This is a genomic window from Paenibacillus aurantiacus (assembly GCF_042431225.1).
Lineage (GTDB): Bacteria > Bacillota > Bacilli > Paenibacillales > Paenibacillaceae > Paenibacillus_Z > Paenibacillus_Z aurantiacus.
The window spans coordinates 1-113,757 of sequence record NZ_JBHMDO010000003.1 but is presented as its reverse complement, the minus strand read 5'-3'; the positions used below and the strand labels follow the sequence as shown (position 1 = coordinate 113,757).

Sequence of the window (113,757 nt, the reverse complement as noted above, 5' to 3'; positions counted from 1 at the left end):
AACTTGCGGCGGCTAATCCGGAGAAGACGATCGGCTTCATCGGCGGGATGGACATCCCGATCATCAACGATTTCAAAGCCGGGTATGAGCAAGGCGCGAAGTACGTCGACCCGGACGTGAAAGTGGTGTCCTCGTATGTCGGCGATTTTGCAAACGCTCCCAAAGGGAAAGAGCTTGCCTTGGCTCAGATGAACGGGCAGCAAGCCGACATCGTCTTTCAAGTCGCCGGGGGCGCGGGGCTCGGGACGCTGGAAGCCGGGAACGAGGCCGGCAAGTATACGATCGGCGTCGATTCCAACCAGAACGCGCTGTACCCGGGCAGCGTACTCACCTCGATGATGAAGAACATCGACGCCTCCGTCTTCCGGGCGCTGGAGTTGTTCCAGCAGGGCAAGCTCGAATTCGGCAAGAACGAGGTGCTCGGCATCGAAGAGGGCGGCGTCGGCTTGGCCAAGGACGACCTGTACGCAAGCAAGGTGCCGCAATCGATCCAGGACCGCATGGCCGAGATCGAGGCCAAAGTGGCGAGCGGCGAAATCAAGATCGATTCCATCCTGAACTAACGGGGGACTAGCCATGTCAGTCTTGCTGGAAATGAAGAACATTCACAAAGTATACCCGAACGGCACAGCGGCAAGCCGCGGCGTCGATCTGCAAATCCATGAAGGCGAGATTCATGCGCTCGTCGGGGAGAACGGGGCAGGGAAGTCGACGCTGATGAAAATGCTGTTCGGCCTCGAGACGCCGACAAGCGGCACGATCGAATATAAGGGCGAGCCGATCACGCTTGGCGGTCCGCGCGACGCGATCAAGTACGGGCTTGGCATGGTGCATCAGCATTTCATGCTCGTCCCTTCGCTGACCGTCTCCGAGAATATCGTCCTGGGCGAAGAGCCGAAGCAAGGACCGCTGTCGCTATTCCGGGACCGGGGCGCGGAGGAGCGGCAAATCGCGCAATTGATGGCCACCTACGGACTGAAGGTGGAGCCGCAAGCGAAGGTAGAGACGATCCCGGTCGGACAGAAGCAACGCGTGGAGATTCTGAAGGTGCTCTACCGCGGCGCGCGCATCATCATCTTGGATGAACCGACGGCGGTGTTGACGCCGCAGGAGACGGACGAGCTGTTCGACTCGATCAAAGCGTTGGTCGCCGAAGGCTACACGATCATATTCATTACCCACAAGCTGCGCGAGGTGATGGAGATATCCGACCGGGTGACCGTGCTGAAGGCCGGCAAGACGATCACAACGCTCATGACCAAGGCGACGAATCCCGAGGAAATCTCCAGGCTCATGGTCGGACGGGAAGTGCTGTTCCGGGTGAAGAAGCGGCCGGCGGAGCCGAAAGACGCCGTGCTGTCCGTGCAGGGCCTGCAGGCGGCCGACGACAAGGGCGCGCCCGCGCTGCGCGGCGTCTCGCTGGAGATTCGCGCCGGCGAGGTGCTCGGCATCGCGGGCGTCGAAGGCAACGGCCAGACGGAGCTAGTTGAGACGATCACCGGACTTCGTCCCTCGACGGCCGGGCGCATCCGTTATCTCGGCGAAGAGCTGACCGGGCGGAGCGCCGGCGAGATCCGCGCGATGAAGGTCGGCCACGTGCCGGAGGACCGGCAGACGGCGGGCGCAAGCTTAACCTCGACGATCGCGGAGAATCTCATCCTCGATCACTACCGCAATCCGGCCTTCCGGCGCGGACCGTTCCTGAACGCTCGCAAAATCAAGGAATTCGCCCAAACGATGATGCAAATCTTCGACGTGCGCGCCCGGGACGAGGAAGTGGCGGCCGGCTCGCTCTCCGGCGGGAATCTGCAGAAGGTCGTCATCGCTCGCGAGCTGTCCAAAAATCCGAAGCTGCTCATCGTCTCGCAGCCGACCCGCGGCGTCGATATCGGGGCGATCGAGTTCATCCACAGCGAGATCGTCAAGCGGCGCGATGGGGGCGCGGCGGTCATGGTCGTCTCCGCGGAGCTGTCCGAGGTCATGGCGCTCAGCGACCGGATCGCCGTCATGTACGAAGGGGAAATCGTCGCCGTGCTGGACAACACCGAGGAGTTGACGGAGGAAGAGATCGGCCGTTATATGCTGGGGCTGGGCACCGAGACGAAACATAAGGAACATAAGGAGCAAGAGGCGATATGAAATCGGTCAAGGACATCTATTTGGAGCTGTCGGGCATCGCGATCGCGGTTCTGGTGGCGCTCGCATGCGGCTTTGCCGTCATTCTGGCCACGAGCAGCGAGCCGCTGACGGCGCTCTCGTCGCTCATCGTCGATCCGGTTACGAATCCGTTCAACATCGGCACCGTGATCAATAAGGCCGTGCCGCTCATGCTGACCGGTTTGGCGCTCGCCGTCGTGTTCCAGGCGGGGGTATTCAGCATGGGAGCCGAGGGGCAGCTGTATATGGGCGGCTTCGCCGGCGCATTGGCGGGGATCTATATCAAGGGGCTGCCATTCTGGCTGCATTTCCCGGTCATCATTGGATGCGCCATGGCGGCAGGCGCCTTGTACGCGGCGATCGCGGGATTGCTGAAGACCTATGCGAATGCCAACGAAATCGTGACGACGCTTATGTTAAATTTTGTCGCAATTCTGACAACTTCTTATTTTGTCAACAACGTCTTCAAGGATCCGACCAGCGGCGGGGCGGCCCGCATGGCGTATCTGTCCCCGGAGGTGCTGCTGGGCAAGCTGATTCCGGGTTTCTCCGCCCATGGCGGCATCGTCATCGCCCTGCTGGCCGTCGTTCTCGTCTACCTGCTGCTCTATAAGAGCCCCGTCGGCTACGAGCTGCGGCTGGTCGGCAAGAACGGCAAGTTCGCGACGTACGGCGGCATCTCGACGAACCGCGTCATCCTGACGAGCATCATGCTCAGCGGCGCGCTCGCGGGGCTGGCCGGCATCGTCGAAGTGCTGGGCATTCACGGCACCTTCAAGGAGAATTTCTCGGCGGGTCTTGGCTTCGACGGCATCATTATCGCGCTCTTGGCGCGCAATCATCCGATCGGCATCGTCGTCGCTTCGCTGTTCTACGCTTACATCCAAGTCGGCGCGCAGACGATGCAGGCGGGCAGCGACATGCCCCGCGAGGTCGCGGTCATTATTCAGGTCATGTTGGTGCTGCTCGTGTCGGCGCAAGGGATATTCCGTCTCTTGAAACAGAACGTTCGCACGAAAGGCGGTGTCGTCTAATGTGGCAAAGCATCTGGTCGCAGCTGATGGATTTGACGCTGGTCGTCGTGCTGCTCCGATACATGACGCCGATCCTGCTAGCGGCGCTCGGGGGACTAATTTCCGACATCGCGGGCGTGTTGAACATTGGCCTGGAAGGCTTGATGCTTATCTCGGCCTTCACGTCCATCGCGGTCGGGTCCGCATCGGGCAATTGGCTCGTCGGCGTGGCGGCGGGGATGGGCGCCTCGATCCTGATCTGTCTTTGCATGGGGTTCTTCTCCATCAAGCTGGGCGTCGACATCATCATCGCGGGCTTCGCGGTCAATATTTTCGGATCGGGCATCACAATCTTCCTGATGAGCAAGATTTTCCACGTCACCGGCAATTACTCGCCTAGCGAACGAACGCCGATTCCGGCCGTGAAGCTGCCCGTCATCCAAGACATCCCGTTCCTCGGCAAGCTGCTGAGCGGCCACAGCCTCATGGTGTGGATCGCCTTGCTGGCCGTGCTGTTCTGCGTCGTGCTCATCTACCGCACGCCGTACGGCGTTCATCTGCGGGCAGTCGGCGAGGCGCCGTCCGCGGCGAAGTCGCTCGGCATTCCGGTGAACCGGATCCGCTATTCGGCGCTCGCGTGGAGCGGGGCGTTCGCGGGTCTGGCCGGCGCGTATCTGTCCATGGGCATGACGAGCATGTTCGTCAAAGACATGACCGCCGGGACAGGCTTCCTGGCGCTTGCGGTCGTGCTGCTCGGCAAACGCAACCCGGTCGGCATTCTTATAGGCTCGCTCATCTTCGGCCTGGCAAGCGCGGTCACGACGATCGTGCAGACGACCGAAGGCACGGCGATTCCAAGCCAGTTCGTACAGATGATTCCGTATCTGGTCACGCTCGCCGCGCTCGTCTTCTTCGAAGTACGGAAGCGTAAAGGATCTGCTGTTCCTGCTGCTCACACTCTATAAGTGAAACATGCGAATGACAAGCGTGCGGAGCAAGAGAGATGGATCTGAAGAAACGAAGTGGTCGCCTTTGTGAACGGATATCTACCTTGATCTATTCAATTCAAGATATCCGTGAACAACAGCGATCGGAAGATCGTCTCGTTTGCGCAGCAATTACTTGTCATGAGCTTCTGTTGAACTTATATCCACCACTCTACGAAATGAGGTGCCCTCGTGGCCAAAACTCGCATCATTCTAGACGTCGACACAGGGATCGACGACGCGCTGGCGCTGCTGTACGCCGTGAAAGCCGACGGCATTCAGCTCGAAGGCATAACGACCGGCATGGGCAACGTCAGTCTCGGGCAAGCGACGCTGAACACGCTGCAGGTGCTGGACTTGGCGAACGCGCCAGCCGAGCTGCCGGTAGCGATGGGGGCGGAGCGTCCGCTCTTCCGCCGCATGCCGCATACCGCCGAATTCATCCACGGACCGAACGGGCTAGGCGGCTTCGAGCTGCCGGCCACAAGCCGCAAGCCGATCGACGAGCATGCGGCGGATTTCATCGTGCGCAAGGCCAGCGAGCTGGACGGGGAGCTTACGCTCGTGTTCGTCGGCAGGCTGACGAATCTGGCGCTCGCCCTGGCGAAGGACCCGTCCATCGCGCGGAAGGTGAACCGGCTCGTGCTCATGGGCGGCGCGCTGGAGGTGCCGGGCAACGTGACGCCCGTCGCGGAGGCGAATATATGGGGCGACCCGGATGCCGCGCATATCGTGTTCGAATCGGGCATGCCGATCACGATGGTCGGACTCGACGTCACGATGAAGACGGTCATGCTCGAGCGGCATATCGAGCAGTTGAAGCGGCAGGCCGCCGCCGGCGCGGAGGCGCAGGTTACGTTCATCGAAGCGATACTCCAGTTCTACTTCCAAGCCTATGAACGTCAAAACGGCTTCTACGGCTCGCCCCTTCACGATCCGCTCGCGGTGGCGGTCGCGCTGGACCCGTCGCTTGTCAGCACGGAGGAACATTATATTCGCATCGAGACTAGAGGGGAACTGAGCGCGGGCGCTACGCTAAGCGACCGAAGACGAGCGCCGTCCGTCACGAATGCCGACGTTTGCGTCGACGTGGAGTCGGAGCGTTTCATCGAGCAGTTCATCCAGGTTTTGGCGCAAGCGCAGATGGAGGAGGAGAAGCGATGAAGAAGATCATTTTGGACGTCGACACGGGCATTGACGATTCGCTGGCGATCGCGTACGCCGTTCACTCGCCCGAGCTCGATATACTGGGCGTGACCACCTGCTTCGGGAACGTATCGGTCGAAGAAGCGACGCGCAACACGCTCGTCGTGCTGGAACAGCTGGATAGCGGCGCGCCCGTCATCCCCGGCGCGGGCAAACCGCTCTTCCGAGGGCCGACGAAAGGCAGCACCGTGGAGGTGCACGGCGAAGACGGCCTCGGGGGCGCGTTCAAGACGGAAGCCGCCCGGCAGGCCGAGCGCGAACACGCGGCACGGTTCATGAGCGAGCAGGTTCGGAAGTATCCGCATCAAGTGACGATCATCACGGTTGGCCCGCTGACGAACCTCGCTCTAGCCATCATGCAAGACCCGGGCATCGTCGGTCTCGTTCATAACGTGATCGCCATGGCCGGCGCGGTCACCGTGCCCGGCAACGTCACTCCGCATGCGGAAGCGAACATCTTCGCCGATCCCGAAGCGGCGGAGTACGTGTTCCGGTCGGGGATTCCGATGACGCTGGTCGGTCTGGACGTGACGATGCAGACGCTGCTGCCGCTCACGGAGGTTCAAGGCTGGCACGGTCGCGGTACGCCGCTCGGCGGCTTCTTGGCCGACATGACGGAATTCTATATCGGCGCGTACCAGCAGATGTATCCCGGCATCGAAGGCTGCGCGCTGCACGATCCGCTTGCCGTAGGCGTCGCCATCGATCCGAGCTTCGTCAAGACGGTGCCGATGCATGTGCAGGTCGACGTCGAAGGCATTCTCTCTTACGCCAGGACGGTCGGCGACTTGAGAAGCAAGCCGAATGCCGGACCGAACATGAACGTATGCATCGGCGTCGAGGCCGAGCGGTTCCGGAGCCATTTCCTAAGCCGCGTCCTTGGAGACGAGAAGCAGCGGTAATCCGTGTAAGTCCCCGGCCGGTTTGCCAACAGAGCCATCCATTCAATCCCCGCTTTCGAGCGGGGATTTTTTGGCATGCGCGGGCTTTCGGCCGAAGAGACGACGAGAGAATTGACGGCGGTCCGATAGCCCCAATGACGCGCGCATTTTCCGCACCGCGGGCTTCCCGGCACGCGGTGCTCGGTCACACGTCGGCAATCGAATCTCTTGCCGGACTCGAACAGAGCCAGCCCGCGCCGATTGACCGGCGCATCGCAGGTGAGGCCGGATGTCATATCCCGATCGTCATAAGATATGACACAGTAAGCGTTGAATCACACCTTAAGCGGCGGGAGGCCGGATTATATAATCGAAGTACCCTGGTGGTTCGGGGGAATACGGTCGGGAGAGGGGAGAGAGAAAGCGTTCGGAACAGAAGGGCGGATTCAGCTTCGAGCATGTTTGTAAGCGTTGTCATTCATGGATTGGCAGGAAGAGGCACTAAGTCAATATGATCGAGGAGGTTCATTATGCGAAGCAAGTTCATCGCGATGTCGATGATCGTGAGTCTAATTGCGAGTTTATTCATTACCGTTGGCCCGCAGGGTCAGGTATCGGCGGCCGGAGGTGCGAACCTGGCCTTGGGCAAGAGTGTAACGGCGAGCGGGCAGTCAGATGTCTATGCACCAGGCCGCGTCAACGACGGCAATGCGAGCACGTACTGGGAGAGCGCGAACAACGCGTTCCCGCAATGGGTTCAGATTGATCTAGGCGCGAACACCAACATTGATCAGATCGTACTGAAGCTGCCGGCAGGTTGGGAGACGAGAACGCAGACGCTGGCGGTACAGGGCAGCGCGAACGGTTCGACGTTCACGAACCTCGTCGCCTCCGCGGGGTATACGTTCAACCCGGCGAACGGTAATGCGGTCACGATCAATTTCTCGGCGGCGAGCACCCGTTATGTTCGATTGAATATCACGGGCAATACGGGCTGGCCGGCCGGTCAGCTCTCCGAATTCGAGATTTATGGCGCTGGCGGGACGACGAACCCAGACCCGGACCCGAATCCGACGGGCACGAACGTTGCCCAAGGCAAGTCGATAACGGCTTCTTCGACGACGCAGACCTATGTCGCCGCGAATGCCAATGACGGCAGCACGACGACATACTGGGAAGGCAGCGCTAATCCGAGTCAGCTGACGGTGGACTTGGGCGCGAATCACAGCCTGAGCTCGATCGTCGTCAAGCTGAACCCGGACGCGGCGTGGAGCACGCGCACGCAGACGATTCAGGTGCTCGGCCATGACCAGAACACGACGACGTTCAGCACGCTGGTCGCCGCTCAATCGTATACGTTCAATCCGGGCACGGGCAACAAAGTGACGATTCCGGTTAGCGCGACGGCGAAGCGGGTGCAGCTGAATATCACGTCCAACTCCGGCGCGCCTGCGGGCCAGGTGGCGGAATTCGAAGTGTACGGCACGGCTGCGCCGAATCCGGACCTGACGATTACCGGCATGTCGTGGTCGCCGGCTTCGCCGATCGAGACGAGCAGCATTACGCTGAATGCGACGGTGAAAAACAGCGGCACGGCGAACGCTCCAGCTTCTACGGTCAACTTCTATTTGAACAACCAGCTGGCCGGATCCGCTCCTGTGGCCGCTCTGGCGGCAGGCGCATCCGCAACCGTATCGGCGAACGCCGGCACGAAGAGCGCGGCATCGTATACGGTCGGCGCGAAGGTCGACGAGAGCAACGCCATCATCGAACAGAATGAAGCGAACAACAGCTACAGCCACGCTTCATCCTTGGTCGTCGGCCAGGTGTCCAGCTCCGACCTCGTCGTGACGCCGGCATGGACGCCAAGTAATCCAAGCGCGGGCAACACGGTGACCTTCACGGCGAATTTGAAGAACCAAGGGAATGCCGCGACAACAAGCGGGCCTCACGCCATCAGCCTGGTGCTGAAGAACGCGCAAGGCACAACCGTTCAGACGTTGAACGGCTCCTACAGCGGGACTTTGGCCGCTGGTCAGTCCGTCACTGTCAACCTGGGCACATGGACGGCGGCGAACGGCAGCTACTCGGCCGCGACTACCGTGTCCGCGGATGCGAACGAAATTACCGCGAAGCGGGATAACAACACCAGCTCCTCGAGTCTGTATATCGGCCGCGGCGCGAACATGCCGTTCACGATTCTTGAAGCCGAAGCCGCCAACAACAGCACGAACGGCACGAAGCTCGCGCCGAACTTCAAGCCTGGCGACTATGCAGGCGAAGCATCCGGCCGCTCGGCGGTCTATCTGGATGCGACTGGCGAATACGTGGAGTTCACGCTGACATCTCCGGCCAACGCGTTCGTCCTGCGCAACGCGGTCGCGGAGAATACGACGGGAACGGTCAGCATCTATGCCAATGGCGCAAGCGTCGGCAAATTCAATGTCTCATCGAAATTCTCGTATGTATACGCCACGCCAAGCACGCTTGGACGGCTTGGCTACGACAACGCGCCGGGTGCGGGCTTGACCGCGTACTGGCTCTATGAAGACGCGCAGCTGCTGCTGAACCAAGTATATCCGGCGGGCACGAAGATCAAGATCCAGAAGGATGCCGGAGACGTGCCTTGGATCTATGTCGACCTAATCGAGACGGAGAATGTCGCTCCGGCTGCCTCCAATCCCGATCCGGCCAAATACGTGCAAGTGTCGGCGTCCAAATCGATCGAGCAGGCGCTGAACGAATTCCGTCAGGACAACACGAAGAAGGGCATTTTCATCCCGGCGGGCGAGTGGACGATGAACGGCAAAATCTACGTCTATGGACGCGCGACCGAGATTCTCGGAGCCGGTCCATGGCATACGAAGCTGGTGGCGCCGCAGAATCAGTCCAACACGGATATCGGCTTCAATATCGCGTCGACGGCGAACGGCTCTTCGATTAAGAATTTGTCGGCTTGGGGCAACTACATCTACCGGACAGACGGGCCGGGCAAATTCATCGACGGCAACGGCATGCAGAACGTTACGATCCAGAACATCTGGGCCGAGCATTTCGTCTGCCTGTACTGGGGCGTGAACTCGTCGTACAACACCTTCAAGGATAACCGGATCAAGAATACGTTCGCCGACGGCATCAACATGACGAACGGTTCCTCGTATAACGTCATCGACAACAACTATGCCCGCGGCAACGGCGACGACGCGTTCGCGCTGTTCAGCGCCGTGGATGCAGGCGGTTCCTACAACGTGGGCAACAAATACACGAATCTGACCGCAACCAACGTCAGACGCGCGGCTGCGTTCGCGATCTATGGCGGCTCGAACAACCTGTTCCAGAATCTGTACGGCGCGGACACGTTGACCTACCCGGGCATTACGATCAGCAGCTATAGCTTCGGCTACAACACGCTGGGCTTCGGCGATCAGGACACGGTATTCGATGGTATTACGTTGGATCGGACCGGCGGAGACTTCTGGACGAGCGTCGGCGCGGACGACAAGATTAACGAGTACCAGAACTTCGGGGCGATCTGGTTCTACTCCGGAGACCGGGCGCTCAAAAATATCGTCGTCAAGAACGTCGACATCAACAATCCGGTGTACTTCGGACTGATGTTCCAGACGATGTACCCGAACGCGCTGCCGATGCAGAATGTGCGTCTGGAGAACATCAACATCAACAACCCGACCCGCTATGGCATCAAGCTCGTCGCGAGCGCCGAGCAGGGTCAAGGGCCGGTGGTCGGATCGGCCAGCTTCACGAACGTGAAAGTGAACAATCCCGGCATCCAAGCGATCTATGGCGAGAGCAAGAGCCCTAATTTTACCGTGAACCGCGTGTCGGGCAACAATTGGTAAGGCGTTAAATGCCCAAGAAGCTTATCGGACTATCCGGTAAGCTTTTTTGGTTTGTTGGCTTGGAGATGCGCGATAAATCCCAAGGGTGGAGAAAGCGTTTCTTAGCGGATTATTTCCCTGCCATACTGGTGTCAGTGACGGTTTTTTATAATGGACTCAAATCCAATATTTCGATCGGGGGAATCGTCATGAACACAAGTCAAACTTTGCGTGGATTCGCGACCGTTAGCTACTGGGCAGAAGATATGGAGGCGGCAAAAGCTTGGTACACCTCGCTGCTGGGCATAGCGCCTTACTTTGAACGTTCCGGACCAGATGGTAGTCTCGCCTATGTCGAGTTTCGGTTGGGGGATTATCAACACGAGATGGGGCTGATTAATCGGCGTTTCGCGCCGGCCGACGCTTCGCATGTCCCAGGCGGTGCCATCCTGTACTGGCATGTCGATGATATCGAGGCCACGCTTCATCGGCTGAAATCGATGGGAGCCGCCGAGTATGAACCGCTCGTGCACCGCGGAGTTGGATTCATCACGGCGTCCGTGACGGACCCATTCGGCAACGTGCTCGGCATTATGTATAATGCGCATTATTTGGAGATGCTGGATGCTCGCATGCAGGAACAATCGGCGATAGCTGAATAAAACGCGACGACAGCCGATCATGACGATCGGCTTGTTTGTTGTACGTGACTTCGGGAAAATTCTATAAGCCCAATAAGAACAGGAGTTTTTTGGATTCCAGTATATGGTACAATTGACTCCACCATCGTCATTTCATTCATGCGCGCATGAAGAGGAGGAATACCATGATCAGAAAGATGCTAGGTTTGGCAGCGGCAGCGATTCTCCTATCCAGTCTCCCCGCAGGGTATGCCGCCAGCGCCGAACTGTCCATCATGGAAAAGTACGAGGCGTTCAAGCAAGCCGGAATTTTTCATGGAGGCGCGGACGGCGAGGCCGATTTAGAGCGAACGATTACGAGAGCCGAGCTGGCCGTCGTCCTGACGCGACTGATGAAGCTGGACACCAGCGAAAATAAACAAGCGGAGTTTGTTGATGTGAAGGGACATTGGGTGGCCAAGACCTCGGCCGTTAGCAATATGGTTCACTACGAAATTATGAACGGTAAAGGCCATAATCGCTTCGATCCCAACGGTCTGGTCACGATCGAAGAGCTGGCTGCTGTCATGACTCGTGCATTGAAGCTAGAACTTCCTCATGCTGCAATTACCGATGCCATCGTGTCCGATTGGGCGCGTTCGTATGTCGGAACAGCTATTGAGGCAGGCGTTATTGATCCGCAGGAAGATTATACGGCGTCTGTTACGCGAGCCATGGTGGTCGATGCGATCTTTATTGAATATCAAACTATGACTATGCCTGCTTCAAGGGAGGTATAAGGGTGTCGACTACAAGGCAGCTCTATACGCTGTGGGACGATCTGAAGAGATTGGATTTGGGCGATTCGGGGGCATGTCCAGCCAAATGGCAGGGCCGAGATGCTTTATATCTGGAGAAACTGAATTCGGCTGTTTTTCTTCGTGATGAGGTGAGCTTCCGTTCTTTTCGGCTTCAAGCCGAGGTAGCCATTCCGCATGAGGTCGGCTTTATTGGTCTGGTATTTGGAGCGAAAGATCCCGCTAATTATGAACTCATTTATCTTGCTCCGGTCGAAATTCAATATGACCCCATTATGAACGGGTCGATGACGTGGCAAATCTATAACGGGCCGTCCTATCAGCTGCCTCTCCCGAACATGACGGGGGCATGGCAGACATTCACGGTCGAGGTTCAGCCCGAAGGCGCTATCGCTTATCTGGGAGATGGCACGGGGCCGCGACTGGTCCTATCGAGCCTGCAGCATGGCGGAACGATCGGTAAACTGGGGATATGGAGCTTCTTGCCTAGTTATATTCGTAATCTCTCCATTGAAGAGATTGAACCAGCTCCACTGGAAAGAAGAACGACGGATCTACAGAAACTTCAATCCGAAACCTATATAACCGCGTGGCAAGTATCGGACCCCTTCCTAGCGGATCAAACGGATGAACGGAACTGGGCAGAAGCTTTCGTTGAAGAGAACGGCACTCTCAACATCAACAGAATCCATAAAGCGGAACCAGGTGTTTCCGTTGAAGTAAGAAGCACGGTCACAGTCGCGGAGGAGCAAGAGACGACGCTCTCTCTTGGCTTTAGCGACGGTATCCGTCTATGGTTGAACGATAAGGAGATCTATCAAGGAGAGTGGTTCTGGAAGCCGCCAGCACATGATGGGCGCATTCGTCCTGATCTCATGAACATCCCTGTCAAATGGCACGCAGGGTTGAACACCATTCGTGCCGAAATCAAGCAGACCGAATCTTTTGGCTGGGGACTGGCGGTCAAAACGGGTCTTCACGCATGAACGTAAGGGGGAATCTTGATTATGGGAACGAGCTTCATGACGTCTCAGGCAAGTTTCCGTTTCGGGGAGAACGTTAAGGGAGGCCGCGATGAACGAGACCGCATTTGACGAATCTTTATTTGCAAGCTTGAAGCCGGGTTTAATGTCGTTCTGTTACCGGATGCTGGGCTCTATGGACGATGCGGACGATGCCGTACAGGAGACGAGTATTCGGGTCTGGCAGAGCGGGAGCGCGTTCAGACAGGAATCTTCGTTCAAAACGTGGGTCTATCGGATTGCATCAAATATATGCTTGGACAAGCTGAGACAATCCAAGCGCCGCGCGCTTCCCGTTGACTTGTTCGATCCGGCCGTCGCCATCGTCGAGCCGCGCGATACGCAGCCGAACGCCTCGTGGATCTGGCCGTCTCCCGACTTTGGAGGCAATCCGGAGGATCGGCTCGTCCGCAAAGATACGCTTCAACTGTGCTTCATCGCTCTCTTGCAGATTTTGCCTCCGCGGCAGCGTGCGGTACTCATTTTGAAGGATGTATTCGAATGGTCCTCCAAGCAGATCGCGGCAACGTTGGCGATGTCGCCCGCAGCGGTGAACAGCGCCTTGCAGAGAGCCCGAGAGACGATGGACCGGGCGCAGCTTCGTTCCGATGAACTCAGCAGGATGGACAATCAGCCGGAGCCGCAGCTTCTGTCCCGGTACGTGGAGGCCTTCGAGCGATTCGATATTGCTGCGCTTGTCGCGCTGTTTCACGAGGAAGGCTGCATGTCGATGCCCCCCTTCGAGATGTGGATTCGCGGCAAGGACGATTTATCCGCCTTCTATTCGCTTACGCGCTGGCATTGCGAGGGTTCGCGACTTGTGCCCGTTACGGTGAATGGCGGTTATCCGGCATTGGCCCAGTATATGCCGGGCAAGGAGGACGACAGCCTGGTGCCCTGGGGCATCCACGTCATCGCAATCAAAGAAGATCGAATCCTGCACGTTCAAAACTTCATCAACGCCGAATTATTTTCGCGATTTGGGCTGCCTGAGCGACTCGACCGATGACGAGTTCCAGCAAGCAGGCTGGCAAGCGATTATGGACCACTTCAACGCCTACACCGAGCAATCCTGATCCGTTGGCAGCAGAAGATCGACAAAGACGCCGGGCCAATGCGCCCAGCGTCTTTTCATAACGACATTGTAACGTTATTACGCCTCGCCCGACTGTACTTCCGAGGGATTGTTGTTCATGTAGTTGATGGCCCACAGATGGCCGTCCAAGTCTACGAAGCCCCAATGATACATGAAACCGTAATCCTCCGGATCTTCGTGTATTTTCCCGCCCAGGGAGATCGCCGTATTCACGATTTCATCGACCTTCTCCCGGCTCTCGAAGGAGAGCGCGATCGTCAACTGCGCATACTTGTCCGTATCGACGGTTTCCTTCTTCGTGAGGGTATTAAAGAATTCTTGGGAGATCAGCATGACCTGCAGGTTGTCGCCGATCACGATGGCTGCCGACTTGTCCTTCTGGGAGAACTGCGGGTTGAACTCGAAGCCGATTCCGGTGAAGAAATCCTTCGATTGTTCTACGTTTTTTACAGGCAGGTTGAAACTCGTGAATGCGGACGTTAATGCCATTTTCATACACCCCATCGTTAAATGAATTTGGTTGTCATTGCTGTCTTCGTTTAATTAGACGACGGCCGATTCGGAAATTCATCGGTCTAGCTGCGCGGGAAGCGTGAATTTTTTGGCTGACCTCCAATCGCCTACAGACTCCTCCCCAATAAGGTTCCCACTTGTTTGGCCATGACTTGAGGCGGATGAGGCATGCCATTCTTGATCCACCATTCAATGACCCCGACATAAGCGGTCCCCGCATATTGCAGCATCACATCGTCCGTTAACTCCGCGTTTCTTCCGCTCTCCCGGTCAATTTCGCCTTTGAATCCATCCATGAACGAAGCGAGAAGCCGCGTTCGAAAAGAAGACGGAGCTTCTTTGCTGGCTAACATGGCCGAGAAGAACAAATGATGTTGCTCAAAGTATTCAAAATAAGGGACAAGGGCATCGGTCCATTCCAACTCGCATGCCCATTCATCCATCGCGTCTAATTCATGAAAGTGGGATTCGATGAGTTTATCCAACAAATCAAACTTGTCTTGATAATGAAGGTAGATGGTTCCGCGATTGACGTCGGCGCGGTCCGCAATATCCGAAATGGTGATGTCATCGAATTTCTTCTCGGTCATCAGCTCGATCACCGCTTTTTTCAAAGCCTCCTGCGTCTTTACAATTCTCCGATCCACTTTAGCCATCGTGAACGCCACCAAACTTTCTAGAATAATGAACAATCCCGGCGATTGTGTTGAGATCTCAACATAACGCGATTTTTTAACCATTGAACGCAAGCCTCGTGCTCTTATAATAATAGACATGAGTTGATTAAACAATGTATATCGTTTATCGGACTCTGGTTGGTTTAGCTCCTTGTCCAGAAGAATGGAAATGAGGGATGATCGACAAATGCGATGACGATCTTACTTGAACTAGAGGTGTTATGGTGGCGAAACGCAATCAGGGCTTGATTATCATCTTAACGATCGGCGTCTTCGGTATCTTAAATACCGAAATGGGAATTATCGGGTTATTGCCTGCCATTGCGGATCACTTTGAGGTGAGCGTGTCACAAGCTGGATGGCTGGTAAGCGCGTTTGCCCTTGCCGTCGCCGTGTCGGGTCCAATCTTGCCGTTAGTGTTGTCGGGCATCGATCGGAAGAAGATCATGCTGCTCGTGCTTGGGGTTTTCGTTCTGGGGAATATAGTCTCCATCTTTGCATCCAACTTATCTGTTGCACTAATTGCTCGCGTCATCCCGGCGTTGCTTCATCCGGTTTATTGTTCATTGGCCTTCAGCGTCGCCGCGGCCTCGGTTAGCGAGGAAGAAGCGCCCAAAGCGGTGTCGAAGGTGTTCATCGGCGTATCGGCCGGTATGGTCATCGGCGTGCCGATTGCAAACTTCTTGGCAAGCGCGGTTTCGTTGCAGATCGCGATGATATTCTTTGCTGCCGTCAATTTGCTGGCATTCGCGGCTACGTTATTATTCGTGCCAGCTTTGCCCGTTAAGCAGAGACTTTCGTATGGGACGCAGCTCTCCATATTGAAGAAGGGCCTGACCTGGATTTCCATCGTGGCGATTATCTTGCTCAATGGGGCCGTATTCGGCGTATACAGCTATCTTGCCGAGTATCTCCAGACGGTTACGAAGCTGTCCGCGAACACCGTGAGTGCCGTATTGTTCCTATTCGGCGGGGCTAATATTATCGGCAACATCGCGGCGGGCAAGCTGCTGACGAACCATGCCCGCAAGTCGCTTTTCGCTTTTCCTTTTGCATTGGGGGCCGTGTACATCCTATTATTCTTCACCGGACAGTTCACCGTACCTATGGCGATCCTGACGTTCATCTGGGGGATATTGGCTGGCATTGGGGCCAATATGAATCAATATTTGATGATGTCTTCCGCCCCCGAAGCGCCGGATTTCGCGAATGGATTGTTTTTGACGGCGGCTAACTTAGGGGTGACGATCGGCGCCGCAGTAGGCGGGATATGGATCGCGGCAATGGGGACGCCATACGTGGTCATAGCGGGACTGCTGTCCCTGCTGTTCGGCCTGGTCGCCATTGCACGAAGAAACGCTCTGTTTACGACCGCTCGGCAACATTCCAAATAAGCATAATTTCAGGAGGTCATACGATGATAACGACTCATGCACGCGCTGTATTCAATCCGCAAGGTCCGTTCCAACTGACGACGATCGAACGCAGGGACCTTCAGCCGCACGATGTTCTGATCAAAATCAAATACGCGGGTATTTGCCATTCCGATATTCATACCGCTCGCGGCGAATGGGGGCCGATCAACTATCCGATCGTGCCCGGGCACGAAATTGCGGGCATCGTCGCCCAAGTCGGCTCGGCCGTCACCAAGTATGCCGTTGGCGATCGAGTCGGAGTAGGCTGCATGGTTGACTCGTGCAGAACGTGCGAGCCTTGCCGCAAGGGAGACGAACAGTACTGCCTGAGCGGAAACACGGGCACCTATGCCGCAATCGACAGGTACGGTCACTACACGCAAGGCGGTTATTCGACGCATATTGTCGTGACCGAGGATTTCGTCGTCCGCATTCCGGATCGCCTTGCGCTTGACGTGGCGGCTCCGCTGCTGTGCGCCGGCATTACGACGTACTCGCCGCTGCGCCATTGGGAAGCCGGTCCCGGCAAGAAGGTAGCCGTTGTCGGACTTGGCGGGCTGGGCCACATGGCGGTCAAGCTCGCGCATGCGATGGGGGCGGAGGTTACGGTTCTGTCGCAGACGCTCAAGAAGAAAGAAGACGGCTTGCGCCTTGGCGCGGACCAGTATTATGCCACGAACGATCCGCAGACGTTCCGGGAGCTGGCGGGGGCGTTCGATCTGATCATCAACACGGTAAGCGCGAAGATTGATACGAGTGCCTACCTTTCGCTGCTGGCGCTGGATGGTACGATGGTCAATGTCGGCGCCCCGGCCGAACCGATGGAGATTAACGTGTTCCCGCTCCTTCTTCAGCGCCGGTCATTCGCCGGGTCGACGATCGGCGGCATTCGCCAGACGCAGGAGATGTTAGACTTCTGCGCTGAACACGGCATTGCGCCCGAGATCGAAGTCATTGCCGCCAATCAGATTGATGAAGCGTGGGAGCGCGTACTGGCATCGGATGTCCGGTATCGGTTCGTCATCGACATCAGCACGATGGAGAAGGAATAACGAAAGCTTGGCACTTCAATATAACGCGTTATAACGGCAGCCGATAGGCGGCCGTTATTCGTCGTCTTGACGTCGACAGGTAGAATCAAGGGAATAACGTGCTCAGCATACGATCACAGAAAGCGGCCCGCTCATCGTTGGATTCGATTTTACCCAAGAAATTGACCTGGAACGCATGCTGAAAACAACTGCCCAGCAATAAATCGGCAATGGCCTTAGGGTCCATTTCTTCTCGGATTCTGCCGAGCTGCTGCTCCTTGAATAAATAAGCTGCCACCGCTTCGTTAGCCCTGTGGGGACCTTCATTACGCAAAGCAAAACCTTCCCGATGGCGAAGCAGCATATCCGGTTCCGAGAAAACCGAACAGATCAGGGGCATGGAATTACTGAAATCCTCCAGTGCAGCTCGCGTTACGGGTTCAAGGTTGCGACGGATCGTTTCTTTGCCGGCAAGACTCTGCAACGAAGTCAGCGTTCTCATCAAGTTTTGAAGCTGTCCTCGCAATACATGGAGAAAAATATCTTCCTTGTTTTTGAAATGGTTATATAACGACCCTTCCGAGCAACCGGCTGCACGGGCGATTTCTTTCGTCGTGGTCTTGGCAAGCCCGTTCGCTAATAAGACTTGCTCGGCGGCTTCGGCGATTTTATTTTTTAAATCCAAGTTCATCCCTCGCTCTATTGACATGGCATCGAAAGCTGTTTATGCTCCTATTATGAGTGTGCGCTCACTCAATGTCAAGGAAGCTGTTGTCCTAGGCGGGAGGCATAAGTATGCTCCACAATGAGTGTGTGCTCACTCAAATTGAAAGAAAGGAGGTTATCCGCATGACGAAGCCTCAACATTACGGCAACTATGTCCGATTGGTTCCCGCGTTCCATTTTATTCTCGTGCCGCTTGGCATGATCTCGTTAGCGGCCGCTATCGTCTATTTCTTCCTATCGGTAAGTCATGGAGATTCTTTGCTTGCTTCTCTGCTATTCGTGAGCCTTTCTCTCATGATGGTCATGACGATGGTGCTCTCCCGAATCTTCGCATGCAAGGCACAGGATCGCGCGATCCGTGCCGAGGAGAATTTGCGGCATTTCGCATTAACCGGCAAGCTGCTTGATCCAAGGTTGACGATGAACCAAATTATCGCGTTGCGATTCGCATCGGACGAACAATTTTTGTCTTTATGCGAGAAGGCGGTGAAGGATCGGATTGCCCCGGACGCGATCAAGCGGGAGATTACATCCTGGAGAGCCGATCATCATCGGGTGTGAAATGAGAAACGGAGGTGTCGAATGAGCACGTTACGTGAAACGTTCAAAGAAACGACGATCAGGATGCTGCAAACCTACATCCAACATTATATCGATCACCATTGCCAGCGCGTCTGGGACGGGAATCTGCCGGAGATCCAGCGAATTTTTGCCCAAAACGGGGATTCTGCGTACGGTTTTTTCTGTCGTAAGCTATTCGAGCCGTTAGTGGCGGAAATCGTCGAGTCGGGATTTCACCCCCGTCCCTTATTGCCGGGAGCCTTCCCGCAGTCGGTTGAACAATGGGGGCCTTGGGAGGATCGAGAAAGGCGATTTTGGAGCGTCATTTACGGACAGAACGAGCAGCCGCTTGGAACTTTGGTCACGAGCATTTTCCATGATCATACCAGCCCTCGCTTGCCCAGACGGCCGCAAGTCGTTCAGATTCGCGAGACGGATCCCATACGTATATCGGATGCGATTGTGCGCGCAGATCTGAAGAACGAGAATGAAGGGGAAGGAGGTGCGACTAGTTATGAGTGAGTTCGCTTCTGCTCGAATTATCCGACGCTGCTTTGTTGGATGCGCATGGCTTTTTGCGGCCGCGATTGCGCTCCAGGTTCTCATCGCAGGGCTTGCTCTATTCGTTGATTCAGCTAACTGGGCTGCCCACATTAGTTTTGCCAGATATTTCGGGTTGCTTCCGCTCGTTATGATAGCACTGGCGTGGATCGGCCGGTTTCCTTCCAAGACAGTTCTGAAATCCGTTGGATTATTCGGCATGATCATCGGGATGTTCCTAACCGCCATCTTCTCGTCTCGGATTGGAGGATTATCCGCACTCCACCCAGTCATCGCCCTCATGCTCTTCTGGAGCAGCATGGATACTATTCGTACCATTCGCTCAGCAAAGCCCATCATGCGAAAGTAAGCTCGCCCAAGCGCAGGACGGGGAAAATAATCTTGGGGAGACTCCGCGCTGTACGAAGTGCCCAGCGGATTGTGGTACCTGGACATCGTGTAGACAAATTTGATCACGCCTTCCTTAACCGTCCGGCGGAAATTACGTGTGTGCTGCTGAGCACGGCGCTAGCGGGTATAAAGCTTACTGGCAGGATCGTATAGGATTTTGGCGAATGGATAATGGTGGAAGATAAATAACCATTGAGGTGAGCAGGATGATTTCCATAGAGGTTCGTCCAATGAGGGAATCCGATGTCGATCTTGTATATCGCGTATTCGATACATGCGGCATCGGAAAACCGATGGATTACGTTCGGAGATGCTGGGAACAGAACGAAGCCGGGGAAAGAATCACGTTATTGGCTTTCGATCAGGGGGCGTTTGCGGGAAGTTTGCATCTACTTCACCAGTCGCATTACAAGTACTTCGTGCAAAACGGCATTCCCGAGATCAATGATTTTAACGTTGTCCCTGCTCTACGGAAGCATGGAATCGGCACCGCGTTAATGGATGAAGTCGAGCGAATCGCTTTTGAACAGTATGGTACGGTGGGGATCGGCGTAGGGCTTTATCGGGATTACGGCAGCGCGCAGCGGTTGTATGCCAAAAGAGGATATGTCCCGGACGGCAAAGGCGTGATGTACTGCGAACAACCGGTTGCGCCTGGCAGCTCGGTGCGCGTGGATGATGATTTGATTCTGTATTTCACCAAAGACAGACCAGTTCAAGAAGATAAACGAGCAACCTTCTAAGGGAGCGAAGAGTAGATGATTCGAGAAGCCGAAGCGAGCGGACCGGGATCAATTGAGCGCACTCTATCGCATGCTGGTCCCGAATAGCAAGAGTATGTTGGTCATCGAAGAGCAAATCGAGGCGATTAAGCAAGATCCGGCCAATTATATACTCGTATACGAAGAGCGCGGAGCACTGCTAGGCACGGTCACGCTCAATATATGCCGGCAGGCGCTGCATGGCTTCAGACCCTATGGGATCGTGGAGAATATCATTGTTCATGAAGATCATCGGGGCAAAAATATAGGACAGCAGCTCTTACAGTATGTCGAGGATTACTGCCGATCGATAGATTGTCATCGCATCATGCTGCTAAGCAGTTCCGCGCGTCAACGCGCGCATCAGTTCTTCGAACGAGAAGGCTACAGCGGTACCGTCAGCAAGGGATTCAAGAAATATTTATGAGCATGACACGAAGGCAGCCGGTCACGAGGATCGGCTGCCTTCGTTGCGCTGACGGGCCGGGATGCGCGACTCCTACAACTTTCTTGACTTAAAGCGCGCTTTAAGTTTTACGATTGGCGTATAACTTCCACTGGGGGGGTGATGGACATGAAAAAAGGGAACTGGCTTGCGGGGCTTGGACTAATCGGTGCGTGCGCGTTGTGTTGTACGCTGCCGCTGCTTGGGGGCTTGGCCGTAGCAGGGGTATCCGCGTTCTTGGTGAATCCATTCGTATGGGCGGGTACGGTGCTTATGTTCGCCATCGCGGGTATCGTGATCTATCACAGACGAAGATCAACCGGATCGTCTTGCATGACAGCCAGTTGCAGCTGTAATTCTTGCAGTTCGAAAGGCGTATAGCAGCCGGTCGGTGAGCGCAGGAGCGGGCTGGGGGCAGTCGCAGATACCGCTGTTTGTCATGGCCCCCCGGCCCCCACACCAACCGCTGGCTGCGAATTCTTCACACGTACACGATTGCCCTTAACCCCACAACATTCCCCGTCCTGCAGGCGGTAATACGCATCGCAATCTAATCATTCGGGCGAAGCGCCAACAACCGCTTGAGGTTGTCATCAATCAACTGGTTATCGGCGCCGTTGATTCCGCGACCGGCAAAATGGCCCCAGATCGACTCGATCGGATGCAAAGCGGCATGAGGGATACGCTTCGCTTCGTGGACGTTATCATCCGCCGTGCAGAAAAGATCCGTGCTTCCTGGCATGATGCAGGCAAGCGCTTGAATGCTGCCGAGCGCCTTATCGAAATCGCCGTTGTAAGCGGGATTAGCGCTAATATCTGCATGTTGGCCGGTCCATAACATAGCCAGCACATTATGCGGATCCATCTTCATGAAGCTGTCTTCCCAGACGCCCGCCGTGAAATCTGCCAATGACTCGAATCCCATCCCACGATAAAGCCCCTCTCGGTAGAACGCCTGCGACACCCCCCATCCCGCATAGGCCCGGCCAACGGCGCGCATGTCGGCAGAAGTCAACTCGCCTAGTCTGCTGGAATCGAAGCCGACTGCAGCCAGGAGCGCTGCTTTCATGCCGTCCAGCACCACGAACGTATGAGGCCAAGTCTTGGCAACGCCGGCGAAAGGCGCAATGCGTTCCACCATCCCGGGATAACTGGTCCCCCATTGGAAGGCTTGAATGCCGCCCATCGACCAACCCACGACGAGCGCGATCTTCTCGATGCCGAATTTCTCGGTCACCAGCCGATGCTGGAATTGAACGTTGTCGTAGATGGTCACCTGCGGGAAGTTAGCTCGGTCGAATGGGGCAGGCGTGTTGCTCGGAGACGAAGACAATCCGTTGCCCAGCAGATTAGGAACGATAATGAAGTAGCGCTGCGGATCTAGCGCCAGACCGCTGCCGATCAACCATTCATTCTGAACGTGCTGGTCGCCGAAAGCCGTTGGGTAAACGATGACATTATCCCTCTTCTCATTCAATGTTCCGTATGTCTTGTAAGCAAGGAAAGCGCCTGGCAGCGTCTCTCCCGATTGCAACGCGACGTCGCCTAAATCAAAAATCTCATAGTCCATCCTGATGTCGCTCCCTTCAAAATGAAAAAACAAATTTATGCGATGTTGCTTGTGACTCAGTATAGGGGTGTGGTAGTTTCAATAAAAGCGATTAAAATTCAAATCAGTATTCAAAAATATTGAAAGTTCAAGGGGGAGCGGATGATGGAATTACGCCAGCTGAATACGTTCCGCACGGTTGCGTCCACGTTGAATTTCAGTCGGGCGGCGGAAGCGCTGAACTACGTCCCCTCCAACGTCACGATGCAAATCAAGGCTTTGGAGGATGAGCTTGGCGTTCGCCTCTTTGACCGCTTGGGCAAGCAGCTCGTTCTCACGCCGGAGGGTCAACGCTTCTTAACCTATGTCCACAGCGTGCTGGATAAATTGGACGAAGCTCGCAGCGTCGTGCATGACACCGACCAGTTAACCGGCACCGTGACGATCAGCGCCAACGAGGTGCTATGCGCCTATCGGCTTCCCGTCGTCTTCCATCTCTTTCGTTCGCGCTATCCAGGCGTTCGCCTCATCTTCCGCTCCGTTCCGAATCAGCAGCTCAAGCAGACGCTCTTTGAGGGAACGGCGGATGTCGTCTTTGCATTGGATGAACCGATTCGGTCAACGGGACTTGCCGTGGAACCGATGCTGGAGGAGACGTTTCGCTTCTTCGCCGCTCCAGACCATCCGCTTGCGGCACGACCTGTCCTACAACTGGAAGATTTCCACGGAGAAGTGTTCCTGACGAATGAGAAGGGATGTACGTATCGGACGATGTTCGACCGGTCATTCGAGCAAGAGGGCATTGATACGATCACGTATTTGGAGTTTCAAAATGCCGAAGCCATTAAGCAATGCGCCATCACGGGCATCGGCATTGCCTTCCTTCCCGAAGTCGTCGCGCAAGCCGAAGTGGAACGGGGCGAGCTTGTTGTGCTTCCGTGGCAAATCCCAGACTTGCATGTATATACGCAGATGTTATGGCATAAGGACAAGTGGCTTTCACCGATCATGACAGCATTCATCGAAGCAGCACGGGAGGTCCTCGCTATAGGGGAGGATAATCAGCCTGTATAGACACCCGCTTGCGCAGCGCATGGATTTCCGTCCCGGCTTATCCCGCGCGGAGATCAATAACGCCGTTGACGGCTGGATGAATGAAGACTTTACAGCCTTATGCTTCCGATGCGTTCCTTCCGTTCCGTGATAACCTCGATCGAGCCGCTCAAAGCGGGGTTCGATACGTGGTTCGGACCGGTAGTTCCGTGCGCGATGAACAGGTCGTCGAGGCGGCGAGTGAATATGGCATGGTCATGGCCTATTCGGGTATTCGGTTGTTTCATCATTGATGGATTCGTTCGGATGAGCGTCCATTGGGGTAGTTCTCCCAATTTAGCAATAGAGAAGAAATGATCCGGGGCGTTCGATGATATTGTTGGGAATGTACGGAAAACAATCGACACTGGAGGGATTCAATTGAGTCAAAGCCGTGCAGCACTTCCGCAAATCGTGTCCCAAGAAGAATGGTTGGCCGCTCGCGATGAATTGCTTCGCAAGGAGAAGGAAGCGACCCGCGCGCTGGACGCGCTTGCCGCGGCACGACGCAGGCTGCCGATGGTCCCGATCGACAAGGATTATGCGCTCGAAGGGAAGGACGGGAAGACGAGCCTGCTTGAACTGTTCGAGGGGCGTAGACAGCTCATCGTGTATCACTTCATGTTCGATCCCAGTTGGCAAGAAGGCTGTGTAGGTTGCTCCATGCTGGTCGACAGCATCGGACATCCCGCTCATCTGCATGCCCGTGATACCACGCTGGTCCTCGTTTCGCGTGCGCCGTTAGAGCAAATCGAGCGATTCCGAAAGCGTATGGGCTGGACGATTCCATGGGTCTCTTCAACGGGCAGCGACTTTAATCATGATTTTGGAGCCACGACGGACAATAGGGAAATACCGGGATTTAGCGTCTTCCTCCGCGATGGCGAGAGCATCTTTCGGACTTACTATACCACGGCTCGCGGTACCGACAGGCTCAACAACCACTTCAATCTTCTCGACCTGACGCCGTTCGGCCGTCAAGAAGAGTGGGAGGATTCTCCTTCAGGATGGCCGCAAACCAAGCCGTATACGTGGTGGCGACACCACGATAAGTACGAACATGCCAATCATTCCGATTCCTGCTGCCGCTAGGCTTTCGTTCAAGAGCTGTGATGGCATATGACGAATGTCACCTTGATTCGATGATGAGACTCACTATGGATTCACTCCCTTACAGGCGATAATAAAGCCATAAGAACTTTGAGGGAGTGTTGATGATGAATACAACGGTATCGATGATGATTTCGGTTTTGATTTTCTTTTTCATCCTGCGGGGACAATTAAGCGGTATGAAGAAGCCATTGAAGAAGTCGGGCATCACCTTGCTGCTGCCGATCGCGTTCGTATCGACTTCGCTGATGCAGCTGTTCGATCCTTCGCTGCATATCAGCGGCGAGCAAGCCATCCTGGCGCTGGCGATCGGAATGATCGTCTCGATTCCGCTGATTGCGACGACCGGCTTCGAAGTACGCGGCGGCAATACGTTCATCAAGCGGAATAAGACGGTTTTTGCGCTGCTGCTCCTGTTGTTCGCGCTTCGATTTGTGGCAATCGCCTTGATCACATCCATCGATCCGAGCACGCTTGGCTTTCTGTGCAACCTCTTCACCTTGGGCTATATCGTAACGTGGCGAGTGGCGAGTTTCGTGAAATTCCGAGGCATCCGCGCTTTCGGCGGCCTTCGTAATCACGCTTGACATTAGCCGCCAGACGACTATACTGTAAAACATATCCAACAGCCATGATGGGAACGAGTACCCTGATGGTCATTGTCTCAGCGAGCCGGCAAGTGGTGGAAGGTCCGGCACAATGACGCAGGCGAATGGCTCCTGTCGCTTCAATCCGAACGTTGCGCGTGCAATCAGTAGGCGTTGACGGCAAGTCCCTCCGTTATCTTGGGGACGCGTGTTAGTTGTCGTGACACGTGAGAGTGCGATCATGGATCGAATTCGGGTGGTATCGCGGAGTGAACACTTCGTCCCTTTTGGGGATGAAGTGTTTTTTGTTATTACGAAGGAGGAGCTGACGGGATGAAACGCGTGTTATCGGGCATCAAACCAAGCGGCGAGCTGAATATCGGCGGTTTCGGCGGGGCGCTGCATCCATTTGTTGCAATGCAGGAGGCGTATGACTGCTTCTTCTTTATTCCGGATCTGCATGCGGTAACCGTTATGCAGGACCCGAAGGAGCTGTACCGGCGTTCGAGGGATATCGCGGCCTTCTATATCGCGGCGGGCATCGATCCACGCAGATCGGTTATTTTCTTCCAATCCCAGGTTGCTGCCCATGCGGAATTAGGCTGGCTGATGGAGACCCAAGCGCATGTCGGCGAGCTGAACCGCATGACGCAATTCAAGGAGAAGTCGGACGGGAAAGAAGCGGTCAGCTCGGCGTTATTCACATACCCGGCTTTGATGGCGGCGGATATCTTACTGTATCAGGCGACCCATGTTCCGGTGGGGGACGATCAGAAGCAGCATTTGGAATTGACGCGGGATTTGGCCGAGCGCTTCAACAACCGGTTCGGCCCGACATTCGCGATGCCTGAACCTATCATTCCGACGATCGGTTCCCGAATTATGGGCTTGGACGATCCATCGAAGAAGATGAGCAAGAGCAACCCGAACGTCAGCAGCTACGTGCTCATGCTGGATTCGCCCGAAGACATCCGGAAGAAATTCGCCCGCGCGGTGACGGATTCCGAGATGAGCGTTCGCTATGATTGGGAGAATAAGCCGGCGGTGAGCAATCTGATCGAAATCTATGCCGTCTTCTCGGGCGAACCGATCGAGAAGATTGAGCGTCAGTATGAAGGGCAAGGCTATGGCGGGTTCAAAAAGCACCTCGCGGAGATCGTCATCGAGAAGCTGCTGCCCATCCAGCAGCGCTATCACGAGATCGTACATTCGGAGGAATTGACCCGCGTGCTGAAAGACGGCGCGGCACGAGCAGCCGAGGTCGCCAATGAGACGCTGCTTAAGGCGAAGAAGGCAATGGGGTTTGTTACGTTTGAATGAAGCGGAAGAATCGATGTCTAACTAATTTGAATTAGAGGAGAATGTCTCATCAGATCTTTTTTATTCACACAACGTATTGCTTTACCTTACTTCATGATATTCCTCCTGTATGTTTGGATGATGGGACGTTCCGCTTACCCGGTTGAGATGCTTGTAATAAGTATCGTCTTATTCCCCGCGGCAGCCGCGTTATTGACTAGGTTGGCTGCTCAAAAAAGAGGGATGACGATTTTGACATCGCTAGCCAATTATGTAATTGATTTGGCGTTGTTTCTCATTGTGTGGATAGGCATCAGCGAACCGGCTAAACAAACGGAAGAAAACAATGCCTTAGGTATGATCCTTTTCCTATCGTTACTTGTATCAGTTGCGGGTATCGTGATTGGTAGTGCAATTGGCGTGGCATTCAAAGGAAAACGGAAGGCGGGAAGTCGATGACAATAGAGACAACCATACGGTTTATAGAAGATGAGCTTGCGCGAACACGAATTGCTTACGATTCATGGTTCGACGTACAGCCAGAATTGCTCGGCTATAAACCCAAAGAAGGTTGGAGCATTGAAGAGATCCTAGAGCACGTCACCTTAACCAATCAATTTTTATTGATTTTGATTCGGAAGGGAAAGAACAAGGCGAAAGAACTTGCAGCGAAGAAAGATTTACAACAGGCCGTTCTAGACTATACGTACAACCTAGATGAGCTTGACCAGATCGCCCGGCATAAGTCATTCGTCTGGATCAGACCCGAACATATGGAGCCTGTCGGCAGCATTCCGCTATCCCAAATTAAGAGCAAACTTGAAGAGCAGGTCAAGGAATGCCAAGACATTCTCCATGAAATACCGAACGGTGAAGGGATTTTGTATCAAACCACCATGTCGGTCAACGCACTCGGGAAGATTGATGTTTACCAATATATCTATTTCTTATGTCAGCATGCCAAACGCCATCTTGTACAAATGCAAAAGGTAAGAGATGAGTTTGCCACATATATAAGTTGAACCAGAGAATTGAATAAAGCTGCGGAGAAAGTTACAACTATCCAGGGAGGCGCTATATGCGAACAGGTGGATGCGAAGGAAGTAGTAGCGATGCCTAAAATTCTGATCGTGGACGATGAAGCCGATCTGCGAAAGCTGCTGACCGATTACTTTGAAATCAACGGGTATTTCGTTCTGACCGCCAAGGACAGCCAAGAGGCGCTGCGGAAGGTGGAACAACAACCGGATCTCGTCCTGATGGATATCAATATGCCGGGGCAGAACGGCCTTGAATTATGCGAGCGAATCAGAAACTTCGTCTCCTGCCCGATCTTATTCTTAACCGCTCGAATCGAGGATGCCGATAAAATAGCCGGATTTCAGGCCGGGGGCGATGACTATATCCTCAAACCGTTCAGCATTCGCGAGCTGGGCGCCAGGGTCGAAGCGCATTTGCGCAGGGAACAGCGCATCCAAACCAAAGCCACGGTGAAGTTTAATGATGATTTGGTCATTGACTATACGGCCCGGGAACTCTACTACCGGGACACCCGAATTGCGCTGGCGAAGAAGGAGTTCGACATTATCGAGCTGCTGACCACGCATCCCGGCATGGTGTTCGCGAAGGAGCGGATGTACGAGAAGCTCTGGGACTTGAACGATGAAGGTGACAGCAGCGTGATCGCGGAGCATATCCGGCGGATTCGTGCCAAGTTAAAGGAAGTCGGCTGCACGGACCGAATCGAGACCGTTTGGGGAGTCGGTTACAAATGGCAAAGCTCTTGAATCGGCTGCTGCTCAAGCGACTTACCTTGCTGCAAGCTTTCATCCTATTATGCGTCCTCACGCTCATCGGCGTACTGGCCGTCATCACCATGGAGTTCGCCTGGGCGGAGTACATGAAGAAGCGCTTCGGCGAGACGGATTGGGTGCTGCCTTCCCTCGTCGCGGCGGTGCTGCTAACCGTGGCTGCGGGAATCGTCGCCATGGCCATTCTATTCTACAAATGGAAACTACAACGGCCGCTGGCGCTATTGAAGCAAGCATCCGAGCACATCTCGGCGAACAATCTCGGCTTCCGCATCTCCTACGACAGCGGCGACGAGATGGGGGAGTTGGTCGCGGCATTCGAGAACATGCGCTCGCAGCTGGAGAGGAATATCATGACGCTGTGGCGTTCGGTCGAGGAGCGCAAACAGCTCAATGCGATTTTTGCCCATGACCTAAGGACGCCGCTGTCGGTGTTGAAAGGATACGCCGAGTTTCTCGCCACCTATTTGCCTGAGAAGAAGTTGTCGGAGGAAAAGGTGCTGGAGCTGGTTCATACCATGAGCCAACACATTGTACGTCTGGAAAGCTATGCCGAAGCCATGAGCTCGATTCAGAAGCTGGAGGATGTTCCGGTGCACCGCCGCCCAATCGAGATGATCCCGTTAACGGCAATGCTGAATGAGTGCGCCGAACAAATAATAGGGCAATCTGGCAAGCGCCTCGTCTCTTCCATGGAAGAGGCGAATACCGCCATCAACCTCAACGTGGATACCTATCTCGTCATGCAGGTGTTCGAGAACTTGATGGCTAATGCCATTCGCTACGCGGCCGCTCAGGTGAACGTTCGCTATGTCGTTCAAGAGGGCTCATTCACGATTACCGTCACGGATGACGGACCCGGATTCCCGGATGAAACCCTTCACAAGGCGGTGCTTCCATTTTATCGCGGGGAGATGTGGGACTCGAGCGAACATCGGGGGTTGGGTCTTTATATTTGCAAGGTGCTGTGCGACAAACATGAGGGAAGCCTGCAAGTCGGCAACCAGCCTCAAGGGGGAGGAAGCGTGACGGCGCACTTTGGGTTCGGGGTTGATAAATAGTTGAGATTTATCCGATAGTATTTCCTTATCTTGAGTTGAGGGAGTGCTAGGATGTCGAAACTTCAAAAAGCCATGTTCATCGCAATCGGCTGCTTACTGCTGTTTGGTTCCGTATGTGCGTCGTCCGTATTTGCGAAGGAAGGTCAAGACCGTACGGAAGTGTTGCGTAACATCGACGAGTATATGAAGCGGGGCATGAAGGCCAATCATATCGAAAGCGCGTCGCTGGCCATTGCGCAGAACGAAGGGGTTTTCTACGCGAAAGGCTATGGGACATTCGAGGATGGCCGAACGATAACGGGCGATACCCCGTTCCCGATTGCTTCGTTAAGCAAGTCATTTACCGCCTTGGCCGTGCTTCAGCTGGCGGATCAGGGCTTGATCGACCTTGACGCGACGTACGCTTCTTATTTTCCCGAACTCTCGCCGCGGGATCCACGCGTTCTCGGCATTACCGTCCGCCAATTATTGAATCAGACCAGCGGGCTGAATGACAAATCCAATCCGGATATGACGAGATCGCCGCAAATCCAATCCCTGCAAGAGGCGAACCGAATTTTGAACGACGTTCAGCTTGACCAAGACCCCGGCAAGTCCTACAGCTACCATAATCCCAATTACGCGCTGCTGGCGAATCTCGTGGCAAGCGTCAGCGGAGAGCATTTCTCGGATTACCTGAAGCAGCATATATTCAAACCGCTGGGCATGAACGATACCTTCAGCGTCGGCACGACTAAGCAAATCAATGGGAATGACGCGATTCCGTCGGGGCATTACTTCATCTTGGGACGTTCCGTCAGCCGCCCGGAGCAGCCGCTGTGGTTCATTGATGGTCCAGCCGGCATTGTTTCAACCGCGGAAGATATGTCACGTTGGATGCTTGCGCAGTACAGCGGCGATCTCCTGTCCCCTGCGCTGATGCAACAATACCATGCAGCCGGAGAGGTAAGCCCTTATGGAATGGGCTGGATGGCTGGCCAAGATGAATCCGGCGGCCGGACGATTTCCCACAGCGGGATTTTCTGGACGTATAAGTCGGAAGAAACGGTCTATTTGGATGAGCGGATGGGGATCGCCGTGATGTTTAATTCCGGCTTGAACGCTTTCGTGAATTACGAGGCGTTCGTCGATGGAATCGCGGCGATTATGAGGGGGGAGCAGGCCGCAACCCCTTCGCTTACCGGCGGCAGCATAGAGACGATCATGCTTGCCCTGATCCTCGCGACGGTAGCATGGGGCGTCTATGCATGCTATCGCATTCGTCGGAAGAAGAAACGTCTATCGGCCGGCAAGTTAGTTCGGATGACGATCGTAAGGCTGATCCCGATCCTGATTCTCTTCTCCCTCTCCTCATTGCTTACGTTTATCGGCGGAGGGCGTGTAGTGCCTTGGATCGGCATCTGGATGACGATTTCATCTCTAATCCTATGGCTGATTGTATGGTCGCTTATGAATATCGTTCATTTGATTGCCTGGTATTATTACGCCTATGTTCAGCATGCCAAGAAGGTCCATTTGGAGGTCGACTAGCGGTCTAAGTGTCTAAGCGGAAGGAAGTCGCTGCTGGGCGTAGTCATGATCCCCACGGTATCTTATTAAGCAAAACGGAGAACGATAGCGCAATCTAGTCAAGAAGGCAGCCGACCAAACCATCGGCTGCCTTCTCGTCATCCGTTCAGGCGAGAAAAATAACTTCCCATGCCTGTTGACAAAAATTGGAGAACCCCATACAATAACATTGAATGAACCGTTCAATCAAAAAAATGCTAACGATCTTATTTAAACCCATCCATGAACTTTTCCTGCCGAATTGTTGATTGATCGAGTCAATTAAGAATGGAGAGGATTTATAATGACAACTCATCTGAACCGCAGCAAAGCGATCGTTATCGGCGGAGGTATGGCGGGATTAATGACGGCGCGCGTACTCTCGGATCATTACAAGGAGGTCGTGATCGTCGAGAAAGACGAGTTTCCATCCGAGCCCGGCCTTCGTCCGGGCACGCCGCAGGCCTTCCATCCGCATCGTTTCACATCGCGCGGCAAAGCAATCACGGAGCGGCTCTTTCCGGGGTATGAGCAGGATTTGGCAGCGCTAGGATCGCCTAGCTCGCTGAACAAAGCTTTGTTCTTCATGAACCAGCACGGGAGTCTGGAGATGAAATACGACCGGAATGATTACAAATTCAGCCGGGCCGTGTTGGAGTGGGTGATCCGCCAGCGCGTCAACGCCATTCCAAACATACACTTCCTGCCCAAGCACGATGTTATCGGGTTGTTGACGACCGCCGATCGGTTAGTCGTGACCGGCATCCAAGCTAGAGATCGCGATCAATCCCATACAGAAAAGGCGATTCAAGCTGATCTCGTTATTGATGCGAGCGGGCGGTCCTCCAAACTTTCGGCATGGCTGGAAGACCTGGGTTACGAAGTCCCTCAACCGGATCGGTTGAAGGTCTCGCTTGGATACAGCACCCGCCGTTATAAAGTGCCGCCGCAGCTAACCTCGCTAATCGACCACTGGGATGTCATCAATATCCAGGGACAGCCGGCCTCCGGTACCTATACGGGCGTATTCTCCTTTATTGAGCATGGAACGGCCGAGGTGCTGCTCTATCGTCCGGGCGGGAATTACCCTCCGACGGATGCCGACGAATTCGAGCAAGCCTTGAGCCAGCTGCCGAGCCCCAAGATAGCGGACATCGTGCGCGATCTGGAGCCGATCGCTTCTCCTAGAGGCTTCCGAGTTCCGGAGCTGTATTGTCATCGTTATGAGCAGATGTCCCGCTGGCCTGCGGGTCTGCTCGTATTGGGAGACGCTTACTGCATCTACGACCCGATCTTCGGTCAAGGGATGACCGTTGCGGCGATCGCGACGGAGATATTGGCGTCCTGCCTGCTGGAACGAAGCGGCGATGAACGGCCGGATTGGGAGCGGAATGCGCTTCAACGGATCAAAGAAGCAATTGAGCCGGCCTTCTGGCTGAATTGTACGGCTGACCTCCGGTGGGAGGGCGTTGTGTACGAGGGTTCGGATTCGAGCGCGGGCAATGCTTTTAGCCGGGATTATATGGAGCTGTTCCTCAAACAAGCGACGAGCAAGCCGGATTGGCGGCTTTACGGGCTCTATTGGGGCGTGAACACGCTATCCGTATCCCCACGGAACATTTTCAACCCGCAAATGGTTATCGAAGTTCTATCTGCCTCGGATGAAGGAAAGCTGCTGCTGTCCGGTCTTGAGCAGAAGCTGGCGACCGGAGAGACGACTGAAGAGAGGCTGGAGCAACTGCTGCCTCGCTTCTCGGATGCCCCATTTGCGTAATAAGGCCGCGATGAGATTTGGTATAATGGAGGTATCCAACAATTAGGTAGAGGAGCTCGCGATAGTGGCACCGTTAAACGATGAACAATTGGTTCAGATCCGCGACGAACGACGAGAGCAAATCAAGGCGGCGGCTATCCAGGTTTTTGCCCGGAAAGGCATCCTTAGCGCCAAGATGAGCATGATCGCTGAAACCGCGGGCATTAGCAGCGGATTGCTGTACCATTATTTCAAATCCAAAGAGGAGTTGTTCACGACCCTCGTGCAAGAGGCGATGTCCGAGACGGAAGTAGCGATTCGAAGCATCTATGAACTACCGGGCACGCCTATCCAGAAAATCAGGGTATTGACGACGGAAATGCTGGATGAGGGCGGAGCCCCGTACTTCATGCTTATCCACCAAGCGCGTACGTCCGACGGCGTACCGGAGCAGGTGAAGCAGCTTCTGGAGCAATATTCGATGGAGATGTATATCGATGCCCTGCTTCCGATATTCCAAGAAGGTCAGCAAGCCGGAGAATTACGGGCAGGAGATCCCGGAGAGTTAATTGCTTGTTATTTAACGATACTCTCCGGCATCATGGTGATTCATTCGAACGGGGGAGAGGACTACCGGATGCCGAAGGTCGATATGCTGCTTCGGTTAATTAGCCCCCTGTAGATCTTCTGTCAGACAGGCGGGCGGAAGCCGGCCAGATCACCCAAGCAGACTCTCGGAGACCGCATACATTAATAGGGTCAATGAAGAGGTTATGAGGGGGAGATCGAGTGAGCAATATTAATATTCGAGGATGTCCGGCTCCGCAGAACATTACCTTTGTTCAACGGCTGCAGCCGCTTGTGGGGCGGACGGTGACGGTGTTCCAGCCGGGCTTCCCGAAGCTGACCCGGACGACAGGCAAGCTCTCCAACGTGACGCCGAATTCGTTCACGGTCGGGTCGACGGTCGTCGTGTTCCAGACGTCCTTCTTCATCGTGACGAACGAGCGGGTGAGAAAGACGAAGGATTGCGATCTAACGGCGACCGCGGAAGATATCGGCGAGCTGAATGGGAGACTCATCCGCGTCGGCCGGAATTTCGTCGAGTTCGTCCAGAACCCGGGCCGGCGGGTGCCGACGCTGTTCCCCTTGAACTTGTTCACGGAAGTTGTCTGCGAGTGCGAGGAGGAATAGGCACGACGAATGGCAGGGAGCAGACGCTTAAGCGACTGCGCCATGCGTGCGTCCAGGTTGTAGGGAAAGGGGCATCCCTCGTCAGTTTGGCTGACGGCGGGATGCCCTTTTTTGGCTGAACGGCTCGGTACGCCTAATGGACAAGCCCCCTAATCGGAGGCCAATGCCGTCAGGTTAGGCCGTCGGAACGGGTGTAAGAGCGGCCGGAGTGACGTACCAACCGCAGGACGCGAGGTCGCGGGACTAGTCTTTCTTGTAGTCGATCTCGAGAAACTTCTCGACCTCGGGCACCCAGCGCTCCTGCACGAAGCGGACGTGATTCGGATGATCGTTGTACGCCTCGTAGTCGGCTTGGCTGGCGAATTCCATGGCGAAGCCGAAGTCGTACTCATTCTTCGGGCTCACTTGACGGTACACCTGGAAGTTGCGGACGACGGGAATGGCGGTCAGCTCGGACCGGACATCCTGCAAGAACCGCTGCTCCTCCTCCGAACCTGAGGCATGTTTCAAGCTGAAAATGACGGAATGCAAAATCCACTCTTTCTCCTGCGTCATGGTCAATCGCTCCTTTTGATAGCATGGCAATAACTGCTAAGACTGCTTCCATTCTAGCAAAGCGGCCTGACGAAAGGAACCGCAAGATGCCATCCGGCTAGTAGATGAACTGACCAGAACAGGTGACAGGCGTAAATAGAGCCATGCCGGTGAATATGCGAGAAATCCCTATGATTTTTCGGCTAATCTCAGGGGTTCCATTCGTTCGGGTTTGAGGTTACATTGGGACTAGGTACACCATAGCACGCTTCAGGCAGCGCTTTCGTTCATTACGTGCGGGAGGGCCTTAAGCTCAAACGGAGGTAAGCAGGCATGGGAGATCATGCGTTGAAAGCGAAGAAGCAAATTGGCGTTCCGCTCGAGGGATTCGCGGAATTCAGCCGGAAGGCTGCCGCAGAGGGCGCCGTATTGTTGCGAAACGAGGGACACGTACTTCCGCTGCGCGAGGGAGACCGCGTTGCGGTATTCGGCCGAACGCAGTTCAACTATTACCGCAGCGGGACCGGCTCGGGCGGCAGCGTTCACGTGGCGTATACGACGAACTTGATGGATGGTCTTCGCGCCAAGCAAGGGATCGCGGTCAACGAACAGCTGGCTGCCGTCTATGAACAATGGCTGGCGCATAATCCGTTCGATAACGGCGGCGGCGGCTGGGCGGCGGAGCCTTGGCATCAGAAGGAGATGCCGCTGACGGACGAGCTGGTGGCCTCGGCTCGCGGCCAATCGGACAAAGCGATCATCGTCATCGGACGGACCGCCGGGGAAGACCAAGACAATGCGAATACGCCGGGCAGCTACCAGCTGACGCCGGAGGAGCGAGCGGTCTTGAAGCGCGTCGCCGCGCATTTCGATCAGACAATCGTCGTGCTGAACGTCGCCAACATCATCGACATGAGCTGGCTGCTGGAGGAAGGCTGCGCCGTTCCAGGCGTCATCTATGCGTGGCAAGGCGGCATGGAGGGAGGCAACGCGATCGCGGACGTGCTCGTCGGCGAGGCGACGCCGAGCGGCAAGTTAACGGATACGATCGCCTATTCGATCGGCGATTACCCGTCGACGGCGAATTACGGGAGCGACGACAAGAACCTGTACCAAGAGGATATTTACGTCGGGTATCGTTACTTCGAGACGTTCCGTCCCGATCGCGTTCAATACGCATTCGGCTTCGGGCTCTCGTATACCGAATTCAAGCTGGACCCTTCGGAAGCCAAGCCAATCATGCATGACAATCAAGCTTGTCTCGAGATCGCCGTCCGCGTGACCAATATCGGCAATGTCTATTCGGGCAAGGAAGTCGTTCAAGCCTACGTGGAAGCACCGCAGGGGAAGCTTGGGAAACCGGCTAGATCGCTGGTCGCGTTCGCGAAGACGGACGAGCTGCAGCCTGGGGAATCGCAGCAGCTCGTGCTTCGCATTCCGGTTGCGTCTTTGGCCTCGTATGACGACGAAGGTACCACGGGCCACCGCTCGGCTTATGTGCTGGAGCCGGGGACGTACCATCTTTACGTCGGCAATAGCGTGAAGCAGGTCGTGCCGGTGGCCGTCGAGGCACAAGCGGGTTATACGGTAGAGTCGCTTCGCGTGATCGAGCAGCTGGAAGAAGCGATGGCGCCGACGGCATCGTTCACCCGGATGAAGCCGGGCGCGATCAAGCCGGATGGTTCCTACGAGCTGGTCTATGCGGAGGTGCCGCGGCGGACGATTGCGATGGACGAGCGGATCGCGAAGAACCTCCCGCCGAGCTTGGAGCAGACCGCCGACCTTGGATATACGCTGCAGGATGTCGCGGGCGGCAAGATCGGCCTGGAAGCGTTCGTCGCGCAGCTGAACGACGAAGACCTGGCTGCCCTCGTCCGGGGCGAAGGGATGGGAAGCCCGCTCGTGACGCCGGGGACCGCATCGGCCTTCGGCGGCGTAAGCGAGCGGCTGCTGCGCTTCGGCATTCCGACCGCCTGTACGGCGGACGGGCCTTCCGGCATCCGCATGGACGGCGGGCACCGCGCGACGCAGGTTCCGATCGGCACGCTGCTCGCGGCGACGTGGAATACGGCGCTCGTGGAAGAGCTGTACGTCATGGAAGGCATGGAGCTGCTGCGCAATGAGATCGATACGCTGCTCGGCCCGGGGATGAATATTCGGCGCAGTCCGCTGAACGGCCGGAACTTCGAATATTTCTCGGAGGATCCGCTCGTGACGGGCGCGTTCGCAGCCGCATGCGTGCGCGGGATTATGAAGGGCGGCTCGAATGCGACGCTGAAGCACTTCGCCTGCAACAACCAGGAGAAGCATCGTCATCAGGTCGATGCGGTCGTCTCCGAGCGCGCCGTGCGCGAGATTTATCTCAAGGGCTTCGAGATCGCGGTGAAGCAGGGCGGCGCCAATTGCATCATGACGGCCTACAACCCGATCAACGGGCATTGGTCGGCGTCGAATTACGACCTGAACACGACGATTCTGCGCAAGGAGTGGGGGTTCTCGGGCGTCGTCATGACGGACTGGTGGGCGAGAATGAACGATCCCGTGACCGGCGGGCCCTCGGATATCAAGAACACGGGGGCGATGGTCCGCGCGCAGAACGACCTGTACATGGTCGTTCCGAATTACGGGGCCGAAGTGAACGTGATGGACGACAATACGCTTCAGTCGCTGGCGGACGGTTCCTTGACCCGCGGCGAGCTGCAGCGCAGCGCCATGAATATTTGCCGCTTCATCCTGGGCGCGCCGGTATTCGCCAGAGAGCCGGAGCAGGAAGAGTCGCTTCCTCGATTCGAAGGCAATCCGAGCCTTGATGCGGACCGCCTGCAATCGATCGCGGAGGAGCCGATCGTGAAGGTCGGTGTAGGCGGCGCGGCTTGCTTCAACGTGGAGACGAGCGGCCGCTACCGGGTAATCGTCCGGCTCATGTCCGCCGACACGCTGTGGGCGCAGAGCGCTTGCAATGCAAGCTTGAACGGCCAGTTGATCACGACGATCCAGACGAACGGCACGGAGGGCAAATGGGTAACGCAGCGGCTGCTCACGATCGAGCTGGGAGCCGGACGCTACGAGCTCCGGTTGGAAGCCGTCAAGCCGGGCATGCAGATCGAGTCGGTGACGTTCCAGCGCAGCAGCTAGGCGCGGACAGCATGTAAGCATGCGGAACCGATCAAGACCAAGAGACCAAGCCGCCATTCGGTTTGGTCCTTTCTTGCTGCGCCTTGCATTTCAGTTACAGGTAAGCCTCCGTCGCCTGCCATGCCGCGTGCATTCATGCCGATTTGCCTAACGGGCGCTCGGGCTGATTGTATATTTGCTAGTTGTGCCGGGCACCTGATCGGTTGATATTTTCGCATGAAACTGCAACTATTTGCTAGTTCCAACGTCTAGTTGGATAGGATTGGTTATTTTAGGCAAATATCTGGCGGAAGGGGAATGAAGGTTGATGATCAAGAAGCAGCAGCATACGCAGACGGCCAAGAAGAGCGTAGCCCGGGAAATCCGGGACTGGACGATAACGTTGTCGATCGCGATCGTAGGGAGTCTTCTTATTCAGAACTATGCGATCGCCCAGACGGAGGTTGTCAACGTATCCATGCAGGGCACGCTCTACGAAGGCCAACGACTCATCGAGGATAAAGTATCTTATCGGCTCGACGCCCCTGAACGCGGCGATATCGTCATCATTAACGGGCCCGAATATGAACTGCGTCTGGTGAAAAGGCTGATCGGTCTGCCGGGCGATGTGATCGATATCCGCGAAGGGCAATTGTATATTAACGGCGAACCGCAAGAGGAGAAGTATGTGAAGGGGAGCACCTATGCGGGGAGCTTGTCCATGCCGTATACCGTACCGGAGGGGCATGTGTTCGTCATGGGGGATAACCGCGAGCATAGCACCGACAGCCGCGACCTCGGGCCGATCGCCCTCTCCAGCTTGGAAGGCAAAGCGATCTTCCGCCTTTGGCCGCTGAACGTGTTCGGCCAGCTTGATTGAGCGGCAGCTTGAAGCGGATCGATATCATGAAGCAGATCGTACTGGCGCTGCTGGTCCTGCTCGTCCTCTGCTCGTGCCGTAACCAATTCGATCAGACAGCCTGGTTCGACGAACCGGATCAACGATCCGGTATGGTGGAGGACTTGATCCATACCTACGAGCTTATCGGGATGACGGAGAACGGCATTATCCAGCTGCTTGGCAAGCCCGAACACAAGCAGGATGAGCCTGCCCGTCAGTTTGTGTATTATTTAGGTAGAGCGGGATTGGGGGTAGATGACCGTCTGCTGCGCCTCGATTTTAATGCGAATGGCGAAGTCGAGCATCATGAAATCACGCATGATTAGGCGCTAACGACTGTTCAATGCGAGAAGGGAGGCAGCTGATCTATCGATCGGCTGTCTTTTTGATTTGTGCATGGAAAGTTGTATCATGGCCCTGGCATATACATAACCACTACACCATGGGAAAACCGCGCGCTGCGCGTTTTTTTGTTAGGCGGCGCCGATTATTTTAGGTAAAGTATTATCTCGAAAGTATTACCTTGACAGTCATAGTAGTATGGCTTATTATGCAGGTATGGGAGCGACGATGTACGCAAGCTTCCGGCAGCTTGAGGCAGACGTCGACATTCAGTGGTATTGGGGCGATGAATCAGCATAAGCAACTAAGCGTATGCAGAAGGCGTGCTAGAACTTATAACGGGGAGGTTTTTGATGATGAACGAGAAATTGAACAACTATTTGAACGGCGTGTTCGCTCCGTACGACGGGGTGAAGAGCGTGGCGGAATTGAAGAGCGATCTGTTCGCCGACTTGCAAGAGAAATACCGTGATCTTCGCGCGAAGGGCAAGGATGAAGAGACGGCGCTTCAGATGACGATTGCGAGTATCGGCGACATCGAGCAGACGATCATGGAGGTGGCCAATCTTTCCCGCTCGCTGGAAAGACAGGTGGTGACCAACCTAAGCGCGAGCAACCTGCCGAAGAGCGACTTTGCGGGCGTAACTGCGCATAAGGGGAGATTTACATCCAGCGCGCTGCGCGGCTCGGACTTCACGAACGCGGATTTGACCGGCAGTTCGTTCGCCAGCAGCGACGTGCGCGATGCCCGCTTCGACGGCGCTAACCTGACTGACTGCAACCTGTCCACCCTTGACCTTGCGCGTGCGAGCTTCAAGGCATCGATCCTGGTGCGCACCAACTTCAGCAAGTCGGGACTGGATGGCGCGACATTCACGGGCGCGAAGCTGACCGATGTCAAGCTGACGATGACCGACCTCAGAAAAGCAACCTTTGCGAACTGTATGTTTGACGGCGTGGACTTCACCTCTTCCGATCTGACAGGGCAGCGTTTTGACGGTCAAACGTTCATTGGCGTCAAGTTCGACAAAGCGGGGTTGAACGAAGTTTCGTTCAAGGGCGCGACGCTCAAGAACGTGTCCTTCCAAGGGTCTATGCTGTCCAGGAAGTTCTACCGTGCCATCAAGACGGTCTGCTTCGACGGCGCGATCATGGATAAGCTGACCTATGCCGCGCTTAAAGGCATCGAAGCGGATTTGTCCAAGGTTACAGTGAGATAAGGAGGGGAACGCATTGAATAAGATGACGGGACCAAGCAGCAATGGCTTCTCTGCGGCAGGGCTGAACAGAATGCGCGACGTGCTGGCGCGGCATGTCGATTCCGGGAAGATTCCGGGGCTCGTCGCGCTGATCAGCCGGAACGGCGAGACGCACGTCGAAGCGCTCGGCACGATGCGTCATGACGGCGGGGCGCCGATGCGCCGGGACACGATCTTCCGGATGGCGTCCACTTCTAAGCCGGTCACGATCGCGGCGGCGATGATCCTGCTCGACGAGTGCAAGCTGCGGCTGGATGACCTGGTCGAGACGTGGCTGCCGGAACTCGCCGACCGGCGGGTGCTGAAGCGGATCGACGGTCCGCTGGACGATACCGTGCCGGCACGGCGGCCGATCACCGTACGGGATGTGCTGACCTCTACGTTCGGGCTCGGCATAGATAGGGAGCTGCTGGGCGCTCCGATCATGAACGCGATCTTCGAGCAGGGGCTCACGCCCGATCTGCCGGAGCCGATGCCGGAGCCGGATGAGTGGATGCGCCGCCTTGGCACGCTTCCCCTCATGCACCAACCCGGAGAACGCTGGCAGTACCACATTAGCAGCGATCTGCTTGGCGTGCTCGTCGCCAGGGTCACGGGCCAGTCGTTCGAGACGTTCCTGCGCGAACGCCTCTTCGACCCTCTGGGCATGAAGGACACCGGTTTCCACGTGCCCGCCGGCAAGATCGACCGGCTGCCGCCCCTCTACGCCCCCAACCCGCAGACCGGAGCGTTCATCGTGTGGGACGAGGCCGAAGGGGGACGTCACAGCCAGCCCCCGGCGTTCCAGGGCGGCGGAGGCGGGCTTGCCTCCACCGTCGACGACTATCATGCCTACTATCGGATGCTGCTGAATCAAGGGATGCACGGGAGTGAGCGGATTCTGTCTCGGCCCGCTGTCCAGCTTATGACGACCAACCGCCTCATGCCCGAGCAGCAAGCCGCCCGAGACGCCATGGCCCGCAACAACGTCCATGTCTCATTCGGCCAAGGGCAGCACGGGGGCTGGGGCTTCGGGATGGCGGTGCGTACGTACCGCGGCGACTACGCGCCCATCGGCCAGTTCGGCTGGGACGGCGGAAGCGGGACTTCGACCTATGCCGATCCGGACAATCAGCTTACCGGAATTCTGCTCACTCAGATCGGGATGTCCACCCCGGACTCAGCGCGGGTTATTCACGACTTCTGGACCACGGTCTATCAGGCGCTCGAAGACTGACCGTGAGCTAGGATCTGAGGGGTGCGCGCTGCATTCATACCCGTGACAGCAAGCGATAGTGAATCATCACCAAGCGGCAGCCGGCCATTCGACCGGCTGCCGCTTGGTCGTTGCATTCATGGCCGTATACAACAAAAGGAAATTAGTGGTAATATAGCGTTGATTGTATGAGCGTCATTCGTTTTGAGCGGCGGCAGTGTAACCTAAGGGGTGATCGGGGAGGGAACGAATGAAGGTCAAACTTTCCGTCGTACTTATTCTATTCGCAGCGCTATTCTCCGTATGGTATCTCGTACCCAAACCGTATGAGACGACGTTAGAAGGTGCGTATTATCAATTAGGCAACGATACGGTATTCGAGAACGTGAAGATACACCTTGATGGGAAACTGCAAAATCACTGGAATGGTACAAGAACATTCAAAGGTTCCGTTAGCTTCGAGGGAAAGGGAATTCCCAAAATCCCGGAGGATCAAACCGAGCTTCTACTGTATTATCAAGGCGGGAATTTTAGTCCTATTTTTTCTGGCTATAAAGTTAACGGGGGCATTGCGGTGCCTATGATTTATCATTTTGGCATGTTGTACACGAATGACCGATTTACGCAATTCTCCCTCACCTTATTTAGCGGAGAACCTAGAACGTGGCTCCCGTCCAATGGCTTCGTAATCGCAGCTCCTGCCCAGACCCGGGAAGAAGCATTGCGTATATCGCAGAAACTCATGAAGAAGTTTGATATTTCAATAACGAAATGACTTCAATCCGGAGGGGTTACTTTGTCGACCATTGTTTTGTTCAGAGGGAAAGCCGGTACAGGCAAATCTACCCTATCGATGGAATTGGCCAAACGGATGAACGTTGTGGTGCTGCATAAGGATGACATCTACGATTCCGTCGCTGAATATGTCTCCGATCATGGTGCGCGAAATAAAATATGCTTCGAGTTCCTCTATAAATTTCTGCAGCATGTGCTGGCATCCAATAGTGCTGTAATGCTCGATTTCGGCTTGAATAATGCGGACGACGTGATGAAGTTAAGGAGCTGGATTGTGGAGAGAAATGGTGAACTCAAAGTGATTCACTGCATGTGCAGTGACGATTCCATGTGGTCAGAGCGACTCTCCCAGCGCAGCGGCAATCCACGACCGAATCAATTGATAACCGATCTAACGCAGCTCAAAGCGCACTACAAAGCTATTCATAACGAGTTTATCGAGAATGAACTCGTCATCGATACCGTACGAGATATAGAGTTCAGTATCGAAAGGATTTTGTCCTTTCTAAACGGCGAGACCGCATCATGATCGTGGCGAATAATTTTTGCAAAGGAGTGCAGGGATTGATAACTTACGAGCAACTCACGCAAAAAGGGGGAGGGCTACTGAATGAGGATGCGATTATCGTGAACCCCCACGCAAACGTATATGGTGTTGTGGACGGGGTATCTTCCTTGGTGCCTTATCAGAACGCCAATGGGGAAACGGGCGGGTTTATTGCGGCCAATCTGATTAAAGCACATTTCGAATCGCTGGCTGAGGATGAAAGCTTAATCGACCAATTAGGCAAGGTCAATGATCAGCTTAGGGAACAGATGGAGCTTTCGAATATTGACCCGAATAAAAAAGAAGAGCTGTGGGGCGCGGCAGCGGCGATCGTTCGTATTCACGAGGATGGCGTGGAGTATATCCAAACCGGCGATTGCATGATTCTTGCGGTGTATGAGAATGAGGAGGTTCGCCCGTTAACTTGGAGACAGGTGTCGCACTTAGAGGCCCCAGCGATCGTGAAATGGCAGGAAGGGATAACGAAAGGCTTAAGAAGTCAGAAAGAGCTTCATGAAGTCGTTATCGATACATTAAGACAGAACCGATACCAGTCTAACATGGACGGCGGCTATGGCGTTCTAAATGGGGAAGAGCGCGCCACCCGTTTTTTTGAATATGGGCGAATCAACCGGACCTGTCTAAAACAAATCATTTTGTTGACGGACGGGTTATATCCGCCGAACCCGATTGTGCCCGAGCGGAGTCCGTATTGGAGCTTTGTTGCGCACGAGATATTGAACAAAGGGCTAGAGCTCTACACACGGGAGCTGCTTGAACTGGAAGAGAACGATCCCGAATGTATACGCTACATCCGCTTTAAGCAATCGGATGACAAGACTGGGGTCGTCATTCATGTGTAATTGAGTTAAATATGCTTAACCAGCAAGGGCAGCCGATCCGTACGATCAGCTGCCCTTGCTGCGTTCATAAGCCCTACCCAGCGGTTCTAATACCGATAGATATTGAACCGGTTGCCGTCCGGATCGAAGAAATGGAACCACGAGAAGCCGAGGACGGGCGGATTGCCGGATATCTCGGACACGGGAACGCCGCTCTCGCGCAGATAGCGATGGTAGCGCTCGAACTTCCATTTGTCGTGCACGACGCAGTAAGGTCTGGCCGGGCCGTTCACCGGTTCGGTCGAGACGCCTTCCGGCAGCTGCTCCAGCCACCAGAGCGATCGTCCATGATGGTGTTCCACGCCGAGCTGCATCATCGCGGTGCCGCTCTCCGCCTCGAGCGCTACGAGGTCCATACCGACGAATTGGATGTACCAGTTCACGGCAGATGCCAGATCCGACACGCCGATGCGAACCCAGCCGGGCGTCAGCAGCGCGCCGGCGTCGTCCGAAAGCTCCGGCCAGCCGCAGACGGTCAGCCGGGTGCCCTCCCAAGCCCATAGATCGAAGTAGTGCCGATCGCCGGGACCGGGATAAATGTCCGAGACGCGGACGCCTTCGGCGGCCAGCTGCCGGTGCGCCGCCGCGATATCCTTCGTGTTCCAGCACCAGCGCACATGGGGATCCGGACCGCCGCGGTCGGCGAACAAGTGATGCAGCTTGCGGCTCGTCCTCACGGATTTGAGCCATGTGCCGAAGGACAGCTGCGTAATCTTCTCCTCGTCGGCGAGCTCATCCTGCCGCCAGTCATAGGTGGGATCGCTCTTCCACTTGAAGTGCGACGTATACCACCGGATGGCATCCGCATGGTGATCCCACAGCACGTCGATCTGGCCACCGTCGTAGCTAAGCGAGGGCACCGCGGCCGCTAGCGGCGCCTCTTGTTCCTTGCGCAGCATGACAGGGAAGACAATGTCGAGCTGCGAGCTTGGGTCATGAACTCCTTTGAAGCGTTCATCGTACTGCTGGAAATGCCACGAATGCGACTCCTTGTAGTCGGACATGGGAAGCCAGCGTTTCAGGAAGAAGTCATAAGTGTGCCGAATGCGGGAGATCGGGCCGACGTGCGTGACGACGGCGGCTTGGACGGCGGGTAGCGTGAGGCGTTCCAGCCCTTCCGGTGCCGGCGCTACCGTGCCCGTCACGGTCTCCGTCTCGATGCAGGCGAACATGGCGAAAGGCATGCTCGGCTCGAAATCCGGAGGGAAGAAGGAGTGCAAATAAACCTTCACGTTCGTATAGCCGTGCATCTCCCGCCATTCCCCGAACCGGGCCATCAGCTGGCCGGCGATGTTGTGCTTATGGTCTTCGGAGAAGGTCGTCTCGACCTTCATGCCAAGCAGATCGCGAGCGGGGACTGTCGTCATGCGTACGGTCGGTTCTTGATTGACGGCGCGAGTCATCGTTTATAGCCACCTTTACCCGTGTTAGTGTCGTTCCTCGATCGGGATGCAGTAGTCCGCATACGCGGGATAGCCAAGCTGGAAGGCGGCCGCCGACCCATAGCTCGCTAGCACGGCCCCTTCGCCGAGCGCGTACCCGCTGGCTGGCAGCCACTGGCGATAGAAGTTGTCCAATACAGCCTGCACGTCTTCCAGACGGGTGGCCAACCGGATCATGGCGTACAGGCCGCCGGGCAAATCGGCTGCGGGCAGCTCCGCTTCATCGGTGACCGTATCGGGGACCGCCGCGCAGACGTCGAACCGATAGCGGAACAGTCCGTCTGGCATTGGCGTCAGTTCGTGCGAGCTGCCGATCATGAGCGTCTGGAATGAGGGGGCGCGCCGGATCGCAGCCATGGCGGCGACTTGCCGGAACGCCTCCGTCAGGCGGTCCTGCAGCATGTCCTCCGAGCAGCTGCCGAGCAGCGGGCGGTAGAGCACGCGGTACTGCGGCATCCATTTGACCGTGACTTTCAAGGTTCGAACCGGTTCGATGTCGGAGCGGCCGTTCTCCTGTCTTTTATTGTAATAGGTCGTGGTGAAATATCTTTCGAAAAACTTGCGGTCTGCTATACAAATCTTGCGCTCCCCCTGCACGCGTGCCCGGTAGGCCGTTGGCGTCTCGCCGAAGCGGGCTTTGAAGGCGCGGGAGAAGTCGCTCGGCGAAGCGAAGCCGGCACGCTCGGCGATCCCCGTCATGCCAAGCAACGGGTGATGATTGAGATACCGCTTCACGAGGCTCATCCGGCGCTCCAGCACATAACCGCCCAGCGTCATGCCAGTCAGCGATTTGAACAGGCGGTGAAAATGGTAAGGCGAGTAGGAGGCCATCGCGGCGAGTTCGTCCAGCGGAAGCTTCTCGTGCACATGCGTATCAATATGGCGCATGATGCGGAAGACAGACTTCGCGGCGGCGGCAGCGTCCGCATTGGCGGCAATCCGGGAATCCATGGCGGTAATAACCTCCGGTCGATGGGAATCGTTGTACGCCACTTCTTCGCCGGCAGCTCATTCGTTCCCTTCTAAGAATGGAAATTTATGGAGGTTGTTGCGCTGCGAACGAAACAAATGGAAGAGATGTCTCGTCAAGTAGATGGTACATATTTACAAGCGAGAGCACGAAGAGAGGGAGGGTCACATGTCAAGGAAGCCGGTAGGAGCAGCGGCGGTTATTCTGGATGCCGAAGGACGAGTACTTCTCGTCAAGCATAACTATGGGAAATACAACTGGGAGCTGCCTGGCGGGTTATCGGAGCTAAGCGAATCCGCAGCGAGCACGGCAACGCGGGAGGTGCGGGAGGAGACCGGACTGGAAGCGGACGTCGAGCGTATGACCGGCGTGTATTATGAGCCCGAGCATGACATGCATCACTTTGTGTTCACCTGTAAGCTAAGCAGCCATCAACCCCCGCGGCCTGATGAGGCGGAAGTCATTGCGTGTCAATACTTCCATGTGGACGATTTGCCAAGGCCGATCAGCGATTTCACGCTGGCGCGAATCCAGGATGCGTTGAATAAGAGCGATGATCAGTTGTTCCATATCATCGGGCCGCGGCAGTGGTTCGAATAATAGATTCCTTCCGTACGCAAGCGAATATCGTCGATTCATCCCGTAATCGAACAAGGAGCTGAACGCATGAGAAAAGTGCTGTACGTGCCGCTCGACGACCGCCCCGTCAACCTGGACGATGTCATTACGCAAGGAGAAGCGGCTGGAATTCGCGTGGTGACGCCTCCGGCTCGGGATGTGAGGAACCGTATGGATACGGAGGCGGCCGCTTCCGGTTCAACGCTCCTCGCGACCCATTCGCCAGTCTTCGGCAAGCCGAAGTTCATCAGGCAGTTCATCCTGGATCATGCCGCAGACGTGGATGGTTTTATTCTGTCGGCCGACATGCTCGTCTATGGGGGCTTGATCGGAAGCCGGCGCTTGCGGGATGAACCTGCCGGCGTCTATCCCGATTACGATCCCGCCGCGACGCACATGCTGGACGTGATTCGCCATATCAAGCAAGCCTATCCGCATAAGCCTATATTCGTGCTCGATACGATTATGCGCATGGCGGCCAATACGTTCGTCGAAGGGACAACCTTGGACATCTACAATGAAACGCGCTCGTTCGCGCAGCAGCCGCGCAAGGAGGCTGCGGATCTGGCCGGCGTGCTGGGAAGCTATGACGTGAAGCCGGACGGGTCCCGCTTCGAGGCGACCGTCACGTTCGACAAGACGCATTATTACCATGCGCGGCGCCACAAGCTGCAGACCAACGTCTACATCCTGGAGCAGCTGGCCCGCTCCGGCTATATTGATTTCCTCGCGATCGGCGTGGACGACTCCTATATTCAGGGTATTCAGGCGAATGAAATCGCTTTGGCGGAACGCTGCATCGATGAGTGGCTCGGCGGTACCGGCGGGCACAACCCGGAGCGCGCCATCCTGCTGCCGGAGGCGGACGGCTTGGGTCATTCGCTCCTCGCCCGCATGGCCGATCGGCTGCATCGTCGCGGAAGACGAACCGCATATGCCATTCGGTACTACGGGCCGCACGGCTCGACGATCATTAACGCTTACGAGTACATGAGCCTGCATGACAACCTGCTGCGGCACATCGACATCGTCGGCGGTCAATGCGAGACGCAGACGCCGGATGCCGAGATTCTCGTCATTACCAGCGCCAGTCAGGCTGCCGGCGCGGTGAGCCAGCTGGAAGCGAACGGCCTCGGCCGTATCCCGACGCTCGTCATCGATTGCACCGGATTCGTGGCGGACAAGACGGTATCCGAAGCGCTGCTCGGCACGCCATATACGGGCATGCTGCTTGGGTACAGCTCATGGAACACGTACGGCAACCGCATCGGACTTGCGCTCGGGATGGCGCACGCGCGGTATGCGTATCTGACAACCGAGACCCGTCCTTCCTCGCTGGCCGCGGCCGTCAATGCCCATGGCTCGCTCTTGTTCAAGCGGTTCTTGAAAGACTACTTCTATAAGGTTCTTGCCATTGCGGAGGTTCGAGCCTATTCCAATGCACATGCGCTATACACGAATGTGACGGCGAATCAGCATATGCGGCTTTTTAACGCGCCGGCCGATTACGCTTATCTCGTCGAATTGCTGCGGGATCGGATGCAGACGCATACGCGCGCGCTCGCCGCGAGCCATGCCTTCGGCATCGGCACGGCAGGGGCTTCCGCGGCGGTGCGCCGGATCTGCGCGGATGAGTGGGAGGTTGCCGAATATGCAGGCGCGTCTCTGGAGCCGGATAACCCTGATTTCATCTGGGGGCGGGCATTCGAGATAACCCTGGCGCCCCAGGTTAGCTGTAGTCGTCGGTAACAATAGAGCGTACGGTAATCAACGGCAGGAGAGTAAGACGGATAGCGCGAATCTTCGTAGAAGGAAGTTCATTTTGGCGGGGAGGCGAACGTCATGCAGAAGCTATTCGAGTATAACTGGCAAGTGCGCAAGGAGTGGTTGGATTGGTGCGAATCCGTCAGCATGGAAGAGCTGATGAAGCAGCGCACCGGAGGCATCGGGTATATTCTTCCTACGCTGTATCATATCGTGGCCGTCGAATATGGCTGGATCTGCGGCGGTATCCAAGGCCGGGCGATTACGATCCCGTCATTCGAGGAAGTGGCGAGCGTGCAGCAGATCAAAGCCTTCTCCGACGCGTGCCATGTCGAGCTGGCGCCGTTCATCTATGATTGGAACGATAGCCTGGAAGAGCGCATCATGATGGATATTACGGATGAGGGAGAAGAGGAAGCCCATGCCTGCGGCGAAGTCATGCGACACGTGATCGCGCATGAGATCCACCATATCGGGCAATTGTCGGTCTGGTCCCGCGAATTGGGGAGGAAGCCGGTCAGCGCGGACTTCATCGGCAGAGGGGTGTTCAACTCCATAAGGTAGTATAGAAGGCAGTCGATCTGGCGATCGGCTGCCTTGCTTCGTTGATGGGCCGATTGCAAACAACCGCCCCGACGTGATATTTGTCCGGAGATTAGGTAAAATATAACGGTGCATGAAAATGACGCTAAACCAGCGGAATAACGAAACGAGGTCATGGGATGAAGAAAGAACACAAACCGCCTGCCGTACTTAAAAAAGGGTTGCGGGGACTCGCCGTCGTCATCGGCGCATTTATAACCGCGTTTGGATTGGAAGCCGTCTTGATCCCGAACAACGTATCGGATGGCGGCATAACGGGGCTTAGCATCGTCGGATCGGAGCTGATGGACGTCCCGCTGGGCCTTCTGATCGCGGTACTTAACCTCCCGTTCATCTTCCTGGGTTATAAGCAGATCGGCAAGAGCTTCGCGATCTATTCCGTGCTGGGCATTGCCTCGCTGGCCGTGGGGACGATCGTGATGCATGAAGTCTCGCCCATCATCGAAAGCGACACGCTGTTGATCACGGTGGTCGGCGGGATTATTATCGGCTTCGGCATGGGTCTAGCCTTGCGGAACGGCGGCGCGCTGGACGGCATCGATATGCTTGCCGTGCTGCTCTCCCGCAAATTGCCTTTCGGCACAAGCGATCTCATCTTATTCCTGAATATGTTCGTCTTTATCGTCGTCGCGACGGTATTCGGCCTGAAAGGGGCGATTTTGTCGGCGATCGCGTATTACATTGCCGCCAAAGTGATTCATATCGTGGAAGAAGGGTTGAGCGGGTCCAAGACGTTCAAAATCATTACCCGGCATCCCGAAGAAATGGTCGAGACCATTCGCGATCGGCTAGGACGCAGCGCGACCTATAATATCGTGCACGGCGGGTACTCCAACGAGCAATTCAAAGAAATTACATGCGTCATCAACCGGTTGGAAGAAAGCAAAATAAAAGAAATTATCCACGAAATCGATACAAGCGCGTTCGTCATGGTCTACGACGTTGCGGAGGTCAGAGGCGGTAACTTCAAGAAGCGGGACATTCACTAGTTTGATCGGTGCCGGTGTCAACAAGTAGCATGTCAGGGGCAGTCTGCGAGCGATTCGCGGCTGTCCCTTTTTCATTGCGGCAGATACCTGCCGACCTCAAGTCCGGAGAGACGCAGGTCTGATGTTCCTTCCGGCTGCGCGGAAGATGCAATCGATGTGATGGCTATCTATTTTGGCGTCCGGTATACTAGGAAGCAATAGGGTGTTTATGGAAAATACACCTGAGGAGGCGCTTATGAACACGGAAGCCGAACGCATCTTGCAGGAGATAATGACGCTATTAACGCGCGTGTATAGCAAAGAAAAAGCGAGAATCGACAGCTTAAGCGGGTGGAGTCCGCTGCATCCAGGGATCATGGATTACGTGAAAGTAAGCTTTATCGAAGGCCCTTCCCGCTCGTATCGCGATCGGATTACCCTCGACGTTCACGAACCCCTCTCGTTCAGCGACGACGCCTATGCAGTCGAGACGGAGCTCGATCTAGAGGCGTTAAGCGACGATGCCCTGATCCATGCGTTCTATCCTGCGCTGCGGGCGCGAGTAGAGCAGATATTCATGTCGGACGAATACGGCGAACATTTCTTCGGCTATAAGCTGCGGCTTGCGATGGAGGTGCAGAGAAAGTCGTCCACGCTGCTGCATCAGGAGGAGCTCCGCCATGACGGCAGGCTGAATCAGCTCAAGCAGCAGCTGAACCGGTTCATGGAAGCCAAGGTGTGGAAGGAGCTGCCGGTGCTTCCCTCCGACAAGGACGACTTCTTCTTCGCCAGGCATCTGATGAATCCCGACCTGATGGAACAAGACCCGGCCGTGGTTGAACCGATCAACAGCCGCTTGAACGACAAAATGACCGCATTCCCGAAGCGCAAGGAGAAGTGGCAGCATACGTACATAGCGGCTTTGCGAGAGTGGGCCGAGGAGAAGGTCCACTCTCGCTATTGCGAGCCCGCCGAGACGTTCGGGATCGGCCGCAAGCTGCTGCCTGACGACGAGCGCCCGTCTATCCCGCCGCGCGAGCTGGCCTTTTTTCTGTACGCTGCCCTGCAGATTGGACGGAAGGAGCCGGCTACCCGCAAAGCGTATCTGGAACTCGCCGCGCAGCTTGGCTCCGAGCAAGCAACCGTCTATCTCAAGACGGGCAGCGGCCGCTTCGCGGCTGGCCATGAAGGGACCCGGATGTCGGGGAAGGCCAACGATATTTTGCAGACGATCGAGATTCGGATCCATGCCGAAGAAGAAGCGGCTTACCGGGAAGCGCTCGAATATATCAGCGGTCTTCTTCGGGAGGGGTTCCCCAAGTCTTATGAATTGAAGCTGAAGAGCGCGGAGAAGCATTGGCTCCCGGTTGCGAACTTGGCCAAATCGAAGCTGCATCAGTTCTTTGCCAATGCGCTTCGGTATGACGCGCTCTTCCCGCAGCTTGCGGCATACGCGGAGCTAGCGATGGAGGAATTCGCCTGGTATGGAGACGTCGAGAGCGGCCCCAAGTCCATCATGCCCGGCACGTATGCCGTTATGGGGCTCGGCTTGTTGAGCGAGGACTATGGTCCGTTGGTTCGCCGTTATATGGAGCTGGTCGATTCCGAGCATCAGTCCGCGCAGGATGGGTACGCGGAAGCTTATGTCGCGCAGCATGGATGGCGCCCCGACTGTATGGATACGCTCGTCTCTATCCTGCTTGGCGGCAGCGATATGGCCAAGCCCTTCAAGGCCGCCGCGGTCGATACGCCGCAGCTGGCGGATGCGCTGATCCAGGCGCTGGCAGACAAGGCCGACCACCTGCGGGAAGTCGTCTTGTACCGGCTATTCGGCAGCGAGAAGAATCGCGCATCGGTGCTCAGGAAGGCGCAGTCCCCGCTGAAGGAGCGGCTGGAGGTATTGATGGGAACGGCGGCCGCGCGGAAGTAACGGATTGGTTTAGGATGAGACATCACATCATGGAATAACGGGGGAAACGAAATGATCAGAAGTTACGAAATGCCCGAAACGCTTCAGCGGTTATTGGACATCGACAATAAGTTAATCGAACAGCATGACAAAGATTTTGATGCATTTTTTGGCGCGTGCCCATGCTTTGAAGCAGATAACGGATACAGCAGCACGCCGGACGACGCGATTATCTTCTTATGGACGGGGGCCGATGGCGATCACTTTGCCTTTCTTACGGAAGGCGATACCGTAGAGTCATTGGAGCATGCACCCATTGTCTTCATACAACCGATGGATTCCGAAGATCCCGTCAAACCGGTTGCCAATAACATCAAAGACTTCTTGGCCTTATATATTCAACTCCAAGAGCTCTACCTGTTCGAGCGGCTGACGTATTATGAGACCGAAGAGGAGTTCTTGAATGACTATGAAGACAATTATGCCGAAGATATCCGCGAGAATGAAGAGGAACGAGCTATCCTCATAGCGGCCATTAAGCAGGCCATCGAACTGCCGAAGATAGAGAACGTATTTGCCTACATGCAGGAGATGAAAAAATGGTTTCAACAAATACGGCACAGGATAGAGGTGGCGCGTGACTAGCTCCGTGGATTTGGATTTATGTGTCATGTCGCATCCGACGCCCCCTTATGGTCAAGAAGCATTAGCCGTTCATGGAGGGCATAATGAAAATTGTTAAGGATTTATTATCTGATCTAGAGGAATTTCGGACTCCTGTTCAAATGAAGGATTACTTTGAAACAAAGAGAACTGAAATACTAGCTCATAAAGAGCTAAATGATTTGGCACGGCTAAAGAAAGATACATTTAAAAACTTTTTAGAGGCATTTTATCCTCTCTATCTTTATAGTCAGTCATCCTATGTTCCAGCTGATGCCAAAGTTAAAGTGGTAATTGGCAATCAAGGATTTGATTCGATCGTTATGTTATCCTCAGGAGAACAATATAAAGTTGAAATTACAGAATACATAGATGGGAAAGCAGAAAATGATGATGCAAAACTCATAAATGAACGAGGCTATGGTGGCATGAAAATTGGTGACACCAGAGATTTGGAAAATAAAGCTCTTGATTATCTTGACTTGGTAATACAAAAAGCTAGAAGAAAGGCGAGGAAGAATTATCAAGGTATGACGTTAATCATTGTAATAAATACTTTTGAAATCCTAGACTTAAAGAAATTCAATTTAATTGTAAGGAAGTATTGTTGTTAGTCAGAAACGGTGACCCAATAGAAAAAATAAGTGAAAACATCTATAAGATCAATTTAGAAGAGCAATATTGAGTTACCCTTCGAAGAATCAACTTACCTAACACCATTCACACTTCGGGCCATGCGGCCCTCGGTCCGCACGAGGTATTTCAGGGGAGATTATTCAGCGGACACGCCCTTCCCCCGCCCCTTAGGGGCTTAAGGGGCGGGGGAAGGGCGTCGTGAACATATGAACGTTATACGCAATTACTGAAGTCACAAACTAAAAGGGAAAAAGTGATGAGAACAATTTCGAAATCTAGTATGTTTTATCTCAGATTTGGAACTAGATTTAGTTTAGTAAGTCTGTCGTTAATCCTCATCGGAATAATCTTTTTTATTCAGTCTGTATCCAAGGATATCAACAATTTACCTACTGCAGTCGCTCTCTTATTAGCTGGTCCTGTGTTGTTAATTTTCAGTGTGATTAGATCAAATAACAAGATCATGTTAATCATGACTGGCGAACACTCAAGGGGCAGATATAAGGAATGGAAGAACTCTTTTATGATTCAGAACAATAGTACATTGGTCTTCTTGATATACACGTATTACGATAAGAGAGGGAAATTAAAAGAAACAGCAGTATTATCGAAAAATACAAATGCAAGGGAAGAAGTAAACATTTTTTATAATGAAGATGATAGTGTTGTACTTGAATATTTACCTGGAAGTCCATGGATGAAAAGCGAAAATGAAATCGCTAGAAAATAAGAACTTTGTTAATAACTGTGCATAAAACCATATTCACGCATCACCATTTGGCTATACTCATTACCTAAAGAGGAACGATAGTTGGACCAAACTAGGGAGCAGTTTGCCGCGGCAGCCGCTCCCTGTCTTCATTAAGCTGAAGTAAAATCGTAGTATACTGTACTCATCATTGATGGGGGATGGGAAAATGGGGGTAAATTTTACAGCAACTTTCCAACATTCATTGGACTTTAAATCTATTCAGCTATTTAAGGATGAGCTTGTTAAAGGTGACAGGTTTCCTAAGATGGTTCAATGCATATCTGAAGTGAATAAACATAACCCTCATCTTATCAGAGATTGGTCGATTAATCGTGAACGAATTATTGAATCAATGAACTTCAGTCCATTTGATCCAGTGATAATTGGTGCTGAAGAATACATTGAAGTTAGCGGCCCAGGAGGCTTAGACTTCGTATTCAATAAAAGTATATGTGAATTTAATCCGTGTTTTAGATGGTATAGGTTTTTAGATAATCCTGACTTACAGCTAGAACTTAGAAGTATCTGCAAGGAAATTGCAGATTATTTTGGTTTCAACTTTTCAATATACATTGGTGATAGTTACTGTACATTAGATTATGTTTTGAGGGCCGTGATATGGGTTATTTTAAGACAGCCCTTAAAAGAAGATTTGGCGAGACAAAGGGAACACTTAATGAACTCTTAGTGAGATTGGATGATGTATGGGAATCTGAGGGTTATTTTATAGATCAATTTTTCGATATAGATCAAACAGTTTAGGCAACACCTCTAGCCGGTCATGCTGATCGGCTGTTTTTGTTCAACTATCGGGCAGAATACTTCCAATGTATGGTAGTGTTGAGATACTCATAGCAAGAGGTGATCTTATGATTAATCTTTATCTCGATGACTTAAGAGACTGCCCGGAAGGTTTTATTGCGGCTAGAACTTTTGAAGAAGCAGTGCGAGCTTTTCAAGAACATACGATAAATTTACTGTCTCTTGATCATGACTTAGGCGAGGACGAGCAAGGAAACGAATTGCCTAATGGATACGATTTCGTTAAGTATTTTTGTGAAAATGGTTTGAGGGCCAATAAAATATACCTACACACTGATAATCCTGTGGGCCGAAAGAATATGTATGAAACATTACTCGCCGCACAACGCAGAAATTTTATTGATGGCGATATTGAAATATTCCATTACTCGATTACACCAAACAAGTATTCAGGAGACTGATAAATGCGTTGCGTTAACGGGAGACGATAGTTCAACGATCCAGGGAGCAGTTTGCCACCGCGGCAGCTGCTTCTTTTTCATTGAAAGGGAGGATAATTCAGGGATATGCAGAATTCACTTTTAGAGGTGAGCTGATTGAAAATCGCTTATATTGTTCAACATTCTTACGAAGTCGGAGAAGATGAACAGTTTGATGAGACTAAAATAATTGGCATTTATTCATCATTAGAAAAAGCAAAATCGGTGGTAGACAGATACAAGCTACTTCCGGGATTTAGGGAATACGCTAATAATTTTTTCATTGATGAGTATGAAATAGATGCGGATAATTGGACAGAAGGTTTCATAAAAGCTTGACTGAATAGAAAATTGCATCATTGCGCTAACTGGGAGACGTTAGCGTAAAAAAATAGCAACCAAAAAGGAGCTTGCCGAGGCAAGCTCCTTTCACTTTTTCATTGATTTTTCATCCCGCACTGGAGAGGGCGAAGCGATTTCGCCCATTGCCGGAACATATTGTGCAGATGTTGATGCAGGCAGCCAGGGATCAGGAGGTGGCGAATAAAATAGCGCGTTGGTTTGAGCATCCTTCAAGAGCTTACGAGGCGTTTTTTCAACAGTCTGAAATTCGCAACGTGCAAAAATAGGAGCGGTGATGAGCGTAAAAAAGGCAGCCGATCAACAAGATCGACTGCCTTCGTCGCGCGAACGGGTAGACTCACCAGCCTACAACGAAATCACATTTCCTCCAGGCGACCAATCCCCCAACGCATTCCGGGCGTCGAATACAAGAGGAGCAGCATCAACAAGCAACTGATAGGGAAGGCTCGAGTGATCGGTCAAGATGATCGTACAATCGTACGCTTGGATCGTCGACGGGGTGAGCGGAACGGATTTAAGGTGGATCTGGTCAAGTCGAAATTCATCGACAAGCGGATCGTGGTAGTCTAATTGAACGCCTCGGCGAAGCAGGTGCTGGATAATTTTAACCGGACTCGATTCACGGGTATCATTGCTATTCTTCTTATACGTAATGCCGACAATAAGCAAACGGCTTTCGTGTAAAGGTTGGTTCCGGCGCAGGAGCAGCATGTCTTCGATTCGTTGAACGATGTATTCCGGCATAGCGTCATTGATTCGGCGGCTTGCTTCGATAAGAGGCAGCTCAACGCCGCAATCCTTCGCCTTCCACATCAAGTATAGCGGATCGACGGGGATGCAATGCCCGCCTACGCCAGGTCCCGGATAATAAGGGGTGAAGCCGTAAGGCTTGGTCCCGGCGGCTTGAATCACTTCCCATACATTGATATTCATCTTGTTACATAATCGGGATAGATCGTTCATGAAGGAAATGTTGATGAAACGCTGGCTGTTCTCAACCAGCTTCGCCATCTCCGCAACGCGCGGGGAGGAAACTTCGACCACGTTCATAAAGGCGGATTTGTACACCCTGCTCGCATAAGCGGTACAAGCGGGCGTGACGCCGCCAACCAGCTTCGGTACTTCCTCCAGCCGATACTGTCGCTGTCCAGGATCAATCCGTTCAGGCGAATAGGCGAGGGCGATGTCTCTACCCATGACGAACCCTTGCGCTTCGAGCAAGGGGCGGATCTCCTCTTCGGTCGTACCCGGATACGAGGAGCTCTCCAGCACGAATAGTTGACCTGGGCGCAAATAGGGCAATGCCCGTTCGGCCGCGCTTCTCACATAGGATAAGTCAGGCTGCAGGTTCGGATGCAGCGGCGTCGGTACGCATACGATGATGGTATCCACACCCGCAACAACGTCGAATGAATCCCCGATATGAAATCGTCCCGTCTGCATCATGCCCTGTACGTCCGAAGAGGGAAGGTCCGATAAATACGACAGACCCTGCCGAAGCGAAGCGATCTTCGCTTGATCCGAATCGATGCCATACACGGTATGTCCTTTGTCTATGAAAAGCTGGGCTAAAGGCAATCCTACGTATCCTAGGCCGACGATGGCCAATCGAAACAGGTTGGATGAACGCATAGCAAGTCTCCTCGAGTATAAATCAATGTGTTGCGCCTATCCTTACAAGGCATAGATTGTAATTTTATCATCTCCATAATTGGAGACGGCAAGATAGCGGTCATCTGCCGACAACGAGACGCCGTGCGGAAAGCTTAATTGGGCGTTCGGATTGGTAAAGCTGAAGAAGTTCGGATCAATCTGGCAGGTGGACTTATCGAATGCATAAAAAACGATGGTGTCATTGGACTGGGAAGGAATGATCAGCATGGAAGAGCCAGCGTCATGGGAGAACGTAACCGAATCGGGCACCGATAATTCGGGTCTCCCATACAGTTCGTGCACTGGTTGCTCGCTCATGGTGCCGGTAACGCCGTCAAATGTATGAATGGCCATGACGCCAAAGCTCTGCGGATTCAAGGTGCCGGCATTCGGACCGAAACAAATGGCGATCAGCGCGCCGTCTCCGGAGAAAGCGATCGCTTTTGGTTTTAAGGGCAAGTATAGGCTTTGCGTCGTTTGGGTAAGCGTAATATTCAATTCGCCGCCCGGTCCTTCTTCCAAGCTGTAAAAACGGATATGTCCTCCTGCATCCATCGTCGTGCTCACCATGAAGCGGGAGTCCGGCGAAAATTGCACATCGTGAAAGACCGATCCTTCATGCTCGATGGTTTGTACGGGGCCGGGGTGAATCCATCCCGTCGGCTCCATGCGATACAATTGAATGGCGCACTTCCCGATTTTGGAATTGGCGACGGCCATGTATTTGCCATTATTGGCGAATGCGAACTTTTCGGGCCAATGCAGCTCCATGCCTTGTTCGTTGCCTAGTGTCTGAATAGGAGACAGCGTGTGGGAATGCGAATCGAATACGTACGTGTGGATCGTTTCGGTCGCCATGTTGAGGGTAGCCAGCGTATGAGATTGATGGAGCCATTTCACATCGGTGCAGGTGCCATACCGCTGCCGATCCACTACCGTGAGATGGGGCATCGGCGGCTCGCTAAACTGCAAGATAGAATCGGGCGTATAGTGCACCGCAATCGGGACTTGCGAGACGTGAGGGAGCTTGGCAAACATAAATGATAACCTCCTAAGAAGTTGGTTCTGGATCAAAGACGGTTGTCAGGAATCCGGCGTCATGGCATAAATGGTGACCTTATCGTCACCGTTGTTGGAGACAGCCAAGAACCGATCATCCGTTGACCAAGATAGGCCATGAGGAAAGCTAAGTTGCGCAGCCGGGTTGCCCAATGCGAGATAGTGTGGATCGATTTGGCGCGAGGCGCGATCGAACGCGTAGAAGATGACGCAATCGTTCGATTGCGACTGAACGGCGAGGTAGGAGGCTTCGGCATCATGGGTGAAACCTATCGCGTCATTGTACGCCAGCTCCGGTCTGTCCGTCAGCTCGGACAACGGTTGTTCATGGCGTATCGTTCCGGTGTTCGGGTCGAATGCATAAACGGCAATCGTCCCATAATCATGCGTTTGGGCCGCTCCGCCATTGGCTGAATAACAAATCGCAATAAGCGAGCTATCGGCTGAGAAAGCCGCCGATTTTGGTTTTAAAGGCGGATAGCGATTCATGATGGCTTGCGTGAGTACAGCCTGAAGCGAGCCATCCGCTTCCGTCTGGAGCTTGTAAATGAGAAGTTGCCCCGCCGCATCCATCGTCGCGCTGACGACATACGCCGAACAAGGCGAGAAGGTAACCCCGTGAAAGACGGCATGCGGATGGCGAATCACGAGAAGAGGCTCTGGAAGAACGAGCTGCGTGAAGGGATCGATGGCATATAGATTAATGGAAGACTGATCGTTTTTGGAGTTGGTAATCGCAAGCCACCGACCGTTATTGGAGAAAGAAAGCTGTTCGGGCCAGTAAAACTGCATGCCATCTCGATTGGACAGCGTCTGCGCAAGCGACAAGGAACGAACTGCCGGATCGAACACATAGACGTGAAGCGCCTCCGCGCCCAAATTTAAGACGGCAAGCCGCCGGTTATGGTGGAACCAGCCAACGTCTGCGCAAGTGGCGATGCGCGTCCTGCTCCCGACCGAGACGGGCGGAATCGGGGGGACTGCAAGCTGTAGTATCGAATCCGGTGAATAAACGGCGGCAATGGGACGTTGTGGTATATGAAGCGGACCTGATGTCACGCGCAATTCCCTCCTGACCAATGAAATCGTATTGCGTAGACAGAAGCTTTACAGCTCAACGAAGTCGGTTAGCAGGGCGTCTTGATCAAAGCTATCCAGCGAGATTTGATGCATTCGGAAATTATGGAACAGCGTTTCATCGACCGTTACGCCATGCATGCCGATATGCTTGACTCGATTGACAACCGTCTCTAGCCTGACGTATCCCGTCATCCATAAGGCAAAGCCGGTCATCAAATCCTGACTTGTAATATTGTAATCGATCTCCGCAAATTGACTCCGCATGTCGAGCTGTACCTTGGCCTGTTGGTCGTCGTTAGCCGAGTCGTGCTGCGTGGTCTCGATCAAGCCCTTGACCCAGGCGCGTATGGCCGGTCCAACAGGTGAGCGTCCTGGTTTAGACCGCTGTATATCGTAATCTTCCGTCAATGGGATTTGATCGATGAACGTCTCGTAGTGGTACAAGTACGGGCGAATGGCCATCCACGCTTCGCGATCCATGCAATAGCTAACGAAGCTCCACCAGTACATGGAGTTGGTCTGCACGAGGTGCAGCTTGCCCAGCTTGTCTTCGCGATCGAGGAAGCAATAGGACCAGCTTTGAACGACGCCGACGCGGCTGTAGTTCTGTTTCGCCCAATCATGCAAGGCCAGAATATGCCGAATATAGTGCGGAGTCAGGAGAATATCATCCTCGATCACGATCATTCTTTCGTAGCCGCACCAATCCATCGCGAACCGTCTCGCATCGATCAGGTTTTTGGCGCACCCATAGTTTCTTGGCCTTGTAATGATATATTTGTTCGTGATGTTGGCGCGTTGAATCAGTGCCGAATTTTCCTCTTGTGTAGCCCCTGTTCCGCCATCAAGGAAGAAAAAAAAGGGAAGCGTAGCCGATTCCGGGTTGCGTTCGATGCATGCAATCACTTGCTCCAAATACGCTGGGCGGTTATAAGCGACCACTAGAATAGCGGTCGACTCGTGCCGGTGCGACGCGATGTTGTAAAAAGCACGATCATATTCGTAGGCGCCCGCTTCCATTCCACTCACCTCTCTGTGCTGTAATCTTAGAGATAGAAGGCCATGATTAGTGCTCTTATCTATAATATATTTGTAGTTGCTAGTGCTGGTGTCGGCTGTTATCTATAGGTTGGAGCTATGCGACACATGGCGTATGAGTGCCATCGCTTCTTCGGGGCTAACCATCGTCGGGGACGATGCGGCGGGCGATCACAGAGGCGGCTATCATACCTTGAATCGGATGTTGTACGGGGATGATCTTGCCCGCGAAATGAGGACAGGCACCGCTGCGGCCGATCGACACGATTGGCCATTTTCTGGTGAACGAACGAGCAGGTGCCGGAATAAACTAGACTAACTAACCAACAAGAGGGGTGCTGCCGGATGAGCTATACGGTGCAATATATACCTCTACACAAGCTAAAGGCGGGGTCGAGCGCCAAAACAACCAAACGCAGCAAGGAACTTCACAAAGTCGCGCAGGACTGCATGCAGCTGCTCGTCGTCCGGAAAAGCCGGAAAGACGGCGGTTACGTGATTCTAAGCGGCAGCAACCACTTGGACTTCTACAGAAGGTTCACGAAGAAGAACGCGGTACCTTGTCTGGTGGACGAAGGCAAAATCGCGTCGGCGCTGGCGTCGTTAGTCAACCGTTATCGCAAACGCGCGCTCCCCAAAGAACTGCCCTACGCGAACGCGGAGCAGACCACTGGAAATAGCTGGTCCATCATCCGCTCGTATTTGAAGCAGGATGCCCGGTTCCACAAGTTATCCCGCCGCGAGCAGCTGAAAGTGCTCAGGCTTGGCCTGCAATATAAGCGAACGACGATCCGTTCCATGAAAGCGAAGGTCGACGAGCTGATGAAAAGGTAAGCCGCAACGACCAAAGAAGCGATGCAGCGCGTGCATCGCTTCTTGCTCGTGTATGCCGCCCGATCGCGCCGGCGAACATCGGTCACCCCGCGGCCGTGTTCTTCCCGATTGATGCGGCAGCTGGCCCGCGCCGGCGCCAGACGAGCACGTTGGCGCCGAGCAAGAGAGCCGCGTAGATCCATATGCCCAGCGGGATGAAGGTGGTGGCGAGATGAACGAGGGCGAATCCGAAGATCAGCAGCACCATCCCGAACATCGTGATGCCGCCCCCGCCGCTTGCGCCTTCGAAGGAATGGGAGAACGGAAGCTCCCGGTTCAAGACGCTGAAGCACAAGTACGCATAGAGCAGCATGGCCAACAGCACCGCCGCCAAGTCCGGCAGGATGCGCGCCCCGAACAGCGCGACGAATATCGCGGCTTGCACCGCAAAGACCGGGACGAACAGCCGGAGCAAGGCTGCTTTCAGAACGCCGGTGACGATGACCTGCCGATGCGAGATGGGCGCCACGCCATAGATCCACGCGCCTTTGTAGGTTCCGGAGAACTTCATCATATAGGAGACGGTCGGGATCAGCATCCCGCTGAGATACACGGTCATGTACCATCGGCTGTCCGCGAACGCCTGCCAGGGCATATCCGAGAAGGCCGAATAGAGAAAGATGAACGGGAAGATGATCGAGAAGCCGACTGAAGGGTACGTCTTCAGCTTAAACTCCCGTTCCCCCTTCAGCATGTTCAGCGTAAAGCGGAAAAAGGTGCGTTCCTCGTTCGAGCGGCAGAGCACCCGCGCGGCGCGATCCGCGAACCGTCCATGGCGGGAGGAGGGGCGGATGGCGCCGTGGTCGGCAAGCTTCTGCAAATCCCGTTCGAATACCGGGATGAGCTTGCCGTACAGCAGCATGGACAAGATCGGGATGAACAGCGCAAGCCCGGTCAGCATCAGCGTTGCCGCCGAGCGCTCCCCGTGCAGCAGCAGTTCGAACGGAGCGGCGAACCAGATCGGAGGCACAACGGCGTGCCACCACTGGAACAGGAAGTTGACCTGCAAATCCATCCACTCGAACGAACGCGCGACGACCTGGTAGCCGACGGCGATGACGACCGACAGGAGGATCTGAACGTAGTTGATCATGTCCTTCAGCTTCTCGCCGTCGAACAAGCGGAGCAGGAGGACGTACAGCAGCGCCGTCAGCACGACGATGAGCATATCGGCAAGGACAACCTCGGCCAGGAACAGCAGCAGGAATAGAAGGCCGTGCCGAATCGCACCGGCGATGAGCGACGGCCCCGCGATCGCGCCCGTCAGGAAGGACAAGTAGATCAGAATATGGACCGTTCGGGCCGCATGGATCGTGCGCGGAGGGACGGGCTTCGTATGGAGAATGCTCTTATCCCGCAGATCGAGCAGCACGGAAGAGAAGTCCGAGATCATCGACGTCGTGACCAGGAACATCAACACGCCGAAGACGAGCGCCATCTGAAACATATAGTTGTCGCCCATGACGACAAGCGGGACCAGGATCAGCCCCAGCAGTGCGTACAGCCATAAGGAACGGACGAAATAATTGACGTCTTTGGGCGGCTCGTTGGAATCGGCCCCTTTCTTCTTGGCGGACGTCTGGGCGATAACCGTTGGCACCCGCCGGCTGTCCATCGTCAGCTTGACCTGCAGGATGCGGCGCATAAGGGGATAGTCCACGCCCAGCGCCGTGAATAGCCGCTCCATCTTGTCGAGCAGCTTAAGCGAGGCAAAATCTCTCATCGCCTCACACCTCCCGCACGATGGACACGAACTGCTCGGCCAGCTGCTTGTAGGCATGAAATCCGGTCAGTTGGTTGAAAATCTGCTCAAGCGTACCTTCCTGACTCTGCGCCTTCAGCTCCTCGAACGTACCGTCCGCCACGATCCGTCCGCCGTCGATCAGAATGATGCGGCTGCTGATTTTCTCGACGACCTCCATAATATGCGAGGAGTAGAATATCGTTTTGCCTTGCGCGGCCAGCTGTGTCATGATCTCCTTGACGACCATGACGCTGTTGGCATCCAGGCCGCTCAGCGGTTCATCGAGGAAGAGCACGTCGGGATTATGCAGCAGGCTTGCGATGAGCATGACCTTCTGCCGCATGCCCTTCGAGAAGGAGTTGATGCGGGCGTAGTAGACCGTCTCCAGCTCGAACATAGCCATTAGGCGGCGGGCCTTGGAGTCGGCCTCCTCATGCGTTAATCCGTAGAGCTCGCCGACGAACGTCAAGTATTCGTAGGCCGACAGGTTGTCGAACAGCTCGACGACCTCGGGCACGTAGCCGATCCGGCGTTTGTACGCATGGGCGTCCTCGGAGAGGTCATGACCGAACAGCTTTACTTCTCCGGTGTAGCCCCTCACGAGGCCGAGCATGATTTTGACGGTCGTGCTCTTGCCGGCGCCGTTCGGTCCGATATAGCCGATAATTTGACCCGGATATGCTTCCAGGTCGATCCCTTGCAGCACGTATCTGTCGCCATATCGCATGCGCAGGTCGCGCGTGACGAGGATAGGTTCGCTCGTTGCGGGCACGGTTCGTCCTCCTTTCTAATGGTCTCCTACATTTTACCATTAACTAGAGAGGGGGACTGGCTTTTTTGAATGAGTCGAAGGTTAGTCCCGAACGAAGTGGCGGCATGATTCACGCAGCGAATGCGGCAACCAGAACGGACATGAGAAAGGGGAGCCATCGGCCCCCCTCTTCATTACACCGCATCCATCTTCTGCGCGGAGTACAGCTTATAATACCGGCCTTGCAGCGCCATCAGCTCGTCATGCGAGCCGCATTCGGCAACGCCCTTGTCGGCGACGTACATGATCTTGTCGCAGTTCTTCACCGTGGACAGGCGATGGGCGATAATGAACGACGTCCGGCCCTTGAGCAGTTCGTTCAGCCCCTTCTGCAGCAGCCGTTCGGTCTGCGCGTCGATGGACGAGGTCGCTTCGTCCAGAATGAGGATGCGCGGGTCGGCCAGCAGCGTCCTGGCGAAGGAGATCAGCTGCCGCTGACCTTGGGACAGCTTGGAGCCGCGTTCGTTGACCTCCGTCATGTAGCCGTGCTCGAATTCGCGGATGAACTCGTCGGCGCAGACCGTCTTAGCGGCCGCGATAATTTCCTCTTCGGTGGCGTCCAGCCGGCCGTAGCGGATATTGTCCATGATCGTGCCGGAGAAGATGAAGCTGTCCTGGAGCATGATGCCCATCTGGCTGCGCAGCGACTTGAGCTGCACCTGCGCGATATCGTGGCCGTCAATCCGGATCTCCCCGCCCGTAATGTTATAGAAGCGGGAGATGAGGTTGACGACGGTCGTCTTGCCCGCGCCGGTCGGCCCGACGAGCGCGATGCTTTCGCCGGCTTTCACCTGGAAGGACAGGTGCTCCAGAATGTTATGGCCCGGATCGTAGGCGAAGGTGACGTCGTCGAACGTCAGATGACCTTGGATCGGCGGGAGCGCCTTCGCCTGCGGCACGTCGCTGACGGTAACAGGCTCGTCGAGCGTCTCGAAGATCCGCTCCAAATAAGCGACCGCGTTGACGAAGCTGTTGTACAAGTTCGAGATGTTCAGAATCGGCTGCCAGAAGCGCGCCGCGTAGCTGCTCATCGCCAGAATGACGCCGAAGGTGATCTCCTCCGGTCCGAGCGCCAATAAGCCGACGAGATAGATCGCCGTCGTGACGGTCGTCGCCAGATTGTCGACCGTGAAGGGGATGAGGAAGTTCAAGTACATCGTCCGCATCCACTCCGTGCGGAAGTTGGTCGACAGGCGGGTGAACAGTCCTTCATTATGCTTCTCGCGGGTGAAGATCTGCGTGACGCGAATGCCGCTGATGCTCTCCTGCAGGTAGGCGTTCAGGTTGGAGCTCTTGTTCGAGACGGCCTGCCACGCCCGGCGCTGCCTTGTCTTGATGAGCATGATGACGCCGAGGAAGACCGGCAGCCCGGCCAGAATGACGAGCGACAGTCTGACGTCGACGGCGAACATGAAGATCGCGATGAAGAGCAGGTTCAGAATTTCCAGGATGAAGTTGATGATGCCGTTGGACAGCACATCCGACACGGAATTGACGTAGTTGACGACCCGGATGAGGATCTTGCCCTGCGGCCGGTCGTCGTAGTACTGGAACGGCAGCTCTTGCAGGTGCTTGAACAGATCGCTTCGGATATCGAATATAATGTCCTGGCCAACGCGCGTCATCATGCGCGAGCGGATGGTGGCCAGAATAACGCTGACCACGATCGTCGCGAGCATCAGGGCGGACCAGCCGACGAGACCGGCTTTATCCCGGGCGGGTATCGTCACGTCCACGACATGCTGCATGATCAGCGGCGCCGAGAGCGCGATCCCGGCCGACAAGGCGCTAAGGATGAAGGCGATGATCATCGGCTTCTGCTGGCGCTTGATGTAGATAAGCGCGCGGCGGAAGTGCTTGATATTGAACGGGCTCTCGAGGTTCTCGTCGATATCGAATTTATTCCTTGCCATGCGCGCTTCCCTCCCTTCCGATGCCCTCATTCTGCAGCATGAATACGTCGTAATAGTAACCGCGCTTCGCCAGCAGCTCGGCATGCGTCCCTTCTTCGATGACCTTGCCGCCCTCTAGAATAAGGATGCGGTCGGCTTGCGCCGTCGTCGACACGCGCTGGGCGATGATGATTTTGGTGCAAGAGAATTCCAGCTCGCGCAGGCTCTTCTGAATATGCTCTTCCGTCTCGAGGTCGACGGCGGAAGTCGTGTCATCGAGAATCAGGATTGGCGGCTGCACGGCGAGCGCCCGGGCGAGCGCGATCCGCTGCTTCTGTCCGCCGGAGAGGCCGACGCCGCGTTCGCCGACGATCGTATTGTATCCGTCCGGCATCTTCTCGATGAAGTTGTGGGCGGCGGCGAGCCGGGCGAACTTCACGACATCTTCTTCGGGCATATCCGGATCGCCGTAGGCGATATTGCCGTCGATCGTATCCGAGAACAGCAGGACGTCCTGCGTCGCCACCCCGACATTGCCGCGCAGCTCATCCAGCGCAAGCTTGCGCACGTCGGTGCCGTCCACAAGCACGCGGCCTTTCGTGACGTCATAGAAGCGCGGGATCATATTGATGAGCGTCGTCTTACCCGATCCGGTCGCGCCCATGATGGCGATCGTCTCGCCGGGCTCGATCTTGAAGCTGACGTTGTCGAGCACGGTAGCGCTGTCATATTTGAAGCTCACATTCTCGAATTGAATGCGGCCTTGGTAGCGGCGTCGCGCGCGGTTGCTATGTTCGTTCACGATGTCCGGCTCCGCGTAGAACACTTCCATGATCTTGGTCAAGCTGGCGAAGAAGCGCTGAATATCGTTAATGATGATGCCGATGCTGCGCATGGGGTTCGATAGCCCCCAGATGAGCGCGGAGAACGCGGAGAATTCCCCGAACGTGATGCGTCCGTCCATGACGAAGAGCCCCCCGGCTACCATCAGGATGACGGCGAAGCCTTGCGAGAAGATTTCGAGATACGGGAAGTAGTCCAGCCAGACCAAGGCGGCCGCCTTATTGGCCTTGGAGTAGTTGACGCTCTTCTCCGTGAACTTCTCAATCTCGAACGGCTCGCGTGCAAACGCCTTCACAACACGGTTGCCGGCGATGTTCTCCTGCGTAGTCGTGTTGAGCTGCGACAGCCGCTCCCGCAGATCGATGTACATGGGGCGTACCCGTCTGGCGAAGATGAACGCCACGATGAAGATCGGCGGCGACAGAATGAGCAGCCACAGCGTCAGCTCAGCATCAATGTAGAAGAAGTAGACGATTGCCGCCACGAAGACGGTGAGCGACTCGATGATCGTCTTGATGATCCACGCCAAGGTGTGACGCACCATATCCAGGTCGCCGGTCATCTTCGTCATGAGGTCGCCGGTGCGGTTGCGGTCGTAATACCGCATATCTTGGCCCTGTATTTTGTTGTACAGGAAGATCCGCACCCGATAAAGCATGTTCTGTGAAGCGCGTTCATACAGCATGGTCGTGAAGTAGGCCAGACCCGTGCGAAGCAGCGAGAAGCCGATCATCCCAAGTCCGAGGGCGATCAGCAAGCCGCGTTCGTCGATCACATTCTGCGCCGCGTCCGGGCCTGCGATGAATTCATCGACGATGCGCTGGCCGAGATACGGATTGATAATCGTGAGCGAGGAGCCCACGACCGAGAGGCAGAGCGCGATGATGTATCGGACCCGGTCTCCCTTCAGGTTGTGCCAAAGCCACTTGAATTGAAACATGCGATCACCAGATTCCATTGTAGTATGGTACTGCTTCATGGCAATAAAGAAACAATGGAATTATAACACAAGTAGAAGAAGGCGCTAGCGGTTTTCTGCGCCGGCGGTCCTATTTTCGTCATTGGTTACTTTTCTGCAAATTTTATTCAGTCGGATTGTCTTCGAGTGTACGTGAAGGCTTGGGACGAGCGTGCAGGAGAGAAATGGGGGATAGCGGAAGAGTCGGCCCGAATTTATCGGTTCCGGCGATCAATGCAGGCGAGGAACAACCGGTTGGAGAAAACCGCCGACTTGTTATGATATAATTCAGGTACTAAGGGTACAGAGTTTTTTGGTTCAGGTCCGAAGGAGGGTGGACATTATGTCGAATCCGAATGAGAAAAAGACGCACACCTATCAAGATTGGTTATCGTGGGATGGCTCATGGGAATTAATTAACGGCAAAGCCTACAATATGTCGCCGGCTCCGAATGCGCTGCATCAGTTCATAGTTGGCGAGCTGCATTTTGCCTTGCGAGCGTACTTTCAGAATCAAGACTGCTTCGTGTTTGTTGCGCCGTTCGACGTGTTCTTCAGCGAGAGCGATCAATATGATCGGCCTGACCATGTGATACAACCGGACCTCTCTGTCGTCTGCGCTAGAAATCAGATCACCAAAAACGGCTGCCACGGAGCGCCTACGATGATTATCGAGGTGTTATCGCCTTCTACTGCATTAAAAGATTTCAACGAGAAGTTCAACCTGTATCAACGTTATGGCGTTCAGGAATATTGGATCGTCGATCCCGGCAATCGGACGATACATGTATATGCACTGAAGGATGGCCTGTATCAGGTGAGGGAGATATATACGGAACAGGAAATCGTACATTCATACGTGTTCAAGGATTTCCGAATATCCAGGAGCAAGCTGTTCAGCCTGGAAGCTTAATCACCATGCGCCGATCCCGGAAGGGATCGGTTTTTTGTGTGAATCCTTGGGGCGATGGCTGGGCGATCAGTTAGAGAAGCGAAGAGAAGTCAATCATTGGCTCTACTTCGACTTCGCGGCGTCGCACAACCAATTCGAAGGGACGAATCCGATTCCGGCGATCCCATGTGAGGTCGTAATATTGCCCAAGGCCTACGCATACAATTCAGAGGTAAGAAAATCAGGCAAGGCAAACGGAAAAGACACCGGAGCGCCTCGGAACGCCCCCGTGTCTGTACGATGCTGTAAAATTAGCCTCGGAACTGATTATTCAGCTTCACGTTCGTCGCTGCCTCTTCTTCAGAGGAAACCGCTGGCTGGTCGTTAGCGGTTTTTTCGTCTGTCTGTGCTGTCTTCGTTGTCTTCGCATTCTTGGCCGTCTTGAGATACTCTAGCAAGGCGGTAGCGAAGCCGAAGGCTGCGGTAAGAAGCGACATCAGGGCTGTAAACACGTTCATGGTCATGTTCACCTCCGTTCCCAAACTCACATCTCTTGCTAACCATCGCTCCTCTCAAAACCATGAATCTCCGCAAGGGAAGTAACCTAACTTACCCTCACTAATTTATAATCCCGAACATATGTTTATATGCCTATTCGGTAATAAAACTGTAATACTTTCACAGCTCTATTCGACGGCGTCTCGTAAGGCCGTCTCGTATGCAGAGAGCAGTCGACAGCCGTATCAAAATCGGACATAAAATTGCGAGGGCGCGACATTTCTTTTTCCTTTCATCCACGTAAAATTAGACTCATTCCGGACGAAAGGTACGTCTTCTATCGTCCGAGCATGCTACAAGAGAAGAGGGGCGCCCATGAAGGGAATCGTATGCGAGGAGATTGAAGCGTTTCGTTACGTGGAGGATTTGCCCGAGCCTGCATTGACGGATGGGCACGCGATCGTCCGTATCCGGCGAATCGGCATATGCGGGACGGATTATCATGCATTCAAAGGCAACCAGCCATTCTTCCGCTACCCGAGAATTCTGGGTCACGAACTATCGGGCGTTATCGATCAGATTGGCGACAACGATGCGGGGCTAGCCATCGGCGACACCGTCGCGATTATCCCCTATCTGCATTGCGGCCGTTGTCTGGCTTGCCGCCGCGGCATAACCAACTGCTGTATGGACATGCAGGTGCTCGGGGTTCACCGGGACGGCGGGATGCGGGAGCGGCTATCCGTGCCAATCTCGCATCTCCTGCAAGCTCGCCGCCTCACCTTCGACGAGGCGGCCATGGTAGAGCCTTTGGCGATCGGCGCGCATGCGGTACGGCGGGCGGAAGTCGCGGCGGGCGATACGGTGCTGGTCATCGGCGCGGGGCCGATCGGCCTGGGCGTGATGGCTTTCGCCAAACACGCGGGCGCCCGCGTCATCGCGATGGACATGAACGAGGAGCGGCTTGCGTTCTGCGCGGCGTGGGCGAATACGGACGAGACGATCCGCGCGTCCGAACCGGATGCGAAGCGGCTTCTGGCCGATATGACCAATGGCGAATTCCCGGTCGCCGTGTTCGACGCTACGGGCAACGCGGCCTCGATGACGCAATCGTTCGAATGGGCGGCGCATGGCGGGAAGCTGGTTTTCGTCGGGCTGGTGAAAGGAGACATCTCCTTCTCGGACCCCGAATTCCACAAGCGCGAGCTGACGCTCATGGGCAGCCGCAACGCCACGCTTGCCGACTTCGAGCAGGTCATGGACGTACTGGGCAGCCGCAAGCTGGATATCGGTTCGTATATTACGCACCGCGCCTCCTTCGACGAGATGATCGAATCGTTCGGAACGTGGCTGAATCCGGCGTCGAAAGTGATCAAGGCGATCGTGGAGCTGTAAGGCGCCTCTAGTGGCTCCATGCATACCATAAGTAGAGAGAGCTCTCTCTCACTTATGGATCGGCGCGTAAGCGATCGGGAGATGAGCGGACAACGCGTGGGGCGTCAAGAGAAGCAGGTGTACGCCAACCGCGTGCGGAGGCACAAGCATTTCAGCAAGCCGCACCGGTCTCGCTTTCATCGATGATTCGTAAAGGCGGTTAAGCGCTCTGGCGCTGCCGCCTTTTGTTCTGTCCGATTCGGCGCTGAATGGCGAACAGGCCGATGGCTGACAGAACGCCAAAGAGCGACATCGTCATATCCTTTTGGGAATCGAACGGATCGCCTTGCATTCCGAGATACTTCGTGGCCATCTTCGGATTGAACAGCGTCGCGGCCCACATTTCGAATAGCTCGAACAATCCGCTGGCGGCGACGATGAAGGCGAACGTGACGACGTATTGTCCGGCGGCATGCCGCAGCTTTAACCGATACAGCACAGCTTCCCGTACCGGGAAGGCAATGAGAAGCCCGAACGAGAAATGAACGATGCGGTCGTAAATTCCCCGCTTCAGGTGGAGAAGCGGCTTCAGCCAAGCGTCGACGGGCGTGAGCTGGTACGTGAAATGCCCGCCGTATGCGTGCAGGGCCAGGAAGAGCGCAATAAGCAGATAGCTTAGATTCGTAAGCGGAAGCACGTGGTGCGTCCAGATCAGCAGGATGATGAAACTGATCGCCAGCGTGTTCTCCACCAGCCAGATCTTCCAGTCGAGCGGGCGGATCGCCATGCATACCCAGAAAATCGCGTACGCGGCTATCGCGGCTTGAAGCAGCCAATTCGCTTTAAAACGGATCTGGTGGCTTCTCAGCAGTTTGGACCAGACCGCGGTGCGCGGCCGCTTGGCGGATGAACGGGCCACTGCAGTCCCTCCTTCTTGAATGACAAAAACAGGCAGACATACCAATGACGTTAGCATTCCCTATTGTCGCGAAAGCATGATGCAGCGTTGAACGCTGGCAATCATCCCTATGGCGATTCACGAAGAGAAGAACCGGCCCGCCCCGTGCGTCCGGTTCTTCTCTTCGTGATCGTACGATGATGAACCTTCGCGCCGAAGCCTCTCGATTCGTTGGTCAGGCAGATGCCGATAGGCTACAATGGAGGTATAGACAACGCAGACAAGACTTGAGAGGCTGCCGGCTGATTGGCCGGGCAGCCAAAGGAGATCAGACGTATGAAGACACTTCCGTCAGGCGCGATCAAGGTCCCGCCTGGCTTATGGGCAGGGCTTCGGCAATTAGGGATTGCCGACCGCGACGTAGCTCGCCAAGCGAGGCTGCCGCTCGATATCGGTACGCAGTCCGTCGTCACGACCGTTCAATATTACGCCATCTGGCAGGCTTATGCCGATCTCGCCGGCGATATGGCGCAAGCCATCGTCAAGCTTGCGACCGTCTTCGATACCGCTCAATACCCGCCTACCGTCTTAGCGCCCTACCATGCACGGGACTATCGCGATGCGCTGAGCAAGATGGCGCGTTACAAGCAGATGTGCCCGCCCGAGCGCTTGCGTATCGACGAGGAGGACGAGCGCTGCGCGATTGAACTGGATTGGCAGGAGGGGCAACCGGGTCCGCCGCTGCTGGTTGGGCTTACGTTCGCCTTCTTGCTGGAACTCGGGCGACGGGGCACGGGGCGGCCGCTGACCGCGCGGCTCGTCGAATTCTCGCAGCCGATGGGCGATGTACGGGCGCTCGAAGCGTACTTCGGCTGTCCGGTGCGGATCGGCGCCTCTGGCAACCGGTTGACGCTGCGCCGGAAGGACCTGGACCGCCCCTTCATTTCGCATAACGAAGAGCTGCTGGCGATTCTGACGCCTGCTTTGGACCATTCGTTAGGTGAAGGGCAGGACGGCCAGACGGCTGCCCAGACGGTCGTGCGGATGATGAAGCGCCATCTGACGGGAGGACGCCCTGACATTCAGGTCATCGCGAAGGAGCTGGGCATGAGCGACCGTACCTTGCAGCGCAGGCTTGCGGAGGAGAACACGAGCTTCAAGCAGCTGCTGATGCAAGCGAGGCATGAGCAGGCGAGAGCCTATTTGGCCGACCGCTCGCTCGATATCAAGGAAGTGGCATTCTTGATCGGCTATGAGGATCAGAATTCGTTCTACCGCGCCTTCCGTCTCTGGGAGGGCGACACGCCTGCCAATTGGCGGGCGGAACACGCGAGCGCGAATTAGCAGCATTGCGGCGCGGCGGCGCTTGGCGCGTTCGGCAAGAACGTTGGCGGTACCGGCTAGTTACCACGCCCTGCCGGCCAGGTATGATATCCCTATCCTGGAATCACAGAGAAGGAGTCATGCAGCATGGATATGGGATTAACCAACAAGACAGCATTAATTACGGGGTCCACCAAGGGGATCGGGAAAGCCATCGCGTTCGAGCTGGCCAAGGAGGGGGTTCATGTCCTCGTGAACGGACGGGATGCCGAGGAAGCTAAGCGGACCGTGCGGGAATTGAAGGACGCCTACCCTTCGACCTCGCCTCGCAATGCCGCGGGCGATCTGACGGATGCCGAGCAGCGCGCCGCTTTATTCGAACGCTTCCCGCAGATCGATATACTGGTCAACAATGCAGGGATTTATGAACTGATGAACTACGAGGACGCAAGCGACGACGTATGGGACAAGTACTTCCAGGCGAACGTGCTGGCCGCGAACGCCTTATGCCGATTTTATTTGCCGGTCATGCTGAAGCAGGGGGCGGGTCGCATCCTCTTCATGGCGAGCGAAGAGGCCGTGATGCCATCCGGACTTATGCCGCAGTACGCCATGACCAAATCCATGCTGTTGTCGCTGTCGAGAAGCTTGTCCAAGCTGACCGTCGGAACGGACGTAACGGTCAATACGATTCTACCCGGTCCGACGCTTTCGGAGAAGGTGCAGCACATCGTCGAGGGGAGCTTCCCGAACGCGGAGATGACGTTCGCCGAGAAGGAAGCCGCGTTCATGGCCGCGACCTTGCCGCAATCCGAATTGCGGCGCTTCATCCGGCCGGCGGAGATCGGCAGACTCGCCGCCTTCGTCAGCAGCCCGCTGGCGTCAGCCTTCAGGGGCGTTCCGATCCGTATGGACGGCGGCATGGTACCGACGATTTTCTAGCTGACGGGGCCGGAATGTCGACTCGCGTCAGCAGCGTCACGCCTGTTACATACACTCCGAATCCTCCCCGGCGAACGTCCCGGTAAGCTGCAAGCATCCGATCTGGAACGGCGACCTGCGCCGAATCGCCAGCTTTACCGCGTCCTAAGCGGACCTGCATCGACATGGGCTTCCCCAGAGCTTGCGATTGTGTGTTCCTGCATGATTCGAGGCGTCCCAAATCCTTCGCCCCCCGATGTCTAATCTCTCCTCAACTGCCAATACTAGAGGGGAATATGCGTCAGGGGGATGAGTCATGTATCTTCAATTAACCGTCAAGCTGGTCACAGGCTTCGTCGTACTCTTCGTCATGACGAAGTTCATCGGCGGACGCGAGCTGCGGCAGCTGAACGTGTTTGATTTTATCTCGGCCATCGTATTGTCCGAGCTCGTCGGGAACGTGCTCTATCAGAAGGATATCACCGCTCTGCATATGTCCTATGCGCTTCTGCTGTGGACCGCGATGATCTATTTGATCGATAAAATCACGTTGAAGTTCGATCGCACGCGCAAGCTGCTGGACGGAGAATCGGAGCTCGTCATCGAAGAGGGCATCATCGACAGGAACGTGCTGCGCAAGCACCGCATGGAATTGAAAGAACTGCTGGGTATGCTGCGCGAGAAGGACGTGTTCTCGCTTCGCGAAGTCCGCTTCGCGTTCATCGAGCCGGACGGGAACGTGAGCATCGTGAAAGGCGAGACGCTCCAATACGGAGCAGGCACCATCGCTACGCTGCCAACGCCGCTCGTCATGGATGGCGTCCTTATGAAGAAGTCGCTGCATCAGCTGAAGAAGAGCGAAGAGTGGTTCCATAACGAGCTCCGCAAGCGATCGGTTACCGAGGTTCGGCAGGTGTTCTACGCGGAGTATTTGCATGGGCATGAATTATTGGTGCAGCTGCAGCCTTAGGGCATATTCACCTTGCCCAGGCGGCCTTGATCCGGATCATGATCGGATCGAAGGCCGTCTTTTTTCGCATGCGAACGTTCGTTTCCTGCGACTTTCATCTTGCATATTCGGGCTAGGGCGTAGGCACACAAGGTGCTTATGCCCTTTTTCTTGTAAATGTGTCTTCCGGTTCATGATTTCTATGCCATAATAGAGGTGCGAGAGAGAAGAAGCAAGCGGAATAAGCGGCAGTTGGGGGAATCGAAATAAACATGCATCAATCTTTTGGCAAAGTTACGCGCCTGCTCACGATGGCTTTAATCGCGCTGCTCGTCGTGAACAATGCGATCTACTATTTTATTAGCAAAGAGAAGCTTGAGCGGCAGGAGATCGACAAGCTGCAATCACAAGCGCTGGCGATCAACAACATACTGGAACATTCCCGGGAAGGTTCGGCCTATGTCGAGCGGCTCGTTGGCGAGAAACTGAGAGCGGATGCGCTGGCAATCCGATCGCGTCTCGATCCGGATATCGGCCATGTGACCAATGAGGAGCTGGATGCGCTGGCCCGTGAACTGGGCATCGACGCCATCTCGCTGCTGACCAAGGAAGACGACGCCTTCGTGCTCGCGAGATCGTCCAAGCGGGAAGAGATCGGGCTGTCGACGAAGAACTGGGGGCTGTGGAACAAGGTCTTTCTGGAGTTGTACGAGAACAAGAACGTGACGACGTACGAATGGGGAGATCGCCTCGCTCACTATTGGACAGGCCCTTACTCCGTATCGGATACGAACGCGGAAGAGTATTACAAATATGGCTACTATTACGACGGGTCCACGAACTATATGATCAATCCGTTCGTCTCAAGCGCGTTCATCCGGAACTATGAACAGTCGGTCGGCATCGCGTCCATCATCAGTTCCATCACCACTTCCGATCCGAGCATTCTCGAAATCTCCGGCATTAATCCATCCGCCTACGGGAGTGAACCGGTGGTGGCCAAGAATAGCGCGGGCCAAACCTATACGCCAAGGTACTATTCGCCGGTCTTCTTCGGCACGAATGCGTACGCGAACGAAGCGCTGGATGCGCGGGAGATCCGGCGGGCCATCGAGACCAAGGCGATCGCCAGCTACAAAGCCGACGTGAACGGGCATTCGATTCTCAAGACGTTCATTCCGGTGTTCACGGACAAGATCGACGAGCTTGGACTGGTCACGAACAATTCCGTCCGCGAGCTTGAGCAGAATCTGGACTACTACGTGATCAGCATTGCGATCGACTACCGGAAAATCCAAGATCAGCTAAGCGGCATTTTGATGGAAATGGGGATCATCATCCTGCTTGTTACCGTCGTCTGCACGCTCATTCTGCTGGCGCTGAACCATTACTTCAGCCAATCCAAGGACCAGGCGGCGACGGATACGCAGGCGACCTACGTGGAGGAATTAAACGCGTTGTTCCATAACATCCGGGAGCAGCGGCATGACTTCATCAATCACATCAATACCATTCATGCGCTGGCTCAGGTCGGGAAGTACGAAGAGCTCCAATCCTATACCCAAGAAGTCGTCGGCGAAATTCACGACATCAATGCCATCCTCAATATCGGCAATCCGGCCCTGGGGGCGTTGATTCAGAGCAAGCTCGTGCAGGCTGAGCGGAGCGACATTCGCTTCCGGTATGCTTTCTCGAATATGAGCGGATTTCCGAAAGGGGTGCGGTCCGTCGATTTCGTCCGCATGCTCGGCAATTTGATCGACAACGCGTTCGACGAAGTGTCGAAGGTCGAGCCGGAACGAAGAGAAGTCGAGCTGTCGGGCACGATCGAGGACGGTAGACTCCGCTTCTCCGTCCGTAACGTGGGGACGATCGATACGGCGATTATGGACCGGATGTTCGAAGCCGGCGTCACCAGCAAGCCGGAAGGGCGGAATTCGGGCCTCGGTCTGCCGATTACGTTATCCATCGTGAAGCGCTATAAGGGTACCATCAAGGTCGAGAATGACGATGGCGTCAAGTTCACGATCGATATTCCGGTCGTGCCTTCGGCCAAAGGTTAGCTACTTGGATCGTTAAGTACGACAAAGAGACACGACGATTCTGACGCGGCCGGTCCGACGACGGATTGGCTGGCAGGCGGCAGTATAGACAAGTACGGTAAGTAACGACTGAAGAAGAGGAGTGCGCCGTGATGACAACTCGCGTAACGAATCCGAAGGTGGACGGATTCTTAAGGAAAGCCAAGACATGGAAGGCAGAATTCGAGAAGCTGCGAGAAATCGTGCTGGACTGCGGGCTGACCGAAGATTTCAAGTGGATGCATCCGTGTTATACGCTCGAGGAGAAGAATATCGTCATTCTCCACGGCTTCAAAGCATATTGCGCGCTGCTCTTTCACAAAGGAGCCCTGCTGCGCGATCCTCACGGCATCCTGATCCAGCAAACGGAGAACGTGCAGGCGGCGCGCCAACTGCGGTTCACGAGCGAGCAGCAGATCATCGAGATGGAAGCGACCATTCGAGCGTATATTTACGAAGCGATCGAAGTCGAGAAGGCTGGTTTGGAAGTGGAATTCAAGAAGAGCGAGCAATATGCCGTTCCGGAAGAATTCCAGACGAAGCTGGACGAGCTCCCCGACTTGAAGACGGCGTTCGAAGCGTTGACGCCGGGGCGGCAAAGAGCGTACCTGCTCCACTTCTCGGCGCCCAAACAAGCCAAAACGCGCGCCGCGCGGGTGGAGAAATACACGCAGCAGATCCTAGACGGCAAGGGATTGAATGATTAATCATTCCATTCAAACAGGGGATTACCTGCCATGGCCTACATTCTGCACGAGAGAAGCAAGCAGTATTATTGGAAAGGCGCAGGAGCGCTATCGATCAAAACCTTCCGCAACGGCCAGGCTTATTACAATACCGGCCGCGGCCATTACCGGGTCGAAGAGGGCAACTATTTGCTGCTCAATCGCGGCCAGGAATATGCCATCACGATTGATTCGGAGACGGTCGTCGAGTCGTTCTGCGTGTTCTTTCCCGAGAATATGGCGGAGGACGTATTTCGCACATGCAGCACGTCAAGCGCGGCGCTGCTGGACGACCCCCTCGAACAATCGGCGCGATCGCCCTTCGAATTCGTAGAGAGAACGTACCCTGCCGACGATGGCGCATTGTTGCCTCTGCTGCGGTCCTTGCGATCTCATCCAGGGGATGCCCTCGAGATAGAAGAGAAGCTGCATGCCATGCTGCAAAGTCTGCTCATGATCCATTCTCGCGTGCGTGACGACATGCAGAAGCTGCCCTCGTTACGCGCTTCAACCAGGGAAGAGTTATATCGGCGTATTCACATCGGACACGATTATATGTCGGCTTATTATGATCAAGAGATCGAATTATCCGATATCGCGCGGGCTGCCTGTCTATCGACCAATCACTTTCTACGCAATTATAAATCGCTGTTCGGGTGCTCGCCGCGCCAGTATATCGTCGAGCGGCGTCTTCAAGAGGCGAAGCGCCAGCTGCTTGCCACAGACAAGACGGTGACGGATATTTGCTTAAGCGTCGGCTTCCAAAGCACCGGGACGTTTACGAATCTATTTACAAGACGATTCGGCGAGGCGCCTGTGCGCTTTCGCCGAAAAGGTGATTGTGAATAAGCAGAGGCGCTCGGAAATCCCGTACAGTAGTAGCAGGGAATGCAAATGCCAACGGAAGGTGGAATACATGTGGTCCATGAAGTATTTGACGCAGCTCGTTCGGGTGACAGCGAGCAATTGAAGGTCTTATTAGACAAGGATCCTGCGCTTGCCAACAAGGAGAATGAAGACGGCTTGACACCGCTCGGATTCGCCGCGCACTATGGGCAGGCGGAGGCTGTCAAAGTGCTGCTCGCGTATGGCGCCGAGGTGAACGCGGTATCGCATTCACGAATTGCCTACATTCCTTCGAATACCGCGCTTCACGCCGCGATCGCCGGCGAACGGGATGCCGCCGTCATCGAACTGCTCTTGATGAGCAAGGCGGACCCTAACGTGTTCGATAGCAACGGCCACACCAGCTTGCATACGGCGGCTTTCCATGCGGACAGTACCGATCTCATCCAGCTATTGGTGGAACACGGTGCCGACGTTCATGCCAAAGCGGAAGGCGGCGATGATGCCGTTAGCCTTGCCAAGAGCAGAGGGAATCTGCGTGTCTTGGCATTGTTGGAGCAATATATGCAGGGTTCGGGTATCGATTAGAGGAACTGATTCATGACGTTGGCATATCGAAGTACGCCCTTTAGAACCGCGCGATGCGCGGTTCTTTTTGTTATGGATACATGATTAATTCCAGCCAAAGTATTTCGTTTAAAATATTACCTTGACAGTCATAGTACCTTGCCGTATTATACAGTCATGGAGGTGATGACATGAGCGAGAACAAAATCACATCCGACCTGCTTCGCGGGCATACGGATACGATGGTGTTACGGCTCTTGTCCGAAGCCGATCGCTACGGGTACGAGATTGTCAGACTCATTGCCGAGCGCTCCGACGGCGAGTATGAATTGAAGGAAGCGACGATGTACGCAAGCTTCCGGCGGCTTGAAGCGGACGGCGATCTCGAGTGGTATTGGGGCGATGAGTCCCAGGGCGGACGGCGCAAGTATTTTCGGATTACGGCGAAGGGCAAGGATACCTACGTCCGCAACAAGAGCAACTGGAAGTATGCCAAGCGCGTTCTTGAAAACTTACTATAGGGAGAGATTTCATATGACAAACCCAAAATTGACGGACTATCTGAACAGCGTGTTCACGCCATACGACGGGGTGAAGAGCGTCAACGAATTAAAGGCCGATCTGCTCTCCGACTTGCAGGAGCGGTACCTTGAACTCCGTGCCGAGGGCAAGGATGATGAGACCGCGTTCCAGCTGACGGTCGAAAGCATCGGCGATATCGAGCAGACGATTCTGGAGGTCGCCAACCTCTCCCGCTCGCTGGAGCGGCAAGTGGTGACCAACTTTAGCGGGGGCAACCTGGCACAGAGCGACTTCGCGGGCGTTACGGCCCATAAAGGACAGTTCAACGGCAGCGCGCTGCGCGGCTCCGATTTCTCCGGCGCCGATCTGACCGGCAGCTCGTTCAAGGGCAGCGACGTACGCGAAGCGATCTTCGACGGCGCGAATCTGACGGACTGCAGCCTGTCGGCGCTGGATCTGACGAAGGCAAGCTTCAAGAAGGCGATTCTGGTACGCGCCAATTTCAGCTCAGCCGGCCTTGAGGGTGCCCAATTCACGGGCGCAAGACTGACCGACGCGACGTTCACGACGACCGATCTTCGCCGGACGACGTTCGAAGGCTGCGTATTCGATGGCGTGGACTTCACGTATTCCGACCTAAGCGGGCTGCGTTTCGACGGACAGACGTTCATCGGCGTCAAGTTTGACAAAGCAGGATTGCAAGGCGTGTCGTTCAAAGGCGCTGCGCTCAAGAACGTATCCTTCCAGTCGATGTCGATCTTCTCGAAAAAGTATTATCGCGCGATCAAGACGATCAACTTCGACGGCGCCACGATGGATAAACTGACCTTCGCGCTGCTCAAAGGCATGGAAGCTAATCTGTCCAAGGTAACTGTCATTTAATTAGGGAGGGATTCCGATGCAAGCTGTGAAAACTGCGCAAATGAAACCCATTCAAGTCAAAGGACTGCAAAAATCCTACAAGAATCACCACGTGCTGAAAGGCGTCGATTTCGAGGTGGAGAAGGGAAGTATTTTCGCCCTTCTCGGCTCCAACGGGGCAGGCAAGACAACGGTTGTCAAAATCCTTACCACGCTGCTTCAGCCGGATGGCGGAACCGCCACGATCAACGGATTCGATGTCGCGTCTAAGCCGGATCATGTACGGCAGACGATCAGTCTGACCGGGCAGTTCGCCGCCGTGGACGACATTCTGACCGGGCGGGAGAATCTGATCATGATCGCTAAGCTGAGATACCTCAAGAACCCACGCCAGGTGGCGGACGACATGCTGCGCCGCTTTGGCCTTACGGATGCTGCAGACCGCCGTGCTTCCACGTACTCCGGAGGGATGCGACGCAGGCTCGACATCGCCCTGAGTCTGGTGGGCCAACCGCAGATCATCTATCTCGATGAGCCGACGACCGGGCTCGATCCCGAGGCGCGAATCGAGGTATGGAAGATCGTCAAGGAGCTCGCGGATGGCGGCACGACCGTCTTTCTGACCACGCAGTATCTAGAGGAAGCAGAGCAGCTGGCCGACCGGATCGCGATTCTGCATGAAGGCCGAATTATCGCCAATGGCACGCTGCCGGAGCTGAAGAAGATGTTCCCGACCGGAAAGGTGGAGTATGTGGAGAAACAACCGACGTTAGAGGAGATCTTCCTCGCGATCGTCAGCAAAAAGGAGGGGAAATAATATGGAAGCGACAAAAAAGCATTTCTTCACCGATATTAGCGTCATGCTCGGACGTTCCCTGCGACACATCTCCCGCAGCGCGGATACGATTATCACGGTCACGATCACGCCGATCGCGATGATGCTGCTGTTCGTCTATGTATTCGGCGGCGCGATTCAAGCCGGCACGGATAACTATGTGAATTACCTGCTGCCCGGCATCCTTCTCATGGCGATTGCCAGCGGCATCTCCTACACGGCTTTCCGGTTGTTTACCGATGTGCAGCGGGGCATATTCGAACGGTTTCATACGATGCCGATATCGCGATCTGCCTTGCTTTGGGGACATGTGCTGACTTCGCTCGTATCCAACGCCATCTCGGTAGTCATCATCATTGCCGTCGCGCTGCTTATGGGGTTTCGTTCGTCCGCAGGCGTACTTCCATGGCTTGCCGTAGCGGGTATACTCGCATTGTTTACGCTTGCGCTAACCTGGGTCGCCGCGATAGCCGGACTGTCCGCCAAGACGGTCGATGGCGCAAGCGCCTTCTCCTACCCGATCATCTTCCTCCCCTTCATCAGCTCCGCATTCGTGCCGACCGAGTCGATGCCGACCGCCGTTCGCGTTTTTGCCGAGAATCAGCCCGTCACCTCGATCGTAGAATCCATCCGCGCCTTGCTATCCGGTCAGCCGCTCGACAACAACATCTGGACCGCGCTTGCTTGGTGCCTCGGCATTATGATCGTGGCTTACTTCTTCGCCATGAAGGCGTATAAGAAGAGAGGGTAACAGCAAGCCCGGCAGCAGCTGATCTACTATTGAGGGATACGATTGATCCTTTACGATGGAACCTTATCTAAGAGAATTAACGTCCCGGTCGCTGCGCTGACCCTCCGAAAAAAGCCCTTTTAAGGGCTTTTTGGCGTGAATAAAATGGCACGAGATTGTTCCTGTGGCCGCAAAATCCGGTATGCGAGTCGGGGGCAATCCAGCTAATATAAAGGAAAGGATTTTGGAGACCTTGGGGGAGATGAACGCCATATGATGATCAAAATGACGCGTGCTACGAGGGCGATTTTAACAAGCCTAATGAGGGTTTCATGGTTTAAGATCGGCGGCGTGGATACGATGCTGCACGCTCATTTTCCAACCGCTCATGAGAAAGCGGTTTTTTGGTATTACCGATTCGATTGACTCCCGTTCGCAGCTAACGTTTCGGAATAGATACTCGACCAGTGCGGGGCCGGACCACTCGTCCGCGGCTAGGATCAGGTGGTGACTTGCGGCCAGCATGAGGTCTTCTTCCGGGCAGCGCCGTATGGACGTTTCTAAACTTAGATGCACGTTGGCTGCTGCTGGATACTAGATTAATGGTGTAATTACTGTAGTTACCGACCGCGATGCTTCTCATTCCAACTCTTCTACAGAGCGGAGCATCGCAGTAACCAGCGCCGCCACATAGCTGGAACGCGTTTTGAGGGAGATTAATCATGTTCAAGCCGGACCATACCAGACTCCTGGATACGGATTCAGCATAGAAGTAGAACTGTCGGTTATTGACGCCCCCCGTCAACACCTCTACCGTTTGCCCAGGATTCACTCGGTACCAACCTACCGCTTCATACAAGTTGGGCCAAGGCTTGTCGGGGATCGAGTCACCCATGCAGTCTTCATTGTAATAGGCGAAGGCCACATACACGGTTAATTTGGTATTGTTGCGAAAACGGAGTCCCATTGTCTTCACTTCCTTTTTCATATCGTTACCGTATACAAAGTATGCAGATTCATAGAAAAAGGAAATAGACATGCAGATAAATCAGCGCCCAAGCAGAAGAATGGGGCACCTACTCCGCAAGCGCTTGGAGCGCTTCTGCGGCAGAAGGGGCGGTCCTATACGTCATCACAGATGACGAGGACAGCCCCTTCTTATTTTTACAACGAGGTAAAGGATATTGTGCTGCCTTTACGGTTCGATCAAGGTTACAGATCGATTCTCCAAGTGCCTAGCATTTTGACGAATTTCGGATCGTGGTACGATAAGAATAGCGTTTCCCGCGTATCGAGGGCCGTAATTTGTTCGATATCGTCCGCGTCCAACTCAAAATCGAAAATGTCGAAGTTTTCGACGATTCGTTCTTTGCTTACCGATTTCGGAATAACGACGACTTCACGCTGTACAAGCCAGCGCAGCACGACCTGGGCGACAGACTTGTTGTGCTTATGCGCGATCGATGTCAGCACGTCGTTACCGAACAGGTTGTTGCGTCCTTCGGCGAACGGCGCCCACGACTGATGCTGCACACCCTGCTCTTTCATAAAAGCGGCGCTCTCGATTTGCTGGTAGAAGGGGTGCGTCTCGACCTGATTGACGGCGGGCACGATTTCGTTATGCACGATGAGGTCCATCAGACGGTCGGGCAGAAAGTTGCTGACACCGATCGCCTTGATCTTGCCGTCGCGGTATAGCTCTTCCATCGCGCGCCAAGCGCCGTAGTAATCGCCGCACGGCTGATGAATGAGATACAGATCGAGGTAGTCGAGCTGCAGCTTCTGGAGAGACTTGGCAAACGCCAGCTTGGCACTCTCGTAGCCGGCATCCTGCACCCAGAGCTTGGTCGTGATGAACAGCTCCTCGCGGGGTACGCCGCTGCGCTTGATCGCGCGTCCGACCGCTTCCTCGTTCAGGTAACCGGCGGCGGTGTCGATCAGCCGATAACCAGCCGTGAGCGCCTCATATACGGCCTCCTCGCATTCCTTGGCATCGGGAATTTGGTAGACGCCGAATCCGATAATCGGCATCTTCACACCGTTGTTCAATGTTACGGTTTGCATTGTAATTCCTCCCCTGGTTCACATGTATCACAGCAAACGGCGCGTACGCCCGAAATCGGGTATGGTAGCGGGGATTCCGCTCCCGGCGTATTTGCGTTACAGTAAGCTTAGGACCTTCGTGTTACACGAAGTCAAGCAGCCTCAATAAGTTATTTTTCCAAGGGAGGATTTCACATGCATACGGTCAAAGAAGCCGCCCTATTAACGGGACTCACGGAGCATGCCGTGCGCTTCTACACGGATAAAGGCCTGGTGCCGAGCGTACAGCGCAATTCAAACAACATCCGGATGTTCGACGAACAATCGATCAACTGGCTGCATGGCGTCAAATGCCTCAAGCAATCCGGGATGCCGATCGAAGTGATCAAAAAGTACGTCGATCTCTGCATCGAAGGGGAGTCGACCATTCCGCAGCGCTACGCACTCATGATGGAGCATCAACAAGCGGCGCTCATGAAGCTCGAAGAAGCCAAGCGGCATGTGGCCCATTTGGAACAAAAAAACGCCTTGTATCAGGCCATTCTGGAGCGCCGCACGCCAGATATGATGAATCCCGGCAACTGGGACCAAATCCAACATATGCATGGTGATGTATTCTACTCGCCATCCGTTCGGAAGGCGTGATGGATGTCCGTGATCCCGTCAATAGCCAGCTTGGTTATGACTTGCGCTGTACAAATTCGTGTTCATAAATAGCATCAATCCGCTCCAAAATGGTTTGCGCTTGACCTGTAAATTTCAATGCTGTGACCTGACCTTTCAGCAGAAACACGCCGGTCTCATGACGGTGTTCCCCGAGAGCACCTTCATACAGCTTGTCGGCGCCGCTCGTCGGCGGAGAGAAGAACAGCTGCATCAACAGTTTAACCACTAGCGGCAGTCCGGAATTTTTTCCTTTTCTTAACGTATTGTTGCCGCCCGGGTCAACGCTGCGAATCTTGATGCCGTCCTTGGCCAGCTTCGGCGCGATGGCCTGCGTCCACAGCGAAAGGGCTAGCTTGGAGGTGGCGTAAGGTCCAAGCAGCTTGCGGAACGTTTTGGGGTGCTCCAGCATTTCGATCGACAATTCTTTCGTGAATTTGATTGCTGAAGATGACGTGTTAATCACCGTTTTTAAGCGACCGTTTTTGATGAGCTCCATCAATTCCATCAGGATGATATACGGAACGACCGTCTGCAGCTCATAATGCTTCTCGCGTCCTTGTTTCGAATAGCTCAATTCGGGGAAGGACCCTCCGGCGTTGTTGAACAAAATATCGATCCGCTGTTCTTTGTTCTTGATCTCGTCCAACGTCCGCTTCAAGCTGGCATAATCGGCAAGATCGGCCGTTCTATAAGCTCGAAGCCGTCCACTCTTGAGCGCTTCTTGAATACGACTATCGTCCGCGGGGAAGTCGGAACGGTTCAAAGCAACCACCTGCCAGTCCTCCGACAGCAGCTTCCGGGTTAATTCGAACCCGATCCCCGAGCTTGCGCCCGTAATCAATGCGATTTGTTCATGTTGGTTCTTGTTCATAACAATTCTCCTCCTGCTATTGGGGTAACTCCCCTAATAGCGCACATTCTATAAGTTGGAGTCGACTCTAAGTCAAGACGCGAATGAAAGTAATTGTGGCCCAAAAGAGGAGACTTGACTTGGAGCTGGCACCAAGTTATATAATGCACAAACAAAGCGATCTCTGGGAGGGAACAACATGGAGGCAGGGCGTACGTATACGATCAAGCAAACCGCCGAGCAGACCGAGGTTTCGGAAGATGCCATCCGTTATTACGAGAAGATCGCGCTGCTGCCCCGGGCAGACCGGAAGGATAACGGGCACCGAATCTACCGGCAGGAAGACGTCGAGAGGATTCAGCTGATCACTTGCCTGAAAAAAACGGGGATGGCTCTTGAGGAAATGCGGCCATTCTTGATGGTCTCCGCAGATAGCGATCCCGCGGAATATCCCGAACTGGTGGAGCTCTTAAGGAGCCATCGGGGACATATCGTCAGTCAAATCGCCTCGCTGCAGCAGGTCGTTGATTTTATCGACATGAAGCTGGAGGAGGGGAGATACCGGCGGAGTTGTTCGGATGAGAGTGAGGACGGCGCATATGAACCGAAACCCAAATCCGTCTCTCCTGTTGAGATGAGTTATTTTCCCGTATCGGCCAGAGCGGGCAAGTCTTCGGATTCTTGAAGGTATCATCCCAAATGTGCTGAATCATCCAGGAGCAGTTTGCCGCCGCGGCAGCTGCTCCTTTGCACGCTAAAGTAATAGGGAGGTTCGCGTGAATCGACGAGGTCCGCTTCTGTATGCTTCGAATCTTCTTCTATGGTATTATGAGTAAATAATATCCTTTATTTACATTTTGGGGGTGGGCTATTTTGGCTGGATTCGCATCTATTTTGTTCATTGTTTACGGGCTCTTTGCTCTAATGGGCCTGTATAGCTTATATTTATTCATTAAATTAGCGACACGCGGGATTGAAGCGTTAGATATATATCTGGATGAGAAGCGCAATAGACGCTTATAGCGTACTAAGCTTGAGGTCCCGAACAGGCTGAACCGACGAAGGTTCAGTAACGAACATGACGGCAACCGGGCAGAAAGCTCGGTTGCCGTCGCTGCATCCGATACAAGGAGGGGAGACGAAGTGCATGAACAAAGTAGAATAAACAAAAAAGCTTGGGAGTATCGCGCCTATGAATTTTGGAATAAACGAGATGGTTCTCCTCAGGAAAAAGCACGTCGGATCTTAGAAAATCCACGAGCGGCACTTAAAAAGCATAAGCACCTCTTTGAACATGTTCAAGGTAAAAAGGTGGCTAACCTTTGCGGATCAAACGGAAGAAAGGCGGTTCCATTAGCTTTATTAGGAGCAGAGGTGACCGTATTCGATATCTCGGAGGAAAACCAAAAATATGCTTTAGAGCTGGCCGCAAGCGCCAATACCACACTAGCCTACATTGTCACCGACATATACGATATTGATTTTCAGGAGTACGGCGGATATTTTGACCTTCTATATTTGGAGGGCGGGATCTTACACTATTTCAGTGACTTAGAGAAGTTCATGGGTATTCTTTATGCCTTACTGAAGGATGGTGGAAAGATGATATTAAGCGATTTCCATCCCTTAGGAAGAGTGATCTCCTCTCACGGCGAAATCAACTATTTTGATGCGGAACTAAAAAACGGAGATGTAGCGTATAAAGGCGCATTTGATCAAGACGAACAGAACGATTTCCCCGATGTGTCCATTCGATTGTATACGTTGAGCGATATTATGAATTCGGTCATTGCTGCAGGGTTCAGCTTGAGAAAGTTCGATGAACATCGTGGATGGAATAATGAAAATATCCCTTGGGAATTTACAATACTGGCGGATAAATAGCTGTTGAAGTCACGGAGAACGATTGCTGCATGCCTTATTACAGTCCTATGTGTAAAGTTAGCTTAAGCTATTTGTGACCTATTTCCCCCTCATTCCCAATGTTATGATTTCCTTATCAGATGCGCAGCTGATGCTTCTAAATGGCCAATGGAAAAGGAGATCAAAAAATGGGGAAGGACAATTTCATGAAGGCAATGCTTTCGGAAAAGGTAAGCATGACACCTAATGGTTTCGTTGCGGATCAATTAAGTCCCGAAGAATTTGCAGGCAGCTACGAATTGTTTTTTGACAAAATTCTTGAAATCAGTTCGTCAGATATAACCGGCGTAGAGGGCTACGGTGAGTTTAATGAGGATGGTACAACATCGTATTCGACCTGCAGGGAATTTCTGATCGATACCTTTGCCGAAAATAAAGAGGGGTATTGGCTGAATTGGCGGGAACTGTTTGCGACAACGGTGTTAGAGCGGGAATTCTTCGAAAGATACTTCAAGGAAATGGAGAACAGAATTCGATATTGTGAGGGAAGACGTTACTTGGTCAATAACAACACATTTTTCGAAAATATGATCACCGATGGCAAGACCGTGGTCGGATTCCCCGATTGGAGCAGATCCGGCATTTGCGACTTTCTTTTGGATTTCGCCATCATGGATCTCAATAAGCCTTACCTGAAGATACCCGAACGGTTGGCAGCGTATTGCCAGCAACGGGGGGTAGTCGTCCCTGATTTTAAAGAAAGATTCTTGTGCATGGCTTATTTTAAGGGGCTTGATACCCTGCGCTGGCATGCATCCATCGATGATATAGAATCCTGCAAGTCCATCATGAAGTCCATCCGTGAGCTGGAAGATCGAATATATGCCATGTAGATGGTGATGGGATGAAATATGAGAATGCCAGCGATGTGCTACCAGTAGAGCTGTTGAAGGAATTACAGAAATACGCGGCAGGTAAACTTCTCTACATTCCTACCGGGGAAGAAAAAAAGGCGTGGGGAGAGAGTTCCGGATACCGGGATCAACTTCAGAGACGTAACCTAATGATTCGTAACAAGTATGCGCATGGGGTTACGATTTCGGAGCTTGCCGACGAATACTATCTATCCTTGGATTCCGTTAAGAAAATCATCTATTCGAAGAAAACCGAAAGACATTTCACCTATGCCCCGACCCTATGTTCAGCCGTTCAATATACGGAGGCCGGTTTGCTCGAAGAGTGGACGCAATGTTATTTGCTGCTAACCCGAAAAGCGGAACCTACCCTAGATGCATTCACGCAGGATGAATATCTCTATTTTGGAGTCGTTAAGTTTCCGCTAAGGCTCATTCAGCTGAATGGGATAAATATCGAAGAGTGTCTCTCACTTGGTACTGGCGAGCATTTAGCGGAGTCACCACCGCTGCTTGTGCAGTATGATGCAGGGGAATTTCATTGCACCGTACAGACGGATTTATTTTCCGAATTAAAGCAGCGTAAAGTAAACGCTTTTCCGACTATAATCGTTATGAGAAGAAACGACGATTATAAGCGGTTTATGAAATACTATGGAACCATTTTTCATTATGTAAGAATGTAGTGCCCAAGCGGCTTTCATTCAACGAGGACTTCAGTTCATTGATCCGGAGCAGCTTGCCGCCGCGGCAGATGCTCCTTCTTCATTTGAGTGCCAGATGTTGAAGATTAATCAAACGAGGTGACAAGTGTTGGAGATTAGTAAGTATGAACCTGCGTTTCCGCCAATTGATTTTTTTATCACTCGTTTCTTTGTCGGTGATGAATGTTTATTTGAACAGGAAACAAAAATTTCACTACCTACCCTGGTACCTGGTGATGTGATCGATATCTTTGATGAAACTTATGTAATTGAAAGCAGGGAGTTTGGTTTTAATGAGGATGCCTTTATCACGGTTTATTATATGAAAAAGCGTTCATCGAAGAAATGATTGAGCTATTGGGCAGTTTAGTTCCAAAACGTGTTAACATTAATTTGTCTGATTAGGATTTATGGAAATTGAATTCATGATCCATATTCTTGCTAAGCAGCATATGTAGTGAGTTTCATTATTATATGATAGGAAAAGTTATAGACTGTAAAGGGAGATTATCTGATATGAAAGAATATTATTATTTTTCCATCGGGTTCGAGGAAGTCAACTGGATGGATGAGGAAGATCAAGCCAGGAGAAAGGCTTTCGTTAAGCAATTTACTGCCCCGTATGGGGTTGAATGCGGGTTTGCTGGTACAGGGAGAATAGATAGTGAAGACCCCATGTTCGAGCAATTCATGCATGCACTTGAACAATATGCGCTAAACAATGGAATTACCTTCTCCTATAATTGCGCATATGAACAGCAACCGGAAGAAGCAGAGGCGGAGTGGTTCAAATATGTACCGATAAAATCAATCGATAATACAGATTACCAGGGTCATATAATATGTTGTAACGCTTCTAATATATTGCCGAACATTGATGCGGGTAGTGGAATTTACGCACGTCCGTTCGTATCAGAGAAGTTCAAGCGGGTTATAGAAGAGAATGGTTTAACGGGGCTGGAGTTTATTTGGTGTAAAGATATCGGTAAGTTTGCTCCTCCCAAGCAATGGTATTTGCCCGTCGCAACTACCTTCATTGGCAGAGGATTGGACTCCCCGTGGGTCGATATTGACTCTGTTTATTTGCGAGATAGTGAGAAATACCCGAATTCTCTAGGAAGAATAGGCGTAACCAGTTTTACGGCTGATTGCCTACGCCCCGAAGCCGATTTACCTCGTTCCCTGCAACGATACTTAAGCTTATGTGATCCAGATTCGTTTAGAGTTCACTATCAAGAGCGGTTACTTAAAGCATATCTCCCAACCACAGATTTTGCATTTGGACATTTTAAGGGCTATCAAGGCTTCTATATTAGTAAAAGAGCGAAAGAGGTTCTGATCAGCAATCACATCATTAGCTCGCAAGATAGGCTAGAACTCATTCAAATTGTGGATAAGTTGCCTGAAGGGGCACTGTTATTGGATAGCGAAACACTAACTCCCCCCTTTTATTACGGGGAGAAGAAAGAAATCGGAAGTATATCCTTTGAGGAAATTAAGGAACTTCATAAGAAAGAAAAAGAACTATATGATCAGATAGATAAACCGATGAAGAAATTTACTATGAAGCAAATACTTTCGCTTGTGAACAGCGAGAGGAAAAAGCGCCCTGAGGACTTTTGCAAGCGTCTCAGCCTCAAGGAGATAGAAAAAATGCAAATACAGCTACCAACTTACTGGGTGGATCTATTAAAGAAAACTAATGGGGGTTATCTAAGTTCCGATTGCCGACTCATACCTGCTGAATCGATAATCACTTTTAGCAAAGACAAACTGAAAGAACTAAGAGAAATGGATGCTCCCTTTAATGAAATACACATTTCGGTAGCTGAAAGAGCTGATGGAGATTGGTATGCCCTTCTAGTAAACGATGCTATTCGTGAAGATTGTCGTATCGTCCAAATGACTCATGAAGGAGGAGAAGCTATTAGAGAATGGGAGAGCATTGCTGTTTTTATTTACGATATGATTATAGAAAATGATGACAATGATTAGCTAGTAGAAGCCACAATCCTAAAAAACGATACAATTTGCATTAGTTGGTTCAACTAACGGGAGACGATAGTTTAATCAGGGAGCAGTTTGCTGTGGCAGCTGCTCCCCCGTAATAATTATCACCCCGTAGCTCCACAGTGCACTAGCTTCCTCGTGCATCTGGGACAGCGCTTGACCAGTCCTCGATCGAAAAGTGGAGATGGGACCTCTGTTGTACATAATCCGAAATGGGAGCTTAAAGATGGCATGGCGAATAGAATTGTTGGAGACTTGGAAAACAAATTAATTATCTACGGATACAGGAGGCCTCTGGGTTCGCGTACTTATCTACCATTTCTTCCTGAAGCAATAGTTGATGAATTTAAAGATGCTGAAGTGATACTAGAGCGCTCAAGTAAAGAAGAAGAGATTTATCAAATTTATTACTGGATTGAGGGAGAGAGAGAATTCGATATGCGAATAATTGTCTCTTATCTAGAGGATTCAATCACCATCCTTGCGGACGATGCTAATATCGCGGTGCGTGCTTATAAGGCTCTTTGCGAAAGTTTGGCACGATGAAAGTTACAGTGAAGCTAACGGGAGAGCGTTAGTTCAGCGATTCAGGGATCAGTTTGCCGCCGCAGCAGCTTTTTCCATTAAGCTAAAGGGCAGCATTCCTATATTGAAGAAATACGAGGTATGAGAAACAAAAAGACTCCTTGGTATGATGTTAATGGGTCCACGATGCTGGCCAGCGACCGGATCCAAAAACAAACCAAGGAGACTACAAGATGAATTCTACTCAAAATGAACGCATTAATCAAATCACTTCCTCTACTTTAATTGTCGGTGTAGACATCGCTAAATTCAAACATGTCGCTCGCGCACAAGACTACCGCGGAGTCGAGTTCGGGAAGCCCATTACGTTTGAGAACGACCGTGAAGGTTCCAAGACGTCATCGTTGGCATGGAACCGACCGCACCGGGCACTACTGGCTAAACCTGGCCCATTTTCTAAGAGAGCAGTACGTTATGTGCGCTATCGTTAATCCGCTCCATGTGAAGAAAAGCAAAGAGTTGGATGACAATTCGCCAACCAAGAACGACATCAAAGATGCTAAAGTCATCGCGCAGCTCGTCAAAGACGGAAGATACGCCGTACCTAATCTTCCCCAGGGCATCTATGCCGAACTAAGGGAAGCGATGAAAATTCGCGATCACTTGTCGACGGACTTGCGCGTGGTTCAAGGCCGCGTCCATAACTGGTTGGATCGGTATTTTCCAGAGTTCCTCACGGTTTTTAAAGATTGGGAATGCAAGTCCGCACGCCAAATGCTTAGTCTCTGTTTGTTGCCGCATGAGCTGGTTTCGGAGTCGGAGGAAGCCTTACTGAGTCATCTCAGGAAGGTTGCCAAGCGAGGTCTCGGCATCGAGCGTATGAGAAGTCTGAAAGCAGCGGCAAGCCGTTCCGTTGGTTTACGAGAAGGTACAGCACTAGCAAAACTCGAGCTTAGGCTGTTGTTAACACAGTACGAGTTGCTTGAAGGAAAGTTTGAAGAGCTTGAGGCAAGGCTGGATGAGCTTTTAGGGCAAGTCCTGCATGTGCAGCAACTACTGGCGATTAAAGGATTGGCCGGGACAGTATAGCCGGTTTCCTCGCTGCAATTGGCGACATTGAACGTTACCGGCACCCCAAACAGATCGTTAAGCTCGCAGGCTTGAACCTCAAAGAAAACACGTCCGGTAAACACAAGGGACAAACGAAGATCACGAAGCGAGGTCGTAAGCGGTTGCGAGCGCTGCTATTTCGCGTCATGATGCCACTTGTGGCTAAGAACCGAGCGTTTAAGGCTTTGCATCAGTACTACACCAAACGGCCAGATAATCCGTTGAAAAAGATGCAGTCGCTCATTGCGCTTTGCGGCAAGCTGATTCGAATTCTCTTTGGTGTCTTGAAAAAAGGTCATCGGTACAGTGAAGAAAAGATGTTGCAGGATATCCCTCGGTTCACGGAAGTTTCGTTAGCAGCTTAAATTCATGGTTTTCATAGGAGACGAACGTAGATAACGAAGGAACAGACAATTGAAGCACGGATGAGTCGGAACAACACTAACATACGGACGAAGATCCTGTCGGGCAGCATATCCGACCTCCACCTCATGGACAGGTTGAATGAAGGAATGTGGGAGCGAAGACTCTGTGAGACATGGGAGGGTTGACCTCCATGAGGCGAAGTGGAGATCCAAAACGACCATTTTTTTGAGTGAGTGGTCTGAGTGGATATGTTTTTTCACTTTCCCCGCCCCATATTCTGCATCTTCTACAACCTTGTTCCATTCAGCTGTTGTTACGTACGAAAGAAAAACGTTCAAAACCTAAGAAAACAGGCGTATTTAAGAGGAAAACGATTCTCCATAGAGGGAGGTTAGCGTGTTATTCCTGAGGGCATCCCTGCTCAGGAAGGACCAGTGCTGGCATGAATTGCCCCAATGGGGATGTGAGTAGAGAATAATGAAAATTGGAGATGCGATATTTGAAAAAGATACTAGCACTACTTATATTCGTACTAATTCTTTCTAATATCACTACTTTTTATTTATATCAGAGATCAGAAAACACCATTGCAACACTACAACAACAATTGACTGCTACTAATGAAGTTAAGGGCGTTTCAGGAATTGATATTATAGATCTGTTAAAGTTATTAGCAATAGACAATGATGGTGGCAATATTACAACGTTAAACGATTGGAAAGTGCTCTCGGACAATGAGAATATTGAGTGGGAGACAGAGGGAATTGGGAATGGGGAGCGGAGAGGTAAACTTCTAGTATTAATTAATGGGAATTGGATACCTAGATTAGAGAAAACCGTTGAACCAACCTATTGGGATCTTCATTTATATGGTCCGAGGGCTGGCGTCAATGAATTTAATTTATCTATACCCATTAACTCTCAAGAACTAGGATTTGACCTCGCCTCTGAGTTAGAAAAGAAAGGCATTCAATTTGAACAAATTAAAGGGTTTAACGAGGCTGCTTCTTTTGGGAACATGGGTTATGTAATTAACTTTCCAAATAAAAGATCAATATGGGTTAATTATTCTTGGTCGGCAGGTACGGCGGGATTATCAGTTGACCTACAAGGGTATTACGCAGTTGAAGGACTCGATGAAATTGAATATAACTCCTAACCTTTGTGACGTTGGGTTAATGGGGCGTCTAATAAGGCATTACGACAGTCGGTCAGAACGATCGGCTGTCTTTGTTAAACTAACTGGAGACGATAGCTCAACAATCAACGACGGCAGCCGGTCAGATAGATCGGCTGTCGTCGTTGCGCTAACGAGCAGGATAACGTGGATGTAACCAGAATTACATTCATATCCTGGTAATAACTAGAGGTGCATAATGGGAACGGATATTCATTGTTTTGCAGAAGAAAAAGTGTATGAAAATGAAGGTGTAAACAGAATTAGCAAATGGGTATCCACTGATAAACAAGCAGTTGGGCAGGTGACGTTCCTGATATCGACGAACCCCTGATTTGGATGGTCCTAAGAAAGGATATGGTCTTCACAGATAGAAATTATGAGCTCTTTGCAATCTTGGCCAATCAACGTAACCCCGAGAACATGCCTTATATCTGTGATCCACGTGGGTTGCCCGAAGACGTTAGCCCAAAGATCCCGCCTCAAATCATACTTTTAGAAGGTCATAGTACTACGTGGTTTACTGCAAAAGAACTGATAGAATATAACTGGGACCAAGTGTTTGAATATGAAGATGAGACTATGGACGGCGAGAAAATAATTGAATCGGTTAATTATCGGGAATGTGGACGGAGATTTTTGGATGCCTTAAATCGTATTATTGGAAGTAAGGACCCTTCGGATGTTAGACTAATCATTACATTCGATAATTAGTTGATTGTTGCGCTAACGGGAACGTTAGCTGAATCGAATCATGACTTGCAGCGTCCGCGTTCGTCACGCTATTGGGCAGGGACAGCGTAAGGGATATCATTTTTAATCGAATTGAAAACTAATTGGGGATGTATATAGAAGGAGAATGCAATATTGGGTCCATTATCAACGATCGGAATAATTGGCGTAATTTCTGGTGTTCTGCAAATCACAATCCCAGAAAAATTATTAAGTTTAAATTTCATTGGGGTTAGATCAAAAAAAGCAGTAAAGGTTGGAGGTTACCTAACTCTACCCGTTGGACTCGCTATTATTTTTATAGATGTGATCCTTATAAAGTAGGTCATATTAAATCCATCGTTACGCTCCCTCGAAATGATTCAGTTTCCTCACTCAGACTCCTGAATTCGCAGGATTTCATCCTGTAGTTAGAATGAAGAAGACGATGTGAGAGGAGTCGGCGGCGGACAGAAGTAAAAATGGGCATGCGGGAATAAAGGTGAAAACTACGCCACCCATATTGTTCCATTATACGCACGTCTCCACGTCGCCCTAGCGATTCTCGCTCCCATGTCTCAACGGGTCATAGCCCTTTCATTCCTTCGTCACATCTAACTACGGGGTGGAGGTCGGTCTTTCTATCGGAACGGGTCATAGCCCTTTTGCGCAACGTCTCCCGATACTCCGTGCTTCTTGTCATCCTGCGAATGCATGAGCTGATGAGGATCGACCGATCTTAGGCTGCTTGCGGGAAAACTCTGGTTGAATCATAGGCCTCGCTACTCTTAGCTAGGCCGACTAACAGACGAGCTACTTTGCTGCATAACTTCATGATGGATTTCATCTTTTTCAGCTTCTTTTCCTCCACATTGTAGCGGTGTAAAGCCCCAATTTCCGGGTTTGTCATGACCATGCACATCGTCATGAGATAGAGAAAATGACGCAGACGTGTACGCCCTCGTTTACTGAGCACCATCTTTCCACGCCACTTCCCAGAACTAGCCTCCGCAAGATTCAGTCCAACGTGCCGAAGCAGTGCATTTCCATGCGAATAGCCGCTTAAATCACCGGTCTCACCGAGAACACCCGCAAGACACGTAGCACTGACGCCCCGTATTTCAAGCAGCTTCTTTGCGTATGGAATACGTTTAAGAATGCCGTTCAGCTCGTACTCAATTTGTTCAAGCTGACGCTGAGCCAGGTCATATTCCTCTAGCAGATGGCCAAGATGAAGCTTGTATGCGCGGAGGGACTGGGTGGCACCAACACTGGACTTCGCTAGTGTAATGAGCAGTTCAGCACGCTTAACGCCAGCATGACGTTTAACATATTGCTTCCAACCGACCAAAACTTGTTCTGTGTTTAACCGACTGATCTCGCTGGGCAAAGGAAAGAGTCTGAGCGTTGCGATTGCACTTGTGCAGGTAAGGATTTTGAAGACTTGGCGCAGTTCGGGGAAAACGATATCTACCCAGCGATGAATTTGGTTAACTGCACTGTTCAAGCGTTTGGTAACCGTCTCGCGGTTTGCCATGAGAATACGTAGTTCCTCGTAGGCTTCTGGATGAAAGCGAACGGGAGAGTAGTACCCGTTTTTGATCATATCCGCGATGATCAGCGCGTCCTTGCGATCGCTTTTAGAAGGCGTATTGTCCCGGTTTTCCTTGTTCTTTTTGACGAGATGAGGATTAACCAAAACAGCCTCAATGCCTTGCTCGACAAGCCAGCGTGCAAGGCTGAACCAGTAGTGGCCGGTCGGCTCCATGCCAACGATGATGCTGCTCAGACTGTAGGACTGGAGCAGATCCTGCACCCAACGCTCGAATAACTTAAAACCTTCACAATGGTTGCCAAACTCGAGCGGAGCGCCTAAAGCAATTCCTCGAAAGCTGACAGCTCGAGCCACATGAACTTCCTGGGCGATATCTACGCCGATGACAAGGTGTGAAACGGTAATGTTTTCAATGAGTTGATTTTGCTTGTCCTGTGCCTTAAACTTCATAGTAGAGCGACCTCCTGATGGGCTTTTTGAGGCTTTTGACCTCGTGCGTAACCCCATCGTACCGGAGGCGCTCCTTTTTGTTCAAACGCCAAAATATTCGTTTTACAGGAATTCTATCGGGAGACGATAGTTGAATAAATCTCAGCGGCGGCCGATCACAACGATCGGCTGTCTTTGTTGAACTAACGGGCAGATTAGTTTCAATGATTACGAGTAGTTCTATGATTCCTTATGGAACCGACTAATTGTTGTTTATCCCATTTTTACGTATTATGGAAGTTAGAAGATCGTATATCAAATAGAAAGGAATTCTATATGATGTATCAGTTTTGTGTGAGTAATAACCATAATATTTTTTTCGGAAGTTCAAAAATTCTCACTCCAGAAATCCAATCTGGAAATGAGATAGCTCAATTCAGGGGTTCATTATTGACCTTGTTTGGACAACCCGATTATAAAACTTCTGATGCAGAAAATGCGTTTCAGTATGTCATTACAGCTACGGACAATGCTGGACAATCGTATGATTTGACTGTATATCAAGGCCCCAGTGGTCTTGCAATTGGGAGTCCTGGGATAGATCCCTTTACTAAACAGGTGGCACACTCATTCGTTCATTATGTAAAGGAAGCCTCACCTGCTGACTTCGAAGAAACAATGATTTACCAAGATACTGGATACACGTTAGTCTACGGTTGTAAGGACGGGGTTTGTTATTATAGAGAAACTCCAATGTTTACGACCATAGAACAAACTAGTAAGGGACTACTGGATTTAACACAAAGCCAGTTGGATGAGGTTCTTATAATTGATTTCGCGAATATAAAGGATTCGGATGATTTATGGTTCTGGAAGAACGATTTGCTCAACTTATCCAGTGTCCATTTTCCAACGATTCGGGACTTAATGCGAAAGGACTTAATTGTAGCTCTGAATAAAACTATCGGTTTGGAAGAAGTGAAACTGATTGGGTTAGATGAAGGTTTTCGTCCAGAATTCAGTACCGGCACTCCTGAAATGGCTTTTATTGCTTTGGCAGAAGTCTGGGCTTGGAAAATGACTGCAGGTAAGCCTTCTAAAAAGAGACGCCTTAAATGTTCCTCATTTGCTTGGACGCTTGCGCGTGCTGCTTATGGGTTTTATGGAGGGAATTTAGATAAGACTCATGCGCAGGCAAATGCTTTATTTGAAGCGTATGAAGATAAAATTTCTTCGCAGGAAGACACGCTTCGATTCTTCTACACATTACTCGATCTCTTCGGATTTAAGCGACTAAATTAGCAAAGGTTGTTGAACTAACGGGAGACGTTAGTGAAGAGTGGCAGAAGGAGAACCGAACAATGAGTAGATGGGGATATAGAGTTCTCAAAAAGAAATGGAATGAAGAATTCACATCTTATGCCGTTTGTGAAGTTTACTATGACGATGAGGATAAACCAACCTCTTGGACTTGGGATAAGAATGTTATGAATAGGTATTCTTATGAAGACCTCAGATCCAATATTGACCTCATAAGACAGGCTTTCGAACAACCAGTGCTCCAAATAGTTGGTGATGACGAATTTCTACAGGAGATAAATCCAGAGGATGCGAGCAATGATTGAACTATCGGGAGACGATAGCTGAATAAACCCACGACGGCAGTCGACCACATGGTCGGTTGCCTTTTCTAATGTCGGGCGATAGTAATATTAACTAATAATAGAATCCTTGTGTTCCGATGAAGTAATTAGGGCTAGGAAACACCTGGCGCTAATAAGTGAAATTCAGGTTATTTCATAATAGAGGAGAATAGGCGAGATGTTTAAGAAAATATTGTCGTGGTTTAAACTGTCCAGCGAAAAAGAAGCCCAAAAGACCTCTAGAAAACCCACATCACCAAACACGCCTAAGAAACGAACAATTGATTCATCAAGAATTGGAGAACTCGGTGAGTATAAAATTAACATTCAACTTGATCAACTTCCAAAGGATACAAAATACCTAAGTGATATTATGATTAAAAACCCCAAATCTCGTACCGGATATTCTCAAATTGACCATATTGTCATATCACCGAACGGATTGTTCGTCATTGAAACCAAGAACTACAACGGAGAAATTAAAGGAGGCCGTACGGATAAGTATTGGCGGGTTAGTAATAGATTCAACATGTTCAATCCTTTAAAACAAAACTATGGACATATTAAAGCAATTGAGCGTGTATTATCTGAATTTCCTGACTTACTATATATCTCAATGATCTCATTTACTATGCGATGTCGCTTTAGTATTGATCCTGATCTAAGAAAGATTGAATCCAATGAGTTAATTGTTTATGATACAGAACTATCAGAGTTTATTAGTCGTAAGATAAATAGAATTAGAGCTACTTCAGATAAAGTATTATTGACTGATGCTGAAGTACAAAGAATTTATGAAACAATTCAGGGTTCCAATATTACTGATCCTGTACTTAGATCAGAGCATGTAGCCAAGATAAAAAAGGAATAAACATTACTTTACTATCCATTGTGAAAGGAAAGACTCCGTTCAGACTCGCCTGGCCTGTGCACATTAGCAATCCATGAGAAACTGTGCATGCTGTTGGAAGATACAATGGAGAGGTAATCGAGGCTGCAATTAGAACCTCTAATCCTGATGATGAATGTGCGAGAAAACCTAGGGAGGAGAGCTAGTCGCATGGCAAAGATCGTTTACGCATTGAACCAGTCTCTGGACGGATTCGTCGACCACATGGCATTTCAGCCCGACTCCGTGCTGTACCGTCATTTCATCGACGACGTGCGCGGCCTGACGGGCTGCGTGTATGGGCGCCGTATGTACGAGACGATGCGATATTGGGACGAAGACCAGTCGGAATGGGATGCACCGGAACGAGAATACGCGGCGGCGTGGCAAAGCAAACCGAAGTGGGTGGTGTCGAGGACGTTAAAGTCCGTCGGTCCGAACGCTACTCTGATCGAAGGCGACCTCGCAGCGGCCATACGCGGCCTGAAGGCTCAGTATAAAGGGGAGATTGAAGTTGCCGGGCCGGAGCTCGCACACAGTCTAACGGAGCTCGGTCTCGTTGATGAGTATCGACTCTATCTTCATCCCGTCGTGCTAGGTCACGGCAAGCCGTTCTTCGCCGGTCCGCGGCCGCCGCTGCGCCTTGTGGCAAGCGATCGCATTGGCGAGCAGGTGATCCGATTGACCTACGTACCCGTCTAGTTGTGCGGTTGATCCAGCGGACTAAAGGGTACGTACTTTATAGCTTAATGATGACCCTGAATGCAGCCGGCCGCGAGGACCGGCTGTTTGTCGTTGCGCGATTGGGCATAGGAATGAAAATCCAAGGTATCATACAAGATCGCCGGCTTCAATGAGACCTTGTTTAAATCGGTTGGCAACAGAAAAGGTTAAGGAATCTGTCCTCGAAGGCAGCCGACCATGAAGATCGGCTGCCTTCGCTGCGCTTGCGGGAAGCGGGAATTACTTCGTGGAATTGAAGGTTGCTAGCTGGACTCGAACGCTTCAGGTACAGGTAATCGGTGTAGAGCTTTAATGTCTTGTAGCGGAGGAAGCCCGAAGTGCCGACGGTATTCCCGGCTGAATTGTGCGGGGCTCTCGTATCCGACCTCCAGCGCGGCGGACGTCGCGTTCACGGAGCCGCTTAGCATGAGGCGTCTCGCCTCCTGGAGACGGAGCTGCTTCTGATACTGCAGAGGAGCCATCGTCGTGACCGCTTTGAATTTGTGATGCAGTCCAGATACGCTCATGTTGGACGATCTGGCAACCTCATCGATCGAGAAGGTTCGGGTATAATTCGCCTTGATCCATTCAATGTTGTCCGGTGTGGAAGCCAAGGATGCAGGAGCGGCATCCGGGCTCGTCAACGTCGCGCATCAGACCGGAGCGTCGCTCGGGCTCGCGGTTCTGATCACCGTCTTCGAGGCGGCGAACCGATCGGCAGTGACTTCGGATACGTCTATGGCCCATGCGATCTCCGTCTCAATCGGAGGCTCGGCCATCTTCCTGACGGCTTCACTCGTTGCGGTCTTGATCTTCCTGCTGCCGGCAGATCGAGCGCGGCGCGCCGTGGCGCGGCTGGAAGCAGATCGATCAGGCGGGCGATGCTGAATCTACGATGGGGGAGCGAGCCTAAATAGGCTGCGCTCCTTTTTATATGAAATGTATAATGGACTTAATATAAGAGAACTCAGGAGGTATCAACACTACTAGGCTCAGAATAAGGGAATAGCAAACACTTAAAGTGCTTGTTAGAAGTTAAGTATAGTGGTAAGCAAAGGTGAGGGTTATGTTATGCCGAAAAATGATAATATGCTAACAATTCTATGGATGTTGAATTCGGGAGAGAAATTGACTGCAAAGCAAATATCGGAAAAATTAGAGATAAATATAAGAACAGTTTATCGGTATATTGATGCACTATGTGCCAGTGGCGTCCCTATCATATCCGACACAGGGCACAATGGCGGGTATAGCTTGCTGCACAATTTTATCCAATCTCCTCTGCTATTTAGTATGGATGAAAAAAAGTCACTGCTTCATGCTGCCCTATTTGCCAAAGAAGCCGGATATCCTTCGAGTGAGGCATTAGAGAATGCAACATCCAAGTTAAAAATGTATTCGAATCAGGAGCAGGAAAGGTTACTAAGCTATCATGTAGCCGGATTTGGAGTCATAAACCGAAGGGGATACCCTGCGGTTCAGCCGGTATTGCAGGAATTGGAGCACGCTGTAGCCAATGAATGGTCTGTAGACATTTCTTATCGCAACCGTCATGATGAGCAATCCCCCAATAGGGTAATAGACCCTTATGGAGTCGTGAATTGGAACAATAAGTGGTACACCATTGCATTTTGCCACCTGCGCAATGAGATCCGCAGCTTTCGGGTAGAACGCATACTGAACATCACACGCACGCCATTCTCCTTTAAGCGTCCCGGTGGTTTTTCAGCGCGTACTTTTTTTATTAACACTCTGTTACCTGATGTAGCAGGTAAATCCGGATTGATTACTTTCATTATTGGGGGTAGGGCAGAGGCGTTGGATGATTTATGCATACATTGGTTTTTGGAGCATCATTTGCAGGAGCGGACATCGACGCAAGCCATTTTTTTACTTGAGGAAGAATACCTGTATGCACATGTTCCGAATATCCTTCTTCCCTATGGGAAATCCATTCAAGTGATAGAGCCACAGAATCTAAAGAATAAGCTTGTGGCGCTTGCTTCAGAGTTAATGGAATATTATCAAGCTTAACAACTTCACTGACAGCAGTTGTCAGTGAAGTTGTTTTATTATAAGGATACCCGCTCATTACAGATGAATGGTTGCTGGTACCTACTAAATTTGATGAGGAGCATTTAGAAAATGAATCATACCGCATATCTTTATGTGTTTGATACCATGTCCGATTGGGAGATAGGTTATGTAGCCGCCGAACTGAACTCTGGGAGATACTTCAGACAAGGGCTGGCTCCGGCAAAAATAGTCACCGTTGGGATCGAAAAGACTCCAGTAACTACAATGGGCGGATTGAAAATAATGCCTGACATTACAGTGGATGAGTGCAGCATTAAGAGCGTGGATGCACTGATTTTACCTGGTGGAAATACATGGACGGAAGCTATTCACGCGCCCGTATTAAAAATTGCCGAGATGTGTTTAAAGGAAGGAATAATAGTTGGAGCAATTTGCGGTGCTACCTTCGGACTTGCTCAAGCAGGATTGTTAGATTCACGTTGGCACACAAGCAATGATTTGGCCTACCTTAAAATGATTTGCCCTTCTTATACGGGCGAAAAATATTACAAAGTGGAATCTGCTGTTACCGATGGGAAATTGATCACTGCATCCGGAGTAGCTCCATTAGAATTTTCTGTTCATGTTTTAAAAGTGCTAGATGTATTTTCTCCCAAAACATTAGACGCTTGGTACCGTCTTAACAAAACTCAAGAACCTAAATATTTCTACGAGTTAATGAATTCAATCCAATGACAGTATAGGGATATAAGGCTACTTTTTCCTAAGCTAACATGCAAAGAGCCTCCTTCTATAGCGAAGGAGGCTCTTTGCATATTGCGCATAACGAGGGGATCAATCGTATGCGCGCATTCTCGCGATCAAGTTGTCGAAATAGAGGTCGATCGCGGAGTCGTCTTCGTCCATCCATTTCTCGTAGAAAACCTGGTGCTTCATCGTCTTGTAGAAGTCCATCAGCGCCTGCTTCAGCGTGAGATTGTGCAGCATCAGCCACTTGGGATCCGATAGCTTGCGAAAGACAAGATCGACTTGGGTGAGATATATGCGCGTATTGATCGGGAAAAATACGCCAAGCGCAATGCCGCTATCGAAGTAGTCGGCGAGCTTGCTCTTGCATAGCTCTACGGCTTGCGCTAGCTTGACCGACAAGTCAGGATAAGTCGCGTTCAGATCCTGAAGCAGGGCATCCGTCAAGTAAAAGGACAGCTTAATCGTGAGCTTGAACGCTTGGGCGAACGATTCGTTGTAGAACTTGAGTTCTTCGGCGGATGGCCGCGAGAGCGGCTCCGGGGACAGTGTCGGAGGAGCCTCCGACAACATTTGATTGGACACGAACCTCGCGAATTTATCAATGATACATTCCGCTATTTCGTCCTTCGAAGCGAAATATTTATACATCGTCGCTTTGCTGATGTCCATATATTTGGCGGCCTCGTCCATTTTCAACGTGCTGAAGCCGTGTTTCTGGACATAGGGCATTAAGCGCAAGACAAGCTTCTCCCGTTTATCGAATAACGGATCGCATGGGGTTTCCGACATTCTGCAGCACCTCCTGGATGACCAATTTTAAGTATAGTACATTTCTTAAGCATTATAAACACACACTTTACGAATTGAACTTTTTTTATAAAATTAGTTTACTTTGTATGAAATGGTGTGCTATTTTAATTGCAAGCAAATGATTACGTTTGGAGGAGATGTACATGTCCGCAGAAGCCAGTATAGGCGAGTCTTTACCCGTTCGTTCGCTCCTTGCTCCGCTGATCGCGATTGTCGTTGGGTTATTCATGGTGATATTGGATACAACGGCGGTCAATGTTGCCATTCCGGTACTAGCCGATGACCTGCATAGCCCGTTGAGCCTCATTCAATGGACGATCACGGGCTATTCGCTAGCTCAGGCTGTCGTGATTCCTATGGCGGGATGGTTCTCCGACCGCTTCGGGGCGAAGCGGACTTTTATCGTGTCGATTATCTTATTCACGGTCGGTTCGATTCTGTGTGCATTCGCAAACACGGCGGAGCAGTTGATCGTCTTCCGGATCGTGCAAGGTCTCGGCGGCGGGATGGTCGTGCCGATCGCCTTCGCGATGACCTACCGGATCAGTCCACCCGAATCGGTGGGGAAGATTATGGGCATGATGGGACTGCCGGTACTGCTCGCGCCGGCGCTCGGACCGGTCGTATCCGGGTATCTGGTCGACTACGTCAATTGGCAATGGATATTTCTAATCAATATCCCGGTTGGAATCATCGGCGTGGTCATGAGCGCCATGTTCTTGCCGAATCTCCCGAGAAAAGCTTCCGCCCCGCTGGATTTCGCGGGTATTGCGCTTGCGCCGCTGGCCTTCGGCGGGCTGTCATACGGGCTGAGCGAGGCGGGAGAGGGGTGGTCTTCCGCGAAGACGATCGCCGGTCTAACCGTAGGCGCGGCGGCGATGGTTTTATTCGCGATCATCGAACTTCGGCGCAAGCAAGAGCCTTTGCTTGAGCTAAGGGTTTTCCGATCCATGCAATTTACGCGCGGGATCGTGGTGCAGTGGGTGATGCAATTCGCCATGTTCGGGCTGATCTTCGCCATCCCGTATTTCATGCAGCGTCTGATGGGAATGAGCGCGTTCGAGGCAGGATTATGGACATTGCCGCAGGCGTTGGCCTCCGCTGTCATGATGCCGTTCAGCGGTCGATTGTTTGACCGAATCGGCGCACGTCCCCTGGTGATCGGAGGGTTGATCTTGATTACGGTCGGCGCCTATCTGCTCTCGCTCATCGATCCGAGCGACAGTCCGTGGTTGTTCTTGACTCCTCGTGCGCTGATCGGGTTCGGAACGGGGCTATCCTTCATCGCCTTGAATACGCACTTAATCCAAACAGCGCCAAAAGAGCTGGTCGGAAGGGTGACCTCGTTGACGAACGCTGCCCAGCAGGTCGTCGGGTCGTTCGCCATAGCGGGATTGACGACGCTGCTCGTCAGCCGCACCGATCATTATGCCCGCCAAGGCGAGACGCCGATTCCGGACGCGATGGCACACGCGTTTCACAATGTGTATCTGATGATCGCCATCCTCGCGGCAGCAGGATTGCTGCTGGCGTTCACGCTCAAGCGGCCGGCAAAGAAGCAAGGCGTTCAGCCGTCTGTCGTGATGGATACAGGCCTGTAATGAAGTAGGCCGATCATATAATAGAAAGTTTGAGGGCCATCCCGTGCGGGATGGCCCCTTTTTTGCTTTGTATTAGAGGGACACTTCATTACAATAATAATGTAGCAATAAACAATACTAATTTATTGTAAAACAATAAATCCTGTGATAAAGTCATGTTATAATTAAATTAGCGAGGTGCTCTTTGTGAAACGGGGAACAACACTCTTTTTGAAGATGGCTGTTATTCTTATGGGAATTCCAGTCCTTGCTTTTTGCATATTTGTAGTGCCGAGGATCGGGAGCTTCGCAGGGGAATCGTATCCAGCTATCGCTTATATGAAATCTCTCGTTCTACTCGATATGTACGCGGCGGCGATACCTTTTTACATTGCGCTGTATCAAGCTTTCAACCTTTTAAGCTATATGGATAAGAACCAAGCGTTCTCGGCATTATCCGTAAAGGCGTTAACGAATATAAAATACTGTGCCGTCACAATCAGCGCCGTGTACCTGCTAGGTATGCCGCTCTACTATCTCATGGCGAAGAGAGTGGACCCGCCAAGTTTCATGCCATTCAGCTTGCTCATTATTTTCGCCTCTATGGTGATCGCTGTTTTTGCTGCTGTTCTCCAAAGACTTTTGCAAGAAGCCATTCATATAAAGTCAGAAAATGATTTCACGATCTGAGTTGAGCATCATGGCGACGATCATCCCTGTTGAACAAAAGCGACAGAGACACATCAAGGGAAGGCTAAGCTAGCGGAAGACGTCAAATAAAAGAACCGCCCTTCGGCATTGCCGGTAGGGCGGTTCGTTGTGTTGTGCAGCGACGATTGCGCTTATTGAGCGTTCTGCAGGTGCTCTTCCAGACGATCCCAAGTTTCCGTGATGCCTTGCTCCATGCCCATGTCCAGCACCTGCTGCAGTGCTTCCGGGGACGCGTAAGTTGCCTGGTTAATTAGCTTTGTTTTGCCTTCGAATTCCACGAACTGAAGGATGATATCTGTTGACGGCATATCCGCAGACACATTGCCTTCGCTATCGGAGAAGTAGTCGGTGTACGCGATCTGCTCGTTCGTTGCGATTGCCGCGTAGATGCCTTTGCCCCATGACTCCATGCCATAGAAATCGCCTTGCGCCTTGTCTTCGCACTTCATGCAGTAATGCCAGATGCCGCCCGGGCGGAAGTCGACGTTGCATACGGGAATAGACCAGCCGCGCGGCCCCCACCATTGCTTCAGCTGTTCCGCATCGGAGAATGCTTGGAATACAAGCTCGCGAGGGGCGTTAAATACGCGCTCCAGCGTCAATACGTTTCCTTCTACTTTGCTCAGCATTTGGTTTGTCATGGTTTGTTCCTCCTCGAATTTTGGGTTTTCATGCTTTCGGTTTCGCTTGCAGCTGTTGCAAATATCGCTCTAAGTTGTCGTAACGCTCGTTCCAGATCCGCCGGTAACGTTCCAACCATTCATCCAGTACTCTCAAAGGCTCGATTCGAAGCTTGTAGTTCCGCCGATTCGCATCCGCTTCGACATCCACCAGGCCGGCCTCCAACAGGACGCGCAAATGTTTGGACGCTTGGGGCTGCCTTAACTGCAGCCTATCTGCGATCTCGCCCACGGATAGGGGGCCGCCCGCCAGTAAATCTACGATACGTAATCGGTTCGGCTCTGCCAGAGCGCTAAACGTCGTTGTGCTGTCCGTCATTCGGTGCCATCACCTCGTTTTAGCGGTGCCTCTTGCTTACATTCATAATATACCAAATAGGGAATATTCCTGTCAAGGAATAAACTAAAAATTTTGGATCCCATGGAACGGGTGGGTGCTTTGCTCTGCTAAGAAGGCATGGCTATCAGCTTAGCTGAAGCCGATCATGCCGATCGGCTGTTTTAGTTCAACCATCCAGCAGTCTAACGCAAAAAACCGGCAACAATAATGTACCGGTTAGATGACGATTCCTAAAAATACCATGAATAAATAATAGTCTATAAAAAAATCCAACATACACTTCCATAGCAAATCAAAAACATCAACTGTTTTTTTTAACAGATGAAATACCCGAAGTAAAAAGCATCTCGATCAAACTAATTAATTGATCTGGGGGTAAATCTTTTTGCCTTTGCTGCCAAAGACGTAGCAGTGAAACAGAAGTTGAGATGTGAAATTCCAAAAGATAGGGCGTTACTGAATGATCCTGAGGGAAACAGTACGTTTGCTCTTCAGAAAAAAATTCACTTTTTAACTTTTCTATAAAGCGAAAATTTCCGTAATCCCCCAATAAAGCATTTAGGGATGCCCCTTTTTCCTCGAAAAGTAGGAGCAATTCTATTGGTTTTATTTCTCCTTGCTCTGTATGTTTCAATTTTCCCCGGATATAGTCTAATATTTCATTTTCGACGTGACTAAGCAAATCGTATACATCGGTAAAGTATTGGTAAAAGGTACTTCGGTTATATCCCGACTTGTTCGAAATCTCCTGTACTGTGATTTTCTCGATCGGTTTTTGGCAATAAAGTTCACAAAAAACGTTGATAAATGATTGCCTTGTTTTTTCTGTTATTTCAGGTTGCTTTTTCATCTCTTGCCCCTTTCGCAAGCAAATACGATCCGACAAATAAAGTGAATTTGTTGGTTGTTGAATGGGAAAAGAAGTCGTAAGATTTTATCATACAACACGTTGTCTTATAGTCAAGATACGAGGAGGATAAGATTGAAACCAGCCCTTAGAGAGTATGACAGAAGCGAACGAAAGAGGATTATGCTATGAAAATACTAGTCTACGGTGCCGGAGTCCTCGGTAGCTTGTACTCCGCCCGCCTGCATGAGGCTGGGCACGACGTCGCGCTCCTCGCTCGAGGCAATCGGTTGGCGGCGCTGCGTGAGCACGGGGTGCAGCTCGCTGAGGGAGACAGCCCTGTCGTAAGGAACGTAAAGGTGCCGATCGTGGAGCGCCCTACAGATGGATATGATCTGATCATCGTCTTTGTCCGTACCCATCAGGTGGATGAGGTGCTAGAGTCACTGACTGGTCTCGAAGCCGACGTGCTGTTCATGCTCAACTGGGCCGCCGGGGCGGAGCCGCTGGGTGCGGTGATTGGTTATGATCGAGTGCTGCTAGGCTTTCCCACAGCTGCCGGCACAATGGACGGCGACGTGGTCCGCTCCCGCGCGACCAACAACATAACTCGCTTATTCCCGACCCCAATCGGTGAATCCGATGGTCATATCACTCCGCGACTAGAACGGATCTTACGGGAGTTTCGTACCGCCGGGATCAACGCCAAGGTGGAGCCAAAGATTGATGCCTGGCTTAAGACGCATGCAGCTTTCGAGGTGCCACTGCTGCAGGCGGTGAACGCGGCGGGTGGTCCAGTAGCGCTGGCAAACGATCCGAACGCGCTCCGTAGCATGATTCGTTTCATGCGGCAGAACCTGACTGCTATGCCGAATCAACCTGTCCCTAGCGGATTCTCTGTGTTGAGGTTCCTGCCGGAAGGGCTGCTTATAGCCATGTTTCGGCGCTTCTTGCGGAGCCCGACGGCCGCACAGCTCAATAGCCCCTCGCCTGCCGCAAAGGCCGAGCTTGAGAGGCTGGCTGAACAGATACGTGACTATGCCGAGATCCAGAAAGCATCGGAAGGAGCATAGATTACGTTGTGGGATCACTAACCGGATAGAAAGGAGGGATTCGCTGATGGTATATGAAATGAGAACCTATACCGTAAAAGTAGGGAAGTTGAATGAATATATCAAGCATTTTGAGGAAGTAGGTCTTCCGATCATATCGAAATACGCCAAACTAATCGGGTACTGGTATACGGATATCGGTGAATTGAATCAGGTTATTCATATTTGGGAGTATGAGGATCTCAACCAACGGGCCGCACGGAGAAAAGCGCTGTACAGTGATCCAGAGTGGTTGGAAAAGTTTGTCCCGATTGCGCTGCCGATGTTAGATAAACAAGAGTCGAAAATTATGTATGCGGCTAATTTTTCGCCAATCCAATAACGGCGGAGAATAAGGGGAGAATGGAGAAAGGAACCGAAAACTTGATGACAGGCAGGAGTTGGATGCGATGATCAATGGCTTCGGCGGCATATTCTGGAGAACCCAAAACCTTGAGGGTGTAAAAAAGTGGTACAGCGACGTGTTGAAGCTTGAAATCGGAAATTGGAATGGGACCGTGATCAAACCTAAAGAAGGCAATGAGACAATCTTCTCGTTCTTTGCCGAGGATGACGCTTATTTTCCGGCCGAGCAGCAGGTGATGCTGAATTTCCAAGTCGATAGCATCGACGAGATGATGCAGCATCTTGAACAAATCGGCGTACCGCTTGCAAAGCAAAAAGAGAGCAGCGAATATGGATCGTTTATTTGGATTGAAGATCCCGAAGGCCGGTTGATCGAGCTGTGGGAGAAGTAACGATGCTGCAGGTGCAACGGCAGCACAAAGCTACCATAGCGGCGGGGCGTCGTCATACCGTTGGGCTTAAGTCTGACGGCACGGTAACGGCTGTCGGAGATAATAAATATGGTCAATGCGAGGTAAGCGGCTGGCGCGATATGATAGCGGTCGCGGCTGGCAATGTTCATATGGCGACGAACACGGGCAATGCGCATACGATCGGTCTTCGATCTGACCGTACTGTGGCGGCCGCGGGGTGGAATAAGTATGGCCAATGCGAGGTCGACGACTGGCGCGATATCGTAGCGGTTGCGGCGGGGTGGCGTCGTACCGTTGGCCTTCAATCGAATGGCTCAGTGGTGGCAGTCGGCCGCAATCAGGATGGTGAATGCAACGTAGGCGACTGGCGGGATGTGGTGGCGATCGCGGCTGGCGACTGGCATACGATCGGTCTTAGATGGGACGGAACGGTGACAGCCGTGGGCTGGGATATGTATGGCCAATGCGAAGTAAGTGATTGGCACGATATCGTGGCGGTTGCGGCGGGCTGTGCGCATACCGTAGGGCTCAAATCGGACGGCACGGTAGTTGCCGTCGGTGATAATGAGTATGGCCAATGCGAGGTAAGCGGCTGGCGCGGCATCCAACTGCCGGCGAATTGCTAGGTCAGAAGAATAATGAAAACAGGCTTCCGGAGCGTCCGGAAGCCTGTCGTATTTTTTGGCTATCCATTGTTCAATAGAAAGATGAGTTTGGATGATGATGCGGAGCTGTACATAGCTCGGTTATCGTGCCGCAATGGAAGAAGCTTTGGCGATCGCCATTTCGGTCATAGGTATAGTGGGTGTAGACGAGCATCCGACTCAGATCGACAACTTGACTTACGGTATAGACTTCTTCCAGCCAATACATAAAGTAAACGCACGGGGCGATCTCCACATAGTTAAACGGATAGTAACCTTTGAGTCCCTTATGCTGCCCTGCAATCCCTTCATCATGACGATGCGTGGCGTCAAAGAAATGAATGATGAAGACATTGCCGTCCGTGTAATCATAGCGATAGGTCTTTCCGGCGTAGACAGGGACGCCATGGCCATGTTGTACATAACGAAAATCGGGATGATGCATACGATACTCCTCCTTTTTGTGAGCAGTATATGCACCATCTAGGCGTATGCTCTACCGCATAAGGCCTATTCCCTCTTCGCCGCGATTGTTGCGTCGGCAGCTCTCTCCCTCCGAAATCTAACGTTTGTACATGCCAACAAATTTCCTTCTTGTAAAACGGAATAGCATCCTTTATTATATTTGAGACCGATCGGTATCAAATTTAATGAGGTATGTTGGAGGGGATTCTGTGTATCAGATTATGATTCCGGATAGTAAGCTGGCTCAAAAAGCAACTCGCCTGGTTTATGAGATTTCTCCTGATTTTCTGTACAATCACTGCCTGCGTACGTTTGCATTTGGGGATGCCCTAGGCCAGAAGTATGGGCTTCGCTATGACCGGGAATTGTTTTTTCTCGGCGCGGTGCTGCATGACATTGGGTTAACGGATCATGTATGCCGACATCATTCATTTGAACACGAAGGTGCCGACTATGCGGAGAAATTTCTTTCCACGCATGGGATCTCTCGAGAGAAAATCGATGTCGTGCGAGAAGCGATTCTCTTACACACATCCGAGATTGCGGGAGAGAAGCAACCCGAAATCGCATTAGTCCATTTTGGTGCCGGTATGGATATTCTTGGTTTGCGTGCAGAGGATTTCTCCGAGGAGATCGTAAAGACAATTCTGGAAGCTTATCCGAGGCTCGGCTTCAAGAAGGCGATTATCGAATTGATGAAATACGATGCGGAATTGAAAAATAAAGAACAGCAACAGAATAATTTAAGTGCAGTGTTACTTCGAATGGGGTTTGTACGTTGGGTGTTGCATTCGCCATTTACAGAGTAGAGCGGCAACGAAGTGTTGAATACGGTAGCAATTAAATGGAGCACATTCATTTAGCCTAAAAAAGAAGACTGACAATTGATCGTCAGTCTTCTATTTGTGCTGTATAATGGAAAAAAGTGAAATGGGAGGAATTAATGTGAAGATCAGTCGAACCACGGATTTTGAGCTGCTCGCCAACCTAAATAAGCCCATACATGATTTGCATGTCGCCTTGTATCCCGAACATTTCACGGCATATAGCTTTGCGGCCATGAGAGATGCTTTTGAACGCTTCGTGCATAACGAGAACTTCATTTTCCTGCTTATGGAGGATAACGATGAGCCTCTAGGTTACGCATGGATAGAGATGAAAAACTATTCGCAAGGTACTTTCGTTAAACAACGGAAATCCGTATTTGTGCACCAGCTAAGCATAGTGGAGAGCCAAAAGCGAAAAGGATACGGATCGCACCTAATGAACCATATTTATGATTTGGCCAAGTTAGAAGGGATCGACATGGTTGAGCTGGATTACTGGGTTACGAATGAACAAGCAAAGAATTTTTATGATAAACAAGGTTTTACCGCCTTTAGGAAGTATGTTTATAAGAACGTATAATACCAAAAGGACGAATCCAATGGTTGACCCTTTGTCGATAATACTTTGTTAGTTAGTCGATGTTGAGAACATAATCGAAGGAGCTGCTGAGCTGTAAAATATAGCGGAGCTCTTCGTTATTCTCTCGCTGGGCTGGCTTTATTGAACCTTCTTCATCTTTGTATTCACTCACCCTCGTCATCTGCTCCTTATGATTTGTATAATAGTAGCCGGCATCGGTCTTGTGGAGGCTATACTCGCCTTCGAAGTAAAGCTCTAATTCTACTCCTTTGTTCCCACTGCCTGGGAAAGGGAATAACGCGGCGTCCTTATAGTACTTGATAATATCTTCTTTACTCAGTCTCGTGGAAAGCTGCATGGAAACGATCACAGGCATATATCCGCCGCTTCCAAGCAGGTGGCCGAACGAATGACCATAGAAGTAGTCACGCTCGATAATGCTTGTGTTCTCGGGCAGAGGGTACGAGAACAAATGACCGGCAAACCGTTTGGAAATGCGCTCTTGTTCAGTCAGCACGAAAATGAACCCTGCCAGAAGAACAAGCAGCAGGCTGCCGCTAATGAGAGAGAGCCAGCGTCGCTTCATCCTAATCCTACTCCCTTCCCTTTATCTAGATACTTATAGAACGAGTAAGGGACCGCTTTTGTTGGTAACAAATTGGCATTTTGATGGAGTCTCCTTACAAAATAGCTGCCAGGAGGAAAAGTGTATGAGCCAATTGGAACGATTTCAGCAGCTGCACAAATCGGATAGACTATTGGTGCTTGGGAACGCGTGGGATTTGCCCTCTGCGCGCGTTCTTGAGAAGGCAGGCTTTCAAGCGATCGGGACAACGAGCTGGGGAATCGCCGCCAGCATGGGGTATGCGGACGGGGAGGCGATCGATTTCGACCTGCAGCTCTCGGTGATCGAACGAATTGTGGACCATGTCCAGATTCCCGTTACAGCGGACGTCGAGTCAGGTTATGGACGTCATGATGAGGAGATTGTCGATAACGTATTGAAGGTGGCCCATCTAGGGGCTGCCGGCATTAACATCGAAGATTCGACGAAAGGTACGGCGGGGCTTAAGCAGCTCTCGGATCAGTGCCAGCTTCTCGCGAAAATGAGAGGCGCATTGGACAATCACGGGTTCAGCCACTTTTATATTAACGCGCGGACCGACGCCTATCTGCTTAATCTCGATCCGCTCAACGAAACGCAGACGCGGGCCAAAGCTTATGTAGAAAGCGGGGCCTCGGGGATCTTCGTACCTGGATTGAAAGTGGATGAAGAGATCCAAACGATTGCATCCTGCACATCAGCACCGCTCAATGTCATGGCGCTTCCCTGCCTTCCAAACTTTGATCAGCTGCAGAAACTGGGAGTCAGACGATTGAGCCTGGGCGGTGCATTGTACCGTAAAATGGCAGCGTTACTGGAGCAATGCGCGGCAGAGATGCTTCATTCTCGCGATAGCTCGATCGTATTCGAATAATGGGATGCCGTGAACGGCCAGGCAAATTCAGCGCGATCCCAATAGAAAAACCGCCCTATGCGGCGGTTTTTTTTAACGGTTGATTATCTTGGGACGTTACCACGTGAGCAATTTATAGCGCGTTCCGTCCGTTTTGACGCGATAGGCGTTTGATTTCCCTGAATATACACCCAGCCGCCGACAAGATATAGCGGAGCTATAGGGAAATTTATGTTATAATGCTTTGTTAAAGCAACGAGAATGGGGGGGAGTATGTTCATATTCACCTTGATGCCTATACTTTTTATTATACTGGGCATGGTTGGTTTGTTCTTTCCCAGAGCAATCTGGTTCTTGGGAGTTGGTTGGCAATTCAAGAATGCTGAACCAAGCTCAGCTGCTCTCATCTCCGCCCGCATAACTGGTCTAATGACAATAATTGCAGGTGTTTTTCTGCTTACTTCGGGCATACTTCCCAATTAACTTTAATGCTCATTAGCGAAACATTTTAAGGGAGTCGATAGCTGAATAAACTCATGAAGAGGCCGTCTCAAAAGGGTTGAAGTAAGTGACTCCTAACTTGCGAATGGCCTCCAATTGCACAAAAAATGGCGTTACAGGGTCTTATCCCTGTGACGCCATTTGCCATTTTCGGTCCACTGCGGCTTTTTTCAGCAAATTATGGGCAAGCGAAAACCACCCGACCTCCAGGCTCACTTTTGGCAAGCCCCGAAGCAGGAATCTTCGGAATCCCCGGTTGTTCTTCATC

115 protein-coding genes, 4 pseudogenes and 1 other annotated feature (1 of these 120 only partly in view) are annotated in these 113,757 nt (G+C 52.7%); of the genes and pseudogenes, 91 read left to right on the top strand and 28 right to left on the bottom strand.

The features are described from left to right. The 11 genes and pseudogenes from ACFFSY_RS01375 to ACFFSY_RS01325 all read left to right on the top strand — a co-directional run. On the top strand, window positions 1-563 hold the 3' portion of the coding sequence (locus ACFFSY_RS01375; RefSeq protein WP_377488765.1) for a BMP family lipoprotein. It extends 502 nt beyond the left edge of the window; only the last 563 of its 1,065 coding nucleotides appear in the window; the start codon falls outside the window, past its left edge; the stop codon is at window positions 561-563. A gap of 13 nt (window positions 564-576) precedes the next feature. Beyond that, window positions 577-2,139 (top strand): ABC transporter ATP-binding protein, encoded by a 1,563-nt coding sequence (locus ACFFSY_RS01370; protein ID WP_377488762.1) that lies wholly within the window; start codon window positions 577-579, stop codon window positions 2,137-2,139. Further along, window positions 2,136-3,191, top strand: coding sequence for an ABC transporter permease (locus tag ACFFSY_RS01365; protein WP_377488759.1), 1,056 nt, complete (start codon window positions 2,136-2,138; stop codon window positions 3,189-3,191). Before ACFFSY_RS01370 ends, ACFFSY_RS01365 begins: the two co-directional genes overlap by 4 nt. Further along, a complete protein-coding gene (locus ACFFSY_RS01360) occupies window positions 3,191-4,135 on the top strand; it encodes an ABC transporter permease (RefSeq protein WP_377488756.1) in 945 nt (314 codons plus the stop codon). Before ACFFSY_RS01365 ends, ACFFSY_RS01360 begins: the two co-directional genes overlap by 1 nt. A gap of 213 nt (window positions 4,136-4,348) precedes the next feature. Then, the gene (locus tag ACFFSY_RS01355; protein ID WP_377488753.1) at window positions 4,349-5,320 is read left to right on the top strand and encodes a nucleoside hydrolase; all 972 of its coding nucleotides are present in this window, start codon (window positions 4,349-4,351) and stop codon (window positions 5,318-5,320) included. After that, on the top strand, window positions 5,317-6,264 hold the full coding sequence (locus ACFFSY_RS01350) for a nucleoside hydrolase (RefSeq protein WP_377488750.1): 948 nt from the start codon (window positions 5,317-5,319) through the stop codon (window positions 6,262-6,264). Before ACFFSY_RS01355 ends, ACFFSY_RS01350 begins: the two co-directional genes overlap by 4 nt. Before the next feature lie 509 nt (window positions 6,265-6,773). Then, window positions 6,774-10,103 (top strand): galactose-binding domain-containing protein, encoded by a 3,330-nt coding sequence (locus ACFFSY_RS01345; RefSeq protein WP_377488747.1) that lies wholly within the window; start codon window positions 6,774-6,776, stop codon window positions 10,101-10,103. Between the two features lie 188 nt (window positions 10,104-10,291). Continuing rightward, on the top strand, window positions 10,292-10,744 hold the full coding sequence (locus tag ACFFSY_RS01340; protein ID WP_377488744.1) for a VOC family protein: 453 nt from the start codon (window positions 10,292-10,294) through the stop codon (window positions 10,742-10,744). A gap of 164 nt (window positions 10,745-10,908) precedes the next feature. Next, window positions 10,909-11,502: an S-layer homology domain-containing protein gene (locus ACFFSY_RS01335; RefSeq protein WP_377488741.1), complete on the top strand. Its 594-nt coding sequence runs from the start codon at window positions 10,909-10,911 to the stop codon at window positions 11,500-11,502. Window positions 11,503-11,504: 2 nt separating this feature from the next. Next, entirely contained in the window at window positions 11,505-12,506 is a 1,002-nt protein-coding gene (locus tag ACFFSY_RS01330) for a hypothetical protein (protein WP_377488738.1), read from the top strand. Window positions 12,507-12,585: 79 nt separating this feature from the next. After that, a pseudogene (locus tag ACFFSY_RS01325) lies at window positions 12,586-13,551 on the top strand (sigma-70 family RNA polymerase sigma factor); the annotation flags it as partial. A gap of 144 nt (window positions 13,552-13,695) precedes the next feature. Here ACFFSY_RS01325 and ACFFSY_RS01320 read toward each other — a convergent pair. Then, window positions 13,696-14,127 (bottom strand): VOC family protein, encoded by a 432-nt coding sequence (locus tag ACFFSY_RS01320; protein ID WP_377488735.1) that lies wholly within the window; start codon window positions 14,125-14,127, stop codon window positions 13,696-13,698. 131 nt (window positions 14,128-14,258) lie between these two features. Beyond that, complete coding sequence (locus ACFFSY_RS01315) at window positions 14,259-14,807, bottom strand: TetR/AcrR family transcriptional regulator (protein WP_377489660.1); 549 nt, start codon at window positions 14,805-14,807, stop codon at window positions 14,259-14,261. Window positions 14,808-15,052: 245 nt separating this feature from the next. Between ACFFSY_RS01315 and ACFFSY_RS01310 the strand changes: the two genes are divergently transcribed. Continuing rightward, window positions 15,053-16,222, top strand: a complete 1,170-nt coding sequence (locus ACFFSY_RS01310; RefSeq protein WP_377488732.1) for an MFS transporter — start codon at window positions 15,053-15,055, stop codon at window positions 16,220-16,222. 23 nt (window positions 16,223-16,245) lie between these two features. Beyond that, a complete protein-coding gene (locus ACFFSY_RS01305; RefSeq protein WP_377488729.1) occupies window positions 16,246-17,295 on the top strand; it encodes an NAD(P)-dependent alcohol dehydrogenase in 1,050 nt (349 codons plus the stop codon). An 85-nt stretch (window positions 17,296-17,380) separates the two neighbouring features. On the opposite strand, the gene ACFFSY_RS01300 is transcribed toward ACFFSY_RS01305, so the two are convergent. After that, window positions 17,381-17,959: a TetR/AcrR family transcriptional regulator gene (locus ACFFSY_RS01300; protein ID WP_377488726.1), complete on the bottom strand. Its 579-nt coding sequence runs from the start codon at window positions 17,957-17,959 to the stop codon at window positions 17,381-17,383. A 164-nt stretch (window positions 17,960-18,123) separates the two neighbouring features. Here ACFFSY_RS01300 and ACFFSY_RS01295 point away from each other — a divergent pair, with 164 nt between their 5' ends. The 6 genes from ACFFSY_RS01295 to merT all read left to right on the top strand — a co-directional run bounded on the left by ACFFSY_RS01295 (window position 18,124) and on the right by merT (window position 21,099). Beyond that, window positions 18,124-18,561 (top strand): DUF6526 family protein, encoded by a 438-nt coding sequence (locus ACFFSY_RS01295; protein WP_377488723.1) that lies wholly within the window; start codon window positions 18,124-18,126, stop codon window positions 18,559-18,561. 21 nt (window positions 18,562-18,582) lie between these two features. After that, window positions 18,583-19,083, top strand: coding sequence for a DUF6022 family protein (locus tag ACFFSY_RS01290; RefSeq protein WP_377488720.1), 501 nt, complete (start codon window positions 18,583-18,585; stop codon window positions 19,081-19,083). Then, on the top strand, window positions 19,076-19,471 hold the full coding sequence (locus ACFFSY_RS01285; RefSeq protein WP_377488717.1) for a DUF6220 domain-containing protein: 396 nt from the start codon (window positions 19,076-19,078) through the stop codon (window positions 19,469-19,471). Before ACFFSY_RS01290 ends, ACFFSY_RS01285 begins: the two co-directional genes overlap by 8 nt. A gap of 247 nt (window positions 19,472-19,718) precedes the next feature. Then, window positions 19,719-20,255 carry a GNAT family N-acetyltransferase gene (locus ACFFSY_RS01280; RefSeq protein ID WP_377488714.1) on the top strand — a complete coding sequence of 179 codons (537 nt, stop codon included), beginning with the start codon at window positions 19,719-19,721 and terminating at the stop codon, window positions 20,253-20,255. 52 nt (window positions 20,256-20,307) lie between these two features. Beyond that, window positions 20,308-20,700, top strand: a complete 393-nt coding sequence (locus tag ACFFSY_RS01275) for a GNAT family N-acetyltransferase (protein ID WP_377488711.1) — start codon at window positions 20,308-20,310, stop codon at window positions 20,698-20,700. Window positions 20,701-20,841: 141 nt separating this feature from the next. Further along, window positions 20,842-21,099, top strand: a complete 258-nt coding sequence (merT, locus tag ACFFSY_RS35125; RefSeq protein ID WP_512699677.1) for a mercuric ion transporter MerT — start codon at window positions 20,842-20,844, stop codon at window positions 21,097-21,099. Between the two features lie 169 nt (window positions 21,100-21,268). Here merT and ACFFSY_RS01270 read toward each other — a convergent pair whose 3' ends face one another. Beyond that, window positions 21,269-22,288, bottom strand: a complete 1,020-nt coding sequence (locus tag ACFFSY_RS01270) for an alpha/beta fold hydrolase (RefSeq protein ID WP_377488708.1) — start codon at window positions 22,286-22,288, stop codon at window positions 21,269-21,271. Between the two features lie 144 nt (window positions 22,289-22,432). On the opposite strand from ACFFSY_RS01270, the gene ACFFSY_RS01265 reads away from it, so the two are divergent. The 11 genes from ACFFSY_RS01265 to ACFFSY_RS01210 all read left to right on the top strand — a co-directional run bounded on the left by ACFFSY_RS01265 (window position 22,433) and on the right by ACFFSY_RS01210 (window position 33,722). Then, entirely contained in the window at window positions 22,433-23,341 is a 909-nt protein-coding gene (locus ACFFSY_RS01265; protein ID WP_377489657.1) for a LysR family transcriptional regulator, read from the top strand. 399 nt (window positions 23,342-23,740) lie between these two features. Beyond that, a complete protein-coding gene (locus ACFFSY_RS01255) occupies window positions 23,741-24,451 on the top strand; it encodes a DUF899 domain-containing protein (RefSeq protein ID WP_377488705.1) in 711 nt (236 codons plus the stop codon). Between the two features lie 125 nt (window positions 24,452-24,576). Beyond that, a complete protein-coding gene (locus ACFFSY_RS01250) occupies window positions 24,577-25,056 on the top strand; it encodes a CcdC protein domain-containing protein (RefSeq protein WP_377488702.1) in 480 nt (159 codons plus the stop codon). A 35-nt stretch (window positions 25,057-25,091) separates the two neighbouring features. After that, window positions 25,092-25,345 (top strand) — a binding site (T-box leader). 44 nt (window positions 25,346-25,389) lie between these two features. Continuing rightward, the gene (gene trpS, locus ACFFSY_RS01245; RefSeq protein ID WP_377488699.1) at window positions 25,390-26,376 is read left to right on the top strand and encodes a tryptophan--tRNA ligase; all 987 of its coding nucleotides are present in this window, start codon (window positions 25,390-25,392) and stop codon (window positions 26,374-26,376) included. Window positions 26,377-26,810: 434 nt separating this feature from the next. Then, window positions 26,811-27,377: a DinB family protein gene (locus tag ACFFSY_RS01240; protein WP_377488696.1), complete on the top strand. Its 567-nt coding sequence runs from the start codon at window positions 26,811-26,813 to the stop codon at window positions 27,375-27,377. A gap of 90 nt (window positions 27,378-27,467) precedes the next feature. Continuing rightward, on the top strand, window positions 27,468-28,142 hold the full coding sequence (locus tag ACFFSY_RS01235) for a response regulator transcription factor (RefSeq protein ID WP_377488693.1): 675 nt from the start codon (window positions 27,468-27,470) through the stop codon (window positions 28,140-28,142). Beyond that, window positions 28,127-29,227, top strand: coding sequence for a HAMP domain-containing sensor histidine kinase (locus tag ACFFSY_RS01230; RefSeq protein ID WP_377488690.1), 1,101 nt, complete (start codon window positions 28,127-28,129; stop codon window positions 29,225-29,227). The genes ACFFSY_RS01235 and ACFFSY_RS01230 overlap by 16 nt, the downstream gene beginning before the upstream one ends. A gap of 51 nt (window positions 29,228-29,278) precedes the next feature. Next, window positions 29,279-30,757 (top strand): serine hydrolase domain-containing protein, encoded by a 1,479-nt coding sequence (locus ACFFSY_RS01225; RefSeq protein WP_377488687.1) that lies wholly within the window; start codon window positions 29,279-29,281, stop codon window positions 30,755-30,757. 322 nt (window positions 30,758-31,079) lie between these two features. Continuing rightward, window positions 31,080-32,549: an NAD(P)/FAD-dependent oxidoreductase gene (locus ACFFSY_RS01220; protein ID WP_377488684.1), complete on the top strand. Its 1,470-nt coding sequence runs from the start codon at window positions 31,080-31,082 to the stop codon at window positions 32,547-32,549. Window positions 32,550-32,613: 64 nt separating this feature from the next. Further along, entirely contained in the window at window positions 32,614-33,210 is a 597-nt protein-coding gene (locus ACFFSY_RS01215) for a TetR/AcrR family transcriptional regulator (protein WP_377488681.1), read from the top strand. A gap of 107 nt (window positions 33,211-33,317) precedes the next feature. Beyond that, entirely contained in the window at window positions 33,318-33,722 is a 405-nt protein-coding gene (locus ACFFSY_RS01210) for a hypothetical protein (RefSeq protein ID WP_377488678.1), read from the top strand. 243 nt (window positions 33,723-33,965) lie between these two features. Here ACFFSY_RS01210 and ACFFSY_RS01205 read toward each other — a convergent pair whose 3' ends face one another. Then, the gene (locus tag ACFFSY_RS01205) at window positions 33,966-34,277 is read right to left on the bottom strand and encodes a Dabb family protein (protein WP_377488675.1); all 312 of its coding nucleotides are present in this window, start codon (window positions 34,275-34,277) and stop codon (window positions 33,966-33,968) included. A 312-nt stretch (window positions 34,278-34,589) separates the two neighbouring features. On the opposite strand from ACFFSY_RS01205, the gene ACFFSY_RS01200 reads away from it, so the two are divergent. The 8 genes from ACFFSY_RS01200 to ACFFSY_RS01165 all read left to right on the top strand — a co-directional run bounded on the left by ACFFSY_RS01200 (window position 34,590) and on the right by ACFFSY_RS01165 (window position 43,272). Beyond that, window positions 34,590-37,391, top strand: a complete 2,802-nt coding sequence (locus tag ACFFSY_RS01200) for a glycoside hydrolase family 3 C-terminal domain-containing protein (RefSeq protein WP_377488672.1) — start codon at window positions 34,590-34,592, stop codon at window positions 37,389-37,391. A 307-nt stretch (window positions 37,392-37,698) separates the two neighbouring features. Beyond that, entirely contained in the window at window positions 37,699-38,250 is a 552-nt protein-coding gene (gene lepB, locus ACFFSY_RS01195; RefSeq protein ID WP_377488669.1) for a signal peptidase I, read from the top strand. Between the two features lie 26 nt (window positions 38,251-38,276). Next, window positions 38,277-38,597: a hypothetical protein gene (locus tag ACFFSY_RS01190; RefSeq protein WP_377488666.1), complete on the top strand. Its 321-nt coding sequence runs from the start codon at window positions 38,277-38,279 to the stop codon at window positions 38,595-38,597. A 372-nt stretch (window positions 38,598-38,969) separates the two neighbouring features. Next, window positions 38,970-39,833: a pentapeptide repeat-containing protein gene (locus tag ACFFSY_RS01185; protein WP_377489654.1), complete on the top strand. Its 864-nt coding sequence runs from the start codon at window positions 38,970-38,972 to the stop codon at window positions 39,831-39,833. A gap of 22 nt (window positions 39,834-39,855) precedes the next feature. Further along, window positions 39,856-41,088 (top strand): serine hydrolase domain-containing protein, encoded by a 1,233-nt coding sequence (locus tag ACFFSY_RS01180; protein WP_377489651.1) that lies wholly within the window; start codon window positions 39,856-39,858, stop codon window positions 41,086-41,088. 229 nt (window positions 41,089-41,317) lie between these two features. Further along, on the top strand, window positions 41,318-41,842 hold the full coding sequence (locus tag ACFFSY_RS01175; protein WP_377488663.1) for a hypothetical protein: 525 nt from the start codon (window positions 41,318-41,320) through the stop codon (window positions 41,840-41,842). A 21-nt stretch (window positions 41,843-41,863) separates the two neighbouring features. Further along, on the top strand, window positions 41,864-42,391 hold the full coding sequence (locus ACFFSY_RS01170) for a P-loop nucleotide/nucleoside kinase family protein (protein ID WP_377488661.1): 528 nt from the start codon (window positions 41,864-41,866) through the stop codon (window positions 42,389-42,391). After that, complete coding sequence (locus ACFFSY_RS01165; protein ID WP_377488658.1) at window positions 42,388-43,272, top strand: protein phosphatase 2C domain-containing protein; 885 nt, start codon at window positions 42,388-42,390, stop codon at window positions 43,270-43,272. Before ACFFSY_RS01170 ends, ACFFSY_RS01165 begins: the two co-directional genes overlap by 4 nt. An 86-nt stretch (window positions 43,273-43,358) precedes the next feature. Here the strand turns inward: ACFFSY_RS01165 and ACFFSY_RS01160 are convergent, their stop codons facing one another. Together ACFFSY_RS01160 and ACFFSY_RS01155 are read right to left on the bottom strand one after the other, a co-directional pair. Further along, complete coding sequence (locus ACFFSY_RS01160; protein WP_377488655.1) at window positions 43,359-44,714, bottom strand: GyrI-like domain-containing protein; 1,356 nt, start codon at window positions 44,712-44,714, stop codon at window positions 43,359-43,361. Between the two features lie 24 nt (window positions 44,715-44,738). After that, window positions 44,739-45,704 carry an AraC family transcriptional regulator gene (locus ACFFSY_RS01155; protein WP_377488652.1) on the bottom strand — a complete coding sequence of 322 codons (966 nt, stop codon included), beginning with the start codon at window positions 45,702-45,704 and terminating at the stop codon, window positions 44,739-44,741. 187 nt (window positions 45,705-45,891) lie between these two features. Between ACFFSY_RS01155 and ACFFSY_RS01150 the strand changes: the two genes are divergently transcribed. From ACFFSY_RS01150 to ACFFSY_RS01100, 11 genes are all read left to right on the top strand, one after another. Further along, window positions 45,892-46,323 carry an NUDIX hydrolase gene (locus ACFFSY_RS01150; protein WP_377488649.1) on the top strand — a complete coding sequence of 144 codons (432 nt, stop codon included), beginning with the start codon at window positions 45,892-45,894 and terminating at the stop codon, window positions 46,321-46,323. A gap of 66 nt (window positions 46,324-46,389) precedes the next feature. Continuing rightward, the gene (locus tag ACFFSY_RS01145) at window positions 46,390-48,090 is read left to right on the top strand and encodes a DUF4127 family protein (protein WP_377488646.1); all 1,701 of its coding nucleotides are present in this window, start codon (window positions 46,390-46,392) and stop codon (window positions 48,088-48,090) included. 93 nt (window positions 48,091-48,183) lie between these two features. Continuing rightward, window positions 48,184-48,669: a DinB family protein gene (locus tag ACFFSY_RS01140; protein ID WP_377488643.1), complete on the top strand. Its 486-nt coding sequence runs from the start codon at window positions 48,184-48,186 to the stop codon at window positions 48,667-48,669. Between the two features lie 158 nt (window positions 48,670-48,827). Next, a complete protein-coding gene (locus ACFFSY_RS01135; RefSeq protein ID WP_377488640.1) occupies window positions 48,828-49,697 on the top strand; it encodes a YitT family protein in 870 nt (289 codons plus the stop codon). Between the two features lie 235 nt (window positions 49,698-49,932). Beyond that, window positions 49,933-51,606, top strand: a complete 1,674-nt coding sequence (locus ACFFSY_RS01130; protein ID WP_377488637.1) for a DUF6138 family protein — start codon at window positions 49,933-49,935, stop codon at window positions 51,604-51,606. Window positions 51,607-51,657: 51 nt separating this feature from the next. Then, entirely contained in the window at window positions 51,658-52,230 is a 573-nt protein-coding gene (locus ACFFSY_RS01125; protein ID WP_377488634.1) for a hypothetical protein, read from the top strand. A gap of 83 nt (window positions 52,231-52,313) precedes the next feature. Then, window positions 52,314-52,862 carry a hypothetical protein gene (locus ACFFSY_RS01120; protein WP_377488631.1) on the top strand — a complete coding sequence of 183 codons (549 nt, stop codon included), beginning with the start codon at window positions 52,314-52,316 and terminating at the stop codon, window positions 52,860-52,862. A 545-nt stretch (window positions 52,863-53,407) separates the two neighbouring features. Continuing rightward, window positions 53,408-53,614 (top strand): hypothetical protein, encoded by a 207-nt coding sequence (locus ACFFSY_RS01115; protein ID WP_377488628.1) that lies wholly within the window; start codon window positions 53,408-53,410, stop codon window positions 53,612-53,614. Window positions 53,615-53,801: 187 nt separating this feature from the next. Then, a complete protein-coding gene (locus ACFFSY_RS01110; protein WP_377488625.1) occupies window positions 53,802-54,323 on the top strand; it encodes a hypothetical protein in 522 nt (173 codons plus the stop codon). 181 nt (window positions 54,324-54,504) lie between these two features. Continuing rightward, window positions 54,505-54,858 carry a cyclic-phosphate processing receiver domain-containing protein gene (locus tag ACFFSY_RS01105; RefSeq protein ID WP_377488622.1) on the top strand — a complete coding sequence of 118 codons (354 nt, stop codon included), beginning with the start codon at window positions 54,505-54,507 and terminating at the stop codon, window positions 54,856-54,858. Between the two features lie 135 nt (window positions 54,859-54,993). Then, window positions 54,994-55,215, top strand: coding sequence for a DUF7336 domain-containing protein (locus tag ACFFSY_RS01100; RefSeq protein ID WP_377488619.1), 222 nt, complete (start codon window positions 54,994-54,996; stop codon window positions 55,213-55,215). A 369-nt stretch (window positions 55,216-55,584) separates the two neighbouring features. On the opposite strand, the gene ACFFSY_RS01095 is transcribed toward ACFFSY_RS01100, so the two are convergent. The 4 genes from ACFFSY_RS01095 to ACFFSY_RS01080 are packed head-to-tail and all read right to left on the bottom strand — an operon-like array spanning window position 55,585 to window position 60,051. Beyond that, the gene (locus ACFFSY_RS01095; RefSeq protein ID WP_377488617.1) at window positions 55,585-56,871 is read right to left on the bottom strand and encodes a nucleotide sugar dehydrogenase; all 1,287 of its coding nucleotides are present in this window, start codon (window positions 56,869-56,871) and stop codon (window positions 55,585-55,587) included. A 42-nt stretch (window positions 56,872-56,913) separates the two neighbouring features. Further along, a complete protein-coding gene (locus ACFFSY_RS01090; RefSeq protein ID WP_377488614.1) occupies window positions 56,914-57,966 on the bottom strand; it encodes a WD40 repeat domain-containing protein in 1,053 nt (350 codons plus the stop codon). A 9-nt stretch (window positions 57,967-57,975) separates the two neighbouring features. After that, window positions 57,976-59,010: a beta-propeller fold lactonase family protein gene (locus ACFFSY_RS01085; RefSeq protein ID WP_377488611.1), complete on the bottom strand. Its 1,035-nt coding sequence runs from the start codon at window positions 59,008-59,010 to the stop codon at window positions 57,976-57,978. A 48-nt stretch (window positions 59,011-59,058) separates the two neighbouring features. After that, window positions 59,059-60,051 carry a glycosyltransferase gene (locus ACFFSY_RS01080; protein WP_377488608.1) on the bottom strand — a complete coding sequence of 331 codons (993 nt, stop codon included), beginning with the start codon at window positions 60,049-60,051 and terminating at the stop codon, window positions 59,059-59,061. 363 nt (window positions 60,052-60,414) lie between these two features. Between ACFFSY_RS01080 and ACFFSY_RS01075 the strand changes: the two genes are divergently transcribed. Then, window positions 60,415-60,903, top strand: a complete 489-nt coding sequence (locus ACFFSY_RS01075; RefSeq protein ID WP_377488605.1) for a hypothetical protein — start codon at window positions 60,415-60,417, stop codon at window positions 60,901-60,903. Window positions 60,904-60,985: 82 nt separating this feature from the next. Here ACFFSY_RS01075 and ACFFSY_RS01070 read toward each other — a convergent pair whose 3' ends face one another. The 4 genes from ACFFSY_RS01070 to ACFFSY_RS01055 form a co-directional block, all read right to left on the bottom strand. Continuing rightward, entirely contained in the window at window positions 60,986-62,665 is a 1,680-nt protein-coding gene (locus ACFFSY_RS01070) for a hypothetical protein (RefSeq protein WP_377488604.1), read from the bottom strand. 4 nt (window positions 62,666-62,669) lie between these two features. Further along, entirely contained in the window at window positions 62,670-63,413 is a 744-nt protein-coding gene (locus tag ACFFSY_RS01065; protein ID WP_377489648.1) for an ABC transporter ATP-binding protein, read from the bottom strand. A gap of 218 nt (window positions 63,414-63,631) precedes the next feature. Next, window positions 63,632-65,410 (bottom strand): ABC transporter ATP-binding protein, encoded by a 1,779-nt coding sequence (locus ACFFSY_RS01060; protein WP_377488601.1) that lies wholly within the window; start codon window positions 65,408-65,410, stop codon window positions 63,632-63,634. After that, window positions 65,397-67,172, bottom strand: coding sequence for an ABC transporter ATP-binding protein (locus ACFFSY_RS01055; protein WP_377488597.1), 1,776 nt, complete (start codon window positions 67,170-67,172; stop codon window positions 65,397-65,399). Before ACFFSY_RS01055 ends, ACFFSY_RS01060 begins: the two co-directional genes overlap by 14 nt. Window positions 67,173-67,533: 361 nt before the next feature. Here ACFFSY_RS01055 and ACFFSY_RS01050 point away from each other — a divergent pair, with 361 nt between their 5' ends. Continuing rightward, window positions 67,534-68,103 carry a Uma2 family endonuclease gene (locus tag ACFFSY_RS01050; protein ID WP_377488594.1) on the top strand — a complete coding sequence of 190 codons (570 nt, stop codon included), beginning with the start codon at window positions 67,534-67,536 and terminating at the stop codon, window positions 68,101-68,103. A gap of 290 nt (window positions 68,104-68,393) precedes the next feature. Here the strand turns inward: ACFFSY_RS01050 and ACFFSY_RS01045 are convergent, their stop codons facing one another. Further along, window positions 68,394-68,606 carry a hypothetical protein gene (locus ACFFSY_RS01045; protein WP_377488591.1) on the bottom strand — a complete coding sequence of 71 codons (213 nt, stop codon included), beginning with the start codon at window positions 68,604-68,606 and terminating at the stop codon, window positions 68,394-68,396. Between the two features lie 349 nt (window positions 68,607-68,955). Here ACFFSY_RS01045 and ACFFSY_RS01040 point away from each other — a divergent pair, with 349 nt between their 5' ends. After that, the gene (locus tag ACFFSY_RS01040) at window positions 68,956-69,975 is read left to right on the top strand and encodes a zinc-binding alcohol dehydrogenase family protein (protein ID WP_377488588.1); all 1,020 of its coding nucleotides are present in this window, start codon (window positions 68,956-68,958) and stop codon (window positions 69,973-69,975) included. 199 nt (window positions 69,976-70,174) lie between these two features. Here ACFFSY_RS01040 and ACFFSY_RS01035 read toward each other — a convergent pair whose 3' ends face one another. Beyond that, the gene (locus tag ACFFSY_RS01035) at window positions 70,175-70,873 is read right to left on the bottom strand and encodes a DUF2238 domain-containing protein (protein ID WP_377488585.1); all 699 of its coding nucleotides are present in this window, start codon (window positions 70,871-70,873) and stop codon (window positions 70,175-70,177) included. Window positions 70,874-71,188: 315 nt separating this feature from the next. On the opposite strand from ACFFSY_RS01035, the gene ACFFSY_RS01030 reads away from it, so the two are divergent. The 11 genes from ACFFSY_RS01030 to ACFFSY_RS00980 all read left to right on the top strand — a co-directional run bounded on the left by ACFFSY_RS01030 (window position 71,189) and on the right by ACFFSY_RS00980 (window position 81,233). After that, the gene (locus tag ACFFSY_RS01030; protein WP_377488582.1) at window positions 71,189-72,196 is read left to right on the top strand and encodes a helix-turn-helix transcriptional regulator; all 1,008 of its coding nucleotides are present in this window, start codon (window positions 71,189-71,191) and stop codon (window positions 72,194-72,196) included. Between the two features lie 126 nt (window positions 72,197-72,322). Next, entirely contained in the window at window positions 72,323-73,117 is a 795-nt protein-coding gene (locus ACFFSY_RS01025; RefSeq protein WP_377488579.1) for an SDR family NAD(P)-dependent oxidoreductase, read from the top strand. 295 nt (window positions 73,118-73,412) lie between these two features. After that, window positions 73,413-74,066, top strand: coding sequence for a DUF421 domain-containing protein (locus ACFFSY_RS01020; RefSeq protein WP_377488576.1), 654 nt, complete (start codon window positions 73,413-73,415; stop codon window positions 74,064-74,066). A gap of 251 nt (window positions 74,067-74,317) precedes the next feature. After that, window positions 74,318-76,108 carry a sensor histidine kinase gene (locus ACFFSY_RS01015; protein ID WP_377488573.1) on the top strand — a complete coding sequence of 597 codons (1,791 nt, stop codon included), beginning with the start codon at window positions 74,318-74,320 and terminating at the stop codon, window positions 76,106-76,108. A gap of 131 nt (window positions 76,109-76,239) precedes the next feature. Then, window positions 76,240-76,833 (top strand): YdeI/OmpD-associated family protein, encoded by a 594-nt coding sequence (locus ACFFSY_RS01010; protein WP_377488571.1) that lies wholly within the window; start codon window positions 76,240-76,242, stop codon window positions 76,831-76,833. A 30-nt stretch (window positions 76,834-76,863) separates the two neighbouring features. Beyond that, the gene (locus ACFFSY_RS01005; protein WP_377488568.1) at window positions 76,864-77,700 is read left to right on the top strand and encodes a helix-turn-helix domain-containing protein; all 837 of its coding nucleotides are present in this window, start codon (window positions 76,864-76,866) and stop codon (window positions 77,698-77,700) included. Window positions 77,701-77,769: 69 nt separating this feature from the next. Then, window positions 77,770-78,285 carry an ankyrin repeat domain-containing protein gene (locus ACFFSY_RS01000; RefSeq protein WP_377488565.1) on the top strand — a complete coding sequence of 172 codons (516 nt, stop codon included), beginning with the start codon at window positions 77,770-77,772 and terminating at the stop codon, window positions 78,283-78,285. Between the two features lie 170 nt (window positions 78,286-78,455). After that, window positions 78,456-78,785, top strand: coding sequence for a PadR family transcriptional regulator (locus ACFFSY_RS00995; RefSeq protein ID WP_377488562.1), 330 nt, complete (start codon window positions 78,456-78,458; stop codon window positions 78,783-78,785). Between the two features lie 13 nt (window positions 78,786-78,798). Further along, window positions 78,799-79,668: a pentapeptide repeat-containing protein gene (locus tag ACFFSY_RS00990; protein WP_377488559.1), complete on the top strand. Its 870-nt coding sequence runs from the start codon at window positions 78,799-78,801 to the stop codon at window positions 79,666-79,668. A gap of 16 nt (window positions 79,669-79,684) precedes the next feature. Next, window positions 79,685-80,464, top strand: a complete 780-nt coding sequence (locus tag ACFFSY_RS00985) for an ABC transporter ATP-binding protein (RefSeq protein ID WP_377488556.1) — start codon at window positions 79,685-79,687, stop codon at window positions 80,462-80,464. A 1-nt stretch (window position 80,465) separates the two neighbouring features. Further along, the gene (locus tag ACFFSY_RS00980; protein ID WP_377488553.1) at window positions 80,466-81,233 is read left to right on the top strand and encodes an ABC transporter permease; all 768 of its coding nucleotides are present in this window, start codon (window positions 80,466-80,468) and stop codon (window positions 81,231-81,233) included. A gap of 418 nt (window positions 81,234-81,651) precedes the next feature. Here the strand turns inward: ACFFSY_RS00980 and ACFFSY_RS00975 are convergent, their stop codons facing one another. Both ACFFSY_RS00975 and ACFFSY_RS00970 read right to left on the bottom strand, forming a co-directional pair. Beyond that, window positions 81,652-82,179, bottom strand: a complete 528-nt coding sequence (locus ACFFSY_RS00975; protein ID WP_377489645.1) for a DUF1036 domain-containing protein — start codon at window positions 82,177-82,179, stop codon at window positions 81,652-81,654. A gap of 245 nt (window positions 82,180-82,424) precedes the next feature. Next, window positions 82,425-83,276, bottom strand: a complete 852-nt coding sequence (locus tag ACFFSY_RS00970) for an aldo/keto reductase (protein ID WP_377488550.1) — start codon at window positions 83,274-83,276, stop codon at window positions 82,425-82,427. A 174-nt stretch (window positions 83,277-83,450) separates the two neighbouring features. On the opposite strand from ACFFSY_RS00970, the gene ACFFSY_RS00965 reads away from it, so the two are divergent. After that, window positions 83,451-83,900 carry a MerR family transcriptional regulator gene (locus ACFFSY_RS00965; protein ID WP_377488547.1) on the top strand — a complete coding sequence of 150 codons (450 nt, stop codon included), beginning with the start codon at window positions 83,451-83,453 and terminating at the stop codon, window positions 83,898-83,900. 34 nt (window positions 83,901-83,934) lie between these two features. Here ACFFSY_RS00965 and ACFFSY_RS00960 read toward each other — a convergent pair whose 3' ends face one another. Then, the gene (locus ACFFSY_RS00960; protein WP_377488544.1) at window positions 83,935-84,792 is read right to left on the bottom strand and encodes an SDR family NAD(P)-dependent oxidoreductase; all 858 of its coding nucleotides are present in this window, start codon (window positions 84,790-84,792) and stop codon (window positions 83,935-83,937) included. Window positions 84,793-84,970: 178 nt separating this feature from the next. On the opposite strand from ACFFSY_RS00960, the gene ACFFSY_RS00955 reads away from it, so the two are divergent. The 10 genes and pseudogenes from ACFFSY_RS00955 to ACFFSY_RS00910 all read left to right on the top strand — a co-directional run bounded on the left by ACFFSY_RS00955 (window position 84,971) and on the right by ACFFSY_RS00910 (window position 94,496). Further along, complete coding sequence (locus ACFFSY_RS00955) at window positions 84,971-85,456, top strand: MerR family transcriptional regulator (RefSeq protein WP_377488541.1); 486 nt, start codon at window positions 84,971-84,973, stop codon at window positions 85,454-85,456. 458 nt (window positions 85,457-85,914) lie between these two features. Further along, window positions 85,915-86,655, top strand: coding sequence for a class I SAM-dependent methyltransferase (locus tag ACFFSY_RS00950; protein ID WP_377488538.1), 741 nt, complete (start codon window positions 85,915-85,917; stop codon window positions 86,653-86,655). A 167-nt stretch (window positions 86,656-86,822) separates the two neighbouring features. Further along, window positions 86,823-87,527, top strand: a complete 705-nt coding sequence (locus ACFFSY_RS00945; protein ID WP_377488535.1) for a hypothetical protein — start codon at window positions 86,823-86,825, stop codon at window positions 87,525-87,527. 11 nt (window positions 87,528-87,538) lie between these two features. Next, entirely contained in the window at window positions 87,539-88,234 is a 696-nt protein-coding gene (locus tag ACFFSY_RS00940; protein ID WP_377488532.1) for a CD3324 family protein, read from the top strand. Between the two features lie 127 nt (window positions 88,235-88,361). Next, window positions 88,362-88,601, top strand: a complete 240-nt coding sequence (locus ACFFSY_RS00935; RefSeq protein WP_377488529.1) for a hypothetical protein — start codon at window positions 88,362-88,364, stop codon at window positions 88,599-88,601. A 167-nt stretch (window positions 88,602-88,768) separates the two neighbouring features. Then, window positions 88,769-90,247 carry an SMI1/KNR4 family protein gene (locus ACFFSY_RS00930; RefSeq protein ID WP_377488526.1) on the top strand — a complete coding sequence of 493 codons (1,479 nt, stop codon included), beginning with the start codon at window positions 88,769-88,771 and terminating at the stop codon, window positions 90,245-90,247. A gap of 246 nt (window positions 90,248-90,493) precedes the next feature. Beyond that, window positions 90,494-90,808, top strand: coding sequence for a hypothetical protein (locus tag ACFFSY_RS00925; protein WP_377488523.1), 315 nt, complete (start codon window positions 90,494-90,496; stop codon window positions 90,806-90,808). Window positions 90,809-91,020: 212 nt separating this feature from the next. Beyond that, window positions 91,021-92,262 (top strand): annotated as a pseudogene (locus tag ACFFSY_RS00920) (IS110 family RNA-guided transposase). 500 nt (window positions 92,263-92,762) lie between these two features. After that, window positions 92,763-93,422, top strand: coding sequence for a hypothetical protein (locus ACFFSY_RS00915; protein WP_377488520.1), 660 nt, complete (start codon window positions 92,763-92,765; stop codon window positions 93,420-93,422). An 885-nt stretch (window positions 93,423-94,307) separates the two neighbouring features. After that, the gene (locus ACFFSY_RS00910; RefSeq protein WP_377488517.1) at window positions 94,308-94,496 is read left to right on the top strand and encodes a hypothetical protein; all 189 of its coding nucleotides are present in this window, start codon (window positions 94,308-94,310) and stop codon (window positions 94,494-94,496) included. A 394-nt stretch (window positions 94,497-94,890) separates the two neighbouring features. Here ACFFSY_RS00910 and ACFFSY_RS00905 read toward each other — a convergent pair whose 3' ends face one another. Continuing rightward, window positions 94,891-96,156, bottom strand: a complete 1,266-nt coding sequence (locus ACFFSY_RS00905; protein WP_377488514.1) for an IS110 family RNA-guided transposase — start codon at window positions 96,154-96,156, stop codon at window positions 94,891-94,893. Window positions 96,157-96,471: 315 nt separating this feature from the next. On the opposite strand from ACFFSY_RS00905, the gene ACFFSY_RS00900 reads away from it, so the two are divergent. From ACFFSY_RS00900 to ACFFSY_RS00885, 4 genes are all read left to right on the top strand, one after another. Then, on the top strand, window positions 96,472-97,437 hold the full coding sequence (locus tag ACFFSY_RS00900; protein WP_377488511.1) for a hypothetical protein: 966 nt from the start codon (window positions 96,472-96,474) through the stop codon (window positions 97,435-97,437). A gap of 59 nt (window positions 97,438-97,496) precedes the next feature. Continuing rightward, the gene (locus tag ACFFSY_RS00895) at window positions 97,497-97,760 is read left to right on the top strand and encodes a hypothetical protein (protein ID WP_377488508.1); all 264 of its coding nucleotides are present in this window, start codon (window positions 97,497-97,499) and stop codon (window positions 97,758-97,760) included. 196 nt (window positions 97,761-97,956) lie between these two features. Then, a complete protein-coding gene (locus ACFFSY_RS00890) occupies window positions 97,957-98,649 on the top strand; it encodes a nuclease-related domain-containing protein (protein WP_377488505.1) in 693 nt (230 codons plus the stop codon). Between the two features lie 189 nt (window positions 98,650-98,838). Beyond that, on the top strand, window positions 98,839-99,369 hold the full coding sequence (locus ACFFSY_RS00885; RefSeq protein ID WP_377488502.1) for a dihydrofolate reductase family protein: 531 nt from the start codon (window positions 98,839-98,841) through the stop codon (window positions 99,367-99,369). A gap of 284 nt (window positions 99,370-99,653) precedes the next feature. On the opposite strand, the pseudogene ACFFSY_RS00880 reads toward ACFFSY_RS00885, so the two are convergent. Further along, a pseudogene (locus ACFFSY_RS00880) lies at window positions 99,654-99,983 on the bottom strand (helix-turn-helix domain-containing protein); the annotation flags it as partial. On the opposite strand from ACFFSY_RS00880, the gene ACFFSY_RS00875 reads away from it, so the two are divergent. The 3 genes from ACFFSY_RS00875 (at window position 99,970) to ACFFSY_RS00865 (ending at window position 102,162) form a co-directional block, all read left to right on the top strand. Then, window positions 99,970-100,278 carry a hypothetical protein gene (locus ACFFSY_RS00875; RefSeq protein WP_377489708.1) on the top strand — a complete coding sequence of 103 codons (309 nt, stop codon included), beginning with the start codon at window positions 99,970-99,972 and terminating at the stop codon, window positions 100,276-100,278. The pseudogene ACFFSY_RS00880 and the gene ACFFSY_RS00875 sit on opposite strands and share 14 nt — an antisense overlap. 183 nt (window positions 100,279-100,461) lie before the next feature. After that, the gene (locus ACFFSY_RS00870) at window positions 100,462-101,424 is read left to right on the top strand and encodes a helix-turn-helix transcriptional regulator (RefSeq protein ID WP_377488499.1); all 963 of its coding nucleotides are present in this window, start codon (window positions 100,462-100,464) and stop codon (window positions 101,422-101,424) included. Between the two features lie 111 nt (window positions 101,425-101,535). Continuing rightward, window positions 101,536-102,162, top strand: coding sequence for a type 1 glutamine amidotransferase family protein (locus ACFFSY_RS00865; protein WP_377488496.1), 627 nt, complete (start codon window positions 101,536-101,538; stop codon window positions 102,160-102,162). 99 nt (window positions 102,163-102,261) lie between these two features. Here the strand turns inward: ACFFSY_RS00865 and ACFFSY_RS00860 are convergent, their stop codons facing one another. Beyond that, the gene (locus tag ACFFSY_RS00860; RefSeq protein ID WP_446686125.1) at window positions 102,262-102,906 is read right to left on the bottom strand and encodes a TetR/AcrR family transcriptional regulator; all 645 of its coding nucleotides are present in this window, start codon (window positions 102,904-102,906) and stop codon (window positions 102,262-102,264) included. Window positions 102,907-103,130: 224 nt separating this feature from the next. Between ACFFSY_RS00860 and ACFFSY_RS00855 the strand changes: the two genes are divergently transcribed. Both ACFFSY_RS00855 and ACFFSY_RS00850 read left to right on the top strand, forming a co-directional pair. Further along, window positions 103,131-104,588, top strand: coding sequence for a DHA2 family efflux MFS transporter permease subunit (locus ACFFSY_RS00855; protein ID WP_377488490.1), 1,458 nt, complete (start codon window positions 103,131-103,133; stop codon window positions 104,586-104,588). A 186-nt stretch (window positions 104,589-104,774) separates the two neighbouring features. Continuing rightward, entirely contained in the window at window positions 104,775-105,257 is a 483-nt protein-coding gene (locus tag ACFFSY_RS00850) for a DUF2975 domain-containing protein (protein ID WP_377488487.1), read from the top strand. A 152-nt stretch (window positions 105,258-105,409) separates the two neighbouring features. Here the strand turns inward: ACFFSY_RS00850 and ACFFSY_RS00845 are convergent, their stop codons facing one another. The 3 genes from ACFFSY_RS00845 to ACFFSY_RS00835 form a co-directional block, all read right to left on the bottom strand. Continuing rightward, a complete protein-coding gene (locus ACFFSY_RS00845) occupies window positions 105,410-105,919 on the bottom strand; it encodes an SRPBCC domain-containing protein (protein ID WP_377488484.1) in 510 nt (169 codons plus the stop codon). A gap of 28 nt (window positions 105,920-105,947) precedes the next feature. Continuing rightward, window positions 105,948-106,277 (bottom strand): ArsR/SmtB family transcription factor, encoded by a 330-nt coding sequence (locus ACFFSY_RS00840; protein ID WP_377488481.1) that lies wholly within the window; start codon window positions 106,275-106,277, stop codon window positions 105,948-105,950. A gap of 322 nt (window positions 106,278-106,599) precedes the next feature. After that, complete coding sequence (locus ACFFSY_RS00835) at window positions 106,600-107,148, bottom strand: TetR/AcrR family transcriptional regulator (protein ID WP_377488478.1); 549 nt, start codon at window positions 107,146-107,148, stop codon at window positions 106,600-106,602. 185 nt (window positions 107,149-107,333) lie between these two features. Here ACFFSY_RS00835 and ACFFSY_RS00830 point away from each other — a divergent pair, with 185 nt between their 5' ends. The 4 genes and pseudogenes from ACFFSY_RS00830 to ACFFSY_RS00815 form a co-directional block, all read left to right on the top strand. Continuing rightward, window positions 107,334-108,218, top strand: a complete 885-nt coding sequence (locus tag ACFFSY_RS00830) for a ketopantoate reductase family protein (RefSeq protein ID WP_377488475.1) — start codon at window positions 107,334-107,336, stop codon at window positions 108,216-108,218. 46 nt (window positions 108,219-108,264) lie between these two features. After that, complete coding sequence (locus ACFFSY_RS00825; protein WP_377488472.1) at window positions 108,265-108,579, top strand: NIPSNAP family protein; 315 nt, start codon at window positions 108,265-108,267, stop codon at window positions 108,577-108,579. Between the two features lie 67 nt (window positions 108,580-108,646). Continuing rightward, entirely contained in the window at window positions 108,647-108,994 is a 348-nt protein-coding gene (locus tag ACFFSY_RS00820) for a VOC family protein (protein WP_377488469.1), read from the top strand. A gap of 2 nt (window positions 108,995-108,996) precedes the next feature. Continuing rightward, window positions 108,997-109,620 (top strand): annotated as a pseudogene (locus ACFFSY_RS00815) (RCC1 domain-containing protein); the annotation flags it as partial. A gap of 91 nt (window positions 109,621-109,711) precedes the next feature. Here the strand turns inward: ACFFSY_RS00815 and ACFFSY_RS00810 are convergent. Continuing rightward, on the bottom strand, window positions 109,712-110,104 hold the full coding sequence (locus ACFFSY_RS00810) for a MoaF-related domain-containing protein (protein WP_377488466.1): 393 nt from the start codon (window positions 110,102-110,104) through the stop codon (window positions 109,712-109,714). A gap of 229 nt (window positions 110,105-110,333) precedes the next feature. Here ACFFSY_RS00810 and ACFFSY_RS00805 point away from each other — a divergent pair, with 229 nt between their 5' ends. Both ACFFSY_RS00805 and ACFFSY_RS00800 read left to right on the top strand, forming a co-directional pair. Beyond that, window positions 110,334-110,933 (top strand): HD domain-containing protein, encoded by a 600-nt coding sequence (locus ACFFSY_RS00805; protein ID WP_377488463.1) that lies wholly within the window; start codon window positions 110,334-110,336, stop codon window positions 110,931-110,933. A 136-nt stretch (window positions 110,934-111,069) separates the two neighbouring features. After that, window positions 111,070-111,531, top strand: a complete 462-nt coding sequence (locus ACFFSY_RS00800) for a GNAT family N-acetyltransferase (RefSeq protein WP_377488460.1) — start codon at window positions 111,070-111,072, stop codon at window positions 111,529-111,531. 52 nt (window positions 111,532-111,583) lie between these two features. Here the strand turns inward: ACFFSY_RS00800 and ACFFSY_RS00795 are convergent, their stop codons facing one another. After that, window positions 111,584-112,117: a hypothetical protein gene (locus ACFFSY_RS00795; protein WP_377488457.1), complete on the bottom strand. Its 534-nt coding sequence runs from the start codon at window positions 112,115-112,117 to the stop codon at window positions 111,584-111,586. 124 nt (window positions 112,118-112,241) lie between these two features. Between ACFFSY_RS00795 and ACFFSY_RS00790 the strand changes: the two genes are divergently transcribed. After that, window positions 112,242-113,009 carry an isocitrate lyase/PEP mutase family protein gene (locus tag ACFFSY_RS00790; RefSeq protein ID WP_377488454.1) on the top strand — a complete coding sequence of 256 codons (768 nt, stop codon included), beginning with the start codon at window positions 112,242-112,244 and terminating at the stop codon, window positions 113,007-113,009. 240 nt (window positions 113,010-113,249) lie between these two features. Then, on the top strand, window positions 113,250-113,471 hold the full coding sequence (locus tag ACFFSY_RS00785) for a DUF6199 family natural product biosynthesis protein (RefSeq protein WP_377488451.1): 222 nt from the start codon (window positions 113,250-113,252) through the stop codon (window positions 113,469-113,471). Window positions 113,472-113,757: the final 286 nt, after the last annotated feature.

Bases quoted from the DNA above. Each gene is read 5' to 3' on its own strand.
- ACFFSY_RS01130 (WP_377488637.1), top strand. From the start codon at position 49,933: ATGAACACGGAAGCCGAACGCATCTTGCAGGAGATAATGACGCTATTA.
- ACFFSY_RS01120 (WP_377488631.1), top strand. From the start codon at position 52,314: ATGAAAATTGTTAAGGATTTATTATCTGATCTAGAGGAATTTCGGACT.
- lepB (WP_377488669.1), top strand. From the start codon at position 37,699: ATGATCAAGAAGCAGCAGCATACGCAGACGGCCAAGAAGAGCGTAGCC.
- ACFFSY_RS00990 (WP_377488559.1), top strand. From the start codon at position 78,799: ATGACAAACCCAAAATTGACGGACTATCTGAACAGCGTGTTCACGCCA.
- ACFFSY_RS01220 (WP_377488684.1), top strand. From the start codon at position 31,080: ATGACAACTCATCTGAACCGCAGCAAAGCGATCGTTATCGGCGGAGGT.
- ACFFSY_RS01360 (WP_377488756.1), top strand. From the start codon at position 3,191: ATGTGGCAAAGCATCTGGTCGCAGCTGATGGATTTGACGCTGGTCGTC.
- ACFFSY_RS01080 (WP_377488608.1), bottom strand. From the start codon at position 60,051: ATGGAAGCGGGCGCCTACGAATATGATCGTGCTTTTTACAACATCGCG.
- ACFFSY_RS01045 (WP_377488591.1), bottom strand. From the start codon at position 68,606: ATGACCATGAACGTGTTTACAGCCCTGATGTCGCTTCTTACCGCAGCC.
- ACFFSY_RS01305 (WP_377488729.1), top strand. From the start codon at position 16,246: ATGATAACGACTCATGCACGCGCTGTATTCAATCCGCAAGGTCCGTTC.
- ACFFSY_RS01280 (WP_377488714.1), top strand. From the start codon at position 19,719: ATGATTTCCATAGAGGTTCGTCCAATGAGGGAATCCGATGTCGATCTT.
- ACFFSY_RS01165 (WP_377488658.1), top strand. From the start codon at position 42,388: ATGATCGTGGCGAATAATTTTTGCAAAGGAGTGCAGGGATTGATAACT.
- ACFFSY_RS00840 (WP_377488481.1), bottom strand. From the start codon at position 106,277: ATGACGGACAGCACAACGACGTTTAGCGCTCTGGCAGAGCCGAACCGA.
- ACFFSY_RS00945 (WP_377488535.1), top strand. From the start codon at position 86,823: ATGGGGAAGGACAATTTCATGAAGGCAATGCTTTCGGAAAAGGTAAGC.
- ACFFSY_RS00865 (WP_377488496.1), top strand. From the start codon at position 101,536: ATGAATCATACCGCATATCTTTATGTGTTTGATACCATGTCCGATTGG.
- ACFFSY_RS01230 (WP_377488690.1), top strand. From the start codon at position 28,127: ATGGCAAAGCTCTTGAATCGGCTGCTGCTCAAGCGACTTACCTTGCTG.
- ACFFSY_RS00980 (WP_377488553.1), top strand. From the start codon at position 80,466: ATGGAAGCGACAAAAAAGCATTTCTTCACCGATATTAGCGTCATGCTC.
- ACFFSY_RS00965 (WP_377488547.1), top strand. From the start codon at position 83,451: ATGCATACGGTCAAAGAAGCCGCCCTATTAACGGGACTCACGGAGCAT.
- ACFFSY_RS01030 (WP_377488582.1), top strand. From the start codon at position 71,189: ATGAAGACACTTCCGTCAGGCGCGATCAAGGTCCCGCCTGGCTTATGG.
- ACFFSY_RS00825 (WP_377488472.1), top strand. From the start codon at position 108,265: ATGGTATATGAAATGAGAACCTATACCGTAAAAGTAGGGAAGTTGAAT.
- ACFFSY_RS01350 (WP_377488750.1), top strand. From the start codon at position 5,317: ATGAAGAAGATCATTTTGGACGTCGACACGGGCATTGACGATTCGCTG.
- ACFFSY_RS01270 (WP_377488708.1), bottom strand. From the start codon at position 22,288: ATGGACTATGAGATTTTTGATTTAGGCGACGTCGCGTTGCAATCGGGA.
- ACFFSY_RS00940 (WP_377488532.1), top strand. From the start codon at position 87,539: ATGAAATATGAGAATGCCAGCGATGTGCTACCAGTAGAGCTGTTGAAG.
- ACFFSY_RS01040 (WP_377488588.1), top strand. From the start codon at position 68,956: ATGAAGGGAATCGTATGCGAGGAGATTGAAGCGTTTCGTTACGTGGAG.
- ACFFSY_RS00925 (WP_377488523.1), top strand. From the start codon at position 90,494: ATGGCGAATAGAATTGTTGGAGACTTGGAAAACAAATTAATTATCTAC.
- ACFFSY_RS01370 (WP_377488762.1), top strand. From the start codon at position 577: ATGTCAGTCTTGCTGGAAATGAAGAACATTCACAAAGTATACCCGAAC.
- ACFFSY_RS01095 (WP_377488617.1), bottom strand. From the start codon at position 56,871: ATGCGTTCATCCAACCTGTTTCGATTGGCCATCGTCGGCCTAGGATAC.
- ACFFSY_RS01150 (WP_377488649.1), top strand. From the start codon at position 45,892: ATGTCAAGGAAGCCGGTAGGAGCAGCGGCGGTTATTCTGGATGCCGAA.
- ACFFSY_RS00795 (WP_377488457.1), bottom strand. From the start codon at position 112,117: ATGAAGCGACGCTGGCTCTCTCTCATTAGCGGCAGCCTGCTGCTTGTT.
- ACFFSY_RS01020 (WP_377488576.1), top strand. From the start codon at position 73,413: ATGTATCTTCAATTAACCGTCAAGCTGGTCACAGGCTTCGTCGTACTC.
- ACFFSY_RS00820 (WP_377488469.1), top strand. From the start codon at position 108,647: ATGATCAATGGCTTCGGCGGCATATTCTGGAGAACCCAAAACCTTGAG.
- ACFFSY_RS01340 (WP_377488744.1), top strand. From the start codon at position 10,292: ATGAACACAAGTCAAACTTTGCGTGGATTCGCGACCGTTAGCTACTGG.
- ACFFSY_RS01115 (WP_377488628.1), top strand. From the start codon at position 53,408: ATGATTCAGAACAATAGTACATTGGTCTTCTTGATATACACGTATTAC.
- ACFFSY_RS00790 (WP_377488454.1), top strand. From the start codon at position 112,242: ATGAGCCAATTGGAACGATTTCAGCAGCTGCACAAATCGGATAGACTA.
- ACFFSY_RS00955 (WP_377488541.1), top strand. From the start codon at position 84,971: ATGGAGGCAGGGCGTACGTATACGATCAAGCAAACCGCCGAGCAGACC.
- ACFFSY_RS00810 (WP_377488466.1), bottom strand. From the start codon at position 110,104: ATGCATCATCCCGATTTTCGTTATGTACAACATGGCCATGGCGTCCCT.
- ACFFSY_RS00855 (WP_377488490.1), top strand. From the start codon at position 103,131: ATGTCCGCAGAAGCCAGTATAGGCGAGTCTTTACCCGTTCGTTCGCTC.
- ACFFSY_RS00970 (WP_377488550.1), bottom strand. From the start codon at position 83,276: ATGCAAACCGTAACATTGAACAACGGTGTGAAGATGCCGATTATCGGA.
- ACFFSY_RS01320 (WP_377488735.1), bottom strand. From the start codon at position 14,127: ATGGCATTAACGTCCGCATTCACGAGTTTCAACCTGCCTGTAAAAAAC.
- trpS (WP_377488699.1), top strand. From the start codon at position 25,390: ATGAAACGCGTGTTATCGGGCATCAAACCAAGCGGCGAGCTGAATATC.
- ACFFSY_RS01160 (WP_377488655.1), bottom strand. From the start codon at position 44,714: ATGACTCGCGCCGTCAATCAAGAACCGACCGTACGCATGACGACAGTC.
- ACFFSY_RS00870 (WP_377488499.1), top strand. From the start codon at position 100,462: ATGCCGAAAAATGATAATATGCTAACAATTCTATGGATGTTGAATTCG.
- ACFFSY_RS01365 (WP_377488759.1), top strand. From the start codon at position 2,136: ATGAAATCGGTCAAGGACATCTATTTGGAGCTGTCGGGCATCGCGATC.
- ACFFSY_RS01205 (WP_377488675.1), bottom strand. From the start codon at position 34,277: ATGACGCAGGAGAAAGAGTGGATTTTGCATTCCGTCATTTTCAGCTTG.
- ACFFSY_RS01065 (WP_377489648.1), bottom strand. From the start codon at position 63,413: ATGCGATATGGCGACAGATACGTGCTGCAAGGGATCGACCTGGAAGCA.
- ACFFSY_RS01335 (WP_377488741.1), top strand. From the start codon at position 10,909: ATGATCAGAAAGATGCTAGGTTTGGCAGCGGCAGCGATTCTCCTATCC.
- ACFFSY_RS01055 (WP_377488597.1), bottom strand. From the start codon at position 67,172: ATGTTTCAATTCAAGTGGCTTTGGCACAACCTGAAGGGAGACCGGGTC.
- ACFFSY_RS01140 (WP_377488643.1), top strand. From the start codon at position 48,184: ATGCAGAAGCTATTCGAGTATAACTGGCAAGTGCGCAAGGAGTGGTTG.
- ACFFSY_RS01050 (WP_377488594.1), top strand. From the start codon at position 67,534: ATGTCGAATCCGAATGAGAAAAAGACGCACACCTATCAAGATTGGTTA.
- ACFFSY_RS01155 (WP_377488652.1), bottom strand. From the start codon at position 45,704: ATGGATTCCCGGATTGCCGCCAATGCGGACGCTGCCGCCGCCGCGAAG.
- ACFFSY_RS01225 (WP_377488687.1), top strand. From the start codon at position 29,279: ATGTCGAAACTTCAAAAAGCCATGTTCATCGCAATCGGCTGCTTACTG.
- ACFFSY_RS01185 (WP_377489654.1), top strand. From the start codon at position 38,970: ATGAACGAGAAATTGAACAACTATTTGAACGGCGTGTTCGCTCCGTAC.
- ACFFSY_RS00905 (WP_377488514.1), bottom strand. From the start codon at position 96,156: ATGAAGTTTAAGGCACAGGACAAGCAAAATCAACTCATTGAAAACATT.
- ACFFSY_RS01145 (WP_377488646.1), top strand. From the start codon at position 46,390: ATGAGAAAAGTGCTGTACGTGCCGCTCGACGACCGCCCCGTCAACCTG.
- ACFFSY_RS00985 (WP_377488556.1), top strand. From the start codon at position 79,685: ATGCAAGCTGTGAAAACTGCGCAAATGAAACCCATTCAAGTCAAAGGA.
- ACFFSY_RS00930 (WP_377488526.1), top strand. From the start codon at position 88,769: ATGAAAGAATATTATTATTTTTCCATCGGGTTCGAGGAAGTCAACTGG.
- ACFFSY_RS00995 (WP_377488562.1), top strand. From the start codon at position 78,456: ATGAGCGAGAACAAAATCACATCCGACCTGCTTCGCGGGCATACGGAT.
- ACFFSY_RS01315 (WP_377489660.1), bottom strand. From the start codon at position 14,807: ATGGCTAAAGTGGATCGGAGAATTGTAAAGACGCAGGAGGCTTTGAAA.
- ACFFSY_RS01345 (WP_377488747.1), top strand. From the start codon at position 6,774: ATGCGAAGCAAGTTCATCGCGATGTCGATGATCGTGAGTCTAATTGCG.
- ACFFSY_RS01175 (WP_377488663.1), top strand. From the start codon at position 41,318: ATGAAGGTCAAACTTTCCGTCGTACTTATTCTATTCGCAGCGCTATTC.
- ACFFSY_RS00845 (WP_377488484.1), bottom strand. From the start codon at position 105,919: ATGACAAACCAAATGCTGAGCAAAGTAGAAGGAAACGTATTGACGCTG.
- ACFFSY_RS01025 (WP_377488579.1), top strand. From the start codon at position 72,323: ATGGATATGGGATTAACCAACAAGACAGCATTAATTACGGGGTCCACC.
- merT (WP_512699677.1), top strand. From the start codon at position 20,842: ATGGACATGAAAAAAGGGAACTGGCTTGCGGGGCTTGGACTAATCGGT.
- ACFFSY_RS01015 (WP_377488573.1), top strand. From the start codon at position 74,318: ATGCATCAATCTTTTGGCAAAGTTACGCGCCTGCTCACGATGGCTTTA.
- ACFFSY_RS01125 (WP_377488634.1), top strand. From the start codon at position 51,658: ATGATCAGAAGTTACGAAATGCCCGAAACGCTTCAGCGGTTATTGGAC.
- ACFFSY_RS01005 (WP_377488568.1), top strand. From the start codon at position 76,864: ATGGCCTACATTCTGCACGAGAGAAGCAAGCAGTATTATTGGAAAGGC.
- ACFFSY_RS01290 (WP_377488720.1), top strand. From the start codon at position 18,583: ATGAGCACGTTACGTGAAACGTTCAAAGAAACGACGATCAGGATGCTG.
- ACFFSY_RS00960 (WP_377488544.1), bottom strand. From the start codon at position 84,792: ATGAACAAGAACCAACATGAACAAATCGCATTGATTACGGGCGCAAGC.
- ACFFSY_RS01135 (WP_377488640.1), top strand. From the start codon at position 48,828: ATGAAGAAAGAACACAAACCGCCTGCCGTACTTAAAAAAGGGTTGCGG.
- ACFFSY_RS01075 (WP_377488605.1), top strand. From the start codon at position 60,415: ATGAGCTATACGGTGCAATATATACCTCTACACAAGCTAAAGGCGGGG.
- ACFFSY_RS01200 (WP_377488672.1), top strand. From the start codon at position 34,590: ATGGGAGATCATGCGTTGAAAGCGAAGAAGCAAATTGGCGTTCCGCTC.
- ACFFSY_RS01285 (WP_377488717.1), top strand. From the start codon at position 19,076: ATGAGTGAGTTCGCTTCTGCTCGAATTATCCGACGCTGCTTTGTTGGA.
- ACFFSY_RS01240 (WP_377488696.1), top strand. From the start codon at position 26,811: ATGACAATAGAGACAACCATACGGTTTATAGAAGATGAGCTTGCGCGA.
- ACFFSY_RS01235 (WP_377488693.1), top strand. From the start codon at position 27,468: ATGCCTAAAATTCTGATCGTGGACGATGAAGCCGATCTGCGAAAGCTG.
- ACFFSY_RS01070 (WP_377488604.1), bottom strand. From the start codon at position 62,665: ATGAGAGATTTTGCCTCGCTTAAGCTGCTCGACAAGATGGAGCGGCTA.
- ACFFSY_RS01295 (WP_377488723.1), top strand. From the start codon at position 18,124: ATGACGAAGCCTCAACATTACGGCAACTATGTCCGATTGGTTCCCGCG.
- ACFFSY_RS01190 (WP_377488666.1), top strand. From the start codon at position 38,277: ATGAAGCAGATCGTACTGGCGCTGCTGGTCCTGCTCGTCCTCTGCTCG.
- ACFFSY_RS00975 (WP_377489645.1), bottom strand. From the start codon at position 82,179: ATGGGACTCCGTTTTCGCAACAATACCAAATTAACCGTGTATGTGGCC.
- ACFFSY_RS01250 (WP_377488702.1), top strand. From the start codon at position 24,577: ATGAATACAACGGTATCGATGATGATTTCGGTTTTGATTTTCTTTTTC.
- ACFFSY_RS00860 (WP_446686125.1), bottom strand. From the start codon at position 102,906: ATGCCCTATGTCCAGAAACACGGCTTCAGCACGTTGAAAATGGACGAG.
- ACFFSY_RS01010 (WP_377488571.1), top strand. From the start codon at position 76,240: ATGACAACTCGCGTAACGAATCCGAAGGTGGACGGATTCTTAAGGAAA.
- ACFFSY_RS01180 (WP_377489651.1), top strand. From the start codon at position 39,856: ATGACGGGACCAAGCAGCAATGGCTTCTCTGCGGCAGGGCTGAACAGA.
- ACFFSY_RS00885 (WP_377488502.1), top strand. From the start codon at position 98,839: ATGGCAAAGATCGTTTACGCATTGAACCAGTCTCTGGACGGATTCGTC.
- ACFFSY_RS00900 (WP_377488511.1), top strand. From the start codon at position 96,472: ATGATGTATCAGTTTTGTGTGAGTAATAACCATAATATTTTTTTCGGA.
- ACFFSY_RS00785 (WP_377488451.1), top strand. From the start codon at position 113,250: ATGGGGGGGAGTATGTTCATATTCACCTTGATGCCTATACTTTTTATT.
- ACFFSY_RS01060 (WP_377488601.1), bottom strand. From the start codon at position 65,410: ATGGCAAGGAATAAATTCGATATCGACGAGAACCTCGAGAGCCCGTTC.
- ACFFSY_RS01105 (WP_377488622.1), top strand. From the start codon at position 54,505: ATGATTAATCTTTATCTCGATGACTTAAGAGACTGCCCGGAAGGTTTT.
- ACFFSY_RS00835 (WP_377488478.1), bottom strand. From the start codon at position 107,148: ATGAAAAAGCAACCTGAAATAACAGAAAAAACAAGGCAATCATTTATC.
- ACFFSY_RS00830 (WP_377488475.1), top strand. From the start codon at position 107,334: ATGAAAATACTAGTCTACGGTGCCGGAGTCCTCGGTAGCTTGTACTCC.
- ACFFSY_RS01265 (WP_377489657.1), top strand. From the start codon at position 22,433: ATGGAATTACGCCAGCTGAATACGTTCCGCACGGTTGCGTCCACGTTG.
- ACFFSY_RS00895 (WP_377488508.1), top strand. From the start codon at position 97,497: ATGAGTAGATGGGGATATAGAGTTCTCAAAAAGAAATGGAATGAAGAA.
- ACFFSY_RS00890 (WP_377488505.1), top strand. From the start codon at position 97,957: ATGTTTAAGAAAATATTGTCGTGGTTTAAACTGTCCAGCGAAAAAGAA.
- ACFFSY_RS01110 (WP_377488625.1), top strand. From the start codon at position 53,802: ATGGGGGTAAATTTTACAGCAACTTTCCAACATTCATTGGACTTTAAA.